We start from the raw sequence: 115,343 nt of genomic DNA on the forward strand, positions 1-115,343 counted from the left end.
TTTCGTTTATAAGTAAAAAAGGAAAACGTGAAACTAGAAAAAGGAAATTTAAAAACGATGATTCTGGATTTCAAGGCCTGGCAAACTTTCTACAAAAACATAACATAGAAGAGGTAAAAGCCTGTATGGAAGCTACTGGTTGCTATAGTGAAGCTTTGGCTGAATTTCTCCACAATGCCGGATATTTCGTTAGTGTTGTAAATCCTTATTGCATAAAATCTTATGCAAGGAGTAAGTTGAAACGACAAAAGAATGACCAGTCTGATGCAGAGATTATTGCAGATTATTGTCAAAGACAGGAACCTTCTCGTTGGACACCACCTTCTCCTGAAAAGAAAAAATTAAAACATCTTTATCGTTGCTCAGATGCATTAAAAGATGAGTTAACACTAGCAAATAATCATTTAGAAAAAAAAGAGAGACTTCCTGAAGAAGTTGTAAATGCTTGGGAAAGCCTTGCAATGAACATAGAACAATCAACAGAAACAATAAAAAACTCCGTACGTGAACTATTAAATCAACACAAAGAATTGTTGGAAAATTTTCAACTTCTATTGACTATTCCAGGCATAGGAGAAGAATCAGCAATAGCTATTTTAGCTGAAATTCCTGATATAAAAACTTTTATAAATGCCAGGCAATTGGCAGCATATGCTGGAACTATACCACAAAATATAACATCAGGCTCATCTGTACATGCCAAGCCCAGATTAAGTAAAACCGGTTCACGCATATTACGTAAGGCAACGTACTTTCCTGCTATAGTAGCTAAAAATCACAATCCTATCATTATGACTTTTTGTGAGAAGTTAAAAGAGAAAGGCAAGCATAATATGGCCATTGTGGGAGCTGCAATGCGTAAATTACTCCATATAGTTTTTGGTGTTTTAAGTTCAAGGAAGGCTTTTAATCCAGATCATATCAAGAACTATAGAGTTAGGAGGTTTACTGAAGCTTAAAAGGAAACGTCCAAAAATGCGAGTTCTAGATTAAAAGGTTAAAGTTTATGATACTACTGTACAGAATTTATCTATTGCTTTTTGATTACATTCAATCATCATTTGTGCTTCTTTTTTTAAACACTTGATATTTTCGTATGTTGTATTGTCCATCTCCGTTGATGCTACTTTTAGCTGCGATTGAATTCTGATATAGCTATTGTTAATAATCTGGTCTAGCTGATAATTTACACAATCTAGTCCAGAGGCAAACATTACGTTTATCAATGGCTTAATCCAGGATATTTTGCCAAGTCTTTTCGATCTGAGGTATTTAATGGAATGAGACGATCTGCCAGTGCCGATGGACAGAAGTACTACATCATCGTTAGGAAATAGCTTTCTGCTGCTTGCATAGCTACATGCTGCTGGATTATTGGCAAAAACTCCTCCATCTATTAATACCATTTCCTTTTGGTTGATTTTTAAATATTTAGGTGCAAAGTAAGTAGGTGCTGCAGTTGCTGCTCTTAATACATCCCTTAATTTAATAAAATTTCTATCCTCTTTCCAGCTTTTGAAGAAAAATGGGCAATTATTGTGAATATCGTAACTCGTAATCAACACATTACTTAAAGTGTTTTTAAGGATATCATCGCCAAAATATTTATGAAGTACATGTTCAATATTTTTACTGGGGTATTGTGCACCGTTAATCCAAGAAAATATTGATCTTCTTAGAAATGAAGACTTAAAAATATAAGGTCCGTACTCCTGATAAAGATTAACCAAGTCATCAGCTGAATATTGTAGCTTTCCTTTGCTATCTTTTTTACATAATCCTGCTACAATAGTACCACCAGTTGAAGTACCCACCAATAAATCAAAAATTTGAGAAATAGGTTTACCCGTTTTTTGCTCTATTCTGGATAATATCATTGCTGGAATAATTCCTCTTATTCCACCACCATCAATTGAGAGAATATATTTTGTCATTTGTACTAAACTTTAGATGTTCTTGAGTATCTTTATTACCTGGTTACAATTGCTGCTTGTTTTATAAGAGACAGATTCGCTGAACGTATAACTGATGCACTGCCTCTCACATTGACTTTAACAGAGTTGCTTAGTAACTTTGTAAAACAATTCTCATAAAATAAGAAGGCACAGTAAAAAATTAGTGTAACTATTTATAAGTACGCCACACAAACTGAAAGTACTTATAAATAGTTACACTAGTTTATAGAAGGTATCAGCCTAAATTAAAACTTTTTGTTATTTTTTATTCTTTTTAGCTAAATAATTTGTTGACAATAAAGACGGTATCTGGTGAGTAGTAGATTACTCGCAACATCGGCCATAGTACTTTCACCAAAGTATTTGTTGAGAATAAATTCCATATTTCTATATGAGTACTGAGAACCACTCAGCCAAGAAGCAATTGATTTTCTCCAAAATGATGATTGAAAGATATATGCTCCATACTCTTGGTAAAGTTCAACCAAATCATTGGCAGAGTATTGAAGTTTATTGCTTTTACAAAGTCCAGCAACAATAATCCCACCGGTTGAGGTTCCTGCCATTAAATCAAAAATCTGGGAAATTGGCTTTTTTGTCCTAGATTCAATTTCTGCTAGAATAATGGCAGGTATTATCCCTCTAATGCCACCTCCATCTACAGATAAAATGTACTTTGTCACTGTAAAATTTATTTGTGTTTGTGAATAGCTTCAAGTTCGTTGACTTCTTCAGTGAGGTTTTTCACTCTCTCTTCAAGTCGATAGACTATTTCGATTAGTTCTTGGTTTTTTTCTATAAATTTATCATGGATGTGTACACGTAAGTCAAGTTTTGCCAACCACCATATGAATCCTACAGTCTGTAGAACTATTGTTATTATTACCGCTATTGGGATTTTTTGCTTTTTCATGTGAAAATATTAACTTGTTATGGATAGTTTTGGAAATTTATATGCAGATTATAGAAAACTTACAGCTTTAGTGATTACTTTTTGTTGATTCGTATTGATCCTCTGCTTTAGCAAGTAGCTTTATGATTTCATCATAAGGTTTGTCCTTATTATGCCGTGATCTTAATACAGCAATTTTCCTTGGTGTTTTTCCATCTGTATCTCTAATGGTAGGATCTGAACCTTTGTCTAATAAAAATCTAATTATCTCCAATTTGCCTTCATATGTAGCTGCATGTAAAGGTGTCCATCTTTCATATTTCGTAGCATTTATATCAACTCCTTTTTCTACTAGGAATTTTACAACCTCTGCACATCCCTCTTCTGCAGCATAATGTAGTGCTGTTAATTTAGGGATCTGCACATTAATATCTAATAGATTTTCTACTAAGAATTTTACAGTCTCTAAGTTACAATTTTGAGAAGCAATGCGTAATATCGTTTTATAATTATCTGCAGCCTTTGCCTTCATGTAGGAATAGGTAGCAATAATACATACTATTACTGTTATAAGCCACCAAAAATGCAGCTTGTTTTTTGTATCTTGACCCAATTTATCCATATTCAACATCTTTTTAATATTAAATAGATCATTTACTCATTTTTTATTAACATTACTTACTCAAAGATGCTGACAACATAGTAAGGTAACCTGAGCTATTTAAAGTATGCTCCGCTCTATTAACTATCCATTCACCATCTACCGCTTGGTTAAAGTCTATAAGATTAAGTTTAGCTTCTGCAAAAATTTGAGGATTACCAGGCATAGTTATATCTAAAGCTTCATTGTTACGCTTCAATTGTTTCAACTTGGCATTTGCTGCACTCAGCGCTGACTCTGCATTAGAGTAAAGTTCCAGCATAATATAACTTGGCTCGCTACTACCAACTGTTTCTTTAATAGTTTCGCCCTTTTCATAGCTATGCCACTTTGCCACTACTGAATTATACTTATCACGTACGGTAAAATGTACTTTCCAGTTAATTGTATCTTGAGGTCTAATAGTCGTTGTTCCTAAAGCTTTTCCTGTGGCTGATTTTGCCATATTCTTTGAAATAAACAATATATACCCACCAGCTAATTTTGCCATTGCTTCACGCTCTGTTGCGATCTTTGTTAACAGACTTATATCACTTTCATCTGCCTGATTAATGTGGGGTATCAATACATTCTTAAATTCCTTAGCGACTTTGTATCCATATCCATGTTTTTGGGCTATTTCTTTTACTAAGTTTTCTATGGTAATTTGGCGCCATTCTTTTGATACTTTTGCCTTCAAAGATATTCTTAAATTTGTTGCATGAGCTTTGATTAGTAGAGTCTTAGGTGGACCCTGTATAGTCACTTCGTTGACTGTATATATACCCATTGGAAAGATTCCAAATTCCTTATAACCTAGTGCTATGTTCAATTCATTCGGAATATCTATGTCTTCATCCCTGTAATCAACACACACTTTAACTACATCATCTATTATTCCTGATTCATCTGTAAGGTGCAATGATATAACTCTATCTTTAATTGATTCACATTTATCTATTATAAAATCTGGCTGCATTTATTCCCAGACCTTTAATTTTGACTTTTGTACTATTTTCTTAATAGTAGGAAGCTTTATCTTTAATTCTGCGGGCAAAAAGCTTCCGTATTCTGCCAAACCCAAGTTCTCTGCTAGTACTAATTCCACTACTCCATCAGTAAATCCGTAATGTTTCCAGCAAATCAGATCTAACATCTCATTTTCTTTACTCACATAGTATATAGTCATCTATAGCTTTTTAAACTCAAACTAAATTCAATTTTTCTCGGTAGTCCATTAGGTAAAAAATACATCTGCTTTTCTTCTAACCTAGTAATTACGAATTGTCCTAAAATATTACCTAAACTATCTACTAAAATATGTGGTTTTTCAGTTTCTTTCACACTCTTTAATTGATTTAGCACGTTGAGATTATGCAGATAAATCATTCCTTCTAAATCTATATTTTCTACACCTTGACCGATATTTTGTAATAGTGGCATATTTTCAATACACTCAATCGTGCTCCAACGATTTTCTCTGCTATACTTTAAACTTGTGGGAGCAAACTTATATGGACCAAGAGATAGCATCAATAAAATGTCTCTACCGTATCAAATAAAACATCACGTGACTTTTCTCTTATCCTTTTTATTACTTCATCTGCAAGACTACGAACATCTTGGTTAGGTTCTGCTTTAATGCTGATAGTGTAATTATTAGTGATGTTCTGAGTTTTATTTTGTTCTTTATTTTCAAACTTACTCCTTGCAAAATCTGCAAATATCTTATCGCTCTCTGTCTCCTCAATAAGGCTTTTGACTCTGAAGCTATTTTTATTTCTCTTTGAAAATTCTTTAATTATACTGTTACCTAGCACAGGATTTCCACTGTTGAGAATATTACTCTTTATGGGAGTATGGACTGCTTTTATTTCAGTTTTTCTTTTTTCAAATTCTTTCAGTGGGCTATTTTCCAATACTTTTCCAAATACACTTTCCCCTATCCATGAAAAAGCTTTTCCTATAGGTTCAATGAGTGATTTCCACAAGCTAGAGAAAAAGTCTTTCACCTTTTGCCAGTTAGCTATAACAAGAGCTGCACCAGTAACAAGTCCAGCAACTAAAAGTCCTATAGGGTTAGCGAGTGTTATTGCTCTTAGTCCTGTTACTACTGCAGGAAAAACTATAGCTGATAAAAATGAAAATACTCCAAGTAGGTTTGCTTTCAGACTAAAAATCGTACTTCCTAGCAATGTAAATCCGTATCCTAGTCCTACTGCTACAATTTTTAAACTTATCAAGGATGCTACAGTACCCATGATTGCCGTGGTTAAAGTTGGATATTTTTCTGCAAACTCTGCTATATATCTAGTTTTTTCTTGTAAAAATTCAGCTATAGATTTTAAAGTAGGCAACATCACTGAGCCCAGGTTCATACCAACTTCAGCTATTGCATTTCGAAGAAGTCGTAATTTATTAGCTGTAGTGTCTGCACGATTTTTGAATTCTTCTTGTAGAGAGCTCTTGTACTTTTCTGTATTAGCCAATAACTTTATTGCATCCTCATACTTATTAAAACTTCCAGCTAATAATGCAATATCATCTTGATATTCCTGACCGAAAAGTTTCATAAGGATTGTAGAACGTTCCTGGTTATCCATTTTCTTTAGAGTTTGAAAAAAATAGAGTAATGCTTCTTCGCCGTTTTCGCTTATTCTTTGTACTATTTCTTCTGCAGTTATTCCCATTTGCTCTAATGCTGCTTTAAAATCCCCTCCTTGTTCTTCAGCAGTCTGAAGTTTACTAAGTAGAGCATTTATAGCAGTTGCAGCTTTTGCTGGTTGTTTACCTAAACTAACGAAGGCATTTACTAAACTACTTGTTTCCTTGATGTCAAGACCAAATTGTTTTGCAGTACCACCAACTATTGCTAGAGCTTCAACCATATCTTTTGCTTTGGCAGCAGTGTTATCTGATAAGTGATTGATTACATTACCAACGTATTCCATTTTACTAACATCAATTCCATAAACGTTAGAGAGTTTAGCTATAGAATCACCTGCTTGCTCTGCAGACATATCAAATGCTGTAGACATTTTTGCCACTGTTTCTGTAAACATAAAAAGATCTTCTTTCTTGATACCAAGTTGACCACCACTTGCAGCTATTTGTGCCAGTTCTGCGGCTGATAATGGTATAGTACGTGACATCTCTTTTAACTTCTTTGCAAATTTAGTTGCTTCATCCGTTCCTTTTTTAAAATCTACCACTTTTGTAACATCAGCCATAGCACTTTCAAAGTCAATTGCAACTTTAACTGGAGCTGCAAGCGTTAGCCCTAGCCCAATAGTCTCTATAATTTGTGACTTAAAATGTGCTTTGCTTGCTAAAAAACTTTGGTGACTACGTATTGCAGATCCAAGCTTACCATACTTACCTTTTAATACTTCAATAGAAGAGCCAAGTTTATGTTGGTCACTTACTAAGTACTTAATATTTCTTCCACTTTTTCTTACTTCTTCATTAAATGAATGCAAAGCATCTCTCTTTTTCAAATATGCTTCTTTTGCTTTTATTGCGGAGGTTTTGGCCTTGTCAAATTCTGCTTTTAAAGTTTTGCTCGGTTTCTCTATTGCCTTCATTTGTTTAGCTAAAGATTTTACTTGATCTTCAAAGCCTTTCCATGACCTCTTGCTAGTCAAAACATCATGACCTAACTGCTTAAACTTTGATACTGATTTTAAAGATGAGTCAAGCTTTCTTATATTCTCACCAAGATGAGTAAGTTGACTGCTACTTCCTTTTATTACAGTACTGAAACTGCCATCTAGGACTGCTCCAATTTTTATAGATAACGTTGACATTGTACCTTCCTCGCTGCTTTATGCCATAAGATAAATTCATTAATCTCCATATCAAGTATTTGTTCAACCCCGCCTCCTACAATAGAGCTGAACATTAATACTTCTAATCTCAAGTTTTTTGGATAATCGGTGAAAAAAAATCCTTTAATACCTCTTGAATTTTCACATAATCAGCAATATCTAACTCTTCAATTGCTTCTTTTGCAACTGATGTCAAATTGGCAGTCAAAGTTACTTCTTTACTAAGGTCACTACCATTTAAGCGTTCAATTGCAAGATAGTCTCTAACTTTTGGACGTCTAACAGTAAGTTCTGAGACAGAAATTCCATCAACTGTTATTGGGTTATTAAGTGTTATAGCTTGCATGTTCCTCCTTAAAAAGCTAATTAAATAAAAATCTATATCGGCTTTTACATAACTAATTTCTTTGTTATAACTATGGTGCTATAAATAGGATTAGCTTTGATAAGAATCTTTCCTATGTTCAATTGAAGTAATAACTACTGTATGCTCTGGCGCATCTATGTAATAAAGTATACGGTAGGTACTTACACGTAGACTACGTTGCCCGCTTAAGTTGTGCTTTAATGGCTTTCCAAGTCCAATTGGATCAGCTGTTAGACGCTCCATTATTGCCTTCTTAATCATTAACTTTACTTTGTGTCCGTTCAGCAGAGCGGCAAAATAAGGTAGACAAAGCAAGATAATAAAGATAATCATAGGGTAAATATGAGGTAATATGGTAAACCTTTTAGAACTCTGCAAAAATTTACAGCAAAAAATAGAAAAGTTAGAAGCAAAAATAGAAAGATTGGAAAGAGAGAATGAAAGTTTAAAAGCAGAGCATGAGGCTTTAAAGATAGAGAACGCTGAATTAAAGGAAAGGCTAGGTTTAAATTCAAAAAACTCATCAATTCCCAATTCAAAAGAATTATACAAAATGAAAAAGGAAAAGCCAAAAAGCGAAAGAAAGATTGGTGGTCAAGTTGGGCATAAGGGTAATTATCGTGCTAAAATGGAAGCAGATGAGGTGATAAAGATAGAGTTGTCACCTACTTGCGAATGCGGAGGGAAGATTGCAATATGCGAAAAACCTTATATTCATCAGAAAGTAGATCTTCCGGAGATTAAGGCTTATGTAATGGAATATCAGTTGGAACATGGCCGTTGTCAGAGATGCGGAAAAAGAAGAAGTAGCAAGTTACCAGAGGGTGTTACGCCAGATACATTTGGCCCAAGGGTTAAGTCAGTAGTTGCAGCACTCAGTGGGTTTTATAAAAATTCAAAGCGCGAAGTAGCTAGCATCATAAATGATATCTTCAATTTGAACATAAGCGTCGGTAGCATATCAAATAGTGAACATAGAGTTGCTTCAAAATGCAAAAAAATGTATGAGCAGATCGAACAAGAGATAAGTAGGAGTAAAGTTCTACATATTGATGAAACGAGCCATTATAACAAAGGTAAACTCGCTTGGTGTTGGATGTTTGCAAGCAATACGGCAAGTTTTGTGAAGTTGACAGAGTCAAGGGGAATGAAAGTTTTAAAAAATAGTGTATGCTGCAATCGTAATAGCTTGGTAGTAACCGACAGATATGCAGCATACAACTACTTTGCTAATGAAAGAAGGCAAATCTGTTGGGCACACTTAGCAAGGGATTTTGAAAGATTAGCGCATAGTTGGAAATTTGAAGTTAAAGTTCTGGGCTGTTACTTGAGAAATGTAGCCACTGAGTTATTTGCACTGAAAAAAGCTTTACTAAAAAATGAGATAGATGTTTCAAGATTTATTAGACGTGCCAAGAAATTGCGAAAACGTACAAGGTATTATTTGAAGGAAATATCTCGCTTACCTGAAGCAATTGGAGCGTCTCGAGTTGCAAAGAATATTTTGAAATCTGAAAGAATGATGTGGAAATTTTTAGATGACCCAGAAAATACTCCGCTGACAAATAATCACGCTGAACGGCAAATACGGCATTATGTCGTTTATCGCAAAAATTCATATTTTACACAATCAGAACGAGGAAACTCATTCCTTGAGCAAATAATTTCGTTATACTTAACATGGAAACAGAGGAGGCTAAACCCTTTTCACAATCTTCTATCTATCGTTTCTTAAACCACTCTGCTGAACGGATACCTTTACTTTTGCTGGAAGAGCCGGAATGTCTTTCTTTATAACAGATTCTGAATAGTCTATATTGTAAGGCTTAATCCCAGAAGGCATCTTGATGTTTAACCCTCTTTTCTTTATAGCGTTCGTCAGCAATCTTAGATAATTCCATATCTTCAATTTCTTCTTCCATTAATTCAGTTAATAACTTTAAAACGGACTTGTCTTGAGATTGTGCTACACTAACAAGTAAACCAGTTAGCTGCTCTATGGAATTTGTATGAGCTTTAGAATCCATATTAACTATATACCTACAACTTCTTATATTTTAACATTTTTATGTAATTTTGTCAACCATATTAGATCCCTAGAATCGTTTGTAGCAAGGCCATTTGATCAACACCATTTATCTTTCTTATCATATTTTCAGCATCGATTTCTATCAGCTCATTACCGCCTATAGTAAGTTTATAGTAATGGGCAGCTACAGTACATTTCAGCGTTGCTTTCTCAGCAGGTTTCCAGTTACCAAAATCAAATTCTTTAAAAATGCCTCTTAAATTGATTATTACTGCTCCAATATCATTACTTCCACTACCTTGCATTCCACCTCTGAGCGTCAAAGATACCGAATTTCCATTTATCAACCCAAATAGCCGAAAGAGCTCTGTATCGTATTCAGCAAAAGTGAAATCTGCTTCAAGCTTTTCCATGCCCATGTCAATATTTATTGGAATATCCATACCACCAGCACGGTACTCCTCTGTTTTTATGGTAAGCTTTGGTAGCGTTATTTCATCAATTTTTCCTGCATAACCACGACCATCTACAAATACGTTAAAATTTCTCAGTATTTTGGGTAACACTTCGCTTTCTCCTAACTTATTACACTATTATTTACAAGATGGGATCTGAATATTATTTGCTCAGCTGGATATGGCGGTGTAAACTCAAAATCAAAAGACACTTTTCCGCTTGCAATATTTGCCGGTGTATTGAGTTCGGGAGTTGCATAACATTTTCCACTGATAATTGCTCCTTGCGCTTTTAAACTTGCAAGGTAAGAATTCACCCCCTCAATCACATCATCTATATAAGTTTTTGTGATATTGCGATCAACTGCCCAGAGATGAGCTCGAAGTAAACTATCGTTAATTAAATCTGCAGTGCGCCTTACTGATAGAAAAGCCCATTTCGAATCGTTTGAACATGTTCTATTTCCCCAAAGCCTATAGCTATTTTGATGAATTATCGTTGTTACTTCATTTTCATTTAAATGGTTTGCTCTACAATTTGTATTACCGAGCGTAAAATCAATAGGCCTGCTTGTTCCAACAATACTATTTATCTCTTTATTTGAAGGCGAATGCCAAAATCCTTGCTCGCTGTCTATCTTAGCTATTAACCCAGCTACAAATGGACTCGATGGCAAGATTTCTTCTTTTCCTTCAATAAATACCTTAACCCAAGGATCAACTACGTAAACTCTTGAGCTGCCTACACTTTTTCTCCATTTAATTGCTTCTTCATCATTAGTATTTGGTCCATCTGCTACTATTATAGCTCTTAATTTTTCTGCTATAGAAATTAATGCTGCAACCACTGGATTTTTGCCATCTTCTGGTAATTGATGAGTAAATTGAGGTGCAATTAATATTCTTGGAGCAACATGAACTATACTTTCACTGCTGAGAAATGCCTCTATCCCTTGATATTCTCCAGTCTCTTTATCAACTCCACCGATTATACTTTGAATAGTTTCACTTTCTTTGAGCTTTGGATCGCTGTTTTCACTTTCTTTAACTCGAATAACTACTACTGTTGCACCAATCTGGGAAAATATTCCATTTATTGCAGAAGGTAAACTGCCACTCTTTCCGAGCTTTGCTGCTTCCTTTAAGCTTCCTGCAACTAACACTGGTTTATTTAGCGGAAATTTTTGCTCATCTGCTTCAGGTGCAGTACCAATTACACCTATCACTGATGATTTAGCTGTACGTACTGTCTTTGCTCCTGAGGTTACCTCAATAACATTTACGCCATGTAAAAATTCTTCAGCCATTTCTTTGTATTTTTTTCCTGAAATCATCTAGCAAAGTCTGTAGCTCATTTTTACTTTTGGCTTCTGCAATTTTCTTCTTGGTAATGTCTTCCAACTCTTCACATTTAATTATTTCTTTTACTGCTTTTTTTGCTTTTTCTTCAATTATTCTTGCCATTTCAATAACTGTAATACCACGGACTTTTGCTAATGGTTCTATAATTTCTGTATCCTTTTTACTTATAGACTCTGGTGCTGCTAGAATGCTTTTTGCGGCTTTTTCTTGTATTTGATACGATTTAGCTTTTTGGTGAGAATTTCCAGCGTATTCGTTAGTATAGTTATTAAAATAAAAACGAAGTGCAGAAAGTTTCGCATTTTCCAATAACTCCAGCTCAATATCTTCCTTATTCCTTTCAACAATTTTCTCTCCTTCTGTTAAACAATAACTTTTTTGCCAGTCAAAATTCTTTGGTGCTTCATACCAATCATTTCCAGTTGGCTTGTTTTCAAGTGTTGTTGTTTCAATCTGCTTGTGGTTTTCAAAACGTATATAAATAGTCACAAATTCCTCCTCATTGCCATATTTGATCAGTTCGTTCTAACCCTGGACATTGCCAACCCCTGAGCGTCCTTTCCACATCTACCTCAAGCCCTGTGGTGAGAAAATTGCTACGTATGTTATAAATCCCCCACTGAATAAATTGACCATAGTTGTGTACATAATTTGATGCAAGCATACCTTGACTAACTTGTGTTCTGGAATACAGATAAGATGATGTGTAAAGTAATATTGCAACTGTTTTTCCTGCTGGAATCTCCACATTACCAGATCCGGCTAACTTGCTATCAGAACTCATGTATTGGTAAACATTTTTCCATACTATTTTTGAAATACTTGATTTATTAGAATTAGTGTTATCAGGAGTTCCCACAAATAATCCTGCTCCCCCATACTCCGTACTTGAATACGATGATCCAACAAATTCCATTGTCTTATTTATGTTCACATTGGTTGTATTTTTTACAAATACTACTCCAAGTGCAGCATACGGGTAATAGTATATCTCATCATAACTACCAGAAAAACTTTTTGTGCATAACTCTCCGTAAATAAATGTTCCTTTACTTCCCTCTATAAAACTTAGTTGTCTTGGCCGATAAAAACTAACGTAATCTGTATTGTACGTATGGCTACCTGCTAGTAGTTGTAACATATAGTCAGTTTTTGTTATATCACTACTCCACTTTCCAAGCTCTGTCGTAAAAGTTCCGTGGCCAAAATAATTATTTTTTCTGCCAAGTACACCAAATAAGAAAGGTAATGACCCTGGTTCAACCATGTTGCGCTTTCTTATTTCATTTATAAGAGACACTTTTAACTGTTCATCCCGAGTTTTTACCTCATTTATCAGGGATGTTTTTAATTGGTTATCACGAGTTTCTATTTCCCTAATAATTGATGAGCCAGATGGTACATTATTAACAGCACGAAAATCTTCTACTAAACCTTTAAGACCATCTTTATGACTATTACTAATGCTATTTATTGCTGCAATATTGGCATTCTTTCTCGTATCAAGTAGCGATAAATTTGTTGTTCCTTTTTCATCAATTCTCTTTAATAACTGCTTCTCTGATTCAGAGATCACTGCTAAAGAACTAGCTTTTTTATTATCCAGATCAGTTAAGTGTTTTTTTGCACTATCAAGAAGTTCTTTTAGCTTACCATCAGTCATCTGTACAATTTCAGAAATTGCACTTTTGTCGACTATTGATTCCAATGCTTTAGCAAGATATGCTAATTGATCTGGTGTACTGTTTGCTGCTAAATCCTTAAGCCTCTTTTGTAGTGCATCAATTATCTCTTTTACCTCAGTCATCTGCACAATGTCAGCAATAGCTTTTTTATCTGCTATCAATTCCAGCGATTTTGCAAGATATGCCAGTTGATCTGGTGTACTGTTTGCTGCTAAATCCTTTATCCTTTGGTATATTGCTTCTTTCATTTCCAAAAATTTAAAAAAGTCTCAAAATTAAACCGCTCAAAATTACTCTTAAGTTGATTATGCTCATCTTCTCTTTCGGTAATATCTTCATCTATTTTCTTAATTGTGGTACGGATACGAACAACATCTTGCACAGCAATGTTTTCTGGATGAGGCAAAGAGTATCCTCTACTTGTTTTATCATCTGACATTCTGCTAAGTGATAATGATTCGTAGATTTTTGACTTTTGGACGATAGACAACCGTTCCACTTAAAACCAATTTTATCCTTGTATCATTACCATTAAAATTTGATAGCACATGAGTTCTCTCTACCAAATTTTCTCCAATTGGTTTTCCTGATGTTAAATTTACTAATTGCCAATCCACGTTTTTTTGTACATATGCTTTAACATCTGCAGTGCCAGGTATCAGCGCATCATATGTTATGGTAATCTTAGTGTTAGCTCCTGCTGTAATGCTTCTTGTAACATAATCTCCGAACTCTGAAAGATTACCCAGAACTAGCTGTAACCCAGGATAGAGAACTGGACTTTTTTCTCGCCCTCCTTTTAGGCTTGCTTTTACCGTTAATTCCCCATTTATTCTTTCACGCAGCGCGAGCGGCAAATTATCAGACAAAAAGTTTTCTCTTCCCTCTTCATCTGTCAGAATAAATTCTACATTGGTATCAAATGCTACTTTTTCGACGTTCGTCAAAACAATTAAATCTGATACATTATTTACAGTAACTTTGCCCAGGTCAACAACATAAGAAACTTCACTAAATTTTGCAGCTAGTAGTCGAAACGTTAAATCTAAATTTTGATGTGGAGTCCAGGTGCTTGCATTGCTAGATGACAGTAATACTCCTACTTGATATGGTTGACTTGTTACCCAACGGCTATTTACTGCATCATACTTGCCAAGCTCTGCTATTTTTACTGCAGTATCTGCATCATCAGTAAGTAGTACTATCGCATACTCCTCTCCTGCATGGCAAAACATTGGTGACCATTCTATACGTGTTGCTGTGCCATCTATCTTTATATCTTTTGGCTCAATATAACTTTCAGCAATGACAGTCTGCGAGGGCATTCCCACTGCTGTTTCTCTAATCTGCACAACAACACGTTTTTTGCCTTTATTTATAAACCATAACTCTAGACCTCCTATGTGTCTGCTCTCATTTAAAGTAAATGTTTGCGCTAAAGGATCAACTCTTCTTGCTGCGATAACTCTTCTTCTTTCTTCTATGGTAATTGTTTTTTTACCAGTATAAGTTGCCTCTCCATAGCTTCCTTTATCCCCGTAAAACTGTACTAATTTAGTACCTGCTGGAATGTTTGCTGGCACTTTCACCTTTCCCTTTAATTTTCCCTGGTTGTTAGCTGTGAGCATATTTTTACCTCTTACGCAGTAGGCTGAATGAAGATACCATCGAACTTCACCTCCTTGAGCTTTTCATTTGGCTCAAAACCTTCGATCTCAAAATTCTGTACTGCTTCTCGCATAAATTCAGTTTCATAAGAATTACTTGACAATAGCTCTGTTGTTTCTCTAGTACTAAACACTCTAGTTACTGGACTTTTCCAATTCGTGGTAACCTCTGTCCAGTGGTCAATGTTTTTATTTAGAGTAATTTGTGCCGGGACTGGATCAAAAGCTTGATATGGATTGATCTTTTCTCCTTTGGTCTGTAAAAGCTGCTCCAGTACCGGTTCAAGTTTATAAGGCAAAAGATATCTTTCCCCACCTTTTTCAATATCTGCAACTTCTACATCTATTGGCAGAACTAGCTCTCTATTTACTATTGCTGCAGACTGCGAAATTCCTTGATCGCGCATATCATCATCAAAGAATGAATCAACAAATACTCCTTTTTTGGTGGTAGGTTCTCTTGAATTTGCATCATTGCGTAGACGTTCCTGTGCAACCAGCGCATAAAGATCATTTATTCCTTTTTTCATTGCTTCAAGCTCATTCATCGGTACAGCATGAATAGCATTATTCACTATTTTTACCCCTTCTTTTTCTCCGTTTTTCCACGTCTGATGAATGTAGCAGAGCAAAAGTTGTCCGCTAGGTGCTTTAGGCATTGATGGTCGCCAAGGGTGAGCTATACCTTTTATTCTCCTTACTGCTCCTTTGCTATCGATAGTAATTAAATCATAGCGGGGCATTTTCCAGGTGTAATCAATCAGAACCAAGCTGTTATCAACTGCTCCTTTTACTTTACACCCCTCGTCATTTATATCTTCAGGACTTACATGAGTACGACAGCGGTAAGTTATTTGATAACTACTTCCAGGAGCTGGTTCTTTACCTGGTAATGACCAATCAACGTTTCCTGCGTTTAGTTTGTAATCTATACTGTTTTCATAAATAACATTGCCTTGTTTAACTTGAATAATCTCAAGTACTGCAGAGTCAGGTATCGGATCAATAGCTCCAGAGTATGAACCATGAGTAACAGTAATGGTTTTCTGAACAGTTATATCTACTTTTTTAATTTCACTTATTGGAAAATCATTAACTTTCAGTTCCATTACTCTTTGGCTATTTGGCTGAAAAGTATGTGGTTCTGATTCAACTGATTTTATATCCGGATCTTCATCAAAAGAAACACGAATACTGTGAGGAAGTTCAATCTCATAGCCATCAACATGAGCTTTGCCCTCATTAATCACAAATATTTTTTTTCCTCCTTCTCCCTCTTCCTTTTGCAGGAACATTACTTCAAGGCCATTTACGACGTAGGAACCATTTGCTTCTTTGTCATAACGAGCAAGAGCAGTAGTTACTATGTTTGCTTGTGGAGGTGGTGAATGTTCCATTAATACTCCATTTTCAATGTTATAGATTGGATAAAACTCTCCTTCAGAAAAACGTGGAGAAAGACCTTCTGCTTGATAACCCCAAGTGATAGTAGCTCTAAGCCTTGCAGCTCCTACTTCCTGATAGTTTCTTGTACCAATAGCAGGATCACGAAGGTTTTCATCCTCAAGTTCTGTAATCGTAGATTCTACATAATAAACACCTATGCGAACTGTGGTACTCAGTGGAATAACAAATTCTTCTTTTTCAACTTTTCTAACTGCACCGCGCAGATAGATTTTTCCTGACTCAAGTGTAACTTTACCAGTTTCTCTATCTATAATACAATTGCTTCCCGTTATAACATCACCATCACGAAATATTGCATCACCTATGCCTTTAAGCTTAGAAAGAGCATACTCCTGAGTCTCATTTAATTCTGCAGACTGTAGACCTCTTCCTGCAAGGAACAAACTTTTTTCGTACTCTTTGTCAGGATTAAAGCGGTTATAATAGGCGTTTAAAGTCATTTTATTCTAAAAGGTTACAACAAATGAAAAAGTTTCCCGAGTTGCAGATGTTCTGATAAGTGGTACAGTATGTTCTAAAACTAATAAGATCCCTGGGTCTTCTATATCTTGTGGTTCAAAATACCTCTGTCCTATAGGTAATTCTTCTTTTACTTTAGTACCAACCATAACCCCTAATTCCCGTATAACTTGATTTGCTGCGTTTGTGAAATCGAAAGTAAATTTGAGATAGAGATTATTAGTTGGTACATTTGAGGGCCTAAACCTTCCAGATGGAGTTATAAGTTCACCGTTTTCATCACCTGTGCAGAATAGCACTTCGTCTGCAGTACGTCTGCCAAGTTCATTGAGCAGCTTTTCAGAAGTTATCAGCTCTGGTGGTGTGCTTTCACTATACTCTACAGTAACTTTATCACTTACTGGAATAGAGCTATTTTCCGTAAGTTTTATTACACCAGTACTGCCATTAACTGTATAGTCAATACTTGGCTGATAAGTTGTTTGCCCTGTAAAAAGCTTCACATCTTTAATAGGTTGATGATCAAATTTTATTTCACCCTTAACGAAAGTTTTTTCTACTTTGTGGCTACTTTCCCAACTTGAATCACCTGTTCCCCAAGCAAGATGGATAGATTGCTTTTTGATGCTGGCTGCTATTGCTGCTCTTCCTGACTGTGTGAGTATTGACATTTTTAATTAAGCCCCCATATATTATATATGTACGGTGAGTTCAAAATTCGTCCGCAAAAATCAAAATATTTTTTTATATCAGGAAAATTTTTTAGGAGAATAGCTCAGCTCCACAGCTAAACTTTCCAACACCGCGAGCAAATGGTCCGCTAGGAATGTCAAGCCATTTATCTTCTTTTGAACCAGTAGCCATTCCTTTAACCAACTTCCGTGCTTGTAACAGCTCTTGAACTATACGCTCCATTCTATCTCTTCCTATACTGTGAAACTCCTCAGGTAGTCTATGCCGCTGTTTATACACTCCTGTACTTCCTGTATGGGTAAATGGATGTCCAGAAATTGCTGCTCGTGTAATTGCAGTTATAAGATGCTGCTTTGAATCTTTTTCGTTCATATTTTTTATTCTTAATCTTTCAGTTATGTCCTCTAACAATCCTGTTTCTTCATTTCTTAAATAAGTGCGTAAAGTGCGATCAGCCAAACCGTTTGCTTTAACAATTGCTCCATAAAATAATGCGTTCTGTCTTACAGATTCTCCTATTGATTTAAAAATTGTCAGTTTAGCTGTATCTTCCACAGACCAAAAAGCGTATGAACACCTAACACCATTAACAAGAGCAGATGTACCTCTAATGGCATCACGTGCTTGCTCAACAGTCGATATAGGTTTTTCACTTTTTGGCTTTCTCATATGATGGGCAGTAATTATTGATGCTCCAGTGCTACCTGCTAAATCAGATAATAAAGACATCAAATAATCGCCTACGGCTGGGTCAGTATTTAAATCAGCGTGCACAAATGATGCAAGTGGATCAAATACGATTAATTTTAAGTCTTTTATTTTATTAAGTTGTTTTGTTATCGATTCAAATTCAGGAGAAGTCTCTATAACTTTACCTGAAACACTCTTTATGATTGTAAGTGATCCACTAACATTTGGTAATGGTACAATAAAGAGCCTATCCTTATATTTTAATCTCTCGCATTGCAAATCAAGACGCTCTAAACGGCGATGTATTTCACTCATATCATCTTCTGCTGAGAAAATTACCACAGATCCATGTTCAGTAACTAAAGGACCAAAACCACATGGCTGATCTTTTCTACTCACAACTTTCAGTGCTAAATCAAGCAGAAGCATACCTTTACCAGTATCTCCCATTGCAGCTAGAATAGATGTCACTCCTAAAGGAAATAACCCTTCAACAAGAAACTTTTGCTCCGGTACTGGACCTATAAAACGTTCTACGCTCCATTCTTGAATATTAAGCAATTGCTTAACGATGATTTTTTTCGAGTTATTTTCAATGAATTCAGGAATATTCATCTTTTCTTCTATACCATCAGCTGAATCCCATCCCTTTGGTTTATTCTCCGGTATTTCAAGAAGAGTAAGTGATAAAACACCAAGAAAAGTAAGCTTTTTCACAACTTTCTCAGCATATTGTTTACCTGGTTCATCATTGTCTGGCCAAATAATAACATGCTTGCCCTTAAGTGGTGACCAGTCTGTTTTTTCTATTGGTGCATTTGCTCCTAACATTGCAGTTGTGGCAGTCATACCTTGCTCTATCAGAGCATCTGCACACTTTTCACCTTCAACTAAAATCACCTTATCAGATTTCATGATACCTGGAATATTATATAAAGGCCTGGTCTCTGGTAGAGTAAAACTAGACCTTTTTACATCAAAAGGAAGATATCTTTTTCCTGAATCAGTGTTATAACGATAAACTGTAACAATCACTTGATCACTTTCATCGTAATAGTTCCATGATGCCGTTGGTTGCCCCAGAGTGTTATTTTTTTCCGAATAACCAATCCACTTAGCAATATCTTCTATCGTATCAGTAAATTGATTTTTTCCAGTAACAGCAGCCCAAAGATCAAAAATATCTCCTCCTTCTCCGGTAGAAAAATCGTGCCATAATCCGGTTTTACTGCCAATTAACTCCACTATCATACTTTTCCCTTGATTGCCTTTTAGATCACCTACATAGAACTTATCACCACGAAAAGTTCCTCTTGGCAGTAAATAAGAAAGACATGACCTTATATTTGATAGGAGTTGAGTTCTTAACTGTTCTTTCTTCCCTAATAATTTATAATGTCCATTTCTTTGTGAACAATAAATATCCATACCTACCTGAAGAATTTTTATGTTCTAGCTATAACGTTAGCAGATTTCCAACATCCATTAATCTTATTGATGAATTTTGTTGGTATAGATCTACCGTTTCTAAGTTCATATACTACTTGCAAGATATTTGTACGTTTATTGGGTTGAAATATTACTATTCCAGATGTATAAAAACTTCTTAAAGCATTAGCACCAACAAGAGCTTGAAATGGATTCTTTTCCAATATAGAGGTAGGTACTTTTTTGGTGTGATTTGTGATGATTATTCCAGCCATAGGATTAATCTTGGAACGTAGTTTTTCTATTGCATGCTGCAGACCATAGTTAACGGAATTATAAGGAGAATCAATCACAACTAAATCAAACTTTTCCTCTACCATATTTTTTATTTTTTCTATACCTTCTTCATTTAAGGTCAAATTCATCTTGTTCGTCACAATTAAGTTTTCTGTTGCTAAATGAGGAAGTTTGTTGAGTTGTTGTATACGTTCTCTAATGTAATCATATTCCATTTCGTTTTGTAGATAGAATATTTTTAGCGGTCTTGTAGGCTTCATGCCAAGAAATGATCTTCCTGCTGCCAGATGTACTAATAGAGAAAGAAGAAAATGACTTTTGCCAATCTTTGGAGTACCACCTATGACCAAAAGACCACCTGGTGTCAAAATTCTTGGGCCTATTATATCTTGTGGCATTGGTGATTTGTCATTTAAGTAATGATTTACAGAAAATGCTTTTCCTTCGTTTTGTTTTTCTTGTAATATGGAACTTCTTTCATCTTTACCGTTCAACCATGTTTCAGCAGAATCTATATTACCTTTAACTAAAGTCCAAAGGTCTATTATATTTCCTTTCTTTTCTTCGATCAGGTTATACCAATTTCCTGCATTTTCTCCTTCCATTTCAACTATTATCTTATTTCCATTTCTACTGCCAATATAGAATTTATCTTGGTAAGATTTGCCTTCAGGTAACAAATAAGATAAACAATCTTTGATGTTATTAATTAATAATGATTTTATTTTCAAAGCATTTTTAGATGAAAAATCCATAAAATTCTCCTTGTTTATTCCAAATTTGTTCAACATATTTTTTAGACGTTTAAAGTCAAGATTAGCCAGCTCACAAACAGTTTCAAAAGATCGTGAGCGAATCCATTGACAAGCCTCTTTTTTAAGTTTAGGGTTTTTTCCTGCTGCATCCTGAATAGCTCTAGTAATAACAGCAGCCCACAACTTTCCTTCGTCATACTTCAAAATGGCAACCAATCATCTTGAAAACTTTTTTGTAATTCTGGAGTAATAACTGTAGTAATCCTATTTCTATCTCCGTATGTATTATTAGTTTCAACGCCTACTTTCGCTGTAAACTCTAAATCGTTGAAATCAGCTATAGAGTTGATTTTTCTAGCAGTAACTGCTTTCTCTGAAGTGTCATTTGCATGAATATTTCTGGATGATTCCAAAATACTACGCAGCATAGAACGTCCAGATTCTCCCCAGATGTCTTCTTCACCTTCTGCTTTGCCATTTTTGATACCTATAATCTGAAAAATCTTGCGTTTTGCATATGGACCTTCAGTGACAGTAAATTCAGTGTTTAAATAGATGCTGCCAGTAGTGTAGTTTTTAGTGAACCAATTTTCATAACCTCCAGGCTTTATTGCCATTTTTACCTTGACTATTGTACCTTTCGGTATTAAACTGCTCTGCAGTTTTGCATTATTAAAATCAGTTAAAAAATCTTGTAGCATACGCTCTCCTATAAGTTGACTTTAAAGTGAAAGTTAGCTATTCCATTAGCTGCCAATGACCATTTATCTTATCGACAAGTTTGTTTGGCACGCGTTCACCATTGCGAAGCTCAAATACTATCTGGCGTGCACTGCTTTCTTCATCATGAGCAAACATCACCATACCAGTACTGTAAAATCCACGTAAAGATCCAGCACCACTTAGGCCTTGAAATGGATCTTCTTCGAGCATCTTTTTCGATAATTTTTTTGTATGATGAGTAAGTACAATACAAGCATCTGGATTGACAGCACTGCGTAGCTTTTCAAGAGTCTTTTGCAGAAAAAACAGCATAGCACTATTGTCATTTTCATTTCCATATTCACTGCTAAAGATGTTACGTAATGGATCTATGGCCAAAACATCAGGTTTAAAGCGTTCATTTACAATCTCCTTAATTTCACTTATTTCATCATGATTAAATGATAAGTGCACTTTTGGCGTAATGATTAAGTTGTTAGCAGCTACATTCAAAAGTTCATTATCAAGTTGTTGCAAACGTTCTTTCATATATTCATATTCAATTTCAGTTTGCATGTAGAAAATTTTTAAAGGTCTATTTGAAACCATACCAAGAAAAGGAACACCTGCAGCCATATGAACGAGCCATGAAATCAAAAAGTCACTTTTGCCGATTTTAGGTGGGCCACCCAGTACCAATAAGCCTCTTTTTGTTAAAATTCTTGGTGAGATTATATCCTCTGGTATTGGCGATCGATCGTCCAAGTATTCTTTCACACTGAAAAAAGGAATTTTTTGACCAATAGTTAAAAAGTTTTGTAGCATATAATAACCTCCTATATGTTGGGCGTGACAGGTTGAATTGCAAAAGCTTTAGTTTTAATTTTTTTAAGAAGTTTTCCTAGATGCGGTTCTTCAACCATATTAAGGCAACCACTTCGATCTTTAGCAGGATATCCCCAAGAATTAATCGTCTGACAGACAAATGAACGAACCTCTGTACCATCATCTTTCTTGATTCCAACCATACTGATTACCTCATCAACAATACCTGGAATTTCACTTGCAGTTTTAGCTCCTTCACATTGAGGTAGCCAAGTTGAGCGATTGAAATCATCGAGGTATTGTCCAAGAGTTCCAACTGTAATGATGTCTTTATTTGGAATATGTTGAAACTGATTGAGCCAAGCCATCATTTCTTGAGCAAGTAACCCGTAAGCAGCTCTCATATCTTGTTTTCCTGATCTTTCAGAAAAAGCTTCAGGTTGCATTTTTGCCCACAATAGACATAAACGCGAGGCTACTGTAATACTATCGATAAAAATACATCGATACTTGAGAAACTCTGAAGCAAGCTCTTTGTATTTACTGGATACATGCTCATAGTGTTTTTGGCTATATGCTGAGTCAGATTTTAACGCAGGATTAGGACCACCTATGAGACATGCAATATCTCTTGCCTCATTCCAAGTACGAATACTTACAGAATCCCCTTGCCAATCTTGAACAGCAAGTAAACCTGCCTCAAAATCAAGACAAAGTGTTGGTTCATTTATGGTCTTTAAGAGACTAGTTTTACCTATACCATAAGGACCAAAGATGACCATTTTTATACCTGTTTGAACTTTTAGCCGTTCATTGCTGTTCATTATTTTCATTTTTCTCCCAGTACCTAAATATATATGTACGATGACCTAGGCAATTCGTCCGCAATTTGCAAAAAAAAATTTTGAGCAAATATAATCGAGAGCTTATAACTTCTCTAAAACTGAGAATTTATCGCGTATTCGTTCTAGTGTGCGATAGATAGTTGTCTTTGGTATTTTGGTTATTACAGAAACTTCAGTAATAGTAAATACCTTAAGTAATTGACATAAATTACTATCTTTTTCAGACAAAGTTGAAATTATATTATTTATATCAGTGCGAATTATCGCTTCGATTTCCGAGTTCCTATGATCTGGAATATCGTCGTTTATATCATCAAAAGTTATATTACGTTTTAGACATAACTGATTGCGTAACATATTGCGAGCACAATAATTAGCTAATCTAGCAACGAAAGTACTAAAACTACTTCTTTTCTCATCGTGCTGGTTAAGATATTGCCAAACCTGACAAAAAAGCTCTTGTTCTATATCTTCGAGACTTTCGTTAATAAAACAGCTTTTGGATTTAAGGCGCGAAGCTTGAAATCTCACATGTTTAACAATTGTAGAATCGATTCCTTGATAAGAATTCTTCATAAAAACTCCAAAAGTTTCATGAATAGAGATTTTTACCAAGACTTTGTATGACTAATTTATTATAAAAAAGTAGTAATAATTTTTTTTATCTAAAAGAATAAAATCTTTAAAAGTTAAAATAAGATTTAAACGTTTTGATACACTACTGAAGCTACTTTTTCATAGGTAAAAAACTACCAATTTCGTACCTAATTTCTGAGTTACTAATTAGTATTTCAGAAAGCAGTAATCGTTAAGTTATTGATAATATTGTCTTTTTTATGTTCTATTCCTAAAAGCCGTTTCTAAAGTTAAGTGGCTAAAATCGGCCAGTAAAGAGGGTTTACGGATTACTGAAGTCTTATATATATTATATATATATTTAAATACAGGTAAAATATAATATATGATAATATAATAATATAAATATTGGCGTAATATAAGTTATGTAAAATAGTTATTAAGATAAGTAAAGATGAAAAAAACTCAAATGGCAGGATATGAAATTTTTTTTAATTTTTTTTCAAAATTGCGGACGAATTTGCGAGTCATCGTACATATATATTATACAGGGCATTGAACTTTAATTACACAAAGGAGTTTTTGTACGTCAATCTTAACGCTAGATCTCGGCAAGCAAACCGGCTGGGCAATTCTAACAGATGGAGTAATTGAAAGTGGAAGCAAAAGCTTTCATGGTAGCCGTTTCAGTGGAGGTGGAATGTGTTTTTTAAGTTTTCACAATTGGCTTAATTCTTTGAAACATGAGTTCACTGCAGTGTATTTTGAGGAAGTAAGAAGACATCTAGGAACTGATGCAGCGCATTGCTATGGCGGTTTTCTCGCAGTTCTGTCTGCTTGGTGTGAAGAGAACAATATTCCCTACCAAGGTGTTAATGTTAAAACTATCAAACGCTTTATAGCAGGCAAAGGTAATGCAAGTAAGAGTGAAGTTATTGAAGCTGTAAAGGAAAAAGGTTTTTTGCCTAAAGATGATAATCAAGCAGATGCTTTAGCTTTGATGTTCTATGTTATGGATTTTAGTAAAGATATTAATAAGTCGAAAAATCCATAAAAGTGGGTCCTTTCGGCCAGGCTGGCGGGTTTGGTGGTGCTGACCCCAGGCCTTCTTTAGCGTCAGATATATTTTAAATATTAACTTTTTAATTAGTATAGCAATTATATGAATTTAGCAATCCACTATTATCCTACTCGAAACCCTCACTTTTACCCACAATTTTGAGAGGTCATGATGTGAAGCATAACTATGCTCTCCTTAAGATTTTCATAGCCCCGCCATAGAGTCATAGCCCCTGGTAAATTATCACTTTTTCTATTCATAAATCCACCTAATTTTCCTAACCAAATAATAGCTTGTTTTATGTTTGGAGGTTCTTCTGGCAATGTAGCTACTTTATGCTCACGTATGAAAAGGGCCTTCCACTCTTCGTTGCTTAAAATTTTAGTACAGGTTTCCATGGGATTTGATAAAGCGACTTTTGTTAAATATAAAATTTTAAATGCAATAATGCTCTTTATAGCAATTAATTTCTGTAGCCTTTCCTTTGTAGTTAAACGAGAGCTTTCTATTTTACATCCTGATTTTAAAACCCTGAAATACTCCTCAATTTTCCATCTTAGCTTATACCAATTTATCCTTTCTATAGCATCTAAAGTGCTATTAACTGGTACATTAGTCAGCAAAGTCCAATCAATAGCTTCCAATCCTTCAGGAGGATTTGTTTCTTTTGCACTTACCACATATACAGGGATTTTATCACTTATTTTATGCACTGTGTCTTTTGATCCATAAATTGAAGAAGATCTGATAGGTATATAGCCTTTCATATACTTAACTTCAATATTAGCTTTCCTTGATCTTTGGTTTCCACCTTTATTAACTTCTAGAGAAATTTTCTTCTTTACTGGCAGTTGAGTGATGCGTGTTTGCAAATCTGTTTTTCCAATTTCAGTACAGATAAATCTTCTATTAGTTCGATTACGGATTACATAAAAACTACCTAATGTCTCAGTGATCCATAAAAATTTGAAGATATCTGCCTCTCTATCACCAAGGGTAACAAGTTGTACATTTGCAGGAAGGTTGTTTATGCTTTCTTTGAGAGCTGTTATCCACTTATAACTTTCTTTTTCTTCTATGGAGGTACGGTATTTCCTGTTTGCTTTTTCTTGTGACGTTTCTTTTTCCCTAATAGAACGTGCCCAACATTGTTGAGAAGATAGACCTAAAGGCAATCCGTCTTTGCTGACTATTAAGGCACTGTGCAACAGTAAACCCATTTTATGCTTCGTATAAGCTTTAGAAATACTACCTAGCCTCTTAGTTTTTATATGAGAGTCAAAATCCAAATAACTTGTATCTTGAACTGAAAAAACAAACTGATTTCCTTTCATTCTCTCCATAGTTTCTTTGTAATGGGAAGAATAAATTTCCTTATCCTTAAGCTTTTCATTGCTAAATAATCTGTATGCACCCTTAGCTTCTTTCCATCCACTACAGCTTTGATTAATTGATCCAGACGCCTTACCCTCTATACAATAGCCTGTTTTAATAAGTCTCTTATTAAGTCTTGTATCTCCTAAATTAACGTGTTTTAACTCTCTTTCCAGCCATTTATCCCCTAAGCCATCAGTATATTGCACATTTGTACTTACTTCACTCATTTTAATCCCAAATTTATTTGGTATCCATTTTACTCACTTTTTTATTTGTGGGTAAAAGTGAGCTCGAAACCTAGTTGAATATGAGCGTAATCCACGTAAGAATGATGACGTAGTAAATAGAATGTGTGCTTCAATCAGGGAATTCGGCTTTCGTATACCAATAGTTGCAAAAAGCGATGGCACTGTGGTTGATGGTCATTTAAGACTTAAAGCAGCAAGAAAACTTGGTATGGAAAGTATTCCAGTGGTCTTAAGTGATAATCTAAATGAACCACAAACTAAAGCTTTTCGATTACTGGCAAATCAATCAGCTAATTGGGCAAAGTGGGATGATGAGCTTTTGAAAGTAGAAATTCAAGAGTTAGAAGATTTACAGTTTGATCTTAAAATGACTGGATTTGAATTAGAAAAAGTTCAACATTTCCTTGATGATTTAGATAGTGAAAAAGAAGATCTTTCTGACTTAGCTGGTGATGACAAAAAAGTAGAAATAACAAAACCAGGTGATCTTTGGATTTTAGGTGATCATAGAATCTATTGTGGTGATAGCTCTGTAGTTGAATCATATAAAGCGCTGTTAGATGATAAAATGGCAGACATTACTGTTTGTGATCCTCCGTATAATGTTGATTATGGTGGTAGCCAAGATAAAAAAATATTAAACGATAATCAAGGTGAAAAGTACGAACTTTTTCTCTACGATATCTGTTCCAATATTTTAGCATATACCAAAGGTGCTATTTATATCTGTATATCATCATCAGAGTTTTCAACGTTGCAAAAAGCATTTGAGGAGGCAGGAGGGAAATGGTCAACATTTATAATTTGGGCGAAGAATCACTTTACGCTAGGAAGATCAGATTATCAAAGACAATACGAAGCAATGCTTTATGGATGGAAAAGCGGCAATAAACGTGAGTGGCATGGAGGTAGAAATCAAAGTGATCTATGGTTTTATGATAAGCCAACACATAATACACTACATCCAACGATGAAGCCAGTAGAGCTAATGGAGAGAGCAATAGTAAACAGCAGCAGATCAGGAGACATAGTTCTTGATCCATTTAGCGGTTCTGGAAGTACACTGATTGCATGCGAGAGAACAGGAAGAATCTGCAGAACAATAGAGCTAGATTCAAAGTTTGTAGATGTCACCATAAAACGTTGGCAAGTATACACAGGCAGGGAAGCAATTCTTTCTGAGAATGGTAAAACCTTTTCAGAGATTCAAGAAGAAAATTCGTAAAAAAGAAGCAAAAAAAGTGGAAAAAATCACACAAACAGAATGGGCAAGGGAGATAGGAGTATCAAAGCAATATGTCTGTTATTTAGTAAAAAAAGGAATAGTTGAGTTGGAGGATGGTTTGATCGACCGAGAACAAGCAAATGAAGCGGTGGCAGCAATAAGAGATCCAAGCCAGCCGCTGAGGAGGAAAAATCCAGAAAGTACAAGTAACCTTTCTACGATGTTGCTGAAAACTAGAATAAAAAATGAAATGGAACGTGGTAGATTATTGGAGGCAAAAGCAAAAGCTGAGATTGGTGAACTTGTAGCAGTAGAAGAAGTAAAAAACGAAGCATTTAACGTAGCAAGAGTTGTCCGTAATAATTTGCTTAATATTCCAAATAGGGTTTCAGCGCTGCTTGCATCACTGAGTGACACTGAAAAGATTCATATGGCGCTAACTGAAGAGATTACAAACTCATTACAAGAATTATCTAATATTAAGTTTTAAATAATGTCTGCTAACTTAAGTTTAGAATTAATAAAGTGTCTCATTAATCAACCAGGAGTGGATGTAAATGTTAGAGGATTAAATGGAAAGACACCGCTGCATTATGCAGTAGAAATTAACGAGTTTGGTATGGTTGCACTCTTACTGAACAGGAAAAATATTAATCCACTGATCACTGATGATGATGGTAAAAGTGCGCTCTCTTGTGCAAGAGAAGAAATATTACAAGCACTAATCAATCACAAATACGGATCAGAGGAAGATAGTTTGCTTCACTTAGCTGCGATGTTGAATGAAGCAAATGCTGTAAGGTTTTTACTCGACAAAGGGGTTAATGTTAATGAGCAGAATGCTCTACTACATACAGCATTACACTTAGCAGCAGGAGCTGGAAATGAAGAAATAGTAGAAATTTTAATTAGAGAAGGAAATGCGGATAAGGACATTCTTGATGCGAGAAATCACGCAGCAATTCATTATGCAGTAAACAACAAGAAAATAGGAGTAGTAAAAAAACTAGTAGACCTCGATGCAAATGTAAATAGGACCGGTAGTGGAGAAAATGCAACAAAGTTATCACCTCTTCACAATGCTGTAAGCGTTAGCAATTATGATGAACGAGATTTGTGTTTAGATATTGTAAGGTGTTTAACAAATGCTCCAAACTCCAAGGTCAATTTACAAGATTATGAAAATAAAACACCATTACATTATGCTGAAAGACTTAAAACAATAGAGGTTTTACTAACGCGAGAAGATATAGATCCTTTGATTAGAGATGATAAAGGCAAAACACCATTTTGTTATGCAAGAGAAAGGAATAAACAAGATATAGTGGAAATTTTAATGAGTAGTAAATATGGAGAAGATAAAAACAGTTTACTTCATTTAGCTGCAAAGAAAGGATATGAGGAGTTCCTAGAAGAGATTTTAGAAGAGGGAGTTGAAGTAGATATTTTAAACAATAAAGGAGAATCAGCGATATATCTTGCAGCAATAAATAGACATTTTAATATAGTAAAATTACTGCTAAAGAAAAGAGCAGATGCTACAGATGTTTTTCAGTACGCAATAACAACAAATAACGTAAAACTGATAAAGTTATTAAGCAAAGAAAAAGATATAGTTTTATTTGGAAAAAATGACAACTTTCCAACGTTTCATTTATTGAGCAATAAATATTTTGAAGAAAGGAAAATAGCAGACAAAAAAATAAAGAAATATATCAATATCATCTGTGTTTCTATAACAATATGCGCAATAGCGATAGTAGGAATTTACCCTAACATTATAGCTGCAGTAATGGTGGGAATAGTTGCGCTTACAGCTGCAATAATGATGAGTAATTTGACTCAAAAGTACTTAGAAGAAGCGCTTGAAAAGAAAATGTTTACTGAACTCGAAAGTGAGAAAACAAGTAGTCCTAATTTAAGTGATGTAGAAATATCATCTAGTGATGGTGAAGAGCTAGCAATATGATATACGCCACATCTTTTTCTGAAGGTTTAAAACCAGATCCAGAGCTTAAAGTATCAGAGTGGGCGAATGAGTATCGAGTTTTAGCAGCAACTGCAGCATCAGAGCCAGGTAAATGGAGAACGGAAAGAACTCCTTATTTAAAAGAAATCATGGATTCACTTTCTCCGTCCTCACCGGCAGAAAAAGTAGTATTCATGAAAGGAGCACAGATTGGGGGAACAGAAGCTGGTAACAATTGGATTGGCTATATTATCGATCAAACCCCTGGTCCAATGCTAGTAGTACAGCCGACAGTTGAAATGGGAAAGCGTTGGTCAAAGGGAAGATTTGCACCGTTAATAGAGAGTACGCCATGTTTAAAAAGTAAAGTAAAAGACCCAAGGTCAAGAGATTCAGGCAATACTGTACAAAGTAAGGAATTTCCAGGTGGAATAGTAGTAATAACCGGAGCAAATAGCAGTGTAGCACTGAGATCTATGCCAGTAAAATATCTCTTTCTTGATGAAATAGACGCCTATCCAGGAGATTCAGGAGGTGAAGGAGATCCGGTTTTACTCAGCATAGCTCGTACCAATACATTTGCACGGCGAAAGATTTTTTTAGTATCAACACCAACGATTCATGGAATAAGCAGAATTGAGAAGGAATTTGAAGCAACAGATAAGAGATACTTTTTTGTTCCATGTACGCATTGTAATTACTATCAAGTTTTAAAATGGTCACAAATAAAATGGGAAGATAAAAATCCAAATACAGCACACTATATATGTATAGAATGTGGTGAAAAGATAGAAAATCATCAAAAGACAGAGATGCTTGAACGTGGAGAATGGAGAGCTACTAATCCAATGAAAGGTGAGAAAAAAGGATTTCATCTTTCAAGTCTTTATAGTCCAGTTGGCTGGTATAGTTGGCAACAAGCAGTAGAAGATTTTCTCCATGCAAAAGAAAGTGAACAATTACTGAAGGTTTGGATAAATACTACGCTTGGAGAAACCTGGGTAGATAAAGGAGAAGTACCAGACTGGAAGCAATTATTCAACAGAAGAGAATTTTTTCCCGTAGGCACAGTACCTAAGAGAGAAGTGGTACTTACTGCAGGAGTAGATGTCCAAAAAGATCGTCTAGAGGTGGAAGTTGTAGCATGGGGAAAAAGTCGTGAAAGTTGGTCAATAGACTACCGAGTATTTGAAGGAGATACAGGAAGTAGAGAAGTATGGAAAAAGCTTTCGGAGCTCCTCAATCATCATTTTATTGGTGAAAATGGGCTTGAATATATGATAAGTATGATGGCGGTTGATGCAGGGTATGCAACGCAGGAAGTTTACAACTGGGTGAGAAGTCATCAAGGGTCTGGAAGAGTAATGGCAGTGAAAGGTGTAAATAAAGCACTAGTGCCGCTGAGCAGCCCAAGTAGAGTAGATATAACAGTTGGAGGGCAAAAGCTGAAAAGAGGAATAAAGCTCTGGCCAGTCGGAGTATCGATATTAAAGTCAGAGCTTTTTCAATTACTTAATATTTTAAAAGAAGGTGAAGAAACACCGCCAGGGTATTGTCATTTTCCCGAGTATGCACCTGAGTATTTTAAGCAGCTAACGGCAGAGCAATTAGTCAGCAAAGTAGTAAAAGGATATACCAAACAAGAGTGGCAAAAGGTAAGAGAAAGAAATGAAGTACTAGATTGCCGAATTTATGCAAGAGCAGCATCGATAGCACTGGGAATAGACAGATGGCCAGAGAGTAAATGGAATAGTTTAAGTGAAAAACCGGAAAGTAAAAAATCAAAGAAAATAGTCAAAAGCAAATGGATCAGCAAGTAATAAATGTATAACGAAGATTATTTAATTCAAGTCGAAGAAGCGATAAAGAAGCTGCAAAACGGAGAGCGAGTAGTATCAATTGCATATGGTGATCATGTGGTAAGATATGCAGAAGTAGATATAAATGATTTACTAAACTTAAGACAACGAATTAAAGCTGAGCTAAAGATTGCTGGAGTGGAGCCAAAGAGGAAAATTATTTTTTTAACGAGTAAAGGAATTTTATAAATGCTACTAAAAACCTTCAAACAATTATTCAACAAGCCAAAAATCAAAAGTTCAGCCTGGGATGCAGCAGGCTCAGGAAGAAGATTTTTTCACTTTCAACCAGAGTTAGGAAGTATAAACAATTTGCTGTCTCAAAGCCTTGAAACTTTACGTAGTAGATCACGTGATATGGTGAGAAAAAATCCTTACGCTGCAAATATAATTGATACGATAGTAAGTAACTCTATTGGAACAGGAATAAAACCACAATCAAAAGCAAGAGATGGAGAATTTCGAAAGAAGGTGCAAGAATTATGGCTAAGATGGACAGATGAAGCAGACAGTAGTGGAGTAAGTGATTTTTATGGATTACAAGCTCTAGTATGCAGAAGTATGATAGAGGGAGGAGAATGTTTTGTACGTTTAAGAACGAGAAAGCTGGAAGATAGATTTTCTGTACCACTACAACTGCAAGTACTTGAGTCTGAACATTTAGACAATAAAACAAATCAAACTTTAGCAAATGGTAATGTAATAAGAAACGGGATTGAGTTTAACAAGCTTGGGCAAAGAGAAGCATATTACTTATTTAGAGAACATCCAGGCGAAGGCTCATTTGGAGAATCAGTAAGAGTACCAGCAAATGATGTTTTACATATTTATAGACCACTAAGACCTGGGCAAATTAGAGGAGAGCCATGGCTTTCGAGTATACTGCTAAAGCTCTATGAACTTGATCAATATGATGATGCAGAATTAGTACGAAAAAAGACTGCAGCAATGTTTGCGGGATTTATTACGAGACTTGATCCAGAAGCAAATATCATGGGAGAAGGTGAAGCAAGTGAGCAAGGAGTAGCACTATCTGGCCTGGAACCTGGAACAATGCAGCTTTTAGACCCAGGAGAGGACATAAAATTTTCAGAGCCATCAGATGTTGGAGGAAGTTATGAAGCGTTTATGAGACAGCAACTGAGGGCAATAGCAATAGGTACAGGAATAACATATGAGCAGCTAACAGGAGATTTAACAAGCGTTAATTATTCATCGATTCGGGCAGGGTTGATAGAGTTTCGCAGAAGGTGCGCAATGTTACAGCATAACGTGATAGTGTTCCAGTTTTGTAGACCTATTTGGAATAGATGGCTAGAATTAGCAGTGCTTTGTGGAGAACTGAGTATAGATGAAAAAGTAGTAAAAGCAGCGAAAGAAGAAGTAAAATGGATACCACAGGGATTTGATTGGGTGGATCCACTGAAAGACCAGCAATCGCAGCAAATGGCAGTAAGGAATGGATTTAAGAGTCGATCGGAAGTAGTATCAGAAATGGGTTACGATGTTGAAGAAATAGATCAAGAAATAGCAGAAGATCAAAAACGTGCAAATAGTCTCAACTTAATGTTTGACTCTGATTGTAAAGGATTATGATGCTCTTAGGAAAACCATTAATGCTTGAACCAAGGAGTTTTGAGCTATTGTCATTAAACAATCAAAAACATCCCACGTTTAAAAACATAAAGTACTCCATCAAAAGTAACGTAGAAAGAACTGCAATTATAGCAATACATGGAATCTTGACTAAAAAACCAGGTGCGTTTGATGAAATGCTCGGGATGACATCATATGAGCAAATAGAAGAACAAATCAAACAAGCATTAGCAGATAGTAGCATAGAGACAATTATGCTGGAAATAGATAGCCCCGGAGGAGAGGTAAACGGTATATTTGACCTAGCTGACTTTATTTATGAATCAAGAGCAAAAAAGAGGATAATAGCGATAGCAAATGATGATGCATACTCTGCTGCATATGCTATAGCTTCAAGCGCTGAGAAGGTATTTGTGAGCAGAACTTCTGGTGTTGGCAGTATTGGAGTAATAGCAAGTCATATAGATCAAAGTAGATTTGATGAAAAGCAAGGTATTAAGTACACCACAATCTTTGCTGGTAGTCGAAAGAATGATTTAAACCCACATGAGCCAATGACGTCTGAAAGTCTGGGAAGCTTACAAAAAGAAGTAGACCGACTATATGAAATGTTTTTGCAGCTAATAGCAAGGAACAGAGGTCTTTCAATTGAAAAGATTCGATCAACAGAGGCAGGGCTATATTTTGGGGAGAAAGCAGTAGAAATAGGCCTTGCAGACGGAATGACAATTCTTTCATCTATTAATAAAAACAGGAGTATTACTATGAATGAACAAACTACAAATGACCTAGAAACTGATAATTTAACCAAGTATCGTACTGAAGTTCTTGAATTAATACGTTTATGTAATTTATCGAAGATGCCAGAAAAGATAGGAGAATTTATTGAGCAAAGTGTAAGTGTTGAGCAAGCTAGGGAAGTTTTAATGGAATTACTTGCAGAGAGAACAAAGAAGACAGAGATACTGAGTGCAATACCACAGAATTCAGGAGAAGAATTGATGATGCAGGTAGCGAAAAGTCGTAGGAGTTAAAGTATTTTTATAACCGCCGTATATAGCATTGATAAAAGCGGCGGTAAGCAGTTAAGGAGAGAAATTTATGAGTTGTATAAGCGAACAAAATAATCTGGGTGACTTATTAAAGTATGAAGCATCAAGTCTATATTCAAGAGATCAGATAACAGTAGCAAAAGGGCAGAACCTAAAGCTTGGTACAGTAGTGGCTCTCGATAAAGATAGCATGGTTAAGATAATAAATCCAACTGCCACAGATGGTACACAAACAGCGATAGGTGCAGTAGTAAGTGATGTAAATGCGACAGAAAATGCTAAAGCAGTAATTATTACTCGTTGTGCAATACTAGCAGATCATGCGGTTGTGTGGCCAGCAAATATCACTGAAGAGCAGAAAGCTGCAGCAATAAAGCAACTTGAAGCACGAGGGATCATTGTCCGCAAGGGAATTTAACTAAAATTAATAGGAAAAAAAGGAGAGAAAAAATGCAAAATCCATTTACAAATACAGCATTTAGCATGACGGCACTAACAAATGCGATAAATATATTGCCGATAAATTATGGACGAGTTGAAAATCTAAATTTGTTTCCAAGTAGGTCAGTAAGATTTAGACATATTACCATAGAAGAACACAACGGAGTATTAAGTTTATTACCAACGCAAGTACCAGGAGCGCCAGCAACAGTAGGAAAAAGAGGAAAAAGAAAGGTAAGAACATTTACGATTCCACATATTCCGCATGATGATGTAGTGTTACCAGAGGAAGTACAGGGAATAAGGGCATTTGGATCAGAAAGTGAACTTAAAGCGCTAGCAGACGTAATAACTGACCATTTACAGCTAATGAGAAACAAACATGCAATAACATTAGAGCATTTGCGAATGGGAGCGCTGAAGGGAATAATTTTAGATGCTGATGGGTCAGAATTATTAAATCTGTACAACGAATTTGAAATAACACCAAAAGTAGTAAATTTTGCCCTTGGAACAGCAACAACTGATGTAAAACGTAAGTGTCTGGAAGTATTGCGGCATATAGAAGATAACCTAAGTGGTGAATATATGACTGAAATTCATGCCTTGGTAAGCCCTGAGTTTTTTGATGCACTAACTTCTCATGCAAAAGTAAAAGAAGCATATGAAAGATGGCAAGAAGGAGCAGCACTTCGAAATGATATGAGGTCAGGGTTTACATTTTGTGGCATAACGTTTGAGGAATACAGAGGGCAAGCAACTGACCCTGAAGGAACGGTTAGAAGATTTATTGAGAAAGATACAGGGCACTGTTTTCCACTAGGAACAGCAAGCACGTTTACAACATATTTTGCACCAGCAGACTTTAATGAGACGGTGAATACTCTCGGACAGCCACTCTATGCAAAACAAGAGCCAAGAAGATTTGATAGAGGGACCGATTTACATACGCAGTCAAATCCTCTGCCAATGTGCCACCGCCCGGCCGTTTTGGTCAAGATCGTTGCAGCATAACAATACTGGTAGAGTAACTACAAGGTGGTGAGGCACAGAACGACTCTACCGGTATGCGCTTTCTTAGCATGTAAAGGTTAGTATATCAAAAAGAAATATGCAAGCATCGAACAGACAAAATCTGTCGAATCAGAAAGAAACACACAAATTTAAGTTTTTAGTAATTTTCAAGTATAGTTGTAGAGGGAGCGCCTCTGCAGTTATGATCGACATTTTCAATGGTGCCTAAGTGCCCGTATGCAAGCATGGTCTTGGAAGGAACGGTCAAATCATTGATGGAGTCCATTTAGACTACCTCGGTTAGGAGATTGTACTATCAACCGTTCCAAGCTGAAGCGTTTCCCTGTAACAAATTATATGTAGGAGTTACCATGAAAAAAGCAAAAAGTAAATTAGAAATAGTGAATCCTAATGCAGCAGGAATAGACATTGGTTCAGCTGTACACTATGTGTGTGTACCTGAAGGAGGAGATGAACAACGCGTTCAGAAATTTGGCTGCTTTACTGAAGACCTTCATAACTTAGCACAGTGGTTGAAAAAGTGTAAAGTTACAACAGTAGCTATGGAATCAACAGGAGTATACTGGATTCCTTTATTTCAAATACTTGAGTCATATAAATTCGAGGTAAGATTGGTAAATGCACGGCATGTAAAGAATGTACCTGGTAGGAAGTCTGACGTTTAAGATTGCCAATGGCTCCAACAACTGCATAGCTACGGACTGCTTCATGGATCGTTTAGGCCAGATAATCAGATGTGTGTATTGCGCAGTTACGTGCGGCAGCGCAGAAATCTCACTGAAAGTGCATCTACACATATTCTACGTATGCAGAAGGCATTAATTCAAATGAATATACAATTACACAAGGTTATTAGTCATATTACTGGGATAACTGGTATGAAAATCATTGAAGCTATAATTGAAGGCGAAAGAGATTCTGAAAAATTAGCAGAATTCAGGGACGTGCGAATGAAAAATGATCAGTCTACTATTGCAAAAGCGTTAGCTGGTGACTATAGAGAAGAACACTTATTCACGCTAAAGCAAGAATTTGAACTATATAATATTTATCAAGAAAAAATAGCAGAATGTGATAGAAATATTGAAGCCTATTATAAAACGTTTGAAACAAAGTCTTGTGAAAGCAAACAGCTAAGTAAGCAAAAGAATAAAAATAGCAAAAGTAAGCCAAGCTTTGCTTTGTATGAGGAACTGCAACGAATCACTGGTATGGATTTCACTAAAATTCCTGGATTTGATGTATTAAGTATACAAACCATAATTTCAGAAGTTGGTATAAACCACAGTAAATGGCCAACAGAAAAGCACTTTTCGTCGTGGTTGGGACTCAGTCCTGCTAATAAAGTTACAGGGGAAAAAGTGTTTAATACAAGAACACGTAAAGTCATTAACCGTGCTGCAAATGCTTTGCGAATAGCTGCTCATTCTGTAGGAAAGAGTAAAAGTGCGTTGGGTGCATACTACAGAAGATTGAAAAAACGACTAGGAGCACCAAAAGCAATAACAGCTACTGCAAGAAAAATGGCATGCATATTTTATAGTATGCTCAAATACGGACAGGAATATGTAGAAAAAGGAATGGAATACTATGAAACACGCTATAAAGATAGAATTGTAAAAAATTTGATCAAAAAAGCGAGCGAATTTGGCTACATATTAGTTCAACAAGAAGAGTTAGTTGAGTGAGTTTCTTAGGAGAGAATATTAAGCGATTATTAGAAGATTGTTTTGCCCATTTAGGAGAAGTGGCTTTATATAAATCAAAGGATAAGTCATATATGGTACAGGTGTTAAAGCAAGAGCCAGATAAATTATACGAGATTGGTGAAGGGCAATTTGTAGGAGAAACTTTAGTGTTGGAAATAAGTACATTTGATGTACTGCAGCCAATTGTAGGAGATATTTTTGTTATAGGTGACCGTAAATATAAAGTATATTCTCCACCGCTGCAAGATAATTCAGGAATGGTATGGAAAATTCGAGCGTCAGGAGTATAAATGCGTATTAACACCGGTAGTATTATACAAAGTATAGATGCTGAAAGGAAAAAAGTGGAAAAAGTGACGGTGAGTGCATTAAACAAAACAGCAATATGGCTAAAATCAAAAGCAGCTAAGGAAATTAGTGAGGAAAAGAGAATAAAATTAAGTTTGATAAGAAAGAGATTAAGAATTTTTAAAGCAAAAACAAGCAGATTAGAAGTGTTAATTAGAGCAAATCTCTACGACATTAGAGCATCGATAATTGGCAAAATACAAAAAACAAGAAGAGGATCGAAAGTAGGAAAGCATGAGTTTATAGGAGGATTTGCAGCAGTTATGCCAAAAGGAAATAGCGGTATGTTTAAACGTGAAGGAAGGGCAGCATTGCCAATAAAGGAAGTTAAGTTGCCACTCGAACCTGAGGCTTCAAGGATAATAGGGAATCTTGTTAATTATGAAGTTGAAAAGGTATTTGAAAAATATTTTATACATTACATAAGTTAAATTATATGCATGACAAAGTTCTGGAAAGATTTACATAAAGCAATTTGCAGCACACTGAAGGAAGAAATACTGGCTATACAGACATGTGAAATTTATCCAGCAATAAGGAAAGAATTAGTAGCGCCAGCGGTGTTTGTAGAACTAACAAGTTTAGAACCAGGTAAAGATGCAGGTACTGATGAATTAGCATTGAAAGCCAGGTTTGAGGCGAGGATTGTAGTTGATGGAACAGTAGAGGATTCCTCGGTAGTTGTTAGAACATTAGCTGCTGAGGTTGCGAGAGTAGTAAATAAAAATACTTGGAATGTGGAAAATGTTTCACCAGGAGAATTTATCTCTGCGGAAATTGACGGATTTAGGCCAGAGCTCGATGCATATTTAGTGTGGATGGTTGATTGGAGTCATCAACTTCATTTAGGTAAATCAGTATGGGAAGAGGGGAAAATTAAACCACATACAATAAACGTAGGAAATATAAATGTTGGATCATAGTTTTGCGATTTCAGAGCTGAATAGGAAGCTAGCAAACGTTATTCGTATAGGAATTGTAAAAGAAATAGATTATGAAAAAGCAAAAGTAAGAGTGAAAATAGGAGAATTTTTAACAGATTATTTACCGTGGATAACAAGTAAAGCAGGAAAAGATAGAGATTGGTCTCCGCCAGATATTGATGAACAGGTTATGATATTTTCTCCTCTTGGTGAACTATCATTAGGAGTGGTATTAGAAGGAATATATCAGGAAAAATACCCTGCACCAGAGAATAAAAAAGAAATAAATAGTGTGAAGTTTCAAGATGGAACAAGATTGTTATATGATAAGGAAAAACATCATTTAGAGATTGAAGTAGTAGATAAAATAACACTGAAAGCTGGGGAATCGAGCATAGAAATGACAAAAAGTGGAATAAAACTGAAAGCAGAAAGGATCGACTTAAATTGAACAAAGGAATAGTGAGGTTAGGAGACTACTGTGGAGAAGCTATACCACATTTCTGCATTAGCGGAAGTAATAATGTTTTTGTAAACGGTAAGTCAATGTGTAGACAAGGAGACAGTTTTAGTGAAGAAAGAGCATTAACTGAAGGATCAAAAACAGTGTTTGCAAATGGTCTTGGTGTAGGAAGAGTAGGAGATATAGTTTCATGTGGGTTTAAAGTAATAAAAGGCAGTGAAAGCGTCTTTGCAAAATAGAAATGAAGGGTATGGATGCTAAAACAGGAAAAACGTTAGAAGGAATAGAGCACTTAAAGCAGTCGATAATTGATATACTGACCACTCCTATTAACAGTAGAATAATGAGGAGAGATTATGGCTCAAGATTATTTGAATTAGTGGATAAACCAATCAGTAGAGATTTTACTTTGAAGATCTATGCAGCAACAGCAGAAGCACTGGGGAAATTTGAGAAGAGATTTAAGTTAGAAAAAGTAAAGATTGCTGAAGCTAAAGAAGGAAAAATGACTCTTGTACTTGAAGGTATGTATCTTTCAGAAGGCAAGTTCATAAATATTAGTGGAGTAGTTGTTTAGAAATGCAAACATCTAATATTATTGAAAAACTAAGCTATGAGGAAATATTTTCGAGAATGAAAGAAGAGTTAGTAAATCGAGACACAAGTTTTACAGCATTAGTTGAAAGTGATCCAGCGATAAAGATTCTGGAGGTGGCAGCATGGAGAGAGTTGTTACTCAGAGAAAGAATAAATGAAGCTGTAAAAAGTAATTTACTAAAATTTGCAACGGGAGAAGATCTTGGTAATTTAGCTGAATTTTATGGAGTAGAGAGAGAAAAAGAAGAAGAGGACGAACGATTTAGAAAAAGAATAAAAGCAAAAATAAAAGGCTGGAGTACAGGAGGAAGTAAAGAGTATTATCGTTATCAGGCACTGTCAGCAGATAGTAGAGTAAAAGATGCATTAGTAGAATCACCTATACCAGGGAAAGTACAAATTTCAATCTTATCAACACAATTATCCACAACTGGCATAGTGTCAGAAGAACTACTAGAAATTGTAAAAAAGCAGGTTACTAGAGATGATATAAGGGTTTTAACAGATACGATAACAGTAATTGGTTGCAATATTACGGAAATAGATATTCACAGCAGAATGAGCATGAGTCCTGTAATATCAGAGGAAGAAATCAAGAAGCAGTTTATTAAGAAGTTTGAATTAGCAAAAAGATTAGGGTGGAGTGTAACAAGATCATGGATAGTAGCGAATCTATTTGTAGATGGTGTAGAAAATGTGGAATTGATCGAGCCAAGAGAGGATGTTGTGGTTCTGGGAAATGAATCTGCAAATTTGAAAAATTTAAAGATTGAGTTGAATTAATGTTATTGCCACCAAATGCAACAAAACAGGAAAAAGCGCTAGTAGATGCGATAGATTATAAGGTTGATCCAAGCTGTATTAGAGGATTTAAATTTAGATTGGAAGAAGAAACATTGCCGTGGATAATAGAAGAATATGGTTTAGAAGAAATACTACGCTGGGTAAAAGATAGAAGAAAAGCAGTAGTAGAAGGAGTAAAATTTCAAAGACTGCGAGGAACACCTAAATCACTTAAAATAGCACTCAAGTGGGCAAATATAGAAGACATTACAATCATCGAAGAACCACCCGGTAAACACTTTTTTGAGTTGCAAGTAGGGATAAAAGAGGTACCAAATGACTTCTTCGTAGATGCAGTAGTAGAGCTGGCAAAACTATCACTGCCTGTAAGATCGAGGTTGATGAGGATTTTTAACGATTATTATAATGTGCAGAGATTTATATTGGATGAGAGTTTATTTGGAGATCTTCTTTCTGATTATTCAGGGGTAAAAATAGAAAAAGATGGACCAGTGTTATCATTTGGAAGAGTAAATTTTTTCAGGTCTAGTGGTCCAGTTATTAGGATTATAGAAAACTATCTACGCGATCATTATGAACGAGCTTTAAGCAATGATATATATCGCCTAGATGTAGCAATCCTTGGAAAAACAGAGCCTCACACAAAGAATTATAACGGTATTTATGAAAGAAATCATTTGTGGTACAACTTAAAAGCACTATATCCATTACCACAGAGTTTATTACTCACTTTTACCCACAATTTTGAGAGGTCATGATGTGAAGCATAACTATGCTCTCCTTAAGATTTTCATAGCCCCGCCATAGAGTCATAGCCCCTGGTAAATTATCACTTTTTCTATTCATAAATCCACCTAATTTTCCTAACCAAATAATAGCTTGTTTTATGTTTGGAGGTTCTTCTGGCAATGTAGCTACTTTATGCTCACGTATGAAAAGGGCCTTCCACTCTTCGTTGCTTAAAATTTTAGTACAGGTTTCCATGGGATTTGATAAAGCGACTTTTGTTAAATATAAAATTTTAAATGCAATAATGCTCTTTATAGCAATTAATTTCTGTAGCCTTTCCTTTGTAGTTAAACGAGAGCTTTCTATTTTACATCCTGATTTTAAAACCCTGAAATACTCCTCAATTTTCCATCTTAGCTTATACCAATTTATCCTTTCTATAGCATCTAAAGTGCTATTAACTGGTACATTAGTCAGCAAAGTCCAATCAATAGCTTCCAATCCTTCAGGAGGATTTGTTTCTTTTGCACTTACCACATATACAGGGATTTTATCACTTATTTTATGCACTGTGTCTTTTGATCCATAAATTGAAGAAGATCTGATAGGTATATAGCCTTTCATATACTTAACTTCAATATTAGCTTTCCTTGATCTTTGGTTTCCACCTTTATTAACTTCTAGAGAAATTTTCTTCTTTACTGGCAGTTGAGTGATGCGTGTTTGCAAATCTGTTTTTCCAATTTCAGTACAGATAAATCTTCTATTAGTTCGATTACGGATTACATAAAAACTACCTAATGTCTCAGTGATCCATAAAAATTTGAAGATATCTGCCTCTCTATCACCAAGGGTAACAAGTTGTACATTTGCAGGAAGGTTGTTTATGCTTTCTTTGAGAGCTGTTATCCACTTATAACTTTCTTTTTCTTCTATGGAGGTACGGTATTTCCTGTTTGCTTTTTCTTGTGACGTTTCTTTTTCCCTAATAGAACGTGCCCAACATTGTTGAGAAGATAGACCTAAAGGCAATCCGTCTTTGCTGACTATTAAGGCACTGTGCAACAGTAAACCCATTTTATGCTTCGTATAAGCTTTAGAAATACTACCTAGCCTCTTAGTTTTTATATGAGAGTCAAAATCCAAATAACTTGTATCTTGAACTGAAAAAACAAACTGATTTCCTTTCATTCTCTCCATAGTTTCTTTGTAATGGGAAGAATAAATTTCCTTATCCTTAAGCTTTTCATTGCTAAATAATCTGTATGCACCCTTAGCTTCTTTCCATCCACTACAGCTTTGATTAATTGATCCAGACGCCTTACCCTCTATACAATAGCCTGTTTTAATAAGTCTCTTATTAAGTCTTGTATCTCCTAAATTAACGTGTTTTAACTCTCTTTCCAGCCATTTATCCCCTAAGCCATCAGTATATTGCACATTTGTACTTACTTCACTCATTTTAATCCCAAATTTATTTGGTATCCATTTTACTCACTTTTTTATTTGTGGGTAAAAGTGAGAGTTTATTACCATCGATTAAATTTGCAAAAGCGCAGATAGTATTATCAGACAGTTGGGATTTAGGAGACATAAATACGTGCTTTCCAGTTAGTAGCGTAGAAGAAAGAGGAAATAAATTTGTATTGGGAAGCGATAAACTTTCAGGGCAATATTGGAATTTAAAACACAAGCCAATTTTAGAAAGATTTAGCGTTACTCACAACTATAAAGTAGAAAATTATACAGATCAGAAGGTCAGAAAATATGTTTTAGCAGAACACAACGTTTACTATAAAAACGATTTAGATTCAGAGCAAAAAGACTCAATACACGAATTAGAAAAGCACATTTTAGTATTTTACCCGGGAGTACTGAAGTGGCACGAACATCGACATTTGCACAGAAGTTGGAAAGATAGTCGAATAATATCTCTAATAAGTTAAGCACTTATATTTAGGTCCTCATATATTATATTAATAATAGGTAAAAGTGTATGAAATAAAAAGAAAAGGACTTGCTTTCTCATGCTAAAAAGGACATGACTTGAATAGCAGCAGGTAAATATAAGAAATTTGTCTGGCGCTAGAAAAGCTAATTTTGTGAGGTATGAAATGAGTTTTAGCAAGAGTAAGTTTTTTAAAGAAGTATCAAGTAACGGGTTTAAAAACATTAATAAAAGAAATGAAGAAGGAGAGACGATCTTGCATCAAGCAGTAGAAATCTCCGATTACACAACAGTGAGGTTATTAATAAAAAAAGGGGCAGAGGTAAATGCAAGAGATAAAAATGGTTATACACCACTACACTGTGCAGTATTTGCAAAAAGCTTAGAAAATGTAAAAGTGCTGCTAAGGGAAGGAGCAGAAGTAAATTCCACTCAATATGTCAGTGGATGTACGCCATTGCACTCTGCATGCAAAATAGGAGGAGCAGGAGTTGAAATAATAAAAGAGCTAGTAAAAGCGGGAGCTGAAGTTAATCAACTGAATAAATATGGTGCAACACCAATGTATTACATCTGGGAAAGTGAAAAGTATTCTCTGTGTGATAGCAAAGAAAGTGAAAAGGCAAGCAAATTTTTGAGAGAAAAAGGAGGAGTAATAAAAAATAGAGAACTGACATGCTATGGAATAGAGAGGCTAGTGGGAGAAATAGCAGACATGTTGAATGGGAGTTATTTGCCGGAGTTAAAAATAATAGAGATAGAAGAAATAAGGAAGAGAGACAAATCACTGATAAAGGAAGAATGTAAAAATTTAGCAAGCAAAATAATGAGCCAAGTGAACGAAATGATAGATGAGGTAGCGAAAAGGAAGGTTTAAAAGAGGGATTTAAATTTAAAGAAAAGGTGAGGTGGATTATGTTAAAGCTTGGCAAATTTAATAAGTCAGCAAAAGAATTATTAGAGAACTCATATGAAAATATTTATGAAAGAGACAAGAAGGAAAGAACAGCTCTGCATTATGCAGTAGACGCAAAAACAGTGAAGTTATTAGTTGAAAAAGGAGTGAATGTGAATGCAGCAGATGTGAAAGGATACACAGCACTGCACCTAGCGGTAACGGAGAAACGTCTAGAAATCGTGAGGGAATTGATAAAATCAGGAGCAGACGTAAATGCTGAGGAATATGGAAATAAATGCATACCTCTACACCTTGCGTGCATGGTAGGTGAAAAAGAAATAGTGGAGGAGCTGGTAAAAGCTGGAGGAGAAATAGAGCAAGCGGATAAATTTGGAATGATAGCGATGGATTATGCGAAAAATAGCAAAGAAATAGCCGAGGTATTAAAGAAAGAAACAGAGAAAATGGAAAGTTTGTTAAAAAAATAAGAGTCGTATCAGAAAGCGCAACAGCAGTTGGTAAAGGAAGCAAATTTGAAGGCTGTAGCTGATAAAAGTTGGTCTTTTTCATAAGAGTAAATGGATTGATGGAAAAAAGGAGTGGTAAGGCTCCTTGCACTACAAAAACATTTGCAGGAGAAACTATGAGAAAAAGAACATTAACTTGCCGATACGAGCCAGATGAATTAGCGGAACAACATCTAGCAGACGCCTATGAGCTGTTACTAAGGTATGCGGTAAAAAGAAACAATGAAAAGGAGATAAAGAAAAATGATAACAGTGGCCTTATATGCAAGAGTTTCATCGAAGAGTCAAGCGCAGAACAATACAATAGAGAGTCAAATTGCCGAGCTCAAGCATAGAATTGCTGCAGATAAGCATGAGTTATTGAATGAGTATGAATTTAAGGATGATGGGCTTAGTGGGTGGAGTTTAGAACGTGAAGGTTTAGATGCATTACGTGATAAAGTAGGAGAAGATCAAATTGATAAAATTTATATTCATTCACCTGACCGACTATCAAGAAAATCTGCACATCAAATGATACTACTTGATGAATTTGAAAAAGCAGGAGTAGAAGTAATATTCTTAAATCATAAGACTGAAAATAATCCAGAGTCTAAATTGTTATTGGGAATGCAAGGATTAGTGGCAGAATATGAGTGTACAAAGATTATGGAACGTAGTCGTAGGGGAAAACTCCATAGAGCAAAAAAAGGCTGTGTAAGTGTAATTGGCATTGCACCTTTTGGTTATAATCGTATAAAGCATGTAGATAGAGAAAAGACAAAGTTTGAAATAAATGAAGAGGAAGCAAAAATAGTAAAGCAGATATTCATGTGGGTAGGGCAAGAGAGAATAAGTATAAGGGAAGTGATACGTAGACTAAGAGATAAGTCAATTAGAACAAGAACTGGAAAGAAGGTGTGGTGTCCAATAATAATTTGGAAGGTGTTAAGAAATCCAGCATATAAAGGACAAGCAGCGTTTGGTAAATTAAAGAGGGTTGAAAAAAGAGAAAGAAATAAACAAAAGGTTTCTATCTGTCGCACAGATGAGGACAGCTGGATTTATATACCAGTACCAAAAATAGTTGATGAAGGGTTATTTAATAAAGTACAAAAGCAACTGGATGAAAATAGAAAAAGAGCAAGGATGCAGAGAGAGGGAGGAAAAAAGAAATACCTATTACAAGGTCTAGTTGTGTGTCAAAACTGTGGATATGCGTATAGTGGTGCACAATGTGGAGTTGAGGGAAAAAAGTTTAGCTATTATCGCTGTAGTAGTACTATACGTATTACTGATGGTAGGGAGAAGTGTACTAATAAATTGGTCCGTACAGATATGTTAGAAACAGCTATATGGGAAAAGGTGAAAAATTTACTAAAAAACCCAGAGATAATAAAAAATGAGTATCACCGTAGAATTGCAGAAAATAAAAATGATGAATCATCAGATAAGAAGCTTGCAAGAAGAGAAAATCAAATAAAACAAGGCATCGAAAAGTTAATGGAAGACTATTATAGTCAAGAAAATGTAGGAGATAAAGGATATATAAGTGAGGAAGAATTTAAACAGACGATGAAAAGAATGAGGGAACGCTTAAGAGGGATAGAAGAAGAGAAGAAAAAGGTAGTTGATCAAAAAGCGATAGAGAAGGGAATGAACCTTATCATCAACAGTATAAAGAGTCTTTATTCCAGTGTAAAATCTAATTTGGAACAGCTAGATTGGCAAACTAAGCGTGGCATCATTAAAGCATTAGTAGAACGAATTCAGATTGGTTATGACCAGGTAGAAGTGGCGTTTAGAATAGAAGAACCAGCACAGGATGGAGAGATTTTTAATTTGCAACATTGTACTGGACGTCATGACAATAAGAGTGTTTATCCTTTAGAATTAATTAAGAGAAAATTTTTTCTCGACTTGTTGTATAATTTGATAAAAGTGATCAAAATCTAAGCTTGCACTACCAATCAAAACTCCTAATAAATTTGGAATACTGAGCAAGTTTTCTATATTTTCTGAGCTGACTGAACCACCATATATAATGTGTTTTTTACCAGTACATAATTTTATTATCTCTATCACCTCGGCAATTGCGCCATTATTTGGCACATTTCCTGTTCCTATTGCCCATATCGGTTCGTATGCTATGGTATATTCACCATGTGTTGGCAAACGGTTTTTGCATTGATATTCTATTACTTCTTTTGTTTTTTTATTTTTATAATCTTCTGAGTTTTCACCTACACAGATGATTGGGTGTAAGCCTGATTCTATTGCTGTTTTCGATTTAAGTTTTATTTCACTATCTTTTTCATGAGCCCTTTCAGAATGTCCAAGTATTACGTAACTACATCCTAGTTCCTTCAACATTCCTGCACTAATTTCACCTGTGTAAGAACCGAACTCTTTATGATGGCAATTCTGTCCTCCTATTTTAATATTATTGTTCAACTCTATACTGCTTGGAAATGATGTAAAAGGAGGGCAAATTACTAATTTAGAGGTAATTTCGTTGCTCTTGTTGTTAAGTTTGCCTATAAAGTTAACAAATGAAGAACGTGTTCCATTCATTTTCCAATTTGCTACTATTAAAAAAGACATCAATTTTTCTTATATGAATGAGAGTGCCGGCTGTCGGACTTGAACTGACAACCTACTGATTACAAGTCAGTTGCTCTACCAATTGAGCTAAGCCGGCATTAAATACACTGACAATATACAATTATTGATGAATTTTCGTCAACTAATTTTTAAAATACTGCATACTAAGATCATATGAAAAAATTTTTACTGAAGCCAAAAAAGAGTCTAGGGCAAAATTTTATTTTATCGAATGAGATAATAAAAAGAATAGTTGCCTTAGCTGGTAGCCTGAAAGATTTTAATGTTATTGAAATTGGTCCTGGGTATGGTGCGTTAACAAGAGAAATATTGGCATATAATCCAAAGTTTCTACTTTCTATAGAAAAAGATAGTAGTTTAGTGAAACATCACGAACAATTGCTAAATGAGCATCAGGGAAAATATAGAATTATAGAAGCAGATGCACTTAATGTTGTAGAAAAAGAGCTGGTAGAATGTCCAGTCAAAGTCATTGCTAACTTGCCTTACAATATCTCAGTAGCGTTATTTTTAAAGTGGTTAAATAATATAAAATTTTTTACGAATTTGACGTTAATGTTCCAAAAGGAGGTAGCAGAGCGTATTACAGCAGAACCTAATTCTAAAGATTATGGTTCCCTATCAGTGCTAAGCCAGTTACTATGCGACATAAAAAAGGAATTTGATATTGAACCTAAGGAATTTTTTCCAAGACCAAAAGTATATTCTTCAGTAATTACAGTAAAACCTTTACCCACTCCAAGATTTACAGTAAATTTAGAAACCTTAACAAAGCTAACACGTGCTGTGTTCGCTCAAAGAAGAAAGATGCTGAGAAATAGCTTGCAAAGTATAACTAGTGATGTCTCAACTATTCTTGAGAATGCTAAACTGAGTGGAAACGAACGTCCAGAAAGCTTAACTATTGAGCAGTTCTGTTTGCTAGCAAATAATGTAATTTTGCGATAAATATATTAGGAGCTACATTCCTCTTCTATCCTATTTCGATCTAAAAATAGCTGGAGCCAGGCTAATTTTGCAAAAGCTCTATTGCAATTTCATTAATTGGCGTATAAGCTTTAAATAAAGCATATGAAAAAAATGGAAGCTTGTTATTCGTTTGACGATATACTTCTCTTACCGGCCTATTCTGATGTATTGCCTCGTGATGCAGACACAAGAACTTATCTAACAAATAATATAGAACTAAATATCCCTCTCATATCCTCTGCAATGGACACTGTCACTGAATCAGGCTTTGCAATAGCTATTGCCCAACATGGTGGAATAGGTTGCATACATAAGAATTTATCAATAGATGAACAAGTGTTAGAAGTAAGAAGGGTGAAAAAATATGAAAGCTGGATCGTGTATAACCCAATTACAATTTCCCCAGATAAAACAGTTGCAGAAGCAGTTTCATTAATGAGAGAGTATAATTATTCCGGCATTCCTGTAGTTGATCAACGCAAGTTAGTGGGAATTTTAACTAATCGAGATGTGAGGTTTATTGAAGACCAGAACATGAATATAAAAGTTTCCGAGGTAATGACAAAAGATAAGTTAGTAACAGTTCGAGAGCAGGCAGTAAACAGCGCCTCAGCAATGAAATTGTTGCATGCAAATAGAATAGAGAAGCTTTTGGTTGTTGATGAAAATTCTTGTTGCATAGGTCTAATCACAGTTAAAGACATCGAAAAATACAATAGATATCCAAATTCATGTAAAGACAGTAAAGGTCGACTCAGAGTTGCCGCTGCAATTGGTACTGGTAAAAAAGATGGTATAGAAAGATGTGAAGCTTTGATCGGAGAGGAAGTCGATGTGGTTATTGTAGATACCGCTCACGGTCATTCCGAGAACGTTATCAGCACCATTAAGGAAATAAAAAAGATGTATCCGAATACGCAATTAATCGGCGGAAATATTACAACAAAGGAGGCTGCTGAAGCGTTAATTGATGCTGGTGTTGATGCAGTAAAGGTTGGAATAGGGCCCGGATCAATTTGTACTACCAGAATAGTTACAGGTGTTGGTATGCCGCAATTCTCTGCAATCAAGAATGTTGCAGAGGTTTGTAAAACAAAAAACGTCAGACTAATTGCTGATGGTGGAATAAAATATTCGGGAGATGTTGCAAAAGCTATTGCAGCTGGTGCTGATACTGTGATGATAGGTTCAATCTTTGCTGGCACTGAGGAAAGCCCAGGTGAGATTATCATGTATAAGGGTAGAGCATATAAGGAATATCGAGGAATGGGATCTATTAGTGCAATGAAACGAGGGTCAGCTAGCCGTTATTTTCAAGATTCAAAACTTGATTTAGTCCCACAAGGAGTAGAAGCAAGAGTTCCTTTTAAAGGTCCAGCTTCAGGAGTGATCTGTCAGTTAATTGGTGGGTTGCAAGCTGCAATGGGTTACACTGGCAACCGTAATATAGAAGAGATGAAAAAAAACTGCAAATTTGTCACTATTACTTCATCAGGGTTAAGAGAAAGTCATGCTCATGATATAATCATTACACAGGAAGCTCCAAATTACGCTTACCAAGCATCTAATTTATCATCTGATTCAGAGTAAATACAATCCCCTTTTGAGTGGGTCATTTCAACACTGGTACACAATTGATATTAATATTAAGGTGTCCGTTCAGCAGAGCGGCAAAATAAGGTAGACAAAGCAAGATAATAAAGATAATCATAGGGTAAATATGAGGTAATATGGTAAACCTTTTAGAACTCTGCAAAAATTTACAGCAAAAAATAGAAAAGTTAGAAGCAAAAATAGAAAGATTGGAAAGAGAGAATGAAAGTTTAAAAGCAGAGCATGAGGCTTTAAAGATAGAGAACGCTGAATTAAAGGAAAGGCTAGGTTTAAATTCAAAAAACTCATCAATTCCCAATTCAAAAGAATTATACAAAATGAAAAAGGAAAAGCCAAAAAGCGAAAGAAAGATTGGTGGTCAAGTTGGGCATAAGGGTAATTATCGTGCTAAAATGGAAGCAGATGAGGTGATAAAGATAGAGTTGTCACCTACTTGCGAATGCGGAGGGAAGATTGCAATATGCGAAAAACCTTATATTCATCAGAAAGTAGATCTTCCGGAGATTAAGGCTTATGTAATGGAATATCAGTTGGAACATGGCCGTTGTCAGAGATGCGGAAAAAGAAGAAGTAGCAAGTTACCAGAGGGTGTTACGCCAGATACATTTGGCCCAAGGGTTAAGTCAGTAGTTGCAGCACTCAGTGGGTTTTATAAAAATTCAAAGCGCGAAGTAGCTAGCATCATAAATGATATCTTCAATTTGAACATAAGCGTCGGTAGCATATCAAATAGTGAACATAGAGTTGCTTCAAAATGCAAAAAAATGTATGAGCAGATCGAACAAGAGATAAGTAGGAGTAAAGTTCTACATATTGATGAAACGAGCCATTATAACAAAGGTAAACTCGCTTGGTGTTGGATGTTTGCAAGCAATACGGCAAGTTTTGTGAAGTTGACAGAGTCAAGGGGAATGAAAGTTTTAAAAAATAGTGTATGCTGCAATCGTAATAGCTTGGTAGTAACCGACAGATATGCAGCATACAACTACTTTGCTGATGAAAGAAGGCAAATCTGTTGGGCACACTTAGCAAGGGATTTTGAAAGATTAGCGCATAGTTGGAAATTTGAAGTTAAAGTTCTGGGCTGTTACTTGAGAAATGTAGCCACTGAGTTATTTGCACTGAAAAAAGCTTTACTAAAAAATGAGATAGATGTTTCAAGATTTATTAGACGTGCCAAGAAATTGCGAAAACGTACAAGGTATTATTTGAAGGAAATATCTCGCTTACCTGAAGCAATTGGAGCGTCTCGAGTTGCAAAGAATATTTTGAAATCTGAAAGAATGATGTGGAAATTTTTAGATGACCCAGAAAATACTCCGCTGACAAATAATCACGCTGAACGGCAAATACGGCATTATGTCGTTTATCGCAAAAATTCATATTTTACACAATCAGAACGAGGAAACTCATTCCTTGAGCAAATAATTTCGTTATACTTAACATGGAAACAGAGGAGGCTAAACCCTTTTCACAATCTTCTATCTATCGTTTCTTAAACCACTCTGCTGAACGGATACATATTAAGAGTCAAAAAGATGTCATCTAAATCAGTGCTATAAGTTGGAATAGCAACTTAAGGTAGATTGCCAGCTTAATATATTTTGATAAATCCAAATTATTTTAGCTATAAGAGAGCTTTGCTTTTTTGCTCCATCAGAATTGGCTTACTTTTAGTGATTCATGGAGTTAAAAAAGTCAGCATTGCTCTTTGTTAAAAGTAATTTGTCACGTAAAAACTCCATTGCTTCAACAGATCCCATAGGGTTAAGTATCCTACGCAATACCCATATTTTATTTAGTATGGCCTTATCAACTAATAGCTCTTCCTTCCTTGTTCCGGATTTTGTAATATCAATAGCAGGGAATATACGTTTATCAGCAAGTTTTCTATCTAGTATAATTTCAGCATTACCTGTGCCTTTAAACTCTTCAAAAATAACATCATCCATTTTTGAACCAGTTTCTATAAGGGCTGTAGCGATGATTGTCAAAGAACCACCATTTTCAATATTACGAGCTGCTCCAAAAAAGCGTTTTGGTCTTTGCAGCGCATTTGAATCTACACCACCGGTTAGAACCTTTCCAGACGAAGGAATGACTGCATTATAAGCACGTGCAAGGCGAGTTATAGAATCAAGCAAAATCACTACATCTTTTTTGTGTTCAACCATTCTTTTAGCTTTTTCTATTACTATTTCAGCAAGTTGGACATGACGGTAGGCAGGTTCATCAAATGTAGAGCTTACCACTTCACCCTTTACAGAGCGTATCATATCTGTCACCTCTTCGGGTCTTTCATCTATAAGTAATACTATTAGTTCTATTTCAGGATGATTTGTAGCTATAGAGTGAGCCATTTGCTGAAGCAATATCGTTTTTCCTGTACGAGGTGGAGCAACTATCAATGCTCTTTGTCCTTTTCCAAGAGGTGTAACTATATCTACAGCACGCATGTTTATATCTTTTTTATTATCTCCGCTACTGTTGTTTTCAAGGATGAGGCTTTTTTCAGGATAAAGCGGAAGCAAATTATCAAAATGGACGTACTTTCTTAATTCACTGATTTCAGTAGAGTTTATACTGTGAACCTTAGTTAAAGTAAAATATCTTTCCTTATCACCAGGTGGCCTTATTTCTCCACATGCCATATCTCCTGTACGTAAATTAAACTTCTTTATTTGGCCATTGGAAATATAAACATCATCGGTACTTGGAGCATAATTTGCACTTGATGAACGTAAGAAACCAAAACCATCAGGCAATATTTCCACTACTCCACTTCCTGTGGTTATGCCTCCTTCTTCACTCATTTTCTTCATTAAACTGAATATCATTTCCTGTTTTAGCATCCTGCCATTGCCTTTACCACTAGTTGAAATTTTTCTTTCTTCAGCTAGCTCTAACAATTCTTCTGCTGTTTTCTCTTTCAATTCGCTCAGGTCCAACGTTTTCTTGTTTTTTTCAGCACCTTCACTGGTCATTTGTTTTACTGCGTCAGCATTATGAATTTGTTCGCTTTTTTCAGGTTGACCTACAACCTCTCCTTTTGCTAAGACATCTTCATTGATTGTTGTCATAATCCTCCAAAAATTTTAATTGATGCTTACTAACCTAAAATGTGAGTATAAAACAATAAATTAGGCTGAGCTAGTTTTTAGTGCGTATTTAGACTTAATTATTATTAAACTAGATACTTTACTTATATTATACTGATAAAAACTAACAAGTCAAGTCAATTTAATATTAACAAAGTACAAGAATTTGAGAATCATCAATAGCTATTATTTATATTTTTTAATCTTTGTTTCTTCTCTTCTTCTACTTTCGCTTTTTCTACTTCCGCTTCTAAATTTTCCTGGCTACATAAACCAAGTAGTACAGGATCTTGAGGTTTGATATTGAGTATGTTATGATGAGATCCATCTCTTACCTGCTCAACTGTGTAATTTGTTGTACTAACTAGCTTAGCTATCACATTATTGTTCAAGATAGGAAATTTTTTTACCAAATAATAAATCGCATTAGGTTTATCTCTACGCCTTGCTGTGGAAGCAAAGGCAAGAAAGCTAATCGTCTTTGCCCTTTTTTTCATATTTTTTATAATCAAATTTGGTACACGATTTGGATTTTTTTTGCAATTATCGATTTCTTTTTCAGTAATTATTTCAGAAATAATAGGGTCATACTTTTCAACTTCTATTTCCTCATCAGCTATGTCTTGTACTTTTTCAAGGGATAACTTGCAACATTGTGCTATTTGATCAAAAGTTAAGCTAGTGTTATCAACCAACCAAGCAGCTACTTGCATGAGAAATTGTTCATTTCTATCTTTATTGTCTTTAGAAGATTCCATTGACATCGAAAAAACATCTCCCATTTTAATATTCCTTTACTGTTATAGAAATAAAATATAAACCATTAAAACTAAAAAAGCATTAACTTTGTCATCCAATGGCTTTTTGGTTTATATTTCTTATCTCTTAGAACCTGTTCATAATCTTTTGAGGAGGAAAGAGGTAAAAGCAAATTTGTAGGCTAGTATTAAGTTTACGCTCGCAATTTTTCCAAAGTCGCCTACATTTTTCCAACCAGGCAAAAGATCTCTCACGTTAGCTAGTTGTTACTCTCTAATCCTGAAAATTGGCGTTCTATACTGTCTTAAACGTTTTATAAGCTCGTTTCAGCTTATGTAGGTAAAAACCTAGAAATATTGTGAAGACATAAGGTGCACATAGTGCAAAAAGTTAAAAATAAGACGCCAACTGTATAATACTTTTGTCGTTTAATCTGCACAGATTGAAGATAATAAAATACCTTCAGTCTTATGATAAGGAAAATGGAAAAATGTGTAAAGTAATCTTTTTCACCTCTGTGAGCTACTTGAATTAAAAAAGAAGAGATACTAACCTCTTACATTCAAACTCACATAAATCATGAATTATGCATGTTTCACACGAAGGTTTTTGCGCTTTGCAAACATATCTACCATGCAAAACTAGCCAATGATGAGCATAAAGTAGGTATTTTTTTGGCACTACATTCAAAAGAGACTGCTCTGTTTTAAGTACATCTTTTTCTTTCACAAGTCCAACTCTATTGCTCACTCTAAAAACGTGAGTATCAACTGCCAATGTTGGAATACCAAGCCCTGAATTTAAGAATACATTAGCGCTCTTTCTCCCAACCCCTGGTAAAGATACCAAATCATCGAAATTAGTAGGCACTTTGCTATTGTACCGCTCAATCAATATTTTACTGAGCCCGATTATATTTTTTGCTTTAGAATTATATAAACCAATACTGCTTATGCATTTTCTCAGCTCACTTTGCCCAAGATTCAACATTTTTTCTGGCGTATCAGCGATACTAAATAGCTCCTTTGTAATTTTATTAACACTTATATCGGTCGTCCGCGCTGACAGAACTATTGCAACTAATAACGTAAAATGATTGGTATAATTTAGCTCTATTTTTGGCGCAGGATTTGACTGTTGAAATTTTTCAAATATTAATTCTACTTTTTTTGAGTCCATGCATAGAGCTAAAAGCTTATACTATACTGTTTGCTGTGCAAATTCAATTGCTCGAGGATGAGGTAGTCCTTCAGTATTAACATCAGACATATCAGTTTTTACCTCATCAAAATTCCTTTCAGCAAACTCGCTTGCCACTTCTGCAAAACATTTTCTAACAAGAGGCATGATAATTGGCATTAACAGTTTTCGTGGATCATACCGTCCTAACAGATCAGTCTCCTTTTGCACTCTATCTCTTGGATCCTCTTCTAGTAAATCTTTTGTGTGCTTGTCAGCATATATTTCACAGCCTTTTGAGAAAATAGGAGCTAATGCTTCAATTAATACTGCCAATAACAATAGTGGACCAAGTACAGCTCCACCAACAGTTAATCCATTAGCAATGAAATTTATTGTAACTAAATAAACAGAAAAAGCAGCTAAAGGATAGTTGATAAGAAGTTTACTGCTTAGCTCGATATAGCTCATCTTACTTATGAATTCATCAGTAGAAATTTCTGAATTTTTATACTTTTCCATATAATAATTCACTAATAAACCAGAGGCTCTACTAATAGCGATGTTAAATGCTATGATCCACCATGAAAAATAGCAACCTATAGTAACTGTAGTTAATATAGCTAAAGGCAGAAAACTTATTTTTGGTACTAACATTAGAGCATTTTTGCGCTCTATAAATTTCAATGCTAATGTCTTTTTATCTTCTTCAATTAGGCTTCTCTTTTCTTTTAGAGGAGTAATATAATTGAATAATTGTATGCTTGGCTTTGCTATATATTGATATAACTCTTGCATTAACTTTGCACTTTGTACACTCTTCTGAAAATTATCTAAATTTGGATTTAGCAAAATCCTCTCTATTTGAGCCTGAAGTTCATTATAGCTTTTTAGGTCTTCTCCAAACGAACAATCATTTCTTTTTAGTATAGCAATCAACCCATCAAAATCTTTACCTACAGCTTCTTCCTCACTGATTTTTAGCTCGTTAAACAACTTTCTCCTATAGTGAAACTCTCTTGCCGTTAAACGTCCATTACTTTCAGCACCAACACTGACTTTAACACAAGGATTTCCTGACTCCAAAGGTTCAATGTACTTTTTTAGCTCTTGATAAGCTTTATAAATCTGATCAAATCTATTTTTGTCTCCACCTTTGTCAGGATGGTTTACAAGAATTAACTTCTTATGCTGCTTCTTCAAAATTGCGCTAAGCTCTTCATAATTCTTGTCTACAACTTGCTTAGCTTCTATTTCTAATATGTCGAACAGATTAGCATTATCACGAAACTCCTGATTAGTTAACTTAAAATGTTGACTCATTACTATTCCTCACATAAATATATCATATTTAGTGTTTTACGCAAACACAAAAACATTAAACAATAATCAGGAGAAAAAACCCTCTTTTCCATCATATAAATACAATTTATCCATTCTTACCACGTCAAAGCTATTTTCTTCAAGTTTGATTAGCAAGTTATTCACATCAATATTTGTAATAGCTTGCTTTTCATTATTTGCGATAAACCTGCAGGTTATTTGGTCACTTGAAGATTTTGAGCCTCCTGGCCAAATTGCAAGTCCTTTTGAGTATATTGCTATCATTTTCAGATTACTCGATTCAAATAATCTTACTATTTGATCAAAATTGTTGGATTGGTCCCAAGCAAGCGCTATATCACTACCCACTAGCTTTTTAACTTTGTAATCTTGTTCGTAATGGTCTTGTACTTTATTTATTTTACTATCCAAATCACTGCTAATTATAAGCTCAGGTAATGTTGCAGGTTTCTTTCCTAGATTATCTATAACAGCTTGTGCAAATTCTTTTGTCCCAACTTTCTGCTTGCTCTTTTTCTCCTTATATAAATCAGCAGTGTGTATTCCATCTTCTAAGGTTTTTAACCATGCATTGTAAATTAGCCTTGCAGTACTCACTTGACCGATATAGACCAACATATGCACTGCAGCATTTAAAAGACCAGAAGGATTAGCTATGTTTTTTCCTGCAATATCAGGAGCAGAGCCGTGAACCGCTTCAAACATTGCATATTCATTACCTATATTGCTACTTCCTGCAAGCCCTACAGAACCTGAGGTTTGTGCCACTATATCTGATAATATGTCGCCATATAGATTTTCAGTTACTATAACATCGAAATTCTCGGGTTCTGTGGCAACACGTGCCATTCCAATATCAACTATATAATGTTCCGCCTTTATATCCGGATATTCTTTTGCAATACGATCAAACGCTGCATGAAAAGCGCCGTCAGTCATTTTCATTATGTTGTCTTTAGTCAGGCAAGTTACTTTCTTTCTGTTATGTTTTTTCGCATATTCAAAAGCGTACCTGCATATTTTTTCTGAGCCAGATCTAGTAATAATTTTAGTGCATTGGTACGAGTCACCAGTGAGCCTATGCTCTATTCCGGTGTAAACATCTTCTTCATTTTCGCGTATTACTACGATATCAAACTTACCGAATTTATTTTCTATAACAGGATGATATGAAATGCATGATCTGATATTTGCATATAACCCTAGGTTCTTTCTGAGCGCCACATTTAGGCTTTTGTGCCCTTTGCCTTGAGGAGTTGTCGTCGGAGATTTTAGTAATATCTTTGTCCTTTCAATAGATTCCCAACCACTTGGAGAAATGCCGTGAGACCATTCTTTACTATAAACACACTCTCCTATTTCAATAATATCTACTGAAATCTTTGCTTTCGCTTCACGCAATATCGATAGCACCGCTTCCATAATTTCTGGTCCGATACCATCACCATACGCAACTGTGACTGATGTTGACATAACTTCCTTAACTGTAAATGATTTAATGTTAATTCAAATAATATAGTGGCACAAGCAGCTAGTACTGTACAAGTTGACATATTTACAGTTATTTAATAACATGTTCTTATGTCAGTTAGTAATGCGGGTGGGGTTGTATGGATACTAAAATAAGCTATGCAAGAGTTACGAGACGCATTTTTGCATTTGCGTTTGATCATATTTTATTAACGGCGATAAAGTATTTTATTGGATTTAACGTTGGATGTACCTTAGGTTCTTTAACACCCAATGCGGTTAAAATAATTTCAGACAACGCAACAATTCTTAATGTAACAGCGCTAATATTGGCATTAGCATTTTATGCATTTACGATAATAGAATTCGGCGGAACTCCGGGACAATTATTGCTTCGTATGCATATAAAAGACAAAAATACACTTGAAAAAATCACTATAACACAAACAATAATCAGAACAGGAACTTTTGGAGTGTTATATTTTATAATTTTTTATACAATATTGAGTATTTCTAGTCTATTTATAATTTTACCAATTATTATCATATTGTTTGCAACATTTGATAAGCATAAACAGTTCCTTAATGACAAAATTGCAAAAATTGAGTATTTCTAGTCTATTTATAATTTTACCAATTATTATCATATTGTTTGCAACATTTGATAAGCATAAACAGTTCCTTAATGACAAAATTGCAAAAACAGTAGTGATAGACTATAAACCTAGTTGATGTTTTTCTTTAGTTGTTATCACCAAGGGTGTTATTCCAGCGCGTGACCCACATCTGTACGAACATTGCAATTAGCAGGTATCCGTTCAGCAGAGTGGTTTAAGAAACGATAGATAGAAGATTGTGAAAAGGGTTTAGCCTCCTCTGTTTCCATGTTAAGTATAACGAAATTATTTGCTCAAGGAATGAGTTTCCTCGTTCTGATTGTGTAAAATATGAATTTTTGCGATAAACGACATAATGCCGTATTTGCCGTTCAGCGTGATTATTTGTCAGCGGAGTATTTTCTGGGTCATCTAAAAATTTCCACATCATTCTTTCAGATTTCAAAATATTCTTTGCAACTCGAGACGCTCCAATTGCTTCAGGTAAGCGAGATATTTCCTTCAAATAATACCTTGTACGTTTTCGCAATTTCTTGGCACGTCTAATAAATCTTGAAACATCTATCTCATTTTTTAGTAAAGCTTTTTTCAGTGCAAATAACTCAGTGGCTACATTTCTCAAGTAACAGCCCAGAACTTTAACTTCAAATTTCCAACTATGCGCTAATCTTTCAAAATCCCTTGCTAAGTGTGCCCAACAGATTTGCCTTCTTTCATTAGCAAAGTAGTTGTATGCTGCATATCTGTCGGTTACTACCAAGCTATTACGATTGCAGCATACACTATTTTTTAAAACTTTCATTCCCCTTGACTCTGTCAACTTCACAAAACTTGCCGTATTGCTTGCAAACATCCAACACCAAGCGAGTTTACCTTTGTTATAATGGCTCGTTTCATCAATATGTAGAACTTTACTCCTACTTATCTCTTGTTCGATCTGCTCATACATTTTTTTGCATTTTGAAGCAACTCTATGTTCACTATTTGATATGCTACCGACGCTTATGTTCAAATTGAAGATATCATTTATGATGCTAGCTACTTCGCGCTTTGAATTTTTATAAAACCCACTGAGTGCTGCAACTACTGACTTAACCCTTGGGCCAAATGTATCTGGCGTAACACCCTCTGGTAACTTGCTACTTCTTCTTTTTCCGCATCTCTGACAACGGCCATGTTCCAACTGATATTCCATTACATAAGCCTTAATCTCCGGAAGATCTACTTTCTGATGAATATAAGGTTTTTCGCATATTGCAATCTTCCCTCCGCATTCGCAAGTAGGTGACAACTCTATCTTTATCACCTCATCTGCTTCCATTTTAGCACGATAATTACCCTTATGCCCAACTTGACCACCAATCTTTCTTTCGCTTTTTGGCTTTTCCTTTTTCATTTTGTATAATTCTTTTGAATTGGGAATTGATGAGTTTTTTGAATTTAAACCTAGCCTTTCCTTTAATTCAGCGTTCTCTATCTTTAAAGCCTCATGCTCTGCTTTTAAACTTTCATTCTCTCTTTCCAATCTTTCTATTTTTGCTTCTAACTTTTCTATTTTTTGCTGTAAATTTTTGCAGAGTTCTAAAAGGTTTACCATATTACCTCATATTTACCCTATGATTATCTTTATTATCTTGCTTTGTCTACCTTATTTTGCCGCTCTGCTGAACGGACACATTAGCAGGTAATTTGCATAATAGACGGTGTCATTCCAGTGCTTGACACTGGAATCCAGTTTTCCATATAATCTCATCGAAAACGTTGTAACCACTTTCTATGCTAGTGTGCTTTCATCAACCTGGATCCCAGTGTCAGCTACTTTCATGACAAGAAAAGAAGCACTGGTTTCACATGAATCTGAACAGATATCATGTTTTTCTTTAGTTTACTGCTTACAAAGTGACTTTTTTTGTTTCTGCATGAGCTAAATTAACTACCAATATCATACCTGAAGAACCCACCTGACCATTCTAGAAAATTTAACGCTGAGTACACTTTACTTTTAGCTTCTTCCACAGTATTTCCTTCTCCTACTATATTTAGCACCCTTCCGCCATCGGAAATCCAATTACCACTTTCATCCAACTTAGTACCAGCATGAAAAACTAGCACACCAGGAATGTTTTCAATTTTATCCAATCCTTTAATTACCTCTCCTTTTTGATAATCACCAGGATAGCCTTTACTTGCAACAACTACACAAACTGTAGTTTTGTGATTAAACTCCACCATTTTTGTATTTAACTTGCCTTCTGCAACTGACAACATCAACTTTAACAAATCACAATTTGGATCAAGTCTAGGTAAAATAGATTGTATTTCCGGATCCCCAAACCTAACATTATACTCAAGAAGCTTTGGACTATCTTTGCAAATCATTAAACCAGCAAAGAGTACGCCTTTATAGGATGTTCCCATGTTAGTCAGTGCTTGAATTGTAGGATATATTATTTTTTGGATAATTTTTTGCTCCATCTCCTTACTTATAATCGAAGGTGATGAGTATGACCCCATGCCTCCAGTATTTTGTCCCTCGTTATTTTCACCAACTCTCTTGTAATCTTTTGCACACCCAAGGGTTACTACCTTCAACCCATCAATAAGAGCAAAAAAACTTACTTCCTCTCCAATTAAAAACTCTTCTATGATTATTTCTTCACCTGACTCACCAAGATTTTTCTCCACTAGCATTGAATCTATTGCTGAAAAAGCTTCATTTTCTGTGTGGCATATTATGACGCCTTTCCCTGCTGCAATTCCATTTGCTTTAATTACAAGCGGAAATTTTATTTTATTACTACGGACAAAATTTTTAGCTAACCTTTCATCAATAAAACGCTCATACTTTGCAGTTGGTATACCATACTGTTTACATAGTTCCTTCGTAAAAGACTTTGATGCCTCAAGTTTTGCAGCTGCTTGACTTGGAGCAAAAACATTTATTCCCTCTGCAGCTAAATCATCAGCAAGTCCATTAATTATCGGTTGCTCTGGACCAATAATTACTAGCTCTATATTTTCTTTCTTGCAAAATTGTATAACATCCACTGAATCTTGAATATTTATATTCACAAGAACTCCAAAATTTTCCATGGCCGGGCGACCAGGAGTAACATATAACTTAGTCAAGGTAGGAGACTTCTTTAAAGCCCAAAGTAAAGCATGCTCACGCCCACCAGAACCTATAACCAGAACCTTCATCTTTATTTCCTCGCTTTTCTATATGTCAAAATTATTGTTTGCTTATAACAGTATCATTACTCATGTATCTTTGCAACACGTTTGGTATTGTAACTGACCCATCGGAATTTTGATAGTTCTCCATTATGGCAACAATTGTTCTTCCTATGGCTAAAGCTGAGCCGTTTAAAGTGTGAACGTATTTTTTTGTTTTTCTGTCAGTTTCTAAGAAGTATTTAGTGTTCATTCTTCTTGCCTGGAACGTACCGCAATTTGAGCAGCTTGATATTTCTCTGTACTTATTTTGCTCAGGTAACCATACCTCTATATCATAAGTCTTTTGTGCAGCAAAGCCCATATCACCACTACAAAGCAGCATTATTCTATACGGTAGTTCTAATTTTTTTAATATTTCCTCAGCAGCATTTGTCATGCGTTCAAGCTCATCATTTGACTGGTCTTCAGTTGTGATGCTTACCAACTCCACTTTACCAAATTGGTGTTGCCTTATCATACCTCTTGTATCTCGTCCTGCGCTACCAGCTTCTTTACGAAAACATTCTGAATATGCAGTAAAACGAATAGGCAGTTCTTTTTCTTCTATTATTTTGTCAGCAACTAAATTTGTTAAAACTACTTCACTTGTGGGAATTAATCTTAATTTATCGGTAGTTAAATATGAATCATCAAAAAATTTTGGTAGTTGACCAACATTATACATCGCCCTATCCTTTACTAAAACTGGATGATGCACTTCAGTATAACCAAATTCATTAACATGTGTTTCCAGCATAAAATTTATTAATGCTCGTCCAAGCTTAGCTAACTGTCCTTTTAGTATTGTAAACCTTGATCCAGAAATTTTTGCTGCTTGTTCAAAATCCATCAAGCCTAACCTTTCTCCGAGTTCATAATGAAATTTTGGCATAAAACTAAATTGCCTTTTTTCTCCATATTTTCTGATTTCTACGTTGGAGCTCTCATCTTCACCTATTGGTACATTTTGTGCAGAAATATTTGGTAAGTTAGATAAAATATCCACTAACTTATTTTTTTCTGTTTGCTCCTTGAGGCTGATTGTCTCTATCTCACTTGTGATGCTTTTTGATAACTTTACTTGTTCTTCACATGGGCTTTTGTTCATTTTAAGCCTCTTTATTTCTTCCGTGACCTCGTTTCGTTGCTTATTTAAAGCTTGCAATTTAGTAGTCAGTGATCTTTTTTTATGGTCAATCTCTAATATTTCTTCTGTAGTAAATTCTTTCACCCCTCTGCTTTTTATTGCTTTTTCAAATCCTTTAGGGTTTTTGCGTATATGTTCTATATCATGCATATGTTGTGCTATTACTAACATCATTACTCTACTTCAAAAGCTTTGAATGCTCAATATTTTTACATATAAATGCTAATATTGATTTTACCTTCATAATTTGCTAGAATTGATAAACGTGAAATATAATATGTTAGCCATCATAGAAAGATACAATAAATCTAAAGAGAGTACTCACTTCACTAAACTTAAGGCTAGTGGAAGATTTGCTGTCTACGCTTTTTGTATATATTTGGCGACTACATTTACCATTGGCTGTTTGGGATTAATAATGGGATCTTTCCTCTTAACCTTACCACTTGCTATGCTCATCTCCAACCCTATAGCTTGGATCTTAATGGGAATAGTGCTTGCAGCGACATACAAGATGGTTATTGAACCTTTATTTTACTTGGTAAAAGGTTATGTTGATGAAAAAGGAACTGTAAAGGAAGAAAAGAGTCCAAAAGAGCAAAAATTCACAAGAAGTAAATCACTGGATAGTGGACTAGATACTATATCAAGACAAACAAATGATTCGGATCAGAGGGTACGTAGAAATTCCTATTCTCCATCTACAGATAGTGGTATTGTACCAGGAAGTGAACCTGCCTCAAGTAACAATAGTCGTAGAAATTCTAATGCTTCAGGAGATAGTGGTTTGGGTGGCAAAGAGTTTCATGAAAATTTACAAACTCTTATGCATCAGACAAATAGAGAAAATTACTATTACTGGCTACAAGAACATGATATTTCTCATATTGCAAGAGCTGTATATAACTATTCAGAAAATTCAAGTGGCAATGTAGTTTTTTGTATTCCTGGTGATGTGAGTACTTTAAACTCAAAACTGAAAGAGTATAAAATAGAACAAGGGAACACAAAAAAAATCTTTGCCTCGATTATTAATTTAGGAGGAAATCACTGGGTAACACTGATAGTCACATGTAATGGTAACAGACAATTTAGAGCTTATTATTGTGACTCATTTGGTAATAAATTACCAAATGAGGTTGAAGGAAAGGTAAAAGACGATATAAGTCTTGCTAATGAGATTGCTGAGAAGTGTCTAGTACCCTTAAATAATGAGGTGGGAAGTTTAATACGGAAAAGAGAAAATAATCCAGATAATGCTAGCCTTAAAGAGAAAAAAGATGATGTTGAAAAAACATTAGGTCATGCAAGAGAATATAGAAATAAGTTAGTTAGTAAGCCAATTGATACTAGTTATATAGTGGGCATATTGCAGGAAACCTTAGAGATAGGAAATGATAGCATAAAGAGTTCTGCGGTTGATCAGCAAAAAGATGGCTGTAATTGTGGAGTATTTTCTTTAGAAAATGCTCATAGGATTACGGAAATGCTCAACGAGGATAAATCATTTGATGAAATTGACAGAGAGTTATCAAAGTACAAGCCTAGTCCAGGACAATTGCACGAGAAGAGAAGAGAGTTCGCAAAAGCACTTATGGAGGATGAAGAGTGGAAAGAATCCATTGCTGAAGGTGGAATTTTACATGATACTATACAGCAGCTCATTTCTGAAGATAGTAAGAAAGAGGAGGCACAATCTACCATAAGTTCGATTATTCAAAATGTTACTACAACGTGTGCAAGACGTTTGGGCTTAAGTAATTAATCTATAAAATCTATGTCCCTACAAATAGGAAGTTTGACGATTGATTCTCCAGTTATTTTAGCGCCAATGTCTGGAGTGACTGACTATCCATTTAGGAGTATTGTAAAGAAACTTGGTGCAAGTTTGCTAGTCTCAGAAATGATTGCAAGCAGAGCTATGATCATGCAAACTCGCCAGAGCATGCAAAAAGCAAAAGTCGATGAACTAACCGCTGTACAACTTGCTGGTTGTGAGCCTGATGTTATGGCGGAAGCTGCAAAGTTAAATGAGGGCATGGGTGCAAAAATCATAGATATAAATTTTGGTTGTCCAGTTAAAAAAGTTGTAAACGGTTACGCAGGGTCAGCACTTATGCGTGATGAAAAAAAGGCTGCTGAGATAATAGAAGCTGTAGTCAAGGCAGTGAGTGTGCCAGTTACAGTAAAAATGCGTACTGGATGGAATGACGAAAATCGTAATGCTCCGCGCTTGGCAAAAATTGCAGAAGATTTGGGAGCAAAGATGATTACTGTACATGGAAGGACAAGGGCACAGCTTTATAATGGTCAAGCAGATTGGAAATTCGTTAGAAATGTTAAAGAGCAGGTAAAAATTCCAGTTATAGTAAATGGAGATATTAAGAGTTTGAATGATGTTCAAAGTGCACTTAAAGAATCTGGGGCAGATGGAGTAATGATAGGTCGTGGTGCTTACGGCAAACCTTGGCTGATTAATCAAGCAATAAACTTTTTGAGTGGAAATAAAGTTTCTGAGCCAACAGCCTCAGAGAGATTAAGCATAATAGTATCCGTTCAGCAGAGTGGTTTAAGAAACGATAGATAGAAGATTGTGAAAAGGGTTTAGCCTCCTCTGTTTCCATGTTAAGTATAACGAAATTATTTGCTCAAGGAATGAGTTTCCTCGTTCTGATTGTGTAAAATATGAATTTTTGCGATAAACGACATAATGCCGTATTTGCCGTTCAGCGTGATTATTTGTCAGCGGAGTATTTTCTGGGTCATCTAAAAATTTCCACATCATTCTTTCAGATTTCAAAATATTCTTTGCAACTCGAGACGCTCCAATTGCTTCAGGTAAGCGAGATATTTCCTTCAAATAATACCTTGTACGTTTTCGCAATTTCTTGGCACGTCTAATAAATCTTGAAACATCTATCTCATTTTTTAGTAAAGCTTTTTTCAGTGCAAATAACTCAGTGGCTACATTTCTCAAGTAACAGCCCAGAACTTTAACTTCAAATTTCCAACTATGCGCTAATCTTTCAAAATCCCTTGCTAAGTGTGCCCAACAGATTTGCCTTCTTTCATTAGCAAAGTAGTTGTATGCTGCATATCTGTCGGTTACTACCAAGCTATTACGATTGCAGCATACACTATTTTTTAAAACTTTCATTCCCCTTGACTCTGTCAACTTCACAAAACTTGCCGTATTGCTTGCAAACATCCAACACCAAGCGAGTTTACCTTTGTTATAATGGCTCGTTTCATCAATATGTAGAACTTTACTCCTACTTATCTCTTGTTCGATCTGCTCATACATTTTTTTGCATTTTGAAGCAACTCTATGTTCACTATTTGATATGCTACCGACGCTTATGTTCAAATTGAAGATATCATTTATGATGCTAGCTACTTCGCGCTTTGAATTTTTATAAAACCCACTGAGTGCTGCAACTACTGACTTAACCCTTGGGCCAAATGTATCTGGCGTAACACCCTCTGGTAACTTGCTACTTCTTCTTTTTCCGCATCTCTGACAACGGCCATGTTCCAACTGATATTCCATTACATAAGCCTTAATCTCCGGAAGATCTACTTTCTGATGAATATAAGGTTTTTCGCATATTGCAATCTTCCCTCCGCATTCGCAAGTAGGTGACAACTCTATCTTTATCACCTCATCTGCTTCCATTTTAGCACGATAATTACCCTTATGCCCAACTTGACCACCAATCTTTCTTTCGCTTTTTGGCTTTTCCTTTTTCATTTTGTATAATTCTTTTGAATTGGGAATTGATGAGTTTTTTGAATTTAAACCTAGCCTTTCCTTTAATTCAGCGTTCTCTATCTTTAAAGCCTCATGCTCTGCTTTTAAACTTTCATTCTCTCTTTCCAATCTTTCTATTTTTGCTTCTAACTTTTCTATTTTTTGCTGTAAATTTTTGCAGAGTTCTAAAAGGTTTACCATATTACCTCATATTTACCCTATGATTATCTTTATTATCTTGCTTTGTCTACCTTATTTTGCCGCTCTGCTGAACGGACACGCATAATACTCAAGCATTATGACAGTATTCTTGAGTACTATGGAAGCGATACAGGAATAAAGATGGCCCGCAAACATATAGGATGGTACAGTAGCGGGCTTCAAAACTCATCTGAATTTCGTGTAAGAGTAAATAACATAATAGACAGCACAGAGGTGAAAGAAAATATAATTGATTTTTTTAGTTAAAAACAGATTAAACATACTACCTCATTAGATATATTCAATTTGACTGATCATAGTGCGATGCCACCACACTCTCTTCTTCATCAGAATGTAATTGATAACTATTATCACTCAGCAATTTTTCGTCATAAGTCTCAATATCAAAATATTTTTCATATTTATCTATATTTTCACAAAGCGAAAGTGCTTTCACCTTATTCATAATCAGACCCGTACCAGCAGGAATTAACCTTCCTACTATAACATTTTCTTTTAACCCACTCAAAGGATCACTCTTTCCGCAAAATGCTGCTTCCGTAAGTACTTTTGTTGTTTCTTGGAAAGAGGCAGCAGAAATAAAGGAATTAGTTTCAAGGCTTGCTCTAGTAATTCCCTGCAGAATAGGAAGATAATGAGCAGGTCGTTTTCCAGAGTTATTCATAGCATCATTTTCTCTATCAATTTCCAGCCTGTCGATATTTTCTCCAATTAAGTACATAGTATCACCAGGATCGGTAATTTCTACTTTTTGTAGCATTTGCTTTAAGATCACTTCTAAATGCTTGTTATCTATGCGCACACCTTGCAATCTATAAACTTGCTGTATTTCAGAAATCATATAGTGTGCTAACGCTTCTAACCCAAGCACACGTAGAATATCATGAAGATCAGGATCGCCATCCATCAATAAATCACCTTTACGCACAAAATCACCTTCATTGACTATTACATGCTTACTTCTTGATACTAAATACTCAACTTGAGAAGCTTGCTCATCTACAGGTTTAATTACTACACTGCGTTTTCCTCTACGGTCTTTTTCAGAGAACGTTACATAGCCATCTATTTCACTAACGATAGCATGCTCTTTAGGACGACGTGCTTCAAATAATTCTATAACCTTAGGCAAGCCACCAGTAATATCACGAGTTCTAACTGACTCTCTCGGCGTTCTTGTGATAACATCACCTGCATGAACCTTTTGGCCATCCTGTACATTAAGCACTGCACCAACTGGTATAAAGTAACATGCTTCCACACCACTTGAAAGTGTTATTACTTTTTCATTATCATCAAGCAGTGCAATACGAGGACGTAAATTAGCTACACCAGAGTGCAATTTCCAATCTTTTACTACTCTATTTGATATTCCTGTAGATTCATCCATCACTTCAGTGATTGAAATTCCATCTTTTAAATCCTGGTAAGATATTGTACCACTCTTTTCCGTAATAATAGGTAGTGTATACGGATCCCATTCCGCAACTTTATCACCAATTTTTACTAACTCACCCTCATTTACATAAAGTTTAGCACCATAAGGCACACTGTGCTTCAATTTTTCACTACCAAGGCTATCAATTAAAACGACTTCACAGGAACGGCTTATCACAATTTTATTTCCGTTTTTATCTATAATTATATTACTATTGTTTAGTTTTATTCTAGCATTAATAGAAGCTATAATATTTGAGGATTCAATACCTCTAGTCATTACCCCACCTATATGGAAAGTACGCATCGTTAACTGAGTACCTGGCTCTCCAACAGATTGAGCAGCGATAACACCAACTGCTTCACCTATTGAAACAATTTTACCAGTTGCAAGGTCTCTTCCATAACACAAAGAACACACACCAGGACTTATTTCACAAGTTAAAGGCGATCTAATTTTTATAGCATCAAGACCTGCAATGTTGATTTGCTTTACTTTACCTTCATCAATTAATTCCCCTGCTTTTAATAATAACTCTTTGGTTACTGGGTTATATATATCATTTGCAGCTGTTCTACCCAGTACAACACTCTCTAGAGATGCAACTATAGTACTACCTTCAACTATAGCTCTTACAATAAGGCCATTTTTCGTTTTACAGTCATGTTTTGTAACTATGCAATTTTGAGATACATCAACCAAGCGACGAGTTAAGTATCCAGAGTTTGCAGTTTTAAGTGCAGTATCAGCTAAACCTTTACGCGCACCGTGAGTAGAATTAAAGTATTCAAATACATTTAATCCTTCGCGAAAATTAGAAATTATAGGTGTTTCTATAATTTCACCAGAAGGTTTGGTCATTAACCCTCGCATTCCTGCTAACTGCTTCATCTGGGAAGTAGAACCTCTTGCACCTGAGCTAACCATCATATATATTGAATTGTACTTACTATTTTCATCATACACAGATATCGCTTTTAACATATCATTCGCTATTATATCTGTGCACTTAGACCACTCATCTATAACTTTATTATACCTCTCACTTTTAGTGATTAGTCCGTCTTGATACTGTGCAGAAAATTTCTTAATTTCACCCCTTGTATAATCAACGTGTGTAGCTTTAGTTTCAGGTATGACCATATCGCAACGACTAAAAGAAGTACCAGAAAATGTAGCATACTCAAAGCCAAGTGTCATCAATTTATCAGAAAATACCACTGTAGCACTTTGACCGCAGCTACGATATACTAAATCAACAATACTAGTTATTTCCTTAACTGTTAATACCTGATTTATTAAATCGAAGCTTAGATTCTCATGTTTAGGAAAAATCTGCCATAATATTAAACGTCCAGGAGTTGTACAAATAGTTTTATACTGAATGTTTCCATCGCTATTGATGTATTCCATTTTGTACTTTATATGAGAATGAATATGTAGAGTACCGTTGTTTAAGGAATGCTCAACTTCACAAAAAGAACAGAAAAGTGGTAAATCATCCTCCTTAAGTTGCTGTAAAGTTAGGTAGTATATACCAAGCACTATATCTTTACTAGGAACTATAATCGGTCTTCCATTAGAAGGACTTAAAACGTTATTAATTGACATCATCAACACTCTAGCTTCAAGTTGAGCTTCCAATGAAATTGGCACATGTACCGCCATTTGATCACCATCAAAGTCAGCGTTAAATGCTGTACAAACAAGTGGATGAAGCTGTATTGCTTTACCTTCAATAAGGACTGGCTCAAAAGCCTGAATACCAAGCCTATGTAGCGTAGGCGCTCTATTTAGCAAAACAGGATGCTCTTTTATTACTTCTTCAAGCATATCCCAGACTTCTGGCTTTTCTGCTCTTATTAACTTACTAGCAAATTTAATAGTTGGAGCCATTCCATATATTTTAAGCCTTGAGTAAACAAAAGGCTTGAATAACTCAAGAGCCATTCTTTTCGGTAATCCACACTGATTTAGTTTTAAAGTTGGACCAACAACTATTACAGAACGTCCAGAATAATCTACCCTTTTTCCTAAAAGATTCTGACGGAAACGACCTTGCTTTCCTTTCAGCATATCGCTAATAGACTTTTTATATCCAGTAGCGCCAGCTTTATTTACCAGAGCATTACGACGACTATTATCAAAAAGAGAATCAACTGCCTCTTGTAACATTCTTTTCTCATTACGAATCATAATCTCAGGAGGATTCAAACTTAACAATTTTCTCAATCTATTATTTCTATTAATAATAGTTCTATAATGATGATTTAAATCAGAAACTGCAGGTCGACCACTTTCAAGCGATACCAAGGGACGCAAGTCAGGTGGTAAAATAGGTATAGCTGTAAGTATCATCCACTCAGGTCTGTTTCCAGACTTGATAAAATTTTCAACAATACGTAATCTCTTTATAATTTTCTTTCTTCTCATTTCAGAAGCAACAGACTCTAACTCCTGTCTTAAATTCTTCCTAATTTCATGTAAATCAAGGCGTATTAGCAATTCTCTTATAGCTTCAACACCTTGCATAGCTATAAAGCTATCGACCCCATAGCTATCTTTAGCTTCATTATAAGCTTTCTCACTAATAATTTCACCTTTTTCAAAAGAGGAAACAAGAGGATCTATTACAACATAATTATCACTATATAAAATACTTTCGATATCTCTAAGAGACATATCTAATAATGCTCCAATTCTTGAAGGAAGTGACTTCAAAAACCATATATGAGCAACAGGAGATGCAAGCTCTATATGACCCATTCTTTCTCTTCTTACTTTAGAAGATGTAACTTCTACTCCACATTTTTCGCATATACGGCCCCTATGTCTTCTTTTTTTGTACTTTCCACATAAACATTCATCATCATTGACAGGACCAAAAATTTTAGGACAAAATAATCCACCTTTCTCAACTTTGAATGTACGGTAGTTTGCAGTTGAAACATCTGTTATCTCTCCATAAGACATACGTTTAATACTTTCAGGGCTAGCAATGGAAATGCTAACCTCATTAAAAGATTGTGCGATATTAGTGTAAGATATATCTTCAATTACTATGTCATTTTGCTTCAAATCCACATTAAAACACAAGGAACGCAACTCTTTTATCATGACATTAAAGGATTCAGGAATTCCACATTCAAAGTTACTGTCACCTTTTATTACCGATTCATAAATCTTAACCCTGCCATTAATGTCATCAGACTTCACAGTTAACATTTCCTGCAAAGTGTAAGCAGCACCGTAGGCTTGCAGTGCCCAACATTCCATTTCACCAAAACGCTGACCACCAAAATGAGACTTTCCTCCAAGAGGTTGTTGAGTAACCAAACTATAAGGTCCTACTGAACGCGCATGAATTTTACCATCTACTAAGTGATGCAACTTAAGCATGTACATGTAACCAACTGTAACTTTGCGATCAAACTTCTCACCCGAGCAACCATCATATAATACAACTTGCCCAGAGTTATCCAATCCAGCAAGTTCAAATAGCTTTACTATTTGTTCATCTTTTGGACCTTCAAATACAGGTGCAGTAACAGGAATGCCATCACGCAACTTATACGCAAATTCAATGAGGTGATTATCATTAATATCGCGAATGTTATTACAAATAGATAAATTACTGCCACAACTATAAACCTCAATCAGGAAGTGACGTAAACTACTGTGTGCATCTTTACAAGAGTTGAAATAATTCTCTACTAATGTAGTCAATTCATTATTTAATTCATCCTTATTAGGCGTATCTAAAATAGAAGCCGTTATTTCATCATCATTAATATCCTCAAATTTTTTATTATCAAGATATAATGCTGCAAATTTTTCAAAATCATCATCACTGAGAGATCTAATTGCCTCACAAAAAGCACGTTTGATTTTATTGATCTCATCAAGAATATTGCCTACTTTTTCTCCTAATTTTTTACAAGCCCAACCTACATGCGTTTCCAATATTTGACCTACATTCATTCGCGAAGGAACGCCAAGAGGGTTAAGAATAATATCAATAGGAGTACCATCTTCTAAATAAGGCATATCTTCTACTGGAACAACTCGAGAAATCACACCTTTATTTCCATGTCTACCAGCCATTTTATCCCCTGGCTGCAAACTATGTTTTACAGCAATAAAAACTTTTACTGACATCGACACACCTTGAGGCAGATCATATCCTTCATGCAATTTTTCTACTTTTCGCTTAAAGTTTGCTATCGCATGTGATACTTTTTCATCAAAATCTTTTTTTAAGCTCTCAACTTGCTTAGAAATAGATTGGTTTTTCAATCCTATATCCCACCATCCCTCACGTTCAATAAAATTAATACTTTCTCGATCTTGCGAGCCAGAATTAATAAGAATTTTTCTTAATTCATCATAGAAATATTGATTAATAACATTGATTATATGGTCTCGTTCTTTCTCAAAATCATTTACCTCTTTTTGCTTAATAAGAAACGCCCTTTCGTTTTCTTCTTCCCCTCTGCGTGTAAAGACCTGCACATCAATCACTATCCCTTCAATATCTGGAGATGTATATAAAGAGGAATCCACACAATCAAATGACTTTTCACCAAAAATTGTCATTAACAATTTTGTCTCAGGAGGCAATGAAAGAGAATGCTTAGGTGTAACTTTTCCCACCAAAATATAACCTGGACCAACTCTTGTACCAACCTTTACTATACCACTATCATCCAAGTGATAAAGATTTTCTTCATTAACACCGGGTATGGCACGAGTTATTTTTTCCGACCCTAAAGGAGTGTCATGTACAACACATTCAAATTCTTCTATATGAATAGAAGTAAATAGATCTTTTTTAACAACTTCACTAGAAATAATGATTGAGTCTTCAAAATTATAACCTTGCCAAGACATAAAAGCGACTAGCAAGTTTTGGCCAAGTGCCAATTCACCGTTATTAATAGCAGGACCATCAGCTATCACATCACCTTCCTTAACACAATCACCTACATGCACCAGTGGTTTCTGGTTAATACAAGTATTATGGTTAGAACGCTGAAATTTTCTTAGATGATAAATATCTACATCCAAGTAGTTAATTCCTCCTTTGTCAAAAGCACGTATAACTATAGAGTTACTATCTGAGCTGTCAACTATGCCACCACGTTTTGCTAAAACTACAGCACCAGAGCCAGAAGCTACGAAAGACTCCATGCCAGTAGCAACCAAAGGAGCAGTAGGCTTCAATAAAGGTACAGCTTGACGCTGCATATTTGAACCCATTAACGCTCTATTAGCATCATCATTTTCTAAAAATGGAATTAAAGAAGCAGCAACCGATATTACCTGCTTAGGAGATAAATCAATGTAACTTACTTGATTACTATTTACCATTACAAAGGTACCAGCATACCTACAGTATAACATATCATCAACAAAGCAGTTGTTCTCATCAAGCTTTGCGCTGGTATCGGCTATATAATATAAACCTTCATCTATAGCAGACAGATACTCAATTTGATCAGTAACAACCTTATTAACTACTTTCCTATAAGGACTTTCAATGAACCCATATTTATTAATACGAGCGTATATAGCTAAGCTATTAATTAAGCCTATATTCTGCCCCTCAGGAGTTTCAATAGGGCAAATTCTTCCGTAATGAGTTGGATGAACATCACGCACTTCAAATCCCGCCCTCTCTCTTGTTAAACCACCAGGACCTAACGCTGACAACCTTCTTTTATGTGTTATTTCAGATAATGGATTAGTCTGATCCATAAATTGAGATAATTGGGAAGAGTTGAAAAAATCTCTTAAGACATTGGTTAACACTTTTGGATTTATAAAATCAGATGGAGAGACTTTATCTAAACTAGAAGTAGACATAGAATCAACTACTGCCCGTCCCAATTTTAATAATCCAGTTCTAAATTGATTTTCTATAAACTCTCCAACTGAACGGACTCTTCTATTTGCTAAATGATCAATATCATCTACAGATCCTTGACCATCACGTAACAATACTATTTTTCTTATAATTTCAATAATGTCTTCATGTGTTAAAGTAGTTAAATTTTCCTCATAATTTAACCCAAGGCAAGAATTAAGTTTTAATCTACCAATGTTAGACAAATCATAATATTCCGAACTGAAGAAAAGATTACGAAAAAACTCCTCTACTATCTTTAAAACAGGAACTTCACCAGGACGCAAAACCTTATATATTTCATATAGAGCGTTCTCATAAGACATGTTTTCATCTAAGAAAAGTGTGTTTAATATGTAAGGTCCAACAGAAACATTATCTATGTTCAACACTGATATTTTATCTATAGATAATAATTCAAGCTTTTTTATATCCTCTAATTTTATAGATTCACCAGCAGATAAGACTTTTGTAGAACTAGCACTATCTATTAAATCTTCTGCAAGAAATAAACCACATATAGAATCATAAGGAATTAGATACTCTTTCAATCCGTTATCATATAGATTTTTAGCTAATTTTGAAGTAATACGAACATTAGCTTTAAGTAACACATTGCCTTCAACATTCTTTAAATCAAAAGGAAGCCTCACTCCCTTGAATTTATCAGGGGAAAAAGGTACTCTCCAGCCACTTTTATGTTTTATATACTCTATTTTTTCATAAAATTTATTAAGTATGTCATTATTTGATAAGCCCAAAGCCTTTAATAAAACTGATATTGGCAACTTTCTCTTTCTATCAATACGAAAATACAAATGATCTTTAACATCAAACTCAATATCAAGCCAAGAACCCCTATAAGGAATCACTCTAGCAGAATAGATCAATTTGCCAGAATTGTAAGTTTTTCCCTTATCACTATCAAAAAACACTCCAGGAGATCTATGCATTTGTGAAACGATAACTTTCTCTACGCCATTGATGATGAAAGTACCTTTATCAGTCATCATAGGCAGTTCACAAAAGCGAACCTCCTGCTCTTCAGCAGATTTTATAACAGTTGCAAGCTTAGAATGATCATCATCTTCTTTAATCTCTTGATATTTTTCAAGAGAAACACCATCCTGCATAATAACAAGACGTATAGAAGCAATAACCTGAGCAGAAAAAGTTATACCACGTTTTATACATTCAGACTCACTATACTTAAGATCATCTACCCTACAATTCAAAAATTCGATAGTAGCCCTATGCAAAGGATCAGATATTGGAAAAATTGTATGAAAGATAGCTTCAAGTCTTTCATTACTCTCATTATTAGGAGTAAAGGAATTATATGACCCCTTTTGGACTTTAACCAAATCCAACAAAGAATCTTTTAAATCAATCGACCTGGAATAAGAAACTCTAGGAACAAAAGCACTAGAAGCACACATATAAGAAGAATCAACCATTAAAATACCTTCACTAATTAAAAGAGCTATATCAACATAAAATTAATATACTAACATTTTATTCAAGCTCAACTTTAGTTGCTCCTGCTTCAATAAGTTTTTGCTTTATTTTTTCTGCTTCGTCTTTAGAAACATTAGCAGTCAAATCTTTGGGTAAAGACTCAACTAATTCTTTCGCTTCTTTTAAATTCAATGTAGAATTAACTTCTCTAATAGCTTTAATCACTCCTATTTTTTTGCTTGCATCAATCTCTTTGATTACAACTTTATATTCAGCTTTTTCTTGAGCAACAGGAGCATTAGCATTATCACTAATAGGCACCCCAGCACCAACAGCTCCACCAAGAAAAGAACCACTAGGCAACCCTATTTTTTCTTCTAGAACTTTTACAAGTTCAGAAGCTTCTAATAGATTTAAAGATAATATTTTATCAACCAAATCACTTGTTACATTATTCATACTGACCACCTTATTTAACAACAAATTTATTTTTTAGAACTATAGTAATCCAAAACTCTCATAAGCCTCATAGAAGATGAATTAATAGACAATGCTAACCGAGCAGGAATATCATAAGATATTAAACGCATAATTTTAACACGCAATTCATCCAGAGAGGGAAGCTTAGCCAATTTGTTAACATCTTCCACTGTTAACAATTCATTTATATGAGCCGCACAAATCACAGACATTTTTTCTTTGTTAGCATTAATAAAATCAACTATTAACTTTGCAGCTTCTACTATAGCACTAGAATATATAATAGCAACAGAACCAGAAAATTTACCTGATAAATAAGAAAATTTACCAGTCCTTTCCAAAGCCAAGCAAGCTAGAGTATTTTTAACTACTAACATCCCACCCATTACAGATTTTAGACTATTCCTAAGAATTAATGAATTGCTAACATTCATAGACTTGAAATTTACCAATATTAAGAAATCATTATTTACAAACACATTCATTATGTTTTGTATAAATTCATCCTTATCTTTACGCTTCACAATTTCGCTCCCTTAAATTATATCTTCTACTTTGTTTATTTTATGAGCTTTACCCATAGTTGAATTTAAAAAAACGCTTTTAAAGTAAACTCCTTTCACAGAAGCAGGTTTATTGTCTCTAATTACTTTAAGAAAGGCTTTTAAATTTTCCAGCAAATCATCAATATCAAATTTAATACTTCCTAATTTACCATGAATAACCCCATTTTTATCCGTCCTGAATTTTATTTGACCAGACTTAATGGTTTTAGTAGCTTCCGCAATGTTAGAAGTCACAGTACCAAATTTAGGGTTAGGCATCAGCCCTTTAGCACCCAATACTTTTGCAATAGGAGTGATTTTTGCCATGAAATCAGGAGTAGTGATGCACCAATCAACATTCAACTTTCTACCTTTTTTTATCTCTTCAATTAAATCTTCTCCTCCTGTAATATCAGCACCAGCTTTTTCAGCTTCTAATAAATGTTTATCTTGAGCAAAAACAGCTACTTTAATATTCTTCCCGATACCTTTAGGCAACACTACTGTACCACGCACCTGCTCTTCAGATTTACGTGAATCTACACCTAAATTGACTGCGATATCAACTGATTCATTAAATTTTGCTGAAGCAGACTCAAAAATCTTCTCCAAACACCGCTTAGAATCATCATTATATGTACTCATTTACCTAACCTTCCACAACTTCTATACCCATAGATTTTGCAGTGCCTATAACCATCTTCACTGCTGAATCTTCATTATCCACTTTCATATCAACCATCTTACACTTTGCCACTTTAATGATAGCAGACATAGATAATTTAGCCACTAATTCTTTACCAGAATTACCAGAACCTTTACTTAATTTAGCTTCCTGCTTAAGCAAATAAGCCACAGGCGGACCGCTGACAGTAAAATCATGAGAGCGATCATCCTTTATGGAAATTCTCACTGTTACTAAATCACCTACTTTATAACTAGCGTTAGCAGTGCTAGTAGCTTTATTAAAAGCTTCACAAAATTTAGGAACAGGTATACCACGCGGGCCAAGTACTGAAGCAATTTTCGGTCCTGGAACTTCTTTTCCAGCTTCCATAAGAAAGTTAATCTTAGCAACTACATTACTCATAATTAATCCTCTATTTTCTCTACTTGAGCCAAATCAAGCTCTATTATTGTTGGCTTACCTAAGATTGATACTTCAATATTAATAATTTTTTTCTCATCATTTACCATATCTACCTTACCAGTAAAATTTTGAAAAAGACCATCATTAATTTTTACTTTTTCACCTTTCTCATAACCATAACTCAACTTTTTCGTTTCTTGAGCATTGTAAAGCGCACTACACATTGAGCGAATCTCATTATCCTCAATCACCTTTGGAACATTACCATTTTTCAAAAATCCATAAACCTTAAGAGATTTTGGTATATTATTAATAAAATTTAATACCTCATCGCATAAATTCATGTATAAAAAGACATAACCAGGAAAGGACTTCCTTCGTTTAGCATTTTTTTTAGATTTTAAATCCATCTCACTTAATTCTTCACAAGGAATAAAAACCCTATTAAAATAATTATTAATATTCAATCTCATAGAATTTTCTAATATATATTGGCGCACTTTCTCTTCATAATTAGAGGCAACTCTTAAAATGTACCACTTATATCTATTAAATTCCTTACGTTTTAAAATTACCTCATCATCTGAAATCATCTCAAAATGACCAGACTCATCACCACAAAACCCAGTCATTTGATTCAAAATATTTTTGCTTTCATCACACAGATGCATACATATATATACTTCACATAACTCTTTTATATCAGATTTTACATCACATACTGTCTGATAAGGAATAAACACCTCCTTAAAGTAAACAGTATTGGTTGCCAACTCGCATATATCCTTCTCATACCCGTAATCGACTTTAATGATATACCATTTATACTTATATTCCATAAATAATTCCAAATAAAGTCTTAATTACGTAAAGAGACATAAAATCTACGAAGCAAAAGAAAATCGAAAAGCATAATATAACAGTTATTACAATAAACAAAGATGACAATACCTGCTGTTTTTTTATCCAAGCAATTCTCCTTACTTCTTGCTTTATATCGCAAAAAAAAACATACAGGTTTTTTAACATTTCTACCATAATATTAATGCAGGAGCGATAGGAATTGAACCTACAACCTCTGGTTTTGGAGACCAGCGCTCTACCAATTGAGCTACACTCCTATAATTCAAAGTTTACTCTAAAATTTCCGAAACAACGCCAGAACCAACAGTTCTACCACCTTCTCTTATCGCAAAACGTAATCCTTTATCCATTGCTATTGGTACTTGCAACTCCACTTCTATACTTACATTGTCCCCTGGCATTACCATCTCCTTTCCATCTAGCAATTTTATGCTCCCAGTTACATCCGTTGTCCTTAAATAAAACTGTGGCTGATAATTTGCAAAAAATGGTGTATGCCTCCCTCCTTCTTCTTTCTTCAATATATACACCTCCGCATTAAATTTCTTATGCGGGGTTATTGTCCCTGGTTTTGCCAATACTTGCCCTCTCTCCACTTCTTCTTTCTTTGTTCCTCTTAGTAGTATTCCTACATTGAGTCCTGCACTTCCCTTATCTAGCGACTTCTTAAACATCTCAACACCAGTACATATCGTCTTTTGCGTCGCTTTCAGACCTATTATCTCTATCTCATCCCCCATCTTTATCTCCCCCTTCTCTATTCTTCCTGTTACTACCGTCCCTCGGCCCGGCACTGAAAATACATCTTCTATTGGCAACAAAAACGGCAAATCTACAGGCCTTGGAGGTACTGCCACATACTCATCTAACTTCTCCATCAATTTATCCATTGATTTCTTTCCATACTCACTACTATCATCTTCTAATGCTTTTAACGCAGACCCAACTATCACAGGCACTTCATCACCTGGAAATTTATACTTACTCAGCAACTCTCTCACTTCCATTTCCACCAAATCTATCATATCAGCATCAGCAACATCAGCTTTGTTTATATATACCACGATATATCCAACACCCACTTGTTTTGCCAGCAATATATGCTCTCTCGTTTGTGGCATCGGCCCATCAACCCCTGACACTACCAATATTGCTGCATCCATCTGTGCTGCACCTACTATCATATTCTTTACATAATCAGCATGTCCAGGGCAATCAACGTGTGCATAGTGTCTCTTTTCTGTTTGATATTCAACATGCGCTGTTGCTATTGTTATACCTCTCTTTCTTTCTTCTGGCGCTTTATCTATCTGATCATATGCTACAAAATTACCATAATGCTTTGTTATCGCCGCTGTTAACGTTGTCTTCCCATGATCCACATGTCCTATCGTTCCCACGTTTATATGCGGCTTTCCAAATGCTTCTACTATCGCTGTCATAATTACTAACCTTTAATTATACTTTAACTTTAACTCATCAACCACATATTGTGGCACTTGTTCATAACAAGAAAAATGCATACTATACTGAGCTCTTCCCTGAGATATAGAACGCAAAACATTTATATAACCAAACATATTTGCAAGAGGAACCGAAGCAGTAATTATTTTGCTATTATTACCTAAATCCAGCATATCAACAACACTGCCTCTTCTACTATTTATATCACCCATAACATCACCCATATATTCTTCAGGAGTAATGATTTCCACCTTCATTATAGGTTCTAGCATTTTTGGACCAGCTTTATTTGCCATTTCCTTAAAAGCACCTTTAGCAGCAAGTTCAAAAGCCAAAGGACTAGAATCAACATCATGAAAAGCACCATCAAGAAGAGTAGCCTTAAAATCAATCAATGGAAAGCCGGAAATTATACCACCTTCTTTTATCAACTCTAAGCCATTTTGCACTCCAGGTATATACTCTTTTGGAATAGCACCGCCTACAATTTTACTTTCAAACTGAAAGCCAAAACCAGGCTCAAGAGGTTCGAATTTTATTTTAACTTTAGCAAACTGACCAGCACCACCTGATTGTTTTTTATGAGTGTAATCAATTTCAACAGATTTAGTGATAGTTTCACGATATGCAACTTGAGGCGCACCAACGTTAGCTTCAACATTAAACTCGCGCTTCATTCTATCAATAATAATCTCAAGATGCAGCTCACCCATACCTTTCAATATAGTCTGCCCACTCTCTGCATTTACTGACATCCTTAAAGAAGGATCTTCTGCAACCAATCTATTCAAAGCAACACCTAATTTTTCCTGATCTGAGGTGGTTTTCGGTTCTATAGCAATTTCAATAACAGGATCAGGAAATTCCATACGCTCTAATAGTATAGGAAAATCAGATGAACATAAAGTATCACCAGTAATTGTTTTCTTTAATCCAACTAAGGCAACTATATCACCAACTTTAGCTTCGTTTATATCTTCTCTGTTATTTGCATGCATAAGCAACATTCTACCAATTCCCTCAGTCTCATTCTTTCCAGCATTTAACACAGCAGATTTAGATTTTAACTTACCGGAATAAATACGAATAAACGTCAAGCTACCTACAAATTTATCCGTCATCACTTTAAACGCAAGAGCAACGAATTTCTCTTTTTCTGAAGGTTTGATCTCAATTTTCTTTTCTGAATCTTTAGGATCAGTTCCAATAATTACATCAACATCAATAGGAGAGGGTAAAAAATCAACCACACCATCTAAAAGTGATTGCACGCCTTTGTTTTTAAAAGCTGACCCACATAATACAGGGACAAATTTTCCTTTAATGGTCCCGCTTCTCACACACTTTTTCAACAAATCAATTGGCAGATCGTTAGATTCAAAGTAGGTATTTATCGCCTCATCATCCATTTCAGCTGCAGCATCTAATAAAAGATTTCGATACTCTTGAGCCTTATCAAGCAAATCAGAAGGAATATCTTCATAAGAAAATTTAGCGCCTAATGTTTCTTCTTGCCATATAATAGCTTTCATAGAAATAAGATCGATTATGCCTTTAAAATCTTTCTCACTTCCTATTGGCAACTGAATAACTAAAGGTGATGCGCCAAGCTTCGTTTTTATCATATCGACACATCGATAAAAATTTGCCCCGATTCTATCCATTTTATTAACAAAGCAGATACGAGGAACGTTATATTTATCAGCTTGACGCCAAACTGTCTCAGACTGAGGCTCAACTCCAGCAACTCCATCAAATACAGCAACCGCACCATCCAAAACCCTCAAAGATCTCTCAACTTCAATAGTGAAGTCAACATGACCAGGAGTATCTATTATATTAATCCTATGATCATTCCAAAAACATGTTGTTGCAGCAGAGGTAATTGTAATGCCACGCTCCTTCTCTTGCTCCATCCAATCCATAGAAGCTGCACCATCGTGCACTTCACCAATCCTATTTTGTTTGCCAGTATAAAATAAAATACGCTCTGTTGTGGTGGTCTTGCCAGCATCTATATGAGCCATTATTCCTATATTTCTATACCTAGATATTAAAACTTCCATACCACAATCAATCAGCTAATATTAAAAACGAAGATGAGAAAATGCCTTATTAGCTTCAGCCATTTTATACTTTTCTTCACACATCTTAAATGCACCACCACATTTATTATAAGCATCTAATATTTCAGACTGCAAACAATAAACAGTAGTTCTACCGCTCTTTTTTCGAGCAGCAGAAGTTGCTCTAGCAATCCACCTTAATGCCAAAGAAATTGCTCTATCTTGACGAATTTCAACAGGGACTTGATAAGTTGCACCACCAATACGCCGAGAGCGTACTTCTATAGAAGGGGTAACATTTTCTACTGCTGTTTCAAAAATTGATAAGGCATCTTTGCCTATTTTCTTTTCAGCTAAGGACAAAGCACTATAAGCAATCTTTTCTGCAATAGATTTTTTACCACATTTCATAATTATATTAATAAAACGCATAAGCAAGACACTACCATAACGAGAGTCAGGGCTTGTTCTTTTTTTTGCTTTATTACGACGCGCCATAAATTTTAACCAGATTTCTTTACACCATATTTTGAACGAGCTTTCTTTCGATTTTGCACACCACGTAGATCAAGAGCACCTCTTATTATGTGATAACGCACACCCGGCAAATCCTTAACTCGCCCACCACGTATTAAAACAACAGAATGCTCTTGTAAATTATGACCTTCGCCAGGTATATAAGCCGTCACTTCACCGTATCCACTAATCTTTACTCTAGCTACCTTACGTAGTGCTGAATTAGGCTTTCTAGGAGTTGTAGTATATACCTTAGTGCAAACACCCCTTCTTTGAGGATTGCATTTTCCCAAAGCTGGCACCTTCTTCTTGCGAGTTAACCCTGATCTACCTTTACATATTAATTGATTTATCGTAGGCATATACTGTAAACTTAAAACTCTAAAAACAACTAAGTCTTAGTTATAAAATAATAAACCTCAATAGTCAATATAAAAATAAACATTACTACTCTAATAATCTCAGCCTAATTGCTTTGAAAGCTACTGATAATTATATGCTAAAGCGCATATTGGTTTTAATATTAAGAAATTATCACTTGCTGTGGTCGAATTAATATAGATATGGAACAAGTAATATACTGTGATGGCTATCAAAGAATATGCAGAAAATAATGCTTATAATAGAGCCAAGAGCTTCTAACATTAATGCAAAAATACCAACCGAACTAACCGAATTACCAGTAAAGCCGGATGATTTTTACAATCCTACTCTTGACACTTAGATTTAATGCAGCTACCCTAAGTTCAAAATTCTATACTCAATTTTGCTGTTCTTGCATACAAGGAACACGTTTTTAGAATAATGAAAACAATCAGCGCTTTAATTAAAGAAGGGTCAAAGCTACTATCATCACATAGAATTGAATCACCACATTTGGATTGTGAAATCATCATGCAGTACGTACTTGGAGTAGAAAGATCATTCACAATCATGAATCACATCAATCAGGTACCAAGAAACAAAGAACTTCTATTCTGGAAATTAACAAAAAAAAGAGCAGAAAGATATCCAATATCGCAAATAATAGGTAATCGTGAATTCTGGAGTAAAAATTTTATAGTTAACCAACATGTTCTAGATCCAAGACCAGATAGTGAGACAGTAATTTCAACAGTGTTAAAATATTACCAAAATAAGAAGCAAAAAATAAAAATTGCAGATTTTGGCACAGGCACAGGCTGTTTGTTGATCTCCGTACTTAGTGAGTATGAATATGCTATTGGAGTTGGTTTTGAAAAAAGCCTGGAAGCATACAAAATTACCTGCCAGAACACAAAGAAACATAATCTTCTCAACAGAGCTAAAATATTTCCAAATTCGTGGACAGAATGCAGAGATTTATTTGATCTCATAATAAGCAATCCTCCATATATTAAAAGAAGTAAGTTAAAAGATCTGCAAGCTGAAGTGCAAAAAGAGCCAAGAATTGCTCTTGATGGCGGTATCGATGGATTGAGCTGTTACCTGAGTATTTTTCCAATATTGAAAAAGTGCCTTAAAAAAGATGGGTTTGCGATATTGGAAATAGGCGAAGATCAAAGCAATATTGACAAAATAATACCCTTATATGGACTGGCTTTTCAGGAATACGTATACGACTTGGCTGGAATGAAAAGATGCATTGTTGTAAAGCAAGATAAAGAACATGACTAGTAGAACGCTAGCTTTCTAAGAATCTGTTCATAATCTCAAGAAAGGCATAAAGTAAGAAATAGAGTGTATAAATTAGGATATATGAGGAGTGTATACCCAAGTGACATAAGTCGAGAGAAGTTTGAGATTATTTCACCAGATATGGAGTCTTGTGGAAAAAACAAAACCAAGAAAACTTGATTTGTATGATATATTTTGCGAAGTGTTGTACGCCCTAAAAAGTGGTTATCAGTGGAGGATGCTACCAAAAGAGTTTCCAAAATGGCGCAATTGTTATGATTATTTCAAAAATGGAGTGAAAAAGTAAAAGGAAATAAAAAAAAGTATTTTGGAGTGCATGTTAAAAAAAATAGTTAATGTGGTCCGACAAAACAATGTTTGGAAAGAAAAAATCAGCTTTTGCATAATTGACACTCAGAGTGTAAAGAACGCAGACACTGATGAAGAAAAAGGCTATGACGCTGGTAAAAAAATCTCAGGAATAAAACGCCATATCGCACGAGATATAGATGTTTGCTATTTATTCTTAAGCTTGGGAGTGTTAAATAGCATTTTACTTTTTTTAGTATGTAGAGATTTTCTAGGAATTATTCTATTGAATTCTATGATATTATTTTTTGTAACATTGTTATACATACCATAAGAGTGAACTGACGAAATTTGTAAAGGAGTTTTATGGCTTAGCTACATGGTACTAACACTCAAGTAAATTTTCATCAATGACGCAATTTGCTATGTCTATATCTCACATAGCTTACAACTTGCTTTACTCCTTTTACTTTTCTTGCAATTGCTATTACAGCTTTTAATTCCGCCTTATTTTGAGCTATACCCATCAAATAAACGACTCTATCAACTGTATTAACGCTATAATTAATTGATTTAATATTTCTTTTTCCCAGAAGCCTCGTGCTTATCTCTGCTGTTATCATACCATCTACAGTAACATCTAGCATAGAAGCCATTTTAATTGGTGTGACTCTTATTTCATTTATCACTTCTTTAATCTCTTTTTGCTGCCAAGCTATTTTCTCTGCTGTGAGTTGCTTTTCATGATTATCAACATTTCCAATGAGTAATACTCTTCCTTCACTCACTTTAACTTTTATAGATGAGAACAGTCCGTGTTTTAAGAGTCCCTTATTGATTCTTATTACTATAGTTGTATCATCAATAATGTTTCCCAAGGATTTATCTTGCATTGTTATTGCTGTAGCCGCTGCAGTTGCTGTTACCACTATACCACTCACAAGAGTCGTACAGCCACTCTGTGTAATCAGAAAAATTGCGAGTAAGAAGCTTGCTATTAATCTCATTATTAATTTCCAGAGTTTAGAGCTTTAATTAAAGAATATTAATAAGCTTTTTTTATTGTGTAAATACTATAAATTGAATAAGCCTTGAATATTTCTAAGACAGTACTTATCTCAATAATGTTAGTTAAAGTAATTCAGGCTTAGATTCATAGTGGAGTTAACCAGTATTATAAGTTCAGTCTGTGGTACTAAAATCTAATCTTTAAATTGCATAAGATGACAGAAGTGGTTATCTATAAGTTAATGAAGGGTTCTTGCGGATATGGCGAAATTGGTAGACGTGCCAGGTTTAGGTCCTGGTGAGCTTGCTCGTGGGGGTTCAAGTCCCTCTATCCGCACTTAAAGTCATGTAACTCAGGTTTTAAGAGAAAATTTATAATCACTAAGTACACTTTTGTTTGTATAAGAACCTGTTCTTAAGGATTGTATTTAACTTAAATTCTGGTAAAATGGCTTTATTAAAACATAAATAAAATATTGATAACAGGTTGTAATGTCTAGTAATATAACTCAAAATGCAGTCGAAGCAGATACATTAAGTAATATATATACCTATAAGGAACTTAGTGTAGATAAACTAAAGTATGAGTATGAAATCACAGTTAGTAGTGATTATATAGAACAAAAGATAAACTCTAGATTACAAGAAATAGCGAAGGATGCAAAATTGCCTGGATTTAGATCCGGAAAGATGCCTTACGATCTTGTTGTTACAAATTATAAAAACGAAGCTTTGGAATATGTGATAAAAGATACGATTGACTATTGCTCAAGTGATTTAATGAAAAAAATCGAAGTTAAGTCTCACATCCATCCTAAGGTTGATATTATGTCATTACCAAACCTGGATAAAAAGGATGAAAAAGGCGACTTTCTGTACAAATTATCTTTTGAATCGATGCCAAAAGTGCCAGTAATAGATCTTGATAAAATAAATTTGAAGAAAGTTAAGGCAAAAATCAAAGAGGGAGACATAAAAGAATTTATTGATTCTATAAAAACAAAATTTCCTAACTTTGTCTCTGTTGATGATGCTTCTTATCAAGCAAAAAACGAGGATAAACTGATAATTGACTTTGAAGGGCGAATTAGAAATAAGCTCTTTCAAGGTGGAAGTGGCAAAAATTTTACTGTTAATTTAGGATCTGGAACATTTATAAATGGTTTTGAAGATCAATTAATTGGCATGAAAAAAGGGGAAACAAAAAGCTTTAAGTTGAGATTTCCTGAAGATTACCAGGTAATTTCCCTTGCGGGGCAGGAGGCTGCTTTTTCTGTTCGAGTTAATGATATTCAGATTGCCGAAGATTTGCAAAGTGATAATGAAATAGCTAGGAGAATTGGTTTTGAAGATCATTCTTCGCTAATAAATCATGTAAAAGAAGTAATTGATAATCAGTGTAAAGAAATGGGAGATCTCTTAATTAAGAAAGAGCTATTTGATTGTTTGGATGCTAGTTATAGTTTTGACTTGCCTATAGAAGTAGTAAAACAGGAACAGCAGAGAGTGGAAAGAGAGTTGAATGCTAAAGATGATTCTTGTAAAGAAGCTGAAAGACGTGTAAAGCTTGCAATGCTATTTATGGAGTTCAGTAAAGAACATGAAATATCATTAACTCAAAGTGATATTATGAATGTTATTGTAAATCAATATGTCAGTAAAGATGTATCATTTGACAGAGTATTTAAACATTTTAAATCAGACGGACAATTTCAGGAATTAGTTAGAGGGCAAGCGCTTGAGTATAAAGTGACAGATTATATGATAGAAAAAGCTAGTAAAGAAGAACAGATTGTTTCTGTGAAAGAATTAAAGGAATTATTTGATAATATTTGATAGGAAAAGGTATGACTCTTATACCAATTGTAGTTGAACAAACTAGTCGCGGTGAGCGGGCTTATGACATATATTCAAGGCTAGTAAAAGAAAGAATAATTTTCGTAACTGGCCCTATTGAAGACAACATGGCCAGCGTAATAGTAGCACAGCTTTTATTTTTAGAATCGGAAAATCCTGATAAAGACATTCATATGTATATTAATTCGCCAGGCGGTGTTGTAACTGCTGGTTTATCAATCTACGATACAATGCAGTACATAAGTCCAGACGTTTCAACTTTATGTATAGGTCAAGCTGCATCTATGGGTTCTTTGTTGCTTGCAGCTGGTGCGAAAGGTAAGCGCCACTCTCTACCTCATTCAAGAATTATGATACATCAACCATCTGGTGGTTATCAAGGTCAAGCAACTGATATAGAAATACATGCTAAGGAAATTTTGCGAATTAAGAAAAAGCTAAATCAAATTTATGAAAAACATACTGGGCATTCACTCAAGAAGATTGAAGGAATGATGGAAAGAGATAAATTTTTGGATCCTATAGAAGCAATGAAACTTGGCTTGATTGATAAAGTAATAGCTGAGCGTAAAGATATGAAGATTGAAAATATTAAAGTTAAACAAAAGGTAGTTTAATGGATAACAATAATGATTTACACTACTGTTCTTTTTGTAACAAGGCACAAAACGAAGTAGATAAATTGATTACTAACTCTTCAGATGGTTTAAAGGTGTTCATTTGTAATGAATGCATAGAGTTATCCCATAAAGCAATAAGTCAAAAGAAAGAGAGAGCTTTTAATTCAGATCATATATCTGATATGAAGCTATTACTAAAGAAACCTGAAGATATAAAAAATTTTCTTAGTAAGCATGTTGTAGGTCAGGAACATGCGCAACACGTTTTATCTGTGGCTATGTATAACCATTGTCAATCCATGGTGCAACTTCATTCTATAAGTGATATTGAAATTGAGAAGTCAAATATAATGCTTATTGGCCCTACTGGTTCTGGTAAGACTTTGCTAGCAAAAACACTTGCTAAAGTTTCAGATGTGCCATTTGCTATGGCCGATGCGACAACTTTGACTGAGGCAGGTTATGTAGGTGATGATGTAGAAAGCGTGTTGTCACGTCTATTACAAGCTGCAAATTATGATGTTGCAAAGGCACAGCATGGTATAGTGTTTATCGATGAAATAGACAAGATCACAAGAAAGTCTGAAAGCGCTTCAATAACCCGTGATGTTTCAGGTGAAGGGGTCCAACAAGCTCTACTAAAAATCATGGAAGGTACGGTTGCTTATGTTCCTCCACAAGGAGGGCGAAAACACCCGCAACAAGAGTTTATACAAGTAGACACTAGTAACATACTATTTATTTGTGGAGGAGCTTTTGAAGGCCTAAATAAAATTATTGAGGCAAGAAAAAAGGGAACATCAGTTGGCTTTGGAGCAGATATAAGTCAGTCTAAAGCACAAAAGAAAAAAAATGCTTTACGCGATGCTCAACCTGAGGACTTAATCAAATTCGGTTTGATACCCGAATTTGTAGGACGGGTTCCAATAACTGCTGTTCTAGATGAGCTGGATCACGAGGATTTAATACATGTGTTGACAGAGCCAAGAAATGCGCTAGTAAAACAATATAAAGCATTGCTTGCATTTAGTAAAGTAAACCTTGAGTTTTCAGATGAAGCAATATCAGCTATTGCTAAAAAAGCTATAAGCTATAAAACAGGTGCAAGGATGTTACGTGCTATCTTAGAGTCACTTTTGCTTGATGTTATGTATATATCCGGCAACGGAGGTTTTGAAGGTAGCACTATAACGGTTACTAAGAAAATGGTAGAATTAGGCAAAGCGACGATTAATCATAATAATAAGGGTAGTGTTATAACGGTTAATGATTAATTTGAGGCATATATTATGAGTATTGGACGTGCTGTAAACTTTAATTCTACTGTATTACCAGTATTACCTCTAAGAGATGTAGTAATTTTTCCAAATATAATGTTGCCTTTATTCGTAGGTAGAGAAAAATCTGTTCATGCACTAGAATATGCAATAAGTAGCAGTAGTCACCAAAACGAGATTTTTCTCATAGCACAAAAAGATGGTTCTATTGATAATCCAGAGCCAGAGAATCTTTATGAAGTAGGCGTGTTAGCAAACATTATACAACCATTAATAAAACTGCCTGACAATGCAGTAAAAGTCATGATTCATGGGGTAAGAAGGGGAAGAGTTATAGAATATATTAGCTCTCACACTTTGTTACAGGCCAGAGTAGCGTTAGATGGTCATTATGAGTATGGAGAAAATGAAGATAATATTGATTTAGAAGCTTTAAGGCGTTCTGTTATAGATGCATTCGACAATTGGTGTAAACTAAGCAAGAAAAGTCGACCCGAGATTATTATTGACCCCATTGATCAAGTTAAAGAGGTTAATCAAATTGTAGATATGATAGCTTCGCACTTAAATATAAAGGTATCAGATAAGCAAAACATACTTGAAGTTTATAACCCAAAAGAGCGTTTAAAAAAAGTTTTTGCTCTTATTGAGAGAGAAATAAGTATTTTGAGTGCACAAAACCGCTTGTATAAGACAATTAAATCACAGGTTGAAAGTACTCAAAAAGTTTACTACCTTAATGAGCAATTAAAAGCTATACAGAAAGAATTAGGTGAGTTTGAAAATGGAGATGAAGGGAATATACTCAATGAATTTGAAAAAAAGATAAATGAAACAAAGCTTTCTGAGGAAGCAAAAGAGAAAGCCATAACTGACTTAAAGAGATATAAGAAAATGAATCCCATTTCTCCTGAAGCAACAGTTATATCTAGTTACTTGCATTGGTTGCTTGATTTGCCATGGGGAAAGTACAAAGATGCAAAAATTAACTTAAATGCGGCTAAAAAAATCTTAGATGAAAATCATTATGGCATAGAGAAAGTAAAAGATAGAATAATAGAATTTTTAGCAGTATTAAAGAGAGTAAAAGAGATAAAGGGTCCTATACTTTGCTTAGTTGGACCACCTGGTGTTGGTAAAACTTCTTTAGCTAAGTCTATGGCAAAAGCAGTAGGAAGAGATTTTGTTCGCATATCTCTTGGTGGTATACGTGATGAGTCTGAAATACGAGGACACAGAAAAACTTATATTGGCTCAATGCCTGGTAAAATCATTCAACACATGAAAAAAGCTAATTCATGCAACCCGCTTTTTCTGCTTGATGAAATAGATAAGATGGGTTCTGATTCGCGTGGTGATCCTGCATCTGCATTACTTGAGGTTTTGGATACTGAGCACAATAAACACTTTACGGATCATTACTTGGAAGTTGAATTTGATCTTTCAAGTGTAATGTTTGTAGCTACGGCAAACAGCTTAAATTTGCCACATCCTTTGCGTGATAGGATGGAAATTATACAATTATCTGGATATAGCGAAGATGAGAAGATCAGTATTGCTACGCATCACCTTATTCCAAAATTAAAAAAAGAGCATGGTTTGCATCAGAAGGAGTGGAAAATAACTAATGAAGCATTATACGAGTTGATACGTTTATATACACGTGAGAGCGGCGTGCGAAGCATGGAAAGGGAACTTGCAAAGCTCATGAGAAAAGCAGTTAAAGCAATATTAACTGATAAAAATAAGAAAATATCCGTAGAGGTTGGTAATTTACAAGATTACCTAGGGGTACGTAAGTATACCTTTGGCATTGCAGAAAATGAGAGTTTGGTAGGGGTAGTAACTGGTCTCGCCTATACTGAAACAGGTGGTGATATTTTAATGATAGAGTCAGTCCTAATTCCGGGCAAGGGGGAAATAAAATACACAGGAAAGCTTGGAGAGGTTATGCAAGAGTCTATAAAAGCTGCGTATAGTTATGTGCGATCAAATTGTTTATTTTTCGGTATAAAACCCGAAAAATTTCAAAATAATGATATACATTTGCATGTACCTGAGGGTGCTGTGCCAAAAGATGGTCCCTCTGCTGGCAGTGCAGTATGTACATCTATTGTTTCTCTTATGACAAATATACCAGTTAACAAAAGTGTTGCTATGACAGGTGAAGTAACATTGCGTGGTAGAGTGTTGGCTATTGGGGGTTTGAGAGAAAAATTGCTTGCTGCGCTAAGAGGATCAATCAAAACTGTGATTATACCAAGTGAAAATGAGAAAGATATGCAAGAGATTCCTGCAAATATAAAAGAAGAAATCAATGTAATTTTTGCTGAGAATATTGATGAAGTTATAAAAGTTGCTTTGATGCACCCTATTACTTCAATTGATGATAATAACGAAATTAGTGTGTCTAGCTCCATAGAAAATAAGGATAATACCTTCCCTTCATCAGAAACATTAAAGCACTAAATTGAAAAGGTTTATGCAATTTTCGTTTCTTTTTTTTAACCTCAAAGCTCTGATTTGAATATATAAATTACAAGTAACATATATGGCAATTTCATAAGTTCATTTTTCAAGCATATATTGCAATATCTCACTAGCAATTGCAACATCTTGGCGTGGAGTTTTACCATGTTCTATAAACACTGAGATTGCATAGCGCGGATCATGGTAGGGGCCATAAGCGATAAACAATTTATGACTTTCACCTTTAGAGTTTATCTCTGGTGTTCCGGTTTTGCCAGCAATTTGTATACTGCCTAGTCCTTTTCTATAGTTAGAATTCACCACGTCAAACATAGCTTTTCGAACCACACTAAGATGCTCATGATTCACATCAATATCAAGAAAGTCTTGCCCTGATTTACTCATCTCAATGTGGGGAATTACCTCCTTTCCTGTTGCAACCCTCGCTGCAAGAACCGCAAGCTGTAATGGCGTTGTAAGTAAATACCCTTGTCCTATAACTAAGTTAATGGTATCACCTAAATACCACTCTGAATATAGCTTGCGTGCACGCCAATTCATGTCAGGCAACAATCCCGGAGCTTCTTCCTTAAACATTCCAATTAATGGTCCACTTCCTATACCAAATTTGCTAGCCATTTCTAGTAGAGAATCTACATTTATTTTTTTTCCTATATTATAAAAGTAAGTGTTGCATGAGAGAGCCATTGCCTCATTTAAAGATACATATCCATGAACTTTGCTTTTCATGCAACGAAATTTCCGCTCACCTATCTTCATATATCCCCTACACGAGAATTTTTCTTCTGGTGTTATTATTCCATCTTTTAAACCCGCAAGCGCATCTATTATTTTAAATATTGAACCAGGTGGAATTTGATATGATAATGCACGGTTTACAAGCGGTAACGAAGGAATATTTAAACTTTCCCAAGTTTCATTTGATAATCTGCTAGTGAAAAGATTATTATCGTAAGAAGGTGAGTTATACAATGCTAAAATTTCTCCGTTATTTACATCAATTACCACTGTGGAACCTTGGTGGTCTTTAAATATCTCTGCGATTTTTTTCTGTAAATCAACATCAATTGTCAGCTGTACATCTTGTCCGTCTTGCTGCGGTATGCTAGATAACTCTCTCATGATACGCTTCTTAGAATTTATTTCCTGCTCAGATTTTCCGGTCTTGCCTTTTAATACATGATCATATGTATATTCAATTCCACTAACCCCTGCTTCATTTATGTCTTGCTGTCTTTTTGTATATCCGATTATATGAGAACATATCGAACCAAACGGGTAATAACGTTTATAAAGAGCAGTTATTTTTGTATCTGATGATTTTATCGCATCAGGTTTAATTTCTGATAACATCTGCAAGTCAACTTCCCTAGTAAAGGTTTTCTGCCCATCAAATAAAACAATATACGAAATTTTGTTTACTGCGAGTTCAACGCTATTCCTATCCAAAATCCTGCCTCGTTTAGGCACAATAGTAACAACTTTTATCCTATTATTATTGGATAGCACTTCATATTTTTGTCTATCTCGTACTTGTAAAGTATACAACCTACAACTAAAAATAGCAGAAATAGTAAGCTGAATACCACCTAATATGAATGACCTACGGTTGAAGACCTTGTTTTTTGTCCACATAGAATTCCTTTAGAACGCACTCATCCTCCTTTTATTGGCACATTTCTAGCTTTCACTACATCACAAACCCTTTCTTCCCACTCACTTAAGGTAACAAGTTTGTAACCCGATTTTTTTAGTATTTCAATAATCTGAGGTAAAGCTTCAACTGTATTTGATTTGTTATCGTGATCATGGAACAATATAATCGCTCCATTATGTACATTGCTTAAAACTCTTTCAACCAAAATCTCTGATTTATCACCTTGCCAATCCAGAGAATCGACTGTCCATAATATGGAATACATATTTAATCGATTAGTATTTTCGATCAAATTATCGTTATGACATCCATATGGTGGGCGAAACCATTTTACATTCTGTTCTGTTGCATTTTTAATTGCCACATTTGTCTTTTCCAGTTCTTGCAATTGCTCCTCACTTGAAAGTGATGTCAACTTCCTATGCGACCAAGAATGATTACCTAATTCATGACCTGCTTGATGGATCTTTTCTACTATTTTAGATGTTTTTTTATTTATGCGTTCACCAAGCAAAAAAAATGTCGCTTTTGTTTTATTGCTCTCCAGAATATTAATAATATCTCCTGCTCTATTATAAGATGGTCCATCATCAAACGTAAGTGCAACGAACTTATCTTTGTTATTCAATAATTTCTTTATATTACTTAAATTTCTATATGATAGATCCAAATCACAACTGAGCCCACGATACGGTAAGTTAAAGTTACAATCACTACAAAAAACTGCGCTTGAGCATAGCAAAAGAAAAGCGATTATTCTTATAAACATATATAATCAGCAAAGTGATAGAGTACTACACTTTTTTGCTAAATTAAACCACTTTTAACAGCTACTGTTTACTTCGTTACTTTGTCAATATATTATATTAATAACTTTATATAATATAGTATGATTGCAAATATAAATACCGTTGCTCTTCAGGGAACCAGCACAGTAAATGTTAATGCACAAATTCACATGGCAAATGGTATTCCAGCTTTTAAAGCAACAAGGACAACATTGCGAATTTAGAGTTCAAAAGGGTTATTCCTCGAGAACTACTGCGTCAGAAAGCTGGCGTTGAATTTGTATATAATGTTGACCTTGGAGGTTTTTATGAATAATAATGAGAGAAAAGAAAAATTGGAAACTCGTATTCTATCAAGCAGAGGCAGGTCTTTATTGGATCACGAGCTACTAGAACGTACTCTGTCTGGATATGCAGAAGGAAGAGAAGTGGCAAAAAGGCTAATTGAGCTCTTTAGTAGTTTAGGAAGGGTAATTAATGCTGATTTTCATGAGCTAAAAAACGTTACAGGAATGAATGATGGAGCAATAGCAAATATCTTTTGTCTGAAAGAGATTTTTGATAGGATACTGAAAGGTAAGTTAAAAAAATTGTCAATTCTTGATAATAGAGAAGAGCTACTAAAATACTTTAAAGCAGCAATAGGGCAGTCACGAAAGGAAAGCTTACGAGTGGTATACTTAGATCGAAGTGGTCATTTAATATATGAGTATATTCAAGACTGTGGAACTATAGACAGAGTACCTCTGTATGTGAGGGAAATAATAAAACAGGGATTACTGATTGACGCAGCATCTGTTGCAATTTCACATAATCATCCAAGTGGAGATATAGAGCCATCAAAGGAGGATGAGGATAACACACTTACATTAGCTGCAACCTGTGAAAATGTAGGAATGAAATTAATAGATCATATAATCGTAACACAGAAGAGCCATTTTAGTTTTTATGATAGTGGTTTATTATAGTATGCTATAAATCAAAGAAGGAAAGTTCTCTAGCTTTCCTTCTTTTTTTCTACTTCATAAATTAAAAAATTCAATATAAGCTTGAACAGCTAAAATTAGTAATGAAAGGTGCAATTAGGTAAAAAAGTAAAGGAACTTAGGTTATACTGTGGTTTAACACAAACTGAGTTAGGAAAGAGAATAGGTGTTTCATATAGACAGATACAAAGGTACGAAAATGGTTCAAATTGCATTTTAGCCAGTAGACTGTATGACTTGGCAAAAGCCCTATCGATTAATGTTGCTGATTTCTTTACTGGTATGCATGCTGACTCACATGAAAGTTACGATGAAGAAATACTAAAATTAGTCAAAGGATATAACGAAATTAAGAGCAAAAGGTTACGTAGTGTAGTTTATATATTGGTAAAATCTTTTTCTCAAAGTGATAATACATAGCTAATATTACCTGATACGTAAAATGACCATACAACATCCTATCGATAAGCAAATAGGGGAAAGAATAAGGAAAAGAAGGCTAATGTGTGGTTTTAGCCAAAGGGACTTAGGAAAAAAGCTTGAAATTTCATTTCAGCATATACAAGGATATGAAACTGGAGAGGTAAGGCTTATAGTTGATAGGCTGTATAATTTGGCAGAAGCTTTGTCCGTTGATATGTCATATTTTTTTACCAAAGCCTCTGAAGACTTGCATGATAATGCCTTCCGTAGCGATGTGGGCAGCGAAGAAATATCAAGATTAGTAAGAGAATATAGAAAAATTAAAGATGAAACACTATGTGATATTGTTCATTCAGTGATAAAGGCTCTTGCTAACAAATAATACAAATTTTAAAGTCCAGGTATTTTTTATAATATAAAACACTTCTACAAGCAATCCTAATTAAAGTAAATTATTTATGGTAAATTTGATTAAGTTTTAAAAACTACTTTACTTTGTAAAGGTTAAATTGTTTACTATTTATTTCTGATAGACAAGTGGCTATGTGAAACATAGCCACCAATCAAGAACGTCCTACAGATGTCGTTTTGTTGTCTTTTAATTTATTCACCCAAGAAAAAGTCTCACTGCTTTTAGAACTTTGGTCTCCCCACCTTCCACATCTAGTAAAGCTGCCTTTTTCTACTGCTTCTTTAACAGACATTCCACCAAGCAAACACCCCTGTCCTACGATTTCTCCTATTTTTTGCAACTCATTCCACATTTCTTCATCTTCCACCTCAATTTGTACTTGATTATAGTCTGCTGTGTCATGATATACCATTAAATTTAGCTCTCCTAGGCTAGTATAAAATGTGACTGCAAAACCGCTGTTATCGGATATATCTACGTAATTTCTTTTACCGTCTTTGCCAGTTTTGACTTCAACTTCACCATCACCTATTTTTATGATATTACCGCCAAGATTTAAGTCTCCTTTACTTAAGCCCAAATTTTTTGCACCTTCTACAACTTTGGCAACATCAACTATGCAGCTATGTGAAAATTCCATATAGAAGGTCTTATTATCAATTTCTACATTTTCAACAGTTCCTTCTATAGTAGCGTTCTCTCCAACTTCCCTGAGTTTTTTGAGCCTACTATATATTTGTGGCTCAATTTCTTTTTGCATCTTTTGATGAATTTCAGTTATTTTCTTATCAACTTGTACATTAAAATCTGCTCCATGTAAGGCTAATTTTCTGATTATATCTTCTTGTTTATTTCCTTTGAATTCATCACGATACATCTTAAACATTACAACGTTAGAAAAACTAAAGCCATCTTCATTGGCAGCATTGATTCTTATTCCTAAATCCAAAGCTTCATCGACGATTTTACTTAATTTGTCTATATTTTCAGATGCAATAGCTTTTTCCAAGAATTCATTTAGTTTCATATTTTCATATTCTCTTAGCCTTATCTTGCATAAAGCTGATCGAAATGGATTGAGCTCCTCAGGATATGTTAAGACAGGTAATTTACTAATCTTTTTATTTGCTGTTGGAGCAGCTTTTATAAAATTAGGTAATAACCCTTCTTTTGCTATTCGCTCTACTGCTTTTAACATTTTACTAGACAATTTTTTACCATTTATTTTTTTCATTGTAACCCTCACATTATTTAACTAATATATCGTGATAAATATTATTTAATTGTTAATATTATACGACTTATTGATTTACTGTAGATTATAATAACAAATTTAACGGGCATTTACACTACAAAAACACATCTTGTAAAAATTATTTCAGTTTCAACAAAAATAGGGTATTGTGATTGTAAAGTTGAAAGAAATGGATCTCCTGTCTTACTCCACTGAAAAGTTGAAGAAGCATTGTCAGCTACTTGATGATGAAGAAAAAATAATTCTATATGAGCAGTTGCTAGACAAGGCTAAAGACATACTTGAAAATTCAAGAGATAATGTTTCTGAACTGAAAAAGATCAGTAAAGCTGCTGTAGCAATAGAGGAAACTACCGATAAGCAGTTACTAGAAAAGTTTAATGATGACCACCCGCTAAGAGAAGTGGACATTTTAATCTACTCTCCTCAAGGAAATACTGAATATCTATTCAGCATAGATAACTCGTCGGAGCTTTATGATTTAAAAGAAGATAAGGATAAAGCTCTTTATAATGCAGTAAAATCAAATGATGTTGAGCTTGTAAAAAAGCTGCTAATGATCCTTCTACCTCAAGAAGTAGGTAATTTTGATGTAGAATACTTGGAAGAATTAAAAATATTGCTGTCAGGAATTCACAAAGAATTACAATTATCACAAGATATGAAAAATTATCTTGAGAAGACGATAAAGTTCTATAGTTTTTTATGTAGTAATTTTAGCTTATTAGTTGCAAATCCCACTGACGTAAAAGCCATGATGGATCTATTTGCTGCTCAACCAAATATTGATTACCAAATAGATAAGCTTCTGCTTTCTTTTATTGTGAGAGATGTAGAGGAAGAAAAGTTAAGTTCTGAAATCAGTCACATGATAGAACTTCTCGAGCAGCATGAAAGATTTTCTGAGCTTGAATATAAGGTTAGAAGATTAAGATCAGAGTTTGCAAGTGGTAAAAGCAGATATTCGGCTGAAGTAATACGAAATAGCATTGCAGAACGAGAAAAAGAGATGAGGGAAATTGAGAAAAGGTATATAACGCTACATAATTTAATTAGCAAAAGACAGAAATTATTGAAGCAATTTTTTTGTTGACTGTTTTTCCACTTCATAAAATTTGTTGTAAATTTGAGTAAGGGATAAAAGGTGCAATTAGGTAAAAAAATAAAGGAATTTAGGTTATACTGTGGTTTGACACAAACCGAGTTGGGCAGAAGAATAGGTGTTTCGTATAGACAGATACAAAGGTACGAAAATGGTTCAAATTGTGTTTTGGCCAGTAGATTATATGATTTAGCAAAAGCCCTATCGATCGATGTTGCTGATTTTTTTACTGATATGCACGCCGACTCACATGAAAGTTACGATGAAGAAATACTAAAATTAGTCAAAGGATATAACGAAATTAAGAGCAAAAGGTTGCGTAGTGTAGTTTATACGTTAGTAAAATCTTTTTCTCAAGGTTACAATGAGAGTTAGTATTGCTTTGATATATAAATTAAGATATTAACAAATGATTGTGCAAGCTGAACAACACCCTATTGATAAACAAATAGGTGAAAGAATAAGGAAAAGAAGGCTAATGTGTGGTTTTAGCCAAAGGGACTTAGGAAAAAAGCTTGGAATTTCATTTCAGCATATACAAGGATATGAAACTGGAGAGGTAAGGCTTATAGTTGATAGGCTGTATAATTTGGCAGAAGCTTTGTCAGTTGATATGTCATATTTTTTCACCAAAGCTTCTAAAGACTTGCATGATAATGCCTTTCGTAGCGATGTAGGCAGCGAAGAAATATCAAGATTAGTAAGAGAATATAGAAAAATTAAAGATGAAACATTGCGCGATATTGTTCATTTAGTAATTAAAGCTCTTGCTAATACAGGCTTCAAAGGGGATGTTAAATAAATCATATCCGTCAAGTTAAGAAAATGAGCCCAATATAGTAACCATTTAAGGTAGGTGTCTTATTTATAAAGAATTAATAAATTACTAACTTAATATCTAAAATAGTTTTTTTTATTTCCTTTCTTCCTTATGCCACTTTTTCTTAACTTGACGCGCATGGTCTTCTACACTTTCTCAAGTCTTTTTCCTTCACTTTCCTTACCTGTACCCAAGTTTTTTCTTGTAAATCTATAACTTGAGAGCACATTGACTAACTTGGCCAATATTAAAGAGGTGAGTCAATTACGTGAATTGAAGTTTAAGAGATTATGCAGAAATTAAGGTGAAAAACTTACTTGTCATAGCAAGTTTACATTTTCATAGAGAATTTTTATCACATGTCAAAAAATATATTGACTTAAATGCTTTTATATTTCTTAATGTTAAATTTGTAATATAGGAGGCAAGATGAGTTTAGATTCTGAACTAATTGAAGCGGCAAAACAAGGAAATTCTACTGAGGTTGAAAGTCTTATAGCTAGGGGAGCCAATGTTAATGCTAGGGACAATTTTGAAGGAACTTCCTTACACTGGGCCGCTATAAGGGGTTATTCAGAAATAGTGGAAAAGCTTATAGAAAAAGAGGCTGAGATTAATATTAAGAACAATCATAGCGAAACTCCTTTGTTTCTCGCTGTGTCTTCTAAGAAATGGGATATTGTTAAATTTCTTGTAGGAAAGCGAGCTGATGTTAATATTCAGGGTAGTAATGGTTATTCACCTTTGCATAAGGTTGCTTGGGATCTTGAGGCTAGCTTTGATATAATAGAGCTTTTGGTTAAAAATAATGCTGATATTGAAGCTAAAGATAATATCAATCAGACACCTTTACATATGGCTGCCTACCGTGGTAGACTAGATGTGGTAAAGCTCCTTGTTGAACACGAGGCCAACATTGAAGCTAAAGATAAAGATAATAAAACACCTTTAGACCTAGCTCGTGAAAAAGGTCATACAGATATAGTAAATTTTTTATCGAGAGAAGAAAATTTAAACCAAGAATTATTAACTGCTGCAGCACAGGGAGATCTTGATAAAGTTACAAATCTTATTGAGCAAGGTGCTGAGGTTGAAGCTAAAGATAAAGATAAAGATAATAAGACACCTCTACACTTAGCTGCTGAGGGAGGTTACAAAATTGTAGTAGATTTTCTTCTTAGCAATGGGGCTAACATTGAAGCTAAAGACAATAAAGATGGGTGGACACCACTCCACTATGCTGTAATGAAAGGTCACTCAGAAATTGTTCAGCTTCTTCTTGATCGAGGTGCTAATATTAATTCTAAAGCGTATAATGGTAGAGAGCCTATACATGCCGCTGTTCAATTTAATCAAGCACATCTTGTAAAATTTTTCCTGAAAAAAGGCGTAAATATTAATGTTAAAACGAATGAAGGTTGGACACCTTTACATTATGCTGCAATTCATGGTTGGTCAGACATAGCTGGGATTCTTATTGACAATGGTGCTAACGTAAGAGCTAAAAACAAAGGTAACAAAACACCTTTAGATTTAGCTGATGAATATAATAATACGGAAATAATAAAACTCCTTGTAAGAAAATCAGCTGAATTAGATGAAGTAACACCTTTACATTGGGCTGTGAAACACCGCTCATTAAAAATAGTTAACCTTTTCATAGAAGATGATGTTAACGCTAAAGAAGAAAACCATGGTTGGACTCCTTTACATTTTGCTGCTCAAGAAAACAAAAAAGACATAGCTGAGCTTCTCATTGCAAGAAACGCTACTGTTGATGCTAGAAACTATAGAGGTTGGACACCTTTACATGAGGCTGCAAGTAAAGGCAAGCTAGACGTAGCTAAGCTTTTTGTAAAAGAAAGAGCTAATGTTAATGCTAGAAATAATAAAGGTTGGACTCCTTTGCATGAAGCTGCTAAAAAGGGTAACTCTGATATAGTTGATTTTCTTATCAAAACTAATGGTACTGATATTGAAGCTCAAAGTCGTAATCGCAAAGACACTCCGTTACATGTAGCTGCTGGAGAAGGTAAGCTCGAAGTAGTTAAATTGCTTGTAAACAACACAGCTGATGTTAATGCTAAAAATAAATATGGCAAAAAACCATTGGATATTGCTAAGGACAAAAATCACACAGATGTTATTAATTTTTTAACACCAAAAACCTCTCGTAAACGTCGTGATGTGTCAAATGAGCAAGAATTTTCAGCTGCAAGTGGTTCAACTAGGATAACTTCATGGATAAATGATTATATTGCTTGGATTAAAGATTCTGCAAGTGAGTTTATAGGTAATATTCCTTTTAAAAGCACTACGTCATTGCTTACTAATAATATTCAAGTAGATTATGGCACTTCTCCTAAAAAACAATCAACTTATGAATCTGAAGATAGTACAAAAACAACAATCTCTCAGATTGATTTTAATGGAACAATAGCATTGTTAGATGTCTTTGTGAGGAGATTTACAGGGGAGAAATATCCTTCTTTTCAAGGTGCCTCTCTTTCTCAATTGGAAGTGTTAGGTTATGCATTGAATATTACACAGGCATTTGAAAAAGCTATAGAACAAGCTGCAAAGGGAAGTGGTATATCGATGCATCGACTAAGCATTGATTTTGTAGAAGTACAAGAAGAGATTACTAAGAAAGTCGTAGGTGGTAGATTTGACGAAATTTCTGGGGTTTTAAACTCGTATGTAGAGAAATCTTGTTCTAACGTAAAAGGTGGCAAATTCAGTCCAAAGAAATTTGATAGATTTATCACTGCTTTTAACAATGAGCTACCACAAATACCTTATGAAAAGGAAAGAAGTATTTCATTATCAAGGGCTAATTATATAGAAAATCAGAGCTTTAGCTTGAAAGACAAGAACCCTAGCAATTACTTAGAAGGTGTTTCTGTTCAAGGTAATTTAACTCAAGTTAAAGGTGTTTAGTTTTTTATGGGAATGTTCAAAAAAGTGTGTCAAACCGAGAAATAAAAATAAAATAGAAACAAAAAATAGAGGTTTGATATATGAGTTACAAAATAGAAAATGGAACGACTAGCCTGGTAGATTACAAAGAGCTGGAAGCAAATATACTGTCATCAATAAGGGAAGGTAAACCATTGATGGGGAGAGATGGAGCATTAACACCATTTGTAAAAAGGCTGCTGGAAGCAAGTCTAGAAGGTGAAATAGAGCATCATTTATCCAATGAAAGAGAAGGAAAGAATCGAAGAAACGGAAAGAATGGCAAAACTTTGAAGACGAGTGCAGGTTCATTTGAACTATTGACACCAAGAGATAGAGAGGGAAGTTTCGAACCACAGATAGTGAAAAAAAGGCAAACAAGCTTACATCCAGAACTTGAAACAAAGGTCTTGAACATGTTTGCAAGCGGTGTGGGATACAGGGATATAGCATCCTATGTGGAAGAAATCTATGACCATAAAATATCTGCAGCAGAGATATCTGGAATTACAGATAAATTACTGCCTATAATCAATGAATGGAGGAGTCGTCCCCTACAATCAGTATACCCGATAGTATTTATGGTTTTTTAAGGTCAAAGAGAATGGGCATTGCATAAGTAAATGCATGTATAATATATTAGCAAAATGGCAGAAAAGAAGTACTGGGTTTTTACTTAGCAGAAAGTGAGGGAGCTAACTTCTGGCTAGGTGTATTAAATGACTTAAAAGAGAGAGGAGTAGAAGACATTTTGATAGCTTGTGTTGACGGTCTGAAAAGCTTCCCTACAGCTATAAATAGTGTATTTCCCAATGCTGAGGTACAGTTATGCATTGTGCACCAAATAAGAAATTCACTAAAATACGTATCAAGTAAAGATGTAAAAGTTTTCATGAATGATTTGAAGAAAATATACCATGCTACAAGTAGAGAAATCGCAGAAAATTATTTACTTGAGCTGGAGGAAAAATGGGGTGAAAAGTATCCACTAGTTTTGGCAGAATAATTGGGAAAATTTGTCTAGCTATTTTAAGTATTCAGGGCCAATTAGGCGGCTAATTTATACCACTAATCCTATCGAGGGACTACACAGACAGATTAGAAAATTTACTAAAACCAAAGGTTCTTTTACCAGTACAAATGCCTTGTACAAATTGGTATATTGTGCTATAAAAAAGATAGAGCAAAAATGGGCTATGGCTTTACCTAATTGGGCTTTAACTATATCTCAACTTGACATCTTTTTTCCTGATAGGTTAAAAATTGAGTTGAACTAAAAATTCGGTTTGACACACTTTTTTGAACATTCCCTTTTTTATGGCAGTTCTCTGTAGAGCCTGAAATCAAGCTCTACAATAAAATTTAAGAATTCCACAAGCCTACTAACTTCTATTAAAAGTGTAGTAGGCTTTTTTTACTTACCAGTTAATTTCTGCTCTATAAGGAATGATTACAACTATTTTCTCGATTTTATCAATATCAGCATTGTTAATCTTGAGAGTCCATTCGCTTCCAATTGTAAATGTACCAGCAACTTCAAAAGTGTCTTTTTTCCAGTCATTGTCATTCAACTTTATTTTTTCTACACCTGGTGCTTCAGGTATAATTTTAACGCTTTTGTTTGAATCAATTTTTGGATTTTTGAAGTAGGCAGGAAAGATCTCAGCAGAAGGTTTGAATTTTAATTCGTGAGGTCCACTTTGTGTTTGCTTAAATTTTTTCCATGCTTCAGGGTAAGTTGTACTTAAATTTACCAGTAACATGCCATGATAATGCTTTAATTTTGAAAGGCCTTTAACTTGATCAGCTAATCCTCCGTCATTAAATGCTGTATAATCAATGTGAATTATCACATCAGAAATTTTGTTAGTGTCAAACCTATTGGTAGCTTTCAGTAAACTCAACTGCCAACTTGATATTGCACCAGTGCCTTCAAACGGTAAATAACGCTCATCATTAAAGTTAAGCTCAAATAATCCGCTATCTTGGTCACCCCTTGAGAGAGCAATTTCCTGATTTTGCTGCCAATTTTCTCTTAGGACACCATTTTCTGGCTGGCTAGAACCGCTTTCTCCTAATAAGTATTTTATTGCATCAATGTTAGGTTTAAGTACTACCTTATTACTTGTTTGCTGTAAGCTCGCATGAATATTTTCATAAGGGCCAACTACCGCAGGAATAGTAATTTTTATATTCTTGATCTTACGACAATAATGCCCAGGAAAATCTAGATCAAACAGCTTTTCTGTTAACTCAAACTTACAGCTACCCTTAGTCTTCAGCTCGTGCAGTGCTATAGGATTTATTTGCCCTAAAGAAACTACTTTGCTAATTTCAAGAGTCCTTTTGTTTTCATCATGATAGCCCTTTGCCATTTGTTCAAGTGCAAACTTTAGAACACTACCAGCAAGCGATCCTTCCTTAAAACTATTCCAAGAGTTGTTAGTAATGAATGATTTGTTATTGTTAAGTTCATACTGATAGGTCTTCTCTGCTTGCTTAGCAATTTCCAAGGCTATTTTATAAGCTTGAAAATATATAATTGCTATCTGTCCTTTCATCCAATTATATAGCTCTTGATTAGTAAACTTATTCTTGAAGAACTCTTCTTTTTCTTTAATTTGCTCTATCGATTTTTTATGAGCTTTGAGATCTTGTTCAGCATTGCCTTGATTAATCTTATTTGCTTCTATTTGATAATTAATCTGCTCTGTATCATGAGAAGCCATGATCCTTTGCAGCTCCCAATCTTCAGCACGTCTTTTGTAGCTTTCTCTTGTATAGGCTATCTGTGCCTTTTCATTTAAAATTATTCCTGCTGACTCAGCTATATTTGCCCCTTCTGTAACGGAAAAACCTGGTTGAAAAGCTCCATCCGCAAAACCATATACTGTAGGTATCAAGTGTGCAGCAATAGCTGCTCCTCTTATGCCAGCTATTACAGTTTTTCCATCAACCGCTTCACTAGATAGTGCTATAGCTCCCTTTTCACCAGCTGATAAACCACTATCAATTAAGTTTTTATAATGTGATTCACGATCTTTTGCACTACTTAAACTAACATTAAGTGCTTTTGCCTCTTCTTTTAGAGCTTCTATAGCTTTTTCTTTGATTGATGTAATTAAATTAGCAATTATTCCTTCTTGTTTATTGTAAAGTATAGCAAGTGCTTCGGCATCTCTTTTTTCCAGCACACTTAATAGCTCTGATCCAAACTGGACTACAGTTTCAACTATCGATCTTGCATAAGCAATCATATAATTGAATCGGTAATGTGGTAGCTGATCAATAGATGGCACTGTTATAGAAGAACCACTACCACTTATTGTTTGTATCAATTGTCTTGGATCTATCGGTGCTTGAAACAAAGGCAATTCTAAACGTTTTCCTGTAATATCTAAACAATGCCTTATCTTGTAAAGACGGTCTTCTATTTTGTCCCATAAACCAATAAATTCTTCATTTTCTGGTTTACAGAAATAACAACCATACTTCGATATACCATATGCCTCATGAGCAGGTTGCATTCTAGTCAGTTGTGCATTTGTAGATGGCAATTCTGCTTCTAGCCTACATAAAGTACCACTCTCTTGGTTACTTTTTAATTCTTCAAAGGTCTTAGCTTCAACTATAAATTTTCCTTTCTTGATTGGTTTATGACCAAGAAGATCCCAAGCCCTAACGTAAAGCATAGTAGTCTGGTTTAATGCCTCCCATGACTTTTTAGCAAAAAGCATATCTCCCCAATCAATTAAGTTATCCACATAAGACTTAATTATGTATTTCTCAAACGCAGTTGGACGTTGCTTTGCAATTACATATGGATCAAAAGGATCCTCTTCTAATTCTTTGATAGTTTGAGTATTTCCCAAATCGTTTGTAATGCTTTCTTCATTGCGATTAGTAAACGGCAAAAATCTCCATGCCTGACTTTTATCATTAGTAGGATTTAAAATGTACTGATACCATTCTCGAGCTGCAGAAAAGTTTTGTTCTCCATTTAAATGCCAAGCAATTAGTGTTGGTATGTGAAAAAATATTTCCCAGAGATAAATACTATAAGCACCACTGAAATCCAAAATATCAGGTGGATAATGAACAACAGCATCAGCTGGCTGAAACCTTGTAAAATCAAGCTGTTTTATTTTCTGTGAATCTAAAGTTAAGATTCTTTTTGGTCCTCCAGCATAAGCTTTTTGGCGTAATTTACGAACACTGCCAGTAATGTTTAGCCTTATAAATTCAAACTCAGTATCGGTTAAATCTATTTGTGGAATTCTACTGTCATACTTAAGCTTAATTCCTTCACCATTGACTTCGTAAATTGATCGTTCACTGATTGAAGATAAATCATATTCTTTAGGAAAAAGCAAAAATGACTCACGAACATTTTCACGTTCAAGATTACCTTCGATGATAAACCATCCAGGTTTATTTACTACTTGCTGAGCTGATGATATTTTAAATTTTCCTAATAATTCTATAGTAGATGAATCTGAAGCAGACTCAGCACTGCCTTCCCTATTAGTTGCATTGCTTTTGAAAATGCTTTGAGTAATAAATTTCAGAGAAAGCTTACCTTCTTTCCCTTTTTTACTTTTATCTATGTCATAAAATAACTGACGAGTAGTACTTTTTAATTCTGAGTTGTCTTGAATATCCTCAGAAAATTTAAGCGCCTTTTTACTAGCAATCAAATCTTCATCAAGGATAAATAAACATGGGTTATTCGGTTTGATTTCGCCCATTGAAATTATGACACTTCTTTCTTCTCCTTCTTTAAGATAAAAAGCTGCTACTTTTTTCCAATGTAATTTCTCAACATCTTTAATAGGATCTACTTTAGTATCTGCTTTAGTAGGATCTACTTCAATATTATCTGCTAACTTTTGTGGTGCTGTCCAACTTCCACTTGGTTTCTGAAAAGTGTAGTTGATTGTAACGTGAGCATTTTCAGACAGCGGTGAATCTTTACCACCGCTATACTTTGTCATATTAATTTCTTTCTTTTTGGTTTGCTGTACCCAGAATAAAAATAACCTATGAAATGCATAAATAGGAGTTACAGTTTCCACTGGAATCGATGCTCCTATCTTATCCCAGGCAGTCCAATAAAGAATTTGTTGATTTTTTTCATCAAAAATTGCTGTACGGTAATAATAATTGTACGGCTGAGCAAGTGTACGACCAATTATACATAAAGTATTCTTTTCTCCTCCTGAAGTTTTATCTTCTACTCTTTCAAAACAACTATCTACTATTTTTAAGCTTGTAACTTCTTCAAAGTCTTCAAAATACTTCATGTATGCGTTACTTACTGCCTCGTCTGTGATATTTCCTTGCATTAAGGTATTTTGTAGCGTTTTATATCCTGGAGTTGTAATTCTACGTAAAGTAGGATTTAAGTAATTTTCAGGATACAATTTTATCTTATTACTTGCTTCCCATTCACGGTAGTGAGATAACCATTTCCATTTTTCTTCATTCAATTCTGGTTTAATTTTTACATCTTTTTCCAACTTCATCATAGAGCGGTGAATATAGAGCTGAACACTGTTTAATGCTGCTTTTAAAGGTGAAATTACTGAGCAATCACTCATTTCAACATCTATCAATAAATATGAATATAAATCTCGCATGTTTTTAAGCTCATACTCATGGATCATGTACTTTGCTAGAATATCACGTTTTTGCTCTGCTAAATATTTTTCAGCCTTATCTTTAGCTTCGCTTTTTGCTGATAATTTAAGGTTTTCCGCAGCATCAGCATATTTTTTCCATCCGCTATTGTCACTACCTACTGCCAAATTGTACAAATCCTTTAACGATAACAGAACTTTGCTATTAATTCCTGATTTAGTTACTAAATCCATAAAAGACTTAATTTTTATCAAAGAATCTATAGGGTTTTGTGTTTTAGCAAAACATGGTTTAAGTGCTTCTACCTCTTTTACATCTTCCAATGTATCTTCATTCCAGCCAGTTAGTTGTGCTATTTTCTCTACAACTTTATTTTCGTTGTAATCTGCTCCATTTAGCCAATCTGTATATTGTGGTAAAGTAATTCCACCACTAGAAAATATATCCTTTAAATTCTTGTAGTTCACAAGGGTTTTAATTTGACTTAATGACCATTCCGCCTGTATGCCATAAGTATCTTTTGTGATATTACTTATATCCTCTACTGAAAGTTTTAGCTTTGTAAGTACTTCAATGTTATGAATGAGTTTTGCCAAAACATCTGAAAATGCTTGTGATTTTTGAGGATCTGTAAATTCATGGACTGCAGCCAGCATATCTGGTTGTAAATTACCTATATGCTTATGTATTATGTTATAAAAATTATGTAAATTCTCTTCTTTTATCTTCTGTAATAAATGGTTCAACTCCTTCTTTAGCTGGTCACCTGAATATTTACTTAGTGTATTCTGTATTTGTTCCTTTAATTGCTCATCTGAGAAGCCAACTAACTCATCCTGTATTTGTTTTTTTAATTTCTCATCTGTGTCATTTGGTAGACTAATTAACTCTTGTATTTTTTTTCTTAGCTGCTCACGTAAAAGTATTGAAGAACTATCTAATGAACTCCTTATCTGTTCTACCAATTTCTTATCTGAAAAACTAATCAGCTTATTTAGTTGTTCAGTAGTAATCGAATGATTTTTTAACCAATCATTTAATTCAACCACATTTTCTATGTTGTCTAAATTCAATTTATCAATGTTTAACTGTGTAAATTCTGCAATTGATACACCTATTAACCTTGCCAATGAGACTTGTTTATATACCCTAAAGAGCAACAATTTTCCAGTTTGGCTCGATATGTTATTGTTATATTCAATCAAAGAGGTTAGTTCACTGCTGCTAACACTTAAGATGTTTTGTAGTGCGCTGTAGCCGTTTACACTGTGCTCATTTGCACTGACTACTAGATCTTGAAGTTTAGTGTAGTTTTGACTCAACAAAGATTTAAACTCTGAAAGGTTTTCAAGTTTTTTAGATAAAATATCTGCTTGAGCATACAACTCAACTATTTTAGTCATGGGTTGTTTAAATCTTTCTTGTAGATTTTTTATCCTTGCTATTTGTTTAACGAGGTCTGCATTGATTTCATCTTTACCAACAACAACTAGAACGTCACTAAGCTCTTCAAATGACCAGTTAAGCTTATTTGCAAGGCGAATAAATCGATGTAGAAATCCTAGAGCTTGATTATCAAGACTTTCAATGGTCTGATTAGTGGAATCGATGCTTAGTTTCGCTGGTTTCTTGACTTTGTTATAACTATCAAGCAACAATTTTAATTTGTCGCCTATACCTGTTTGTGCGATGAATTTTTCAACGTTTTTAAGCTCACTTTCACTTATACCATAAACTTCGCCTAAGTTAGAACTTGTAGAAGTAATAAGTTCATATTCTTCTGGAGAAAGGCCTAAAGATTCTGCAACGTTATCAGCTTCTGGTTTTAGTACCCTATATAGGTCAGCTAAAGTAATGCCTTGTTTTTCTAGATAAGCGCGTATACTAATTAAAGGAAAATTAGCTGGTAAATTAAATGGATATTTAGCTGTTGCTAACTTCTGTAGAGCATTGCCACCTAGTTTCTTATCTAGATTTTCTTCCATTATCTTATTGACAATTTCAAGATATAATTTCTCTTTGTTAGTATTGTCGCAATCGAGTTTAATATTGTAGAGATCTGGACGACGTGATTTAAGATCTTTACCGTTTGTTGGCTGCTCAATATATTTTTCAACAGTTTCCATCAATTTCACAAAATAAGCCGCTGGGCTTAAAACTGAACTACAATGATCACAATCATTATAACTGCTTTTAGTATTCAATATACTTTCAACTACTTCTGTCATATTATTCTCCTGTTTGTAAATTTTGTATAATTGCACCGCACTTCTCTGCTGTATCGTGGTCAATATTGCAGACACGTAGTGCTCGATAATGTGGTTCGGTCATTTCTCTGGCGTTTTCTATATAGCGAGAGACGAATTCCCTTCTTGCTAAGGCCTTCAGGTAGATATACTTAGCTTCCTGCTCTGTGATTATATCCTTTACCTTTTCAATAAAGGTACTTTCGCATAAATCTGTAATTTTAAATGCTGAGTCATATAAAAACTCATCATTTTCGTTTTTAAAGCTGAGCAATTTCTCAGCTTCTTCAACGCTTATTCCCATCTTCTCTATGCGAAGGTAAGAATCGTTTTTATTTGTCATAGTTTTTTCTCCTTATTTCAATTCAATAGTGTTTATTTCTCGAAATATCTAAAGTTATGTGTTATAGTTCTTTTTCTAGTTAGCCAGACCTAACTCTACGTGTGCAGCTGCCACATAACTTATCGACTCTAGCTCCTGCTTTTGCGAGTATTGATCTTTTTTCTGCTTTTGGTATATATTTTTTCCATAGCTCTTTAAGTTTTTTTTGTCCTATAATCTTATACTTGCCACTTTTTAAACTATACACATCCACCTTCTTGTTACTTTTCCAAGGCGGATCTACCATTTTCCCTTTTTCCCAAAAAATTACATTATCTTTTACGTTATTCCAGTTTCTATAGATGCGTCTTAGCTCTTGTCCAGTAACGTCTTTTAGAATGCCACCATGGATTTGCTGAGTATCTTCATAGCTGCTGCTTTTGCAACTGATCTTTTTTGTTCTTTTGGTTTATATCCTTCCCATAGTTCTTTAAGAGGTTTCTTTCCTATATTTTCAACCGTGCCATCAGGATTTTTTCTATATGCATCTACAAGATTACTACTTTTCCAAGGAGGAACTACTCTTTGCCCTTTTTTCCGAAAAATTACATTTTGCATGATTTGCTCATTATCTCTATTTCTATAAAGGTACCTTAACTCCTGTCCAGTAATGTCTTTTAGAATGCCACCACGTTCTTGCCGTTTATTTTCAATAGTTTGAACATCAAGACCATGTTCTGGTAATTCGTAGTGTGACACTTTTTGTGGGACTGCACCCAAATTGAGCTTATCAAGAACAAAATGAACCTTTTGAAGTTGTTCTTTAATAGTAAATTCTATACCTGCCTTAGAAGCACGTCCCACCCTTACTATGCATCCCTATTTGTAGTTCTGATTTCTTCATCGGTGGGAAAATCATCGTCTCCGGGGTGCAAATTAGGGTCTTTAGCCACTCCCGGTGCTCTTCTTGGATCGTATTTCGGATGATCCTCAATAAAAGTTCTAAACTGCCTCGCCTCCTTCTTTTCAAATAGGTCTGCTAATTCATTGTAATATTCTGTTTGACCTTGAACTCCAAACATGGCTGTACCTATAAACTGGTTATTCAAGTCATCTATTGTAGTGTTTGCATTAGGTAGAACTGCATTGATGTATGAGTTCCTTGCGTCACTTAAACCGTAAATTTTATCTCCCTTTTCAAATGATTCTTGAAATTCTGTATAATCAATAGCATTTCCACCTTGATTTCTAGCATTCCCACCTTTATCTCTATAAATTACAGGATTACTTCCAATAAACTGATAAAGATTAAGTCCATCAACAGTCCCAGCAGGGTCTGGATTTATCCATCTTAGGAACCAGGTAGCATAATAACGAGCGCCGTAATAATATAGACCTGTACTCTCATCTTTTTCTTTTCCTGAATATCTATATTCTTTTTCAGTTACTTCGCGGGCAGCTTTACCAGCAATCAGCGCTGTCCCACCAAATGGTAGATACTCTTCGTAAGTCATGATTTCAGCATTATCATTTAACTCTAATGCCACTGAATCTAAATGATTACTCAGCTGATAACGACTTTGACTATTTTGAGTTTCATCAGGTGTTCCCTTAGTCCAATAATGATGTAGAGCTACTCTACTTTTATCATCCATCACATCAACGGTATATTTCTCTTTCCTTAAATCACTCTCTTGATAAGTTCTCGTAACTTCAATATCACCAAAGTAAATTTTTTCCACTCGAGTAGAGTTTGTTTCATTATTCTGATAAGTTTCAGTAACTTTTCTGACTCGTTGTCCACTACTGTCATAGACATAATATTCACTATCATTTTTCCCGCTAGGCCTAGTTATAATATCAACATAGGCGATGTTATCGCGGTAATTCCAGTGCAAGTTCTGTGTACCACTGAGCTTCAATAAATTACCCCTTTCATCGTAACTTGCATCTATATCATTCTCATTGACAGGTCTACTATCTATTATCGGCAAACTGTGATTAGATTTATTCGATATGTAAAATTCTTTAGCCATTAACACCTACATGCCTAATTTTCGTAATGTTACTTCCATGTACTCCACGAATCAAATTCTACTTTGTTGAAAAAACCTTTCGCTGTGTCGATACGAATATAGAGGATCGTAATAATAGAGTTTCAGATTCTCTAAGCGAACTAGTGGAATCATTAGTTGTGTTTTCGTGAGTCATGTTTTTCCTCTCCATAGTTGTTTAGGTTTTTAAATAAAATTCATTCATAAAAAAGAAGAGAATTCTCCTCTACTAAAAGTAAAAGACTTCTGATAAATATCTTTAGCTTCTCCCACTGAAATTGGGTTTTTTACCTTATAAATAAAGGTATTCTCAGACAAATCCGTAATTTTAAATGCTGAGTCATATAAAAACTCATCATTTTTATTTTTAAAGCTGAATAATTTTTCAGCTTCTTCAACATTTATTCCCATCTTTTCTAAACGGATTTGAGAATCATTAGTTATATTTTCATTTGTCATAGTTTTTTCTCCTCATTTTAATAGTATTTATTCCTGAGAATATCTAAAGTTACGTGCTATAGTTCCTACGCCTTTTATTAGCCATTCAAATCTAGTTTTAAGTCTGGAGCTAGCATATTTATTACTTATTTTTCTCAAATTTCCTCCTATTGATTTTAATCCATAATTTTTCCACGCTTTTCTCATTTTATCATCTTCCCAAGGAGGATTTACTTTTTTCCCACCTTTCCAAAACACTACATTCTTTTCTATCCACTCTTTATTTCTTTGCCTATAGATAGATCTTAACTCCCCACTTGTAATATTTTTATAATGATAAATTTTTTTATCCAAAACCCGATTTATATCAATTTCATCAAGAACAAAATGGACTTTTTTGCCTCTTGAGGTTTTGAAAACTATTCCAGCCTTACAAGCTCGTGCTATTTGTCTTTCCATCCTTTTTATTGTGTCAAAAGCACTTCCTTTCTTATATTCATTTTCTTTATCCTCATTTTTTAACACTTTTTCGTTAAATTTTTCCTCTGACTTAAGAAATTCTTCATATTCAACAAGATCTTTATCCTTAAGTGGTATAGAGCTTGAGGTTGGACTATATTTCCCTAGAACAGGATCATTATATTTATTTATTATAATTTTTTCTCCAGGATATTTTTTTTTCGCAGAATCAACATAATTTTTCCTCGGAGAGTCTAGTCCGTAGATTAAATCTCCTTTTTTAAAGTCATTTACGAAATCTTTCATATCATCACTAATATTCTCTTCAATCATCCCATCGATATCAACACTATTAGCTGGGTTACCCCCAACAAACTGATAAAGATTGAGTCCATCAACAGTTCCAGCAGGATCAGGATTTATCCACCTAAGAAGCCAGGATGCATAGTAACGAGCACCGTAGTAATATAGACCTGTACTCTCATCTTTTTCTTTTCCTGAGTATCTATATTCTTTTTCCGTTACTTCACGAGCTGTTTTTCCTGCAATAAGTGCTGTGCCACCAAATGGTAGATATTCCTCATATGTAATGATTTCAGCATTATCATTTAATTCCAAAGCCACTGAATCTAAATGATTACTGAGCTGATAACGGTCTTGACTTTTTATTTCCACATTTTCTGGGCTACCTTTAGTCCAATAATGATGGAGAGCTACTCTGCTTTTATTTTCTATTACATGAATGGTGTATTTCTCTTTGCTTAAGTTATTATCTTGATAAGTTCTTGTAACCTCAATATCACCAAAGTAAATTTTTTCTACTCGGGTAAAAATTTTTTCATTATTCTGATAAGTTTCAGTAACTTTTCTGACTCTTTGTCCACTGCTATCATAAACATAGTATTCACTATCATTTTTATCACTAGCCCTAGTTATAATATCAACATAGGCGATGTTATCTCGGTAATTCCAATGTAAATTCTGTGAACCATTTAACTTTAGTAGATTACCGCTTTCATCGTAACTTGCATCTATATCATTCTCATTGACAGGTCTACTATCTATTATCGGCAAACTGTGATTAGATTTATTCGATATGTAAAATTCTTTAGCCATTAACACCTACATGCCTAATTTTCGTAATGTTACTTCCATGTACTCCACGAATCAAATTCTACTTTGTTGAAAAAACCTTTCGCTGTGTCGATACGAATATAGAGGATCGTAATAATAGAGTTTCAGATTCTCTAAGCTAACTAGTGAATCATTAGTTGTGTTTTCGTGAGTCATGTTTTTCCTCTCCATAGTTGTTTAGGTTTTTAAATAAAATTCATTCATAAAAAAGAAGAGAATCCTCCTCTACTAAAAGTAAAAGACTTCTGATAAATATCTTTAGCTTCTCCCACTGAAATTGGGTTTTTTACCTTATAAATAAAGGTATTCTCAGACAAATCCGTAATTTTAAATGCTGAGTCATATAAAAACTCATCATTTTTATTTTTAAAGCTGAATAATTTTTCAGCTTCTTCAACATTTATTCCCATCTTCTCTAGGCGAAGTTGAGAGTCATTTTTATTTGTCATAGTTTTTTCTCCTTATTCAAAATTTTGTGTGCGTAAGTAACTGGCAACTGGAATAAACTTTATTCTGTAACGATAACTATTCAAGTACAAAGGATTCACATAATTTAAGTAAGAAGAATTCAAGGATAAGTGAGGAGGATGTGATAAATGCTCTTCCCATAAATTTTTAGCAGGTATCATTCCTGTTATTTCAAATTTTGCATCACCTGCTCTTTCATATTCGTAGTCTCTTTCATCATTTTCCCAAGGCGGATCTACTACTTTCCCTTCTTTCCAAAAAATCACATTTTGCATGATTTGCTTATTATCTCTATTTTTATAGAGGTACCTTAACTCCTGTCCAGTAATGTCTTTTAGAATGCCACCACGATTTCGTTTTGTAAGATTAATATCGTCACTATCATAGTCACTGCTTGGTAGTGCAAAGGATGAAACTTTTTGTGGAACTGCAGACAATTTGATCTTATCAAGAACAAAATGAACCTTTTTACGTTGTTCTATAGTGGTAAATTTTATACCTGCCTTAGAAGCATGTCCCACCCTTACGTATGCATCCATTGTTGTTTGTATTCCTTTTTCTGTCAATTCTCCATTTTGATCATGGAGTTCGTTTTGTTCTATGCCGTATGTTCCAGGTACTTTTCTTGGATCATATTTTGGATCACTCTCAATAAACTCTTTGAATTTTTTTGCCTCGTCATTTCTAGGAGTCAGCTGTTTCTCGTAATAGATATTTTTATTAC

General features: G+C 34.7%; 100 protein-coding genes, 3 tRNA genes and 9 pseudogenes (2 of these 112 only partly in view). 49 read left to right on the top strand and 63 right to left on the bottom strand.

Annotated features, from left to right (window positions below):
• Positions 1 to 959: the 3' portion of an IS110 family transposase gene (locus ACE38P_RS03170; protein ID WP_341816137.1), read on the top strand. 55 nt of this gene lie to the left of the window's left edge; only the last 959 of its 1,014 coding nucleotides appear in the window; its start codon lies beyond the left edge, outside the window; it ends in the stop codon at positions 957 to 959.
• Positions 960 to 1,004: 45 nt separating this feature from the next.
• On the opposite strand, the gene ACE38P_RS03175 is transcribed toward ACE38P_RS03170, so the two are convergent.
• The 10 genes and pseudogenes from ACE38P_RS03175 to ACE38P_RS03220 form a co-directional block, all read right to left on the bottom strand.
• Positions 1,005 to 1,934, bottom strand: a complete 930-nt coding sequence (locus tag ACE38P_RS03175; protein WP_374699483.1) for a patatin-like phospholipase family protein — start codon at positions 1,932 to 1,934, stop codon at positions 1,005 to 1,007.
• Between the two features lie 317 nt (positions 1,935 to 2,251).
• A pseudogene (locus ACE38P_RS03180) lies at positions 2,252 to 2,638 on the bottom strand (patatin-like phospholipase family protein); the annotation flags it as partial.
• Positions 2,639 to 2,646: 8 nt separating this feature from the next.
• Positions 2,647 to 2,868, bottom strand: a complete 222-nt coding sequence (locus tag ACE38P_RS03185) for a hypothetical protein (protein ID WP_019236453.1) — start codon at positions 2,866 to 2,868, stop codon at positions 2,647 to 2,649.
• A 67-nt stretch (positions 2,869 to 2,935) separates the two neighbouring features.
• Positions 2,936 to 3,469: an ankyrin repeat domain-containing protein gene (locus ACE38P_RS03190; RefSeq protein WP_353280942.1), complete on the bottom strand. Its 534-nt coding sequence runs from the start codon at positions 3,467 to 3,469 to the stop codon at positions 2,936 to 2,938.
• A 52-nt stretch (positions 3,470 to 3,521) separates the two neighbouring features.
• On the bottom strand, positions 3,522 to 4,466 hold the full coding sequence (locus ACE38P_RS03195) for a phage tail protein (RefSeq protein WP_353280943.1): 945 nt from the start codon (positions 4,464 to 4,466) through the stop codon (positions 3,522 to 3,524).
• Entirely contained in the window at positions 4,467 to 4,676 is a 210-nt protein-coding gene (locus ACE38P_RS03200) for a tail protein X (RefSeq protein ID WP_353280945.1), read from the bottom strand.
• Positions 4,673 to 5,020 carry a phage tail protein gene (locus ACE38P_RS03205; protein WP_022626303.1) on the bottom strand — a complete coding sequence of 116 codons (348 nt, stop codon included), beginning with the start codon at positions 5,018 to 5,020 and terminating at the stop codon, positions 4,673 to 4,675. Before ACE38P_RS03205 ends, ACE38P_RS03200 begins: the two co-directional genes overlap by 4 nt.
• Complete coding sequence (locus ACE38P_RS03210; protein WP_353280946.1) at positions 5,020 to 7,293, bottom strand: phage tail tape measure protein; 2,274 nt, start codon at positions 7,291 to 7,293, stop codon at positions 5,020 to 5,022. The genes ACE38P_RS03205 and ACE38P_RS03210 overlap by 1 nt, the downstream gene beginning before the upstream one ends.
• Positions 7,294 to 7,402: 109 nt before the next feature.
• Complete coding sequence (locus ACE38P_RS03215; RefSeq protein ID WP_010405430.1) at positions 7,403 to 7,660, bottom strand: phage tail assembly protein; 258 nt, start codon at positions 7,658 to 7,660, stop codon at positions 7,403 to 7,405.
• A gap of 90 nt (positions 7,661 to 7,750) precedes the next feature.
• On the bottom strand, positions 7,751 to 7,924 hold the full coding sequence (locus ACE38P_RS03220) for a type II toxin-antitoxin system RelE family toxin (RefSeq protein ID WP_241654113.1): 174 nt from the start codon (positions 7,922 to 7,924) through the stop codon (positions 7,751 to 7,753).
• Positions 7,925 to 8,033: 109 nt separating this feature from the next.
• On the opposite strand from ACE38P_RS03220, the gene tnpC (ACE38P_RS03225) reads away from it, so the two are divergent.
• Positions 8,034 to 9,416, top strand: coding sequence for an IS66 family transposase (gene tnpC, locus ACE38P_RS03225; protein ID WP_374699327.1), 1,383 nt, complete (start codon positions 8,034 to 8,036; stop codon positions 9,414 to 9,416).
• A gap of 91 nt (positions 9,417 to 9,507) precedes the next feature.
• On the opposite strand, the gene ACE38P_RS03230 is transcribed toward tnpC (ACE38P_RS03225), so the two are convergent.
• The 15 genes from ACE38P_RS03230 to ACE38P_RS03300 form a co-directional block, all read right to left on the bottom strand.
• Entirely contained in the window at positions 9,508 to 9,708 is a 201-nt protein-coding gene (locus ACE38P_RS03230) for a hypothetical protein (protein WP_007303020.1), read from the bottom strand.
• Between the two features lie 61 nt (positions 9,709 to 9,769).
• Entirely contained in the window at positions 9,770 to 10,276 is a 507-nt protein-coding gene (locus ACE38P_RS03235) for a phage major tail tube protein (RefSeq protein WP_253303050.1), read from the bottom strand.
• Between the two features lie 11 nt (positions 10,277 to 10,287).
• Complete coding sequence (locus tag ACE38P_RS03240) at positions 10,288 to 11,472, bottom strand: phage tail sheath subtilisin-like domain-containing protein (RefSeq protein ID WP_353280948.1); 1,185 nt, start codon at positions 11,470 to 11,472, stop codon at positions 10,288 to 10,290.
• The gene (locus ACE38P_RS03245; protein ID WP_264707917.1) at positions 11,465 to 12,016 is read right to left on the bottom strand and encodes a hypothetical protein; all 552 of its coding nucleotides are present in this window, start codon (positions 12,014 to 12,016) and stop codon (positions 11,465 to 11,467) included. The genes ACE38P_RS03240 and ACE38P_RS03245 overlap by 8 nt, the downstream gene beginning before the upstream one ends.
• Positions 12,017 to 12,026: 10 nt before the next feature.
• Entirely contained in the window at positions 12,027 to 13,460 is a 1,434-nt protein-coding gene (locus ACE38P_RS03250; RefSeq protein ID WP_374699484.1) for a hypothetical protein, read from the bottom strand.
• Positions 13,457 to 13,651 (bottom strand): hypothetical protein, encoded by a 195-nt coding sequence (locus ACE38P_RS03255; RefSeq protein WP_015589010.1) that lies wholly within the window; start codon positions 13,649 to 13,651, stop codon positions 13,457 to 13,459. The genes ACE38P_RS03250 and ACE38P_RS03255 overlap by 4 nt, the downstream gene beginning before the upstream one ends.
• Before the next feature lie 4 nt (positions 13,652 to 13,655).
• The gene (locus tag ACE38P_RS03260) at positions 13,656 to 14,840 is read right to left on the bottom strand and encodes a hypothetical protein (protein WP_374699485.1); all 1,185 of its coding nucleotides are present in this window, start codon (positions 14,838 to 14,840) and stop codon (positions 13,656 to 13,658) included.
• Positions 14,841 to 14,851: 11 nt separating this feature from the next.
• Positions 14,852 to 16,786, bottom strand: coding sequence for a DUF4815 domain-containing protein (locus tag ACE38P_RS03265; RefSeq protein ID WP_374699486.1), 1,935 nt, complete (start codon positions 16,784 to 16,786; stop codon positions 14,852 to 14,854).
• A gap of 6 nt (positions 16,787 to 16,792) precedes the next feature.
• Positions 16,793 to 17,476: a hypothetical protein gene (locus ACE38P_RS03270; RefSeq protein WP_374699487.1), complete on the bottom strand. Its 684-nt coding sequence runs from the start codon at positions 17,474 to 17,476 to the stop codon at positions 16,793 to 16,795.
• A 91-nt stretch (positions 17,477 to 17,567) separates the two neighbouring features.
• A complete protein-coding gene (locus ACE38P_RS03275; protein WP_374699488.1) occupies positions 17,568 to 19,616 on the bottom strand; it encodes an AAA family ATPase in 2,049 nt (682 codons plus the stop codon).
• Between the two features lie 17 nt (positions 19,617 to 19,633).
• Positions 19,634 to 20,872 (bottom strand): AAA family ATPase, encoded by a 1,239-nt coding sequence (locus ACE38P_RS03280; RefSeq protein WP_264376934.1) that lies wholly within the window; start codon positions 20,870 to 20,872, stop codon positions 19,634 to 19,636.
• On the bottom strand, positions 20,869 to 21,369 hold the full coding sequence (locus tag ACE38P_RS03285) for a hypothetical protein (protein ID WP_182364992.1): 501 nt from the start codon (positions 21,367 to 21,369) through the stop codon (positions 20,869 to 20,871). The genes ACE38P_RS03280 and ACE38P_RS03285 overlap by 4 nt, the downstream gene beginning before the upstream one ends.
• Positions 21,370 to 21,406: 37 nt before the next feature.
• Positions 21,407 to 22,195 carry an AAA family ATPase gene (locus tag ACE38P_RS03290; RefSeq protein WP_015589004.1) on the bottom strand — a complete coding sequence of 263 codons (789 nt, stop codon included), beginning with the start codon at positions 22,193 to 22,195 and terminating at the stop codon, positions 21,407 to 21,409.
• 11 nt (positions 22,196 to 22,206) lie between these two features.
• Positions 22,207 to 23,028: an ATP-binding protein gene (locus ACE38P_RS03295; protein ID WP_353282794.1), complete on the bottom strand. Its 822-nt coding sequence runs from the start codon at positions 23,026 to 23,028 to the stop codon at positions 22,207 to 22,209.
• A gap of 93 nt (positions 23,029 to 23,121) precedes the next feature.
• Complete coding sequence (locus ACE38P_RS03300; RefSeq protein ID WP_019236463.1) at positions 23,122 to 23,616, bottom strand: sigma-70 family RNA polymerase sigma factor; 495 nt, start codon at positions 23,614 to 23,616, stop codon at positions 23,122 to 23,124.
• Between the two features lie 592 nt (positions 23,617 to 24,208).
• Here ACE38P_RS03300 and ACE38P_RS03305 point away from each other — a divergent pair.
• Positions 24,209 to 24,670, top strand: coding sequence for a crossover junction endodeoxyribonuclease RuvC (locus tag ACE38P_RS03305; protein WP_374699826.1), 462 nt, complete (start codon positions 24,209 to 24,211; stop codon positions 24,668 to 24,670).
• Between the two features lie 152 nt (positions 24,671 to 24,822).
• Here the strand turns inward: ACE38P_RS03305 and ACE38P_RS03310 are convergent, their stop codons facing one another.
• Entirely contained in the window at positions 24,823 to 26,280 is a 1,458-nt protein-coding gene (locus ACE38P_RS03310) for an IS4 family transposase (protein WP_374699293.1), read from the bottom strand.
• A 67-nt stretch (positions 26,281 to 26,347) separates the two neighbouring features.
• Between ACE38P_RS03310 and ACE38P_RS03315 the strand changes: the two are divergent.
• The 18 genes and pseudogenes from ACE38P_RS03315 to ACE38P_RS03400 all read left to right on the top strand — a co-directional run.
• Positions 26,348 to 27,526 (top strand): annotated as a pseudogene (locus ACE38P_RS03315) (DNA modification methylase); the annotation flags it as partial.
• A gap of 16 nt (positions 27,527 to 27,542) precedes the next feature.
• Complete coding sequence (locus tag ACE38P_RS03320; RefSeq protein ID WP_374699489.1) at positions 27,543 to 28,016, top strand: hypothetical protein; 474 nt, start codon at positions 27,543 to 27,545, stop codon at positions 28,014 to 28,016.
• Positions 28,017 to 28,019: 3 nt separating this feature from the next.
• The gene (locus ACE38P_RS03325) at positions 28,020 to 29,495 is read left to right on the top strand and encodes an ankyrin repeat domain-containing protein (RefSeq protein WP_374699490.1); all 1,476 of its coding nucleotides are present in this window, start codon (positions 28,020 to 28,022) and stop codon (positions 29,493 to 29,495) included.
• Entirely contained in the window at positions 29,492 to 31,315 is a 1,824-nt protein-coding gene (locus ACE38P_RS03330; RefSeq protein ID WP_374699491.1) for a phage terminase large subunit family protein, read from the top strand. Before ACE38P_RS03325 ends, ACE38P_RS03330 begins: the two co-directional genes overlap by 4 nt.
• 3 nt (positions 31,316 to 31,318) lie before the next feature.
• On the top strand, positions 31,319 to 31,543 hold the full coding sequence (locus ACE38P_RS03335; protein WP_047759662.1) for a gpW family head-tail joining protein: 225 nt from the start codon (positions 31,319 to 31,321) through the stop codon (positions 31,541 to 31,543).
• Positions 31,544 to 32,950, top strand: a complete 1,407-nt coding sequence (locus tag ACE38P_RS03340; RefSeq protein WP_374699492.1) for a phage portal protein — start codon at positions 31,544 to 31,546, stop codon at positions 32,948 to 32,950. It abuts the gene before it with no gap.
• Positions 32,950 to 33,984 carry a S49 family peptidase gene (locus tag ACE38P_RS03345; protein ID WP_047759660.1) on the top strand — a complete coding sequence of 345 codons (1,035 nt, stop codon included), beginning with the start codon at positions 32,950 to 32,952 and terminating at the stop codon, positions 33,982 to 33,984. The genes ACE38P_RS03340 and ACE38P_RS03345 overlap by 1 nt, the downstream gene beginning before the upstream one ends.
• A 67-nt stretch (positions 33,985 to 34,051) precedes the next feature.
• The gene (locus ACE38P_RS03350) at positions 34,052 to 34,420 is read left to right on the top strand and encodes a head decoration protein (RefSeq protein ID WP_047759659.1); all 369 of its coding nucleotides are present in this window, start codon (positions 34,052 to 34,054) and stop codon (positions 34,418 to 34,420) included.
• Between the two features lie 32 nt (positions 34,421 to 34,452).
• Positions 34,453 to 35,457, top strand: coding sequence for a major capsid protein (locus ACE38P_RS03355; protein WP_374699493.1), 1,005 nt, complete (start codon positions 34,453 to 34,455; stop codon positions 35,455 to 35,457).
• A gap of 371 nt (positions 35,458 to 35,828) precedes the next feature.
• Positions 35,829 to 37,166: pseudogene (locus ACE38P_RS03360) on the top strand (IS110 family transposase).
• Entirely contained in the window at positions 37,163 to 37,477 is a 315-nt protein-coding gene (locus tag ACE38P_RS03365) for a hypothetical protein (RefSeq protein ID WP_374699494.1), read from the top strand. Before ACE38P_RS03360 ends, ACE38P_RS03365 begins: the two are co-directional and overlap by 4 nt.
• On the top strand, positions 37,478 to 37,966 hold the full coding sequence (locus tag ACE38P_RS03370; protein ID WP_213863353.1) for a phage tail protein: 489 nt from the start codon (positions 37,478 to 37,480) through the stop codon (positions 37,964 to 37,966).
• 9 nt (positions 37,967 to 37,975) lie between these two features.
• On the top strand, positions 37,976 to 38,458 hold the full coding sequence (locus tag ACE38P_RS03375; RefSeq protein WP_015588266.1) for a hypothetical protein: 483 nt from the start codon (positions 37,976 to 37,978) through the stop codon (positions 38,456 to 38,458).
• Entirely contained in the window at positions 38,445 to 38,909 is a 465-nt protein-coding gene (locus ACE38P_RS03380) for a phage baseplate assembly protein V (protein ID WP_138344572.1), read from the top strand. The genes ACE38P_RS03375 and ACE38P_RS03380 overlap by 14 nt, the downstream gene beginning before the upstream one ends.
• Positions 38,906 to 39,160, top strand: a complete 255-nt coding sequence (locus ACE38P_RS03385) for a PAAR domain-containing protein (RefSeq protein ID WP_138344571.1) — start codon at positions 38,906 to 38,908, stop codon at positions 39,158 to 39,160. Before ACE38P_RS03380 ends, ACE38P_RS03385 begins: the two co-directional genes overlap by 4 nt.
• Positions 39,161 to 39,162: 2 nt before the next feature.
• Complete coding sequence (locus ACE38P_RS03390; RefSeq protein ID WP_015588269.1) at positions 39,163 to 39,498, top strand: GPW/gp25 family protein; 336 nt, start codon at positions 39,163 to 39,165, stop codon at positions 39,496 to 39,498.
• Between the two features lie 2 nt (positions 39,499 to 39,500).
• Positions 39,501 to 40,301: a baseplate J/gp47 family protein gene (locus ACE38P_RS03395; RefSeq protein WP_138344570.1), complete on the top strand. Its 801-nt coding sequence runs from the start codon at positions 39,501 to 39,503 to the stop codon at positions 40,299 to 40,301.
• A pseudogene (locus ACE38P_RS03400) lies at positions 40,301 to 41,047 on the top strand (phage tail protein); the annotation flags it as partial. The gene ACE38P_RS03395 and the pseudogene ACE38P_RS03400, both read left to right, overlap by 1 nt.
• Before the next feature lie 7 nt (positions 41,048 to 41,054).
• On the opposite strand, the gene ACE38P_RS03405 reads toward ACE38P_RS03400, so the two are convergent.
• Positions 41,055 to 42,512 (bottom strand): IS4 family transposase, encoded by a 1,458-nt coding sequence (locus ACE38P_RS03405; protein WP_374699293.1) that lies wholly within the window; start codon positions 42,510 to 42,512, stop codon positions 41,055 to 41,057.
• Positions 42,513 to 42,571: 59 nt separating this feature from the next.
• On the opposite strand from ACE38P_RS03405, the pseudogene ACE38P_RS03410 reads away from it, so the two are divergent.
• From ACE38P_RS03410 to ACE38P_RS03430, 5 genes and pseudogenes are all read left to right on the top strand, one after another.
• Positions 42,572 to 42,997 (top strand): annotated as a pseudogene (locus ACE38P_RS03410) (phage tail protein); the annotation flags it as partial.
• A 168-nt stretch (positions 42,998 to 43,165) separates the two neighbouring features.
• Positions 43,166 to 43,876 carry an ankyrin repeat domain-containing protein gene (locus ACE38P_RS03415; RefSeq protein WP_015588992.1) on the top strand — a complete coding sequence of 237 codons (711 nt, stop codon included), beginning with the start codon at positions 43,166 to 43,168 and terminating at the stop codon, positions 43,874 to 43,876.
• 38 nt (positions 43,877 to 43,914) lie between these two features.
• Complete coding sequence (locus tag ACE38P_RS03420) at positions 43,915 to 44,385, top strand: ankyrin repeat domain-containing protein (RefSeq protein WP_015588273.1); 471 nt, start codon at positions 43,915 to 43,917, stop codon at positions 44,383 to 44,385.
• A 98-nt stretch (positions 44,386 to 44,483) separates the two neighbouring features.
• The gene (locus ACE38P_RS03425) at positions 44,484 to 44,759 is read left to right on the top strand and encodes a hypothetical protein (protein WP_017532679.1); all 276 of its coding nucleotides are present in this window, start codon (positions 44,484 to 44,486) and stop codon (positions 44,757 to 44,759) included.
• Positions 44,668 to 46,359 (top strand): recombinase family protein, encoded by a 1,692-nt coding sequence (locus ACE38P_RS03430; protein WP_374699495.1) that lies wholly within the window; start codon positions 44,668 to 44,670, stop codon positions 46,357 to 46,359. The genes ACE38P_RS03425 and ACE38P_RS03430 overlap by 92 nt, the downstream gene beginning before the upstream one ends.
• Here ACE38P_RS03430 and ACE38P_RS03435 read toward each other — a convergent pair.
• Both ACE38P_RS03435 and ACE38P_RS03440 read right to left on the bottom strand, forming a co-directional pair.
• Positions 46,297 to 47,007, bottom strand: coding sequence for a triosephosphate isomerase (locus ACE38P_RS03435; protein WP_374699496.1), 711 nt, complete (start codon positions 47,005 to 47,007; stop codon positions 46,297 to 46,299). The two genes, ACE38P_RS03430 and ACE38P_RS03435, sit on opposite strands and share 63 nt — an antisense overlap.
• Before the next feature lie 24 nt (positions 47,008 to 47,031).
• Positions 47,032 to 47,104: transfer RNA gene (locus tag ACE38P_RS03440), tRNA-Thr, on the bottom strand.
• Positions 47,105 to 47,181: 77 nt separating this feature from the next.
• Between ACE38P_RS03440 and rsmA the strand changes: the two genes are divergently transcribed.
• The 3 genes from rsmA (at position 47,182) to tnpC (ACE38P_RS03455) (ending at position 51,110) form a co-directional block, all read left to right on the top strand.
• Positions 47,182 to 47,976, top strand: a complete 795-nt coding sequence (rsmA, locus tag ACE38P_RS03445; RefSeq protein WP_374699497.1) for a 16S rRNA (adenine(1518)-N(6)/adenine(1519)-N(6))-dimethyltransferase RsmA — start codon at positions 47,182 to 47,184, stop codon at positions 47,974 to 47,976.
• 123 nt (positions 47,977 to 48,099) lie between these two features.
• Positions 48,100 to 49,587: an IMP dehydrogenase gene (guaB, locus tag ACE38P_RS03450; RefSeq protein ID WP_374699498.1), complete on the top strand. Its 1,488-nt coding sequence runs from the start codon at positions 48,100 to 48,102 to the stop codon at positions 49,585 to 49,587.
• Positions 49,588 to 49,727: 140 nt separating this feature from the next.
• Complete coding sequence (gene tnpC / locus ACE38P_RS03455; RefSeq protein WP_374699286.1) at positions 49,728 to 51,110, top strand: IS66 family transposase; 1,383 nt, start codon at positions 49,728 to 49,730, stop codon at positions 51,108 to 51,110.
• A 174-nt stretch (positions 51,111 to 51,284) separates the two neighbouring features.
• On the opposite strand, the gene rho is transcribed toward tnpC (ACE38P_RS03455), so the two are convergent.
• The 5 genes from rho to icd all read right to left on the bottom strand — a co-directional run bounded on the left by rho (position 51,285) and on the right by icd (position 57,464).
• Positions 51,285 to 52,691: a transcription termination factor Rho gene (gene rho, locus ACE38P_RS03460; protein WP_264378026.1), complete on the bottom strand. Its 1,407-nt coding sequence runs from the start codon at positions 52,689 to 52,691 to the stop codon at positions 51,285 to 51,287.
• Positions 52,692 to 52,885: 194 nt separating this feature from the next.
• On the bottom strand, positions 52,886 to 53,491 hold the full coding sequence (locus ACE38P_RS03465; RefSeq protein ID WP_064086031.1) for a cell cycle transcriptional regulator TrcR: 606 nt from the start codon (positions 53,489 to 53,491) through the stop codon (positions 52,886 to 52,888).
• A 508-nt stretch (positions 53,492 to 53,999) separates the two neighbouring features.
• Positions 54,000 to 54,647, bottom strand: a complete 648-nt coding sequence (nth, locus tag ACE38P_RS03470; RefSeq protein ID WP_010402332.1) for an endonuclease III — start codon at positions 54,645 to 54,647, stop codon at positions 54,000 to 54,002.
• Between the two features lie 21 nt (positions 54,648 to 54,668).
• Positions 54,669 to 55,970: a molecular chaperone DnaJ gene (locus ACE38P_RS03475; protein ID WP_264730485.1), complete on the bottom strand. Its 1,302-nt coding sequence runs from the start codon at positions 55,968 to 55,970 to the stop codon at positions 54,669 to 54,671.
• A 66-nt stretch (positions 55,971 to 56,036) separates the two neighbouring features.
• Positions 56,037 to 57,464: an isocitrate dehydrogenase gene (gene icd, locus ACE38P_RS03480; protein WP_374699499.1), complete on the bottom strand. Its 1,428-nt coding sequence runs from the start codon at positions 57,462 to 57,464 to the stop codon at positions 56,037 to 56,039.
• 137 nt (positions 57,465 to 57,601) lie between these two features.
• Between icd and ACE38P_RS03485 the strand changes: the two genes are divergently transcribed.
• Positions 57,602 to 58,078 (top strand): RDD family protein, encoded by a 477-nt coding sequence (locus ACE38P_RS03485; RefSeq protein ID WP_374699500.1) that lies wholly within the window; start codon positions 57,602 to 57,604, stop codon positions 58,076 to 58,078.
• Positions 58,079 to 58,292: 214 nt separating this feature from the next.
• Here the strand turns inward: ACE38P_RS03485 and tnpC (ACE38P_RS03490) are convergent, their stop codons facing one another.
• The 3 genes from tnpC (ACE38P_RS03490) to serS form a co-directional block, all read right to left on the bottom strand.
• Positions 58,293 to 59,675: an IS66 family transposase gene (gene tnpC / locus ACE38P_RS03490; RefSeq protein ID WP_374699327.1), complete on the bottom strand. Its 1,383-nt coding sequence runs from the start codon at positions 59,673 to 59,675 to the stop codon at positions 58,293 to 58,295.
• A 332-nt stretch (positions 59,676 to 60,007) separates the two neighbouring features.
• A complete protein-coding gene (gene purD, locus ACE38P_RS03495; RefSeq protein ID WP_064085927.1) occupies positions 60,008 to 61,279 on the bottom strand; it encodes a phosphoribosylamine--glycine ligase in 1,272 nt (423 codons plus the stop codon).
• Between the two features lie 31 nt (positions 61,280 to 61,310).
• Complete coding sequence (serS, locus tag ACE38P_RS03500; RefSeq protein ID WP_064085932.1) at positions 61,311 to 62,591, bottom strand: serine--tRNA ligase; 1,281 nt, start codon at positions 62,589 to 62,591, stop codon at positions 61,311 to 61,313.
• Between the two features lie 127 nt (positions 62,592 to 62,718).
• Here serS and ACE38P_RS03505 point away from each other — a divergent pair, with 127 nt between their 5' ends.
• Positions 62,719 to 64,206: a hypothetical protein gene (locus ACE38P_RS03505; RefSeq protein ID WP_374699501.1), complete on the top strand. Its 1,488-nt coding sequence runs from the start codon at positions 62,719 to 62,721 to the stop codon at positions 64,204 to 64,206.
• Between the two features lie 12 nt (positions 64,207 to 64,218).
• Positions 64,219 to 64,992 (top strand): annotated as a pseudogene (gene dusB / locus ACE38P_RS03510) (tRNA dihydrouridine synthase DusB); the annotation flags it as partial.
• A gap of 18 nt (positions 64,993 to 65,010) precedes the next feature.
• Here dusB and tnpC (ACE38P_RS03515) read toward each other — a convergent pair.
• Positions 65,011 to 66,393, bottom strand: coding sequence for an IS66 family transposase (gene tnpC / locus ACE38P_RS03515; protein WP_374699327.1), 1,383 nt, complete (start codon positions 66,391 to 66,393; stop codon positions 65,011 to 65,013).
• Positions 66,394 to 66,456: 63 nt separating this feature from the next.
• Between tnpC (ACE38P_RS03515) and ACE38P_RS03520 the strand changes: the two are divergent.
• Positions 66,457 to 66,660, top strand: a pseudogene (locus ACE38P_RS03520) (tRNA-dihydrouridine synthase); the annotation flags it as partial.
• A gap of 34 nt (positions 66,661 to 66,694) precedes the next feature.
• Here ACE38P_RS03520 and ACE38P_RS03525 read toward each other — a convergent pair.
• The 12 genes from ACE38P_RS03525 to rpsL all read right to left on the bottom strand — a co-directional run bounded on the left by ACE38P_RS03525 (position 66,695) and on the right by rpsL (position 82,602).
• A complete protein-coding gene (locus ACE38P_RS03525) occupies positions 66,695 to 75,214 on the bottom strand; it encodes a DNA-directed RNA polymerase subunit beta/beta' (protein WP_374699502.1) in 8,520 nt (2,839 codons plus the stop codon).
• Positions 75,215 to 75,272: 58 nt separating this feature from the next.
• The gene (rplL, locus tag ACE38P_RS03530) at positions 75,273 to 75,674 is read right to left on the bottom strand and encodes a 50S ribosomal protein L7/L12 (RefSeq protein WP_007301986.1); all 402 of its coding nucleotides are present in this window, start codon (positions 75,672 to 75,674) and stop codon (positions 75,273 to 75,275) included.
• A 26-nt stretch (positions 75,675 to 75,700) separates the two neighbouring features.
• Positions 75,701 to 76,219, bottom strand: coding sequence for a 50S ribosomal protein L10 (gene rplJ / locus ACE38P_RS03535; protein ID WP_007301987.1), 519 nt, complete (start codon positions 76,217 to 76,219; stop codon positions 75,701 to 75,703).
• 12 nt (positions 76,220 to 76,231) lie between these two features.
• Positions 76,232 to 76,885 carry a 50S ribosomal protein L1 gene (rplA, locus tag ACE38P_RS03540; protein ID WP_374699503.1) on the bottom strand — a complete coding sequence of 218 codons (654 nt, stop codon included), beginning with the start codon at positions 76,883 to 76,885 and terminating at the stop codon, positions 76,232 to 76,234.
• Positions 76,886 to 76,889: 4 nt separating this feature from the next.
• On the bottom strand, positions 76,890 to 77,330 hold the full coding sequence (locus ACE38P_RS03545) for a 50S ribosomal protein L11 (protein ID WP_374699504.1): 441 nt from the start codon (positions 77,328 to 77,330) through the stop codon (positions 76,890 to 76,892).
• A gap of 2 nt (positions 77,331 to 77,332) precedes the next feature.
• On the bottom strand, positions 77,333 to 78,169 hold the full coding sequence (gene nusG, locus ACE38P_RS03550) for a transcription termination/antitermination protein NusG (RefSeq protein ID WP_010406831.1): 837 nt from the start codon (positions 78,167 to 78,169) through the stop codon (positions 77,333 to 77,335).
• On the bottom strand, positions 78,159 to 78,368 hold the full coding sequence (gene secE / locus ACE38P_RS03555; protein ID WP_374699505.1) for a preprotein translocase subunit SecE: 210 nt from the start codon (positions 78,366 to 78,368) through the stop codon (positions 78,159 to 78,161). The genes nusG and secE overlap by 11 nt, the downstream gene beginning before the upstream one ends.
• 10 nt (positions 78,369 to 78,378) lie before the next feature.
• A tRNA-Trp gene (locus tag ACE38P_RS03560) sits at positions 78,379 to 78,451 on the bottom strand.
• 12 nt (positions 78,452 to 78,463) lie between these two features.
• Positions 78,464 to 79,636, bottom strand: a complete 1,173-nt coding sequence (tuf, locus tag ACE38P_RS03565; protein ID WP_374699506.1) for an elongation factor Tu — start codon at positions 79,634 to 79,636, stop codon at positions 78,464 to 78,466.
• A 12-nt stretch (positions 79,637 to 79,648) separates the two neighbouring features.
• A complete protein-coding gene (fusA, locus tag ACE38P_RS03570; RefSeq protein WP_010406835.1) occupies positions 79,649 to 81,724 on the bottom strand; it encodes an elongation factor G in 2,076 nt (691 codons plus the stop codon).
• Positions 81,725 to 81,745: 21 nt separating this feature from the next.
• The gene (rpsG, locus tag ACE38P_RS03575) at positions 81,746 to 82,222 is read right to left on the bottom strand and encodes a 30S ribosomal protein S7 (RefSeq protein ID WP_006014699.1); all 477 of its coding nucleotides are present in this window, start codon (positions 82,220 to 82,222) and stop codon (positions 81,746 to 81,748) included.
• Positions 82,223 to 82,227: 5 nt separating this feature from the next.
• The gene (rpsL, locus tag ACE38P_RS03580; RefSeq protein WP_010406837.1) at positions 82,228 to 82,602 is read right to left on the bottom strand and encodes a 30S ribosomal protein S12; all 375 of its coding nucleotides are present in this window, start codon (positions 82,600 to 82,602) and stop codon (positions 82,228 to 82,230) included.
• 442 nt (positions 82,603 to 83,044) lie between these two features.
• Between rpsL and prmC the strand changes: the two genes are divergently transcribed.
• Together prmC and ACE38P_RS03590 are read left to right on the top strand one after the other, a co-directional pair.
• Entirely contained in the window at positions 83,045 to 83,896 is an 852-nt protein-coding gene (prmC, locus tag ACE38P_RS03585) for a peptide chain release factor N(5)-glutamine methyltransferase (protein WP_139686898.1), read from the top strand.
• Positions 83,897 to 83,977: 81 nt separating this feature from the next.
• Positions 83,978 to 84,401, top strand: a pseudogene (locus ACE38P_RS03590) (transposase); the annotation flags it as partial.
• Between the two features lie 211 nt (positions 84,402 to 84,612).
• Here the strand turns inward: ACE38P_RS03590 and ACE38P_RS03595 are convergent.
• The gene (locus ACE38P_RS03595) at positions 84,613 to 85,212 is read right to left on the bottom strand and encodes a BON domain-containing protein (protein WP_010406846.1); all 600 of its coding nucleotides are present in this window, start codon (positions 85,210 to 85,212) and stop codon (positions 84,613 to 84,615) included.
• A 256-nt stretch (positions 85,213 to 85,468) separates the two neighbouring features.
• On the opposite strand from ACE38P_RS03595, the gene ACE38P_RS03600 reads away from it, so the two are divergent.
• The 5 genes from ACE38P_RS03600 to lon all read left to right on the top strand — a co-directional run bounded on the left by ACE38P_RS03600 (position 85,469) and on the right by lon (position 91,436).
• Positions 85,469 to 85,550 (top strand) — tRNA-Leu (locus ACE38P_RS03600).
• A gap of 155 nt (positions 85,551 to 85,705) precedes the next feature.
• Complete coding sequence (tig, locus tag ACE38P_RS03605; protein WP_139686894.1) at positions 85,706 to 87,049, top strand: trigger factor; 1,344 nt, start codon at positions 85,706 to 85,708, stop codon at positions 87,047 to 87,049.
• 11 nt (positions 87,050 to 87,060) lie between these two features.
• The gene (gene clpP / locus ACE38P_RS03610; RefSeq protein WP_139686893.1) at positions 87,061 to 87,687 is read left to right on the top strand and encodes an ATP-dependent Clp endopeptidase proteolytic subunit ClpP; all 627 of its coding nucleotides are present in this window, start codon (positions 87,061 to 87,063) and stop codon (positions 87,685 to 87,687) included.
• Positions 87,687 to 88,964, top strand: coding sequence for an ATP-dependent Clp protease ATP-binding subunit ClpX (gene clpX, locus ACE38P_RS03615; RefSeq protein ID WP_010406852.1), 1,278 nt, complete (start codon positions 87,687 to 87,689; stop codon positions 88,962 to 88,964). The genes clpP and clpX overlap by 1 nt, the downstream gene beginning before the upstream one ends.
• Positions 88,965 to 88,979: 15 nt before the next feature.
• Positions 88,980 to 91,436 carry an endopeptidase La gene (lon, locus tag ACE38P_RS03620; RefSeq protein ID WP_353281264.1) on the top strand — a complete coding sequence of 819 codons (2,457 nt, stop codon included), beginning with the start codon at positions 88,980 to 88,982 and terminating at the stop codon, positions 91,434 to 91,436.
• A gap of 99 nt (positions 91,437 to 91,535) precedes the next feature.
• On the opposite strand, the gene ACE38P_RS03625 is transcribed toward lon, so the two are convergent.
• Positions 91,536 to 93,092, bottom strand: coding sequence for a penicillin-binding transpeptidase domain-containing protein (locus ACE38P_RS03625; RefSeq protein ID WP_374699507.1), 1,557 nt, complete (start codon positions 93,090 to 93,092; stop codon positions 91,536 to 91,538).
• Between the two features lie 20 nt (positions 93,093 to 93,112).
• Complete coding sequence (locus ACE38P_RS03630; RefSeq protein ID WP_374699508.1) at positions 93,113 to 93,883, bottom strand: polysaccharide deacetylase family protein; 771 nt, start codon at positions 93,881 to 93,883, stop codon at positions 93,113 to 93,115.
• Positions 93,884 to 94,003: 120 nt separating this feature from the next.
• On the opposite strand from ACE38P_RS03630, the gene ACE38P_RS03635 reads away from it, so the two are divergent.
• The 4 genes from ACE38P_RS03635 (at position 94,004) to ACE38P_RS03650 (ending at position 95,693) form a co-directional block, all read left to right on the top strand.
• On the top strand, positions 94,004 to 94,126 hold the full coding sequence (locus ACE38P_RS03635) for a hypothetical protein (RefSeq protein WP_374699509.1): 123 nt from the start codon (positions 94,004 to 94,006) through the stop codon (positions 94,124 to 94,126).
• 84 nt (positions 94,127 to 94,210) lie between these two features.
• On the top strand, positions 94,211 to 94,870 hold the full coding sequence (locus ACE38P_RS03640; RefSeq protein ID WP_374699510.1) for a RadC family protein: 660 nt from the start codon (positions 94,211 to 94,213) through the stop codon (positions 94,868 to 94,870).
• Between the two features lie 108 nt (positions 94,871 to 94,978).
• Positions 94,979 to 95,308 (top strand): helix-turn-helix domain-containing protein, encoded by a 330-nt coding sequence (locus ACE38P_RS03645; protein ID WP_374699511.1) that lies wholly within the window; start codon positions 94,979 to 94,981, stop codon positions 95,306 to 95,308.
• A gap of 22 nt (positions 95,309 to 95,330) precedes the next feature.
• Positions 95,331 to 95,693 (top strand): helix-turn-helix domain-containing protein, encoded by a 363-nt coding sequence (locus tag ACE38P_RS03650; protein ID WP_374699512.1) that lies wholly within the window; start codon positions 95,331 to 95,333, stop codon positions 95,691 to 95,693.
• 181 nt (positions 95,694 to 95,874) lie between these two features.
• Here ACE38P_RS03650 and ACE38P_RS03655 read toward each other — a convergent pair whose 3' ends face one another.
• Entirely contained in the window at positions 95,875 to 96,957 is a 1,083-nt protein-coding gene (locus ACE38P_RS03655; RefSeq protein ID WP_374699513.1) for a hypothetical protein, read from the bottom strand.
• Positions 96,958 to 97,147: 190 nt separating this feature from the next.
• Here ACE38P_RS03655 and ACE38P_RS03660 point away from each other — a divergent pair, with 190 nt between their 5' ends.
• The 5 genes and pseudogenes from ACE38P_RS03660 (at position 97,148) to ACE38P_RS03680 (ending at position 103,135) form a co-directional block, all read left to right on the top strand.
• Positions 97,148 to 98,071 carry a hypothetical protein gene (locus ACE38P_RS03660; protein WP_374699514.1) on the top strand — a complete coding sequence of 308 codons (924 nt, stop codon included), beginning with the start codon at positions 97,148 to 97,150 and terminating at the stop codon, positions 98,069 to 98,071.
• A 51-nt stretch (positions 98,072 to 98,122) separates the two neighbouring features.
• Positions 98,123 to 98,455, top strand: coding sequence for a helix-turn-helix domain-containing protein (locus tag ACE38P_RS03665; RefSeq protein WP_374699515.1), 333 nt, complete (start codon positions 98,123 to 98,125; stop codon positions 98,453 to 98,455).
• A 34-nt stretch (positions 98,456 to 98,489) separates the two neighbouring features.
• A complete protein-coding gene (locus tag ACE38P_RS03670; RefSeq protein WP_374699516.1) occupies positions 98,490 to 98,882 on the top strand; it encodes a helix-turn-helix domain-containing protein in 393 nt (130 codons plus the stop codon).
• Positions 98,883 to 99,329: 447 nt separating this feature from the next.
• The gene (locus ACE38P_RS03675; protein WP_374699517.1) at positions 99,330 to 101,840 is read left to right on the top strand and encodes an ankyrin repeat domain-containing protein; all 2,511 of its coding nucleotides are present in this window, start codon (positions 99,330 to 99,332) and stop codon (positions 101,838 to 101,840) included.
• Between the two features lie 80 nt (positions 101,841 to 101,920).
• Positions 101,921 to 103,135: pseudogene (locus ACE38P_RS03680) on the top strand (IS256 family transposase).
• 141 nt (positions 103,136 to 103,276) lie between these two features.
• Here ACE38P_RS03680 and ACE38P_RS03685 read toward each other — a convergent pair.
• The 9 genes from ACE38P_RS03685 to ACE38P_RS03725 form a co-directional block, all read right to left on the bottom strand.
• Positions 103,277 to 109,726, bottom strand: coding sequence for a neuraminidase-like domain-containing protein (locus ACE38P_RS03685; RefSeq protein WP_374699518.1), 6,450 nt, complete (start codon positions 109,724 to 109,726; stop codon positions 103,277 to 103,279).
• A 1-nt stretch (position 109,727) separates the two neighbouring features.
• On the bottom strand, positions 109,728 to 110,087 hold the full coding sequence (locus tag ACE38P_RS03690) for a hypothetical protein (RefSeq protein ID WP_374699519.1): 360 nt from the start codon (positions 110,085 to 110,087) through the stop codon (positions 109,728 to 109,730).
• Between the two features lie 79 nt (positions 110,088 to 110,166).
• Positions 110,167 to 110,373, bottom strand: a complete 207-nt coding sequence (locus ACE38P_RS03695) for a hypothetical protein (RefSeq protein ID WP_374699520.1) — start codon at positions 110,371 to 110,373, stop codon at positions 110,167 to 110,169.
• Between the two features lie 86 nt (positions 110,374 to 110,459).
• Positions 110,460 to 110,930 carry a hypothetical protein gene (locus ACE38P_RS03700; protein ID WP_374699521.1) on the bottom strand — a complete coding sequence of 157 codons (471 nt, stop codon included), beginning with the start codon at positions 110,928 to 110,930 and terminating at the stop codon, positions 110,460 to 110,462.
• A gap of 5 nt (positions 110,931 to 110,935) precedes the next feature.
• Positions 110,936 to 112,102, bottom strand: coding sequence for an RHS repeat-associated core domain-containing protein (locus tag ACE38P_RS03705; protein WP_374699522.1), 1,167 nt, complete (start codon positions 112,100 to 112,102; stop codon positions 110,936 to 110,938).
• A gap of 219 nt (positions 112,103 to 112,321) precedes the next feature.
• On the bottom strand, positions 112,322 to 112,579 hold the full coding sequence (locus ACE38P_RS03710; RefSeq protein WP_374699523.1) for a hypothetical protein: 258 nt from the start codon (positions 112,577 to 112,579) through the stop codon (positions 112,322 to 112,324).
• A gap of 27 nt (positions 112,580 to 112,606) precedes the next feature.
• Positions 112,607 to 114,133 carry an RHS repeat-associated core domain-containing protein gene (locus tag ACE38P_RS03715; RefSeq protein WP_374699524.1) on the bottom strand — a complete coding sequence of 509 codons (1,527 nt, stop codon included), beginning with the start codon at positions 114,131 to 114,133 and terminating at the stop codon, positions 112,607 to 112,609.
• Positions 114,134 to 114,351: 218 nt separating this feature from the next.
• A complete protein-coding gene (locus tag ACE38P_RS03720; protein WP_374699525.1) occupies positions 114,352 to 114,600 on the bottom strand; it encodes a hypothetical protein in 249 nt (82 codons plus the stop codon).
• Positions 114,601 to 114,612: 12 nt separating this feature from the next.
• Positions 114,613 to 115,343 carry the 3' end of an RHS repeat-associated core domain-containing protein gene (locus ACE38P_RS03725; protein WP_374699526.1) on the bottom strand. 976 nt of this gene lie beyond the right edge of the window, so the window shows 731 of its 1,707 coding nt (coding positions 977–1,707); the start codon falls outside the window, past its right edge; the stop codon is at positions 114,613 to 114,615.

Source organism: Wolbachia endosymbiont (group A) of Limnophora tigrina (genome assembly GCF_964263225.1).
Lineage (GTDB): Bacteria > Pseudomonadota > Alphaproteobacteria > Rickettsiales > Anaplasmataceae > Wolbachia.

Coding starts and splice junctions, on each gene's coding strand:
- ACE38P_RS03370 (WP_213863353.1), top strand. CDS start 37,478: ATGCGTATTAACACCGGTAGTATTATACAAAGTATAGATGCTGAAAGG.
- ACE38P_RS03210 (WP_353280946.1), bottom strand. CDS start 7,293: ATGTCAACGTTATCTATAAAAATTGGAGCAGTCCTAGATGGCAGTTTC.
- rpsG (WP_006014699.1), bottom strand. CDS start 82,222: ATGGCGCGTCGTAATAAAGCAAAAAAAAGAACAAGCCCTGACTCTCGT.
- ACE38P_RS03255 (WP_015589010.1), bottom strand. CDS start 13,651: ATGTCAGATGATAAAACAAGTAGAGGATACTCTTTGCCTCATCCAGAA.
- tuf (WP_374699506.1), bottom strand. CDS start 79,636: ATGACAGCGATAGTAGAAGCATTTGGAAAGCCGCATATAAACGTGGGA.
- rplL (WP_007301986.1), bottom strand. CDS start 75,674: ATGAATAATGTAACAAGTGATTTGGTTGATAAAATATTATCTTTAAAT.
- tnpC (WP_374699286.1), top strand. CDS start 49,728: ATGGTAAACCTTTTAGAACTCTGCAAAAATTTACAGCAAAAAATAGAA.
- ACE38P_RS03695 (WP_374699520.1), bottom strand. CDS start 110,373: ATGGTAGATCCGCCTTGGAAAAGTAACAAGAAGGTGGATGTGTATAGT.
- ACE38P_RS03630 (WP_374699508.1), bottom strand. CDS start 93,883: ATGTTTATAAGAATAATCGCTTTTCTTTTGCTATGCTCAAGCGCAGTT.
- fusA (WP_010406835.1), bottom strand. CDS start 81,724: ATGGAAGTTTTAATATCTAGGTATAGAAATATAGGAATAATGGCTCAT.
- ACE38P_RS03195 (WP_353280943.1), bottom strand. CDS start 4,466: ATGCAGCCAGATTTTATAATAGATAAATGTGAATCAATTAAAGATAGA.
- rplA (WP_374699503.1), bottom strand. CDS start 76,885: ATGAGTACATATAATGATGATTCTAAGCGGTGTTTGGAGAAGATTTTT.
- ACE38P_RS03345 (WP_047759660.1), top strand. CDS start 32,950: ATGCTCTTAGGAAAACCATTAATGCTTGAACCAAGGAGTTTTGAGCTA.
- ACE38P_RS03330 (WP_374699491.1), top strand. CDS start 29,492: ATGATATACGCCACATCTTTTTCTGAAGGTTTAAAACCAGATCCAGAG.
- ACE38P_RS03300 (WP_019236463.1), bottom strand. CDS start 23,616: ATGAAGAATTCTTATCAAGGAATCGATTCTACAATTGTTAAACATGTG.
- lon (WP_353281264.1), top strand. CDS start 88,980: ATGAGTATTGGACGTGCTGTAAACTTTAATTCTACTGTATTACCAGTA.
- ACE38P_RS03175 (WP_374699483.1), bottom strand. CDS start 1,934: ATGACAAAATATATTCTCTCAATTGATGGTGGTGGAATAAGAGGAATT.
- ACE38P_RS03205 (WP_022626303.1), bottom strand. CDS start 5,020: ATGCTATCTCTTGGTCCATATAAGTTTGCTCCCACAAGTTTAAAGTAT.
- rsmA (WP_374699497.1), top strand. CDS start 47,182: ATGAAAAAATTTTTACTGAAGCCAAAAAAGAGTCTAGGGCAAAATTTT.
- ACE38P_RS03430 (WP_374699495.1), top strand. CDS start 44,668: ATGATAACAGTGGCCTTATATGCAAGAGTTTCATCGAAGAGTCAAGCG.
- ACE38P_RS03420 (WP_015588273.1), top strand. CDS start 43,915: ATGTTAAAGCTTGGCAAATTTAATAAGTCAGCAAAAGAATTATTAGAG.
- ACE38P_RS03675 (WP_374699517.1), top strand. CDS start 99,330: ATGAGTTTAGATTCTGAACTAATTGAAGCGGCAAAACAAGGAAATTCT.
- ACE38P_RS03465 (WP_064086031.1), bottom strand. CDS start 53,491: ATGGGAGATGTTTTTTCGATGTCAATGGAATCTTCTAAAGACAATAAA.
- ACE38P_RS03670 (WP_374699516.1), top strand. CDS start 98,490: ATGATTGTGCAAGCTGAACAACACCCTATTGATAAACAAATAGGTGAA.
- ACE38P_RS03355 (WP_374699493.1), top strand. CDS start 34,453: ATGCAAAATCCATTTACAAATACAGCATTTAGCATGACGGCACTAACA.
- ACE38P_RS03200 (WP_353280945.1), bottom strand. CDS start 4,676: ATGACTATATACTATGTGAGTAAAGAAAATGAGATGTTAGATCTGATT.
- purD (WP_064085927.1), bottom strand. CDS start 61,279: ATGAAGGTTCTGGTTATAGGTTCTGGTGGGCGTGAGCATGCTTTACTT.
- prmC (WP_139686898.1), top strand. CDS start 83,045: ATGAAAACAATCAGCGCTTTAATTAAAGAAGGGTCAAAGCTACTATCA.
- ACE38P_RS03485 (WP_374699500.1), top strand. CDS start 57,602: ATGGATACTAAAATAAGCTATGCAAGAGTTACGAGACGCATTTTTGCA.
- clpX (WP_010406852.1), top strand. CDS start 87,687: ATGGATAACAATAATGATTTACACTACTGTTCTTTTTGTAACAAGGCA.
- ACE38P_RS03640 (WP_374699510.1), top strand. CDS start 94,211: ATGAATAATAATGAGAGAAAAGAAAAATTGGAAACTCGTATTCTATCA.
- tnpC (WP_374699327.1), bottom strand. CDS start 66,393: ATGGTAAACCTTTTAGAACTCTGCAAAAATTTACAGCAAAAAATAGAA.
- ACE38P_RS03545 (WP_374699504.1), bottom strand. CDS start 77,330: ATGAGTAATGTAGTTGCTAAGATTAACTTTCTTATGGAAGCTGGAAAA.
- ACE38P_RS03690 (WP_374699519.1), bottom strand. CDS start 110,087: ATGACAAATAAAAACGATTCTTACCTTCGCATAGAGAAGATGGGAATA.
- ACE38P_RS03595 (WP_010406846.1), bottom strand. CDS start 85,212: ATGAGATTAATAGCAAGCTTCTTACTCGCAATTTTTCTGATTACACAG.
- ACE38P_RS03525 (WP_374699502.1), bottom strand. CDS start 75,214: ATGGTTGATTCTTCTTATATGTGTGCTTCTAGTGCTTTTGTTCCTAGA.
- ACE38P_RS03185 (WP_019236453.1), bottom strand. CDS start 2,868: ATGAAAAAGCAAAAAATCCCAATAGCGGTAATAATAACAATAGTTCTA.
- ACE38P_RS03625 (WP_374699507.1), bottom strand. CDS start 93,092: ATGTGGACAAAAAACAAGGTCTTCAACCGTAGGTCATTCATATTAGGT.
- ACE38P_RS03715 (WP_374699524.1), bottom strand. CDS start 114,133: ATGGCTAAAGAATTTTACATATCGAATAAATCTAATCACAGTTTGCCG.
- ACE38P_RS03270 (WP_374699487.1), bottom strand. CDS start 17,476: ATGTCAATACTCACACAGTCAGGAAGAGCAGCAATAGCAGCCAGCATC.
- ACE38P_RS03415 (WP_015588992.1), top strand. CDS start 43,166: ATGAGTTTTAGCAAGAGTAAGTTTTTTAAAGAAGTATCAAGTAACGGG.
- ACE38P_RS03710 (WP_374699523.1), bottom strand. CDS start 112,579: ATGACAAATGAAAATATAACTAATGATTCTCAAATCCGTTTAGAAAAG.
- ACE38P_RS03250 (WP_374699484.1), bottom strand. CDS start 13,460: ATGAAAGAAGCAATATACCAAAGGATAAAGGATTTAGCAGCAAACAGT.
- ACE38P_RS03705 (WP_374699522.1), bottom strand. CDS start 112,102: ATGGCTAAAGAATTTTACATATCGAATAAATCTAATCACAGTTTGCCG.
- ACE38P_RS03350 (WP_047759659.1), top strand. CDS start 34,052: ATGAGTTGTATAAGCGAACAAAATAATCTGGGTGACTTATTAAAGTAT.
- ACE38P_RS03655 (WP_374699513.1), bottom strand. CDS start 96,957: ATGAAAAAAATAAATGGTAAAAAATTGTCTAGTAAAATGTTAAAAGCA.
- clpP (WP_139686893.1), top strand. CDS start 87,061: ATGACTCTTATACCAATTGTAGTTGAACAAACTAGTCGCGGTGAGCGG.
- ACE38P_RS03340 (WP_374699492.1), top strand. CDS start 31,544: ATGCTACTAAAAACCTTCAAACAATTATTCAACAAGCCAAAAATCAAA.
- icd (WP_374699499.1), bottom strand. CDS start 57,464: ATGTCAACATCAGTCACAGTTGCGTATGGTGATGGTATCGGACCAGAA.
- nusG (WP_010406831.1), bottom strand. CDS start 78,169: ATGGAATATAAGTATAAATGGTATATCATTAAAGTCGATTACGGGTAT.
- ACE38P_RS03405 (WP_374699293.1), bottom strand. CDS start 42,512: ATGAGTGAAGTAAGTACAAATGTGCAATATACTGATGGCTTAGGGGAT.
- tnpC (WP_374699327.1), bottom strand. CDS start 59,675: ATGGTAAACCTTTTAGAACTCTGCAAAAATTTACAGCAAAAAATAGAA.
- ACE38P_RS03230 (WP_007303020.1), bottom strand. CDS start 9,708: ATGGATTCTAAAGCTCATACAAATTCCATAGAGCAGCTAACTGGTTTA.
- ACE38P_RS03650 (WP_374699512.1), top strand. CDS start 95,331: ATGACCATACAACATCCTATCGATAAGCAAATAGGGGAAAGAATAAGG.
- ACE38P_RS03310 (WP_374699293.1), bottom strand. CDS start 26,280: ATGAGTGAAGTAAGTACAAATGTGCAATATACTGATGGCTTAGGGGAT.
- ACE38P_RS03265 (WP_374699486.1), bottom strand. CDS start 16,786: ATGACTTTAAACGCCTATTATAACCGCTTTAATCCTGACAAAGAGTAC.
- ACE38P_RS03190 (WP_353280942.1), bottom strand. CDS start 3,469: ATGGATAAATTGGGTCAAGATACAAAAAACAAGCTGCATTTTTGGTGG.
- ACE38P_RS03260 (WP_374699485.1), bottom strand. CDS start 14,840: ATGCTCACAGCTAACAACCAGGGAAAATTAAAGGGAAAGGTGAAAGTG.
- ACE38P_RS03720 (WP_374699525.1), bottom strand. CDS start 114,600: ATGACAAATAAAAATGACTCTCAACTTCGCCTAGAGAAGATGGGAATA.
- nth (WP_010402332.1), bottom strand. CDS start 54,647: ATGGACTCAAAAAAAGTAGAATTAATATTTGAAAAATTTCAACAGTCA.
- ACE38P_RS03275 (WP_374699488.1), bottom strand. CDS start 19,616: ATGGATATTTATTGTTCACAAAGAAATGGACATTATAAATTATTAGGG.
- ACE38P_RS03295 (WP_353282794.1), bottom strand. CDS start 23,028: ATGAAAATAATGAACAGCAATGAACGGCTAAAAGTTCAAACAGGTATA.
- rpsL (WP_010406837.1), bottom strand. CDS start 82,602: ATGCCTACGATAAATCAATTAATATGTAAAGGTAGATCAGGGTTAACT.
- ACE38P_RS03635 (WP_374699509.1), top strand. CDS start 94,004: ATGATTGCAAATATAAATACCGTTGCTCTTCAGGGAACCAGCACAGTA.
- ACE38P_RS03475 (WP_264730485.1), bottom strand. CDS start 55,970: ATGAGTCAACATTTTAAGTTAACTAATCAGGAGTTTCGTGATAATGCT.
- ACE38P_RS03335 (WP_047759662.1), top strand. CDS start 31,319: ATGTATAACGAAGATTATTTAATTCAAGTCGAAGAAGCGATAAAGAAG.
- ACE38P_RS03240 (WP_353280948.1), bottom strand. CDS start 11,472: ATGGCTGAAGAATTTTTACATGGCGTAAATGTTATTGAGGTAACCTCA.
- ACE38P_RS03375 (WP_015588266.1), top strand. CDS start 37,976: ATGACAAAGTTCTGGAAAGATTTACATAAAGCAATTTGCAGCACACTG.
- ACE38P_RS03390 (WP_015588269.1), top strand. CDS start 39,163: ATGAAGGGTATGGATGCTAAAACAGGAAAAACGTTAGAAGGAATAGAG.
- ACE38P_RS03425 (WP_017532679.1), top strand. CDS start 44,484: ATGGAAAAAAGGAGTGGTAAGGCTCCTTGCACTACAAAAACATTTGCA.
- tnpC (WP_374699327.1), top strand. CDS start 8,034: ATGGTAAACCTTTTAGAACTCTGCAAAAATTTACAGCAAAAAATAGAA.
- ACE38P_RS03380 (WP_138344572.1), top strand. CDS start 38,445: ATGTTGGATCATAGTTTTGCGATTTCAGAGCTGAATAGGAAGCTAGCA.
- ACE38P_RS03395 (WP_138344570.1), top strand. CDS start 39,501: ATGCAAACATCTAATATTATTGAAAAACTAAGCTATGAGGAAATATTT.
- ACE38P_RS03660 (WP_374699514.1), top strand. CDS start 97,148: ATGGATCTCCTGTCTTACTCCACTGAAAAGTTGAAGAAGCATTGTCAG.
- secE (WP_374699505.1), bottom strand. CDS start 78,368: ATGGTAGAAATGTTAAAAAACCTGTATGTTTTTTTTTGCGATATAAAG.
- ACE38P_RS03285 (WP_182364992.1), bottom strand. CDS start 21,369: ATGCTACAAGATTTTTTAACTGATTTTAATAATGCAAAACTGCAGAGC.
- rho (WP_264378026.1), bottom strand. CDS start 52,691: ATGACAACAATCAATGAAGATGTCTTAGCAAAAGGAGAGGTTGTAGGT.
- ACE38P_RS03290 (WP_015589004.1), bottom strand. CDS start 22,195: ATGCTACAAAACTTTTTAACTATTGGTCAAAAAATTCCTTTTTTCAGT.
- ACE38P_RS03505 (WP_374699501.1), top strand. CDS start 62,719: ATGTTAGCCATCATAGAAAGATACAATAAATCTAAAGAGAGTACTCAC.
- guaB (WP_374699498.1), top strand. CDS start 48,100: ATGAAAAAAATGGAAGCTTGTTATTCGTTTGACGATATACTTCTCTTA.
- tig (WP_139686894.1), top strand. CDS start 85,706: ATGTCTAGTAATATAACTCAAAATGCAGTCGAAGCAGATACATTAAGT.
- ACE38P_RS03435 (WP_374699496.1), bottom strand. CDS start 47,007: ATGTCTTTTTTAATAGTAGCAAATTGGAAAATGAATGGAACACGTTCT.
- ACE38P_RS03220 (WP_241654113.1), bottom strand. CDS start 7,924: ATGGAGCGTCTAACAGCTGATCCAATTGGACTTGGAAAGCCATTAAAG.
- ACE38P_RS03215 (WP_010405430.1), bottom strand. CDS start 7,660: ATGCAAGCTATAACACTTAATAACCCAATAACAGTTGATGGAATTTCT.
- ACE38P_RS03685 (WP_374699518.1), bottom strand. CDS start 109,726: ATGACAGAAGTAGTTGAAAGTATATTGAATACTAAAAGCAGTTATAAT.
- ACE38P_RS03325 (WP_374699490.1), top strand. CDS start 28,020: ATGTCTGCTAACTTAAGTTTAGAATTAATAAAGTGTCTCATTAATCAA.
- serS (WP_064085932.1), bottom strand. CDS start 62,591: ATGCATGATATAGAACATATACGCAAAAACCCTAAAGGATTTGAAAAA.